This is a genomic window from Enterobacter sp. 3U4 (genome assembly GCF_057224565.1).
Genome location: NZ_CP136665.1, coordinates 4,686,875 through 4,800,582, shown reverse-complemented (window position 1 = coordinate 4,800,582; position 113,708 = coordinate 4,686,875). Strand labels below are relative to the sequence as shown.

General features: G+C 55.2%; 111 protein-coding genes, 2 tRNA genes, 1 other RNA gene and 1 pseudogene (2 of these 115 running past the window's edge). 54 read left to right on the top strand and 61 right to left on the bottom strand.

The features are described 5' to 3' along the window. Positions 1–542, bottom strand: the 5' portion of a protein-coding gene (locus RVY89_RS22910) for a GPO family capsid scaffolding protein (RefSeq protein ID WP_484826526.1). The gene continues 286 nt to the left of window position 1, outside the view; the window shows 542 of its 828 coding nt (coding positions 1–542); its start codon is at positions 540–542; its stop codon lies beyond the left edge, outside the window. Between the two features lie 149 nt (positions 543–691). Between RVY89_RS22910 and RVY89_RS22905 the strand changes: the two genes are divergently transcribed. Beyond that, positions 692–2,455, top strand: a complete 1,764-nt coding sequence (locus RVY89_RS22905) for a terminase ATPase subunit family protein (RefSeq protein WP_017382378.1) — start codon at positions 692–694, stop codon at positions 2,453–2,455. Further along, on the top strand, positions 2,455–3,504 hold the full coding sequence (locus tag RVY89_RS22900; protein ID WP_048975438.1) for a phage portal protein: 1,050 nt from the start codon (positions 2,455–2,457) through the stop codon (positions 3,502–3,504). The genes RVY89_RS22905 and RVY89_RS22900 overlap by 1 nt, the downstream gene beginning before the upstream one ends. A 391-nt stretch (positions 3,505–3,895) precedes the next feature. On the opposite strand, the gene RVY89_RS22895 is transcribed toward RVY89_RS22900, so the two are convergent. The 13 genes from RVY89_RS22895 to RVY89_RS22835 all read right to left on the bottom strand — a co-directional run bounded on the left by RVY89_RS22895 (position 3,896) and on the right by RVY89_RS22835 (position 11,972). After that, a complete protein-coding gene (locus RVY89_RS22895) occupies positions 3,896–5,554 on the bottom strand; it encodes an HIRAN domain-containing protein (protein ID WP_484826525.1) in 1,659 nt (552 codons plus the stop codon). 9 nt (positions 5,555–5,563) lie between these two features. After that, positions 5,564–6,112, bottom strand: a complete 549-nt coding sequence (locus tag RVY89_RS22890; protein WP_484826524.1) for a 3'-5' exonuclease — start codon at positions 6,110–6,112, stop codon at positions 5,564–5,566. 171 nt (positions 6,113–6,283) lie between these two features. Continuing rightward, on the bottom strand, positions 6,284–6,517 hold the full coding sequence (locus RVY89_RS22885) for a DinI-like family protein (protein ID WP_484826523.1): 234 nt from the start codon (positions 6,515–6,517) through the stop codon (positions 6,284–6,286). 10 nt (positions 6,518–6,527) lie between these two features. After that, entirely contained in the window at positions 6,528–6,716 is a 189-nt protein-coding gene (locus RVY89_RS22880) for a hypothetical protein (RefSeq protein ID WP_014884914.1), read from the bottom strand. Positions 6,717–6,924: 208 nt separating this feature from the next. Further along, the gene (locus RVY89_RS22875; protein WP_484826522.1) at positions 6,925–9,228 is read right to left on the bottom strand and encodes a replication endonuclease; all 2,304 of its coding nucleotides are present in this window, start codon (positions 9,226–9,228) and stop codon (positions 6,925–6,927) included. Continuing rightward, a complete protein-coding gene (locus RVY89_RS22870) occupies positions 9,225–9,401 on the bottom strand; it encodes a hypothetical protein (protein ID WP_484826521.1) in 177 nt (58 codons plus the stop codon). The genes RVY89_RS22875 and RVY89_RS22870 overlap by 4 nt, the downstream gene beginning before the upstream one ends. Beyond that, the gene (locus tag RVY89_RS22865) at positions 9,398–10,243 is read right to left on the bottom strand and encodes a DNA adenine methylase (protein WP_484826520.1); all 846 of its coding nucleotides are present in this window, start codon (positions 10,241–10,243) and stop codon (positions 9,398–9,400) included. The genes RVY89_RS22870 and RVY89_RS22865 overlap by 4 nt, the downstream gene beginning before the upstream one ends. After that, the gene (locus tag RVY89_RS22860; RefSeq protein ID WP_055321577.1) at positions 10,240–10,467 is read right to left on the bottom strand and encodes a TraR/DksA family transcriptional regulator; all 228 of its coding nucleotides are present in this window, start codon (positions 10,465–10,467) and stop codon (positions 10,240–10,242) included. The genes RVY89_RS22865 and RVY89_RS22860 overlap by 4 nt, the downstream gene beginning before the upstream one ends. Beyond that, positions 10,467–10,700, bottom strand: coding sequence for a DUF2732 family protein (locus RVY89_RS22855; RefSeq protein WP_023298664.1), 234 nt, complete (start codon positions 10,698–10,700; stop codon positions 10,467–10,469). Before RVY89_RS22855 ends, RVY89_RS22860 begins: the two co-directional genes overlap by 1 nt. 69 nt (positions 10,701–10,769) lie before the next feature. Further along, a complete protein-coding gene (locus RVY89_RS22850) occupies positions 10,770–10,970 on the bottom strand; it encodes a hypothetical protein (RefSeq protein WP_483286260.1) in 201 nt (66 codons plus the stop codon). Next, on the bottom strand, positions 10,960–11,184 hold the full coding sequence (locus RVY89_RS22845; protein ID WP_484826519.1) for a phage filamentation protein Fil family protein: 225 nt from the start codon (positions 11,182–11,184) through the stop codon (positions 10,960–10,962). Before RVY89_RS22845 ends, RVY89_RS22850 begins: the two co-directional genes overlap by 11 nt. A 7-nt stretch (positions 11,185–11,191) precedes the next feature. Next, entirely contained in the window at positions 11,192–11,701 is a 510-nt protein-coding gene (locus tag RVY89_RS22840; protein ID WP_055321580.1) for a phage regulatory CII family protein, read from the bottom strand. Between the two features lie 34 nt (positions 11,702–11,735). After that, positions 11,736–11,972, bottom strand: coding sequence for a hypothetical protein (locus RVY89_RS22835; protein WP_055321581.1), 237 nt, complete (start codon positions 11,970–11,972; stop codon positions 11,736–11,738). Between the two features lie 97 nt (positions 11,973–12,069). Here RVY89_RS22835 and RVY89_RS22830 point away from each other — a divergent pair, with 97 nt between their 5' ends. The 7 genes and pseudogenes from RVY89_RS22830 to RVY89_RS22800 all read left to right on the top strand — a co-directional run bounded on the left by RVY89_RS22830 (position 12,070) and on the right by RVY89_RS22800 (position 19,101). Next, entirely contained in the window at positions 12,070–12,693 is a 624-nt protein-coding gene (locus tag RVY89_RS22830; RefSeq protein ID WP_484826518.1) for a phage repressor protein CI, read from the top strand. 9 nt (positions 12,694–12,702) lie between these two features. Further along, positions 12,703–13,593 carry a hypothetical protein gene (locus RVY89_RS22825; protein ID WP_131798158.1) on the top strand — a complete coding sequence of 297 codons (891 nt, stop codon included), beginning with the start codon at positions 12,703–12,705 and terminating at the stop codon, positions 13,591–13,593. A 5-nt stretch (positions 13,594–13,598) separates the two neighbouring features. Continuing rightward, complete coding sequence (locus RVY89_RS22820) at positions 13,599–14,612, top strand: phage integrase (protein WP_484826517.1); 1,014 nt, start codon at positions 13,599–13,601, stop codon at positions 14,610–14,612. A 55-nt stretch (positions 14,613–14,667) separates the two neighbouring features. Continuing rightward, positions 14,668–15,618, top strand: a complete 951-nt coding sequence (locus RVY89_RS22815) for a hypothetical protein (protein WP_484826516.1) — start codon at positions 14,668–14,670, stop codon at positions 15,616–15,618. Positions 15,619–15,750: 132 nt separating this feature from the next. Continuing rightward, a pseudogene (locus tag RVY89_RS22810) lies at positions 15,751–16,026 on the top strand (tyrosine-type recombinase/integrase); the annotation flags it as partial. A 96-nt stretch (positions 16,027–16,122) separates the two neighbouring features. After that, on the top strand, positions 16,123–17,361 hold the full coding sequence (locus tag RVY89_RS22805; protein WP_484826515.1) for a hypothetical protein: 1,239 nt from the start codon (positions 16,123–16,125) through the stop codon (positions 17,359–17,361). Positions 17,362–17,931: 570 nt separating this feature from the next. After that, positions 17,932–19,101 carry a DNA repair protein gene (locus RVY89_RS22800; RefSeq protein WP_484826514.1) on the top strand — a complete coding sequence of 390 codons (1,170 nt, stop codon included), beginning with the start codon at positions 17,932–17,934 and terminating at the stop codon, positions 19,099–19,101. On the opposite strand, the gene RVY89_RS22795 is transcribed toward RVY89_RS22800, so the two are convergent. Beyond that, positions 19,102–19,866, bottom strand: a complete 765-nt coding sequence (locus tag RVY89_RS22795; protein WP_484826513.1) for a siderophore-interacting protein — start codon at positions 19,864–19,866, stop codon at positions 19,102–19,104. A 147-nt stretch (positions 19,867–20,013) separates the two neighbouring features. Here RVY89_RS22795 and RVY89_RS22790 point away from each other — a divergent pair, with 147 nt between their 5' ends. Beyond that, on the top strand, positions 20,014–20,508 hold the full coding sequence (locus RVY89_RS22790; protein ID WP_484826512.1) for a PadR family transcriptional regulator: 495 nt from the start codon (positions 20,014–20,016) through the stop codon (positions 20,506–20,508). Here RVY89_RS22790 and RVY89_RS22785 read toward each other — a convergent pair. Continuing rightward, the gene (locus RVY89_RS22785; protein ID WP_484826511.1) at positions 20,505–22,064 is read right to left on the bottom strand and encodes a methyl-accepting chemotaxis protein; all 1,560 of its coding nucleotides are present in this window, start codon (positions 22,062–22,064) and stop codon (positions 20,505–20,507) included. The genes RVY89_RS22790 and RVY89_RS22785 overlap by 4 nt on opposite strands. A 336-nt stretch (positions 22,065–22,400) precedes the next feature. Next, positions 22,401–23,921, bottom strand: a complete 1,521-nt coding sequence (locus RVY89_RS22780) for a methyl-accepting chemotaxis protein (RefSeq protein ID WP_484826510.1) — start codon at positions 23,919–23,921, stop codon at positions 22,401–22,403. 436 nt (positions 23,922–24,357) lie between these two features. On the opposite strand from RVY89_RS22780, the gene ygjG reads away from it, so the two are divergent. Further along, positions 24,358–25,737: a putrescine aminotransferase gene (ygjG, locus tag RVY89_RS22775; protein WP_032660397.1), complete on the top strand. Its 1,380-nt coding sequence runs from the start codon at positions 24,358–24,360 to the stop codon at positions 25,735–25,737. 85 nt (positions 25,738–25,822) lie between these two features. On the opposite strand, the gene RVY89_RS22770 is transcribed toward ygjG, so the two are convergent. Further along, complete coding sequence (locus RVY89_RS22770) at positions 25,823–26,425, bottom strand: helix-turn-helix domain-containing protein (protein ID WP_484826509.1); 603 nt, start codon at positions 26,423–26,425, stop codon at positions 25,823–25,825. Positions 26,426–26,467: 42 nt separating this feature from the next. On the opposite strand from RVY89_RS22770, the gene RVY89_RS22765 reads away from it, so the two are divergent. Continuing rightward, on the top strand, positions 26,468–27,154 hold the full coding sequence (locus tag RVY89_RS22765) for a B3/B4 domain-containing protein (protein ID WP_484826508.1): 687 nt from the start codon (positions 26,468–26,470) through the stop codon (positions 27,152–27,154). A gap of 12 nt (positions 27,155–27,166) precedes the next feature. Next, entirely contained in the window at positions 27,167–28,015 is an 849-nt protein-coding gene (locus RVY89_RS22760) for a dihydrodipicolinate synthase family protein (RefSeq protein ID WP_484826507.1), read from the top strand. Between the two features lie 203 nt (positions 28,016–28,218). On the opposite strand, the gene lsrG is transcribed toward RVY89_RS22760, so the two are convergent. From lsrG to lsrA, 6 genes are read right to left on the bottom strand one after another with little or no spacing between them, the layout of a single operon-like run. Continuing rightward, positions 28,219–28,512, bottom strand: a complete 294-nt coding sequence (lsrG, locus tag RVY89_RS22755; RefSeq protein WP_003862606.1) for a (4S)-4-hydroxy-5-phosphonooxypentane-2,3-dione isomerase — start codon at positions 28,510–28,512, stop codon at positions 28,219–28,221. Further along, a complete protein-coding gene (gene lsrF, locus RVY89_RS22750) occupies positions 28,509–29,396 on the bottom strand; it encodes a 3-hydroxy-5-phosphonooxypentane-2,4-dione thiolase (protein ID WP_484826506.1) in 888 nt (295 codons plus the stop codon). Before lsrF ends, lsrG begins: the two co-directional genes overlap by 4 nt. An 11-nt stretch (positions 29,397–29,407) precedes the next feature. Continuing rightward, positions 29,408–30,409, bottom strand: a complete 1,002-nt coding sequence (lsrB, locus tag RVY89_RS22745) for an autoinducer 2 ABC transporter substrate-binding protein LsrB (RefSeq protein WP_484826505.1) — start codon at positions 30,407–30,409, stop codon at positions 29,408–29,410. 1 nt (position 30,410) lies between these two features. Then, positions 30,411–31,388 (bottom strand): autoinducer 2 ABC transporter permease LsrD, encoded by a 978-nt coding sequence (gene lsrD, locus RVY89_RS22740; protein WP_484826504.1) that lies wholly within the window; start codon positions 31,386–31,388, stop codon positions 30,411–30,413. After that, entirely contained in the window at positions 31,389–32,420 is a 1,032-nt protein-coding gene (lsrC, locus tag RVY89_RS22735; protein ID WP_484826503.1) for an autoinducer 2 ABC transporter permease LsrC, read from the bottom strand. It lies immediately after the preceding gene. Next, entirely contained in the window at positions 32,417–33,904 is a 1,488-nt protein-coding gene (gene lsrA / locus RVY89_RS22730) for an autoinducer 2 ABC transporter ATP-binding protein LsrA (protein WP_484827983.1), read from the bottom strand. Before lsrA ends, lsrC begins: the two co-directional genes overlap by 4 nt. Before the next feature lie 215 nt (positions 33,905–34,119). Here lsrA and lsrR point away from each other — a divergent pair, with 215 nt between their 5' ends. From lsrR to RVY89_RS22715, 3 genes are all read left to right on the top strand, one after another. Further along, entirely contained in the window at positions 34,120–35,091 is a 972-nt protein-coding gene (gene lsrR / locus RVY89_RS22725; protein ID WP_484826502.1) for a transcriptional regulator LsrR, read from the top strand. A gap of 33 nt (positions 35,092–35,124) precedes the next feature. Next, positions 35,125–36,753 carry an autoinducer-2 kinase gene (gene lsrK, locus RVY89_RS22720; protein WP_484826501.1) on the top strand — a complete coding sequence of 543 codons (1,629 nt, stop codon included), beginning with the start codon at positions 35,125–35,127 and terminating at the stop codon, positions 36,751–36,753. A 175-nt stretch (positions 36,754–36,928) separates the two neighbouring features. Beyond that, a complete protein-coding gene (locus RVY89_RS22715) occupies positions 36,929–38,950 on the top strand; it encodes an oxidoreductase (protein WP_484826500.1) in 2,022 nt (673 codons plus the stop codon). A 138-nt stretch (positions 38,951–39,088) separates the two neighbouring features. Here RVY89_RS22715 and rlmG read toward each other — a convergent pair whose 3' ends face one another. Continuing rightward, complete coding sequence (gene rlmG / locus RVY89_RS22710) at positions 39,089–40,225, bottom strand: 23S rRNA (guanine(1835)-N(2))-methyltransferase RlmG (RefSeq protein WP_484826499.1); 1,137 nt, start codon at positions 40,223–40,225, stop codon at positions 39,089–39,091. An 83-nt stretch (positions 40,226–40,308) separates the two neighbouring features. On the opposite strand from rlmG, the gene RVY89_RS22705 reads away from it, so the two are divergent. From RVY89_RS22705 to sstT, 4 genes are all read left to right on the top strand, one after another. Continuing rightward, positions 40,309–40,812: a YgjP-like metallopeptidase domain-containing protein gene (locus RVY89_RS22705; protein ID WP_131633444.1), complete on the top strand. Its 504-nt coding sequence runs from the start codon at positions 40,309–40,311 to the stop codon at positions 40,810–40,812. A gap of 70 nt (positions 40,813–40,882) precedes the next feature. Beyond that, positions 40,883–41,881: a Gfo/Idh/MocA family protein gene (locus tag RVY89_RS22700; protein ID WP_484826498.1), complete on the top strand. Its 999-nt coding sequence runs from the start codon at positions 40,883–40,885 to the stop codon at positions 41,879–41,881. A gap of 251 nt (positions 41,882–42,132) precedes the next feature. Continuing rightward, a complete protein-coding gene (locus RVY89_RS22695) occupies positions 42,133–43,101 on the top strand; it encodes a TerC family protein (RefSeq protein ID WP_023309283.1) in 969 nt (322 codons plus the stop codon). Between the two features lie 237 nt (positions 43,102–43,338). Further along, positions 43,339–44,580, top strand: coding sequence for a serine/threonine transporter SstT (sstT, locus tag RVY89_RS22690; protein ID WP_484826497.1), 1,242 nt, complete (start codon positions 43,339–43,341; stop codon positions 44,578–44,580). Between the two features lie 92 nt (positions 44,581–44,672). Here sstT and RVY89_RS22685 read toward each other — a convergent pair whose 3' ends face one another. Both RVY89_RS22685 and uxaC read right to left on the bottom strand, forming a co-directional pair. Beyond that, positions 44,673–46,160, bottom strand: a complete 1,488-nt coding sequence (locus RVY89_RS22685) for a UxaA family hydrolase (RefSeq protein ID WP_484826496.1) — start codon at positions 46,158–46,160, stop codon at positions 44,673–44,675. A 17-nt stretch (positions 46,161–46,177) separates the two neighbouring features. After that, on the bottom strand, positions 46,178–47,590 hold the full coding sequence (uxaC, locus tag RVY89_RS22680; protein ID WP_484826495.1) for a glucuronate isomerase: 1,413 nt from the start codon (positions 47,588–47,590) through the stop codon (positions 46,178–46,180). A gap of 475 nt (positions 47,591–48,065) precedes the next feature. Here uxaC and RVY89_RS22675 point away from each other — a divergent pair, with 475 nt between their 5' ends. From RVY89_RS22675 to RVY89_RS22625, 11 genes are all read left to right on the top strand, one after another. Continuing rightward, positions 48,066–49,364: an MFS transporter gene (locus tag RVY89_RS22675; RefSeq protein WP_484826494.1), complete on the top strand. Its 1,299-nt coding sequence runs from the start codon at positions 48,066–48,068 to the stop codon at positions 49,362–49,364. Between the two features lie 121 nt (positions 49,365–49,485). Next, complete coding sequence (exuR, locus tag RVY89_RS22670) at positions 49,486–50,262, top strand: transcriptional regulator ExuR (RefSeq protein WP_023309288.1); 777 nt, start codon at positions 49,486–49,488, stop codon at positions 50,260–50,262. Between the two features lie 344 nt (positions 50,263–50,606). Continuing rightward, on the top strand, positions 50,607–51,269 hold the full coding sequence (gene yqjA, locus RVY89_RS22665) for a DedA family general envelope maintenance protein YqjA (RefSeq protein WP_023309289.1): 663 nt from the start codon (positions 50,607–50,609) through the stop codon (positions 51,267–51,269). A 2-nt stretch (positions 51,270–51,271) separates the two neighbouring features. Further along, positions 51,272–51,655, top strand: coding sequence for an EnvZ/OmpR regulon moderator MzrA (mzrA, locus tag RVY89_RS22660; protein WP_484826493.1), 384 nt, complete (start codon positions 51,272–51,274; stop codon positions 51,653–51,655). Positions 51,656–51,797: 142 nt separating this feature from the next. Beyond that, complete coding sequence (locus tag RVY89_RS22655; RefSeq protein WP_008503142.1) at positions 51,798–52,166, top strand: DUF1090 domain-containing protein; 369 nt, start codon at positions 51,798–51,800, stop codon at positions 52,164–52,166. Between the two features lie 31 nt (positions 52,167–52,197). Next, positions 52,198–52,503, top strand: coding sequence for an ElaB/YgaM/YqjD family protein (locus tag RVY89_RS22650; protein ID WP_484826492.1), 306 nt, complete (start codon positions 52,198–52,200; stop codon positions 52,501–52,503). A gap of 1 nt (position 52,504) precedes the next feature. Next, positions 52,505–52,903 (top strand): phage holin family protein, encoded by a 399-nt coding sequence (locus RVY89_RS22645; RefSeq protein ID WP_014885329.1) that lies wholly within the window; start codon positions 52,505–52,507, stop codon positions 52,901–52,903. Beyond that, a complete protein-coding gene (locus RVY89_RS22640) occupies positions 52,900–53,196 on the top strand; it encodes a YqjK-like family protein (RefSeq protein WP_484826491.1) in 297 nt (98 codons plus the stop codon). Before RVY89_RS22645 ends, RVY89_RS22640 begins: the two co-directional genes overlap by 4 nt. Before the next feature lie 252 nt (positions 53,197–53,448). After that, complete coding sequence (locus tag RVY89_RS22635; protein ID WP_023309292.1) at positions 53,449–53,841, top strand: DoxX family protein; 393 nt, start codon at positions 53,449–53,451, stop codon at positions 53,839–53,841. Positions 53,842–53,912: 71 nt separating this feature from the next. Continuing rightward, positions 53,913–54,899 (top strand): glutathione S-transferase family protein, encoded by a 987-nt coding sequence (locus tag RVY89_RS22630; protein WP_484826490.1) that lies wholly within the window; start codon positions 53,913–53,915, stop codon positions 54,897–54,899. Between the two features lie 231 nt (positions 54,900–55,130). Next, positions 55,131–55,496, top strand: coding sequence for a DUF805 domain-containing protein (locus RVY89_RS22625; RefSeq protein WP_223580557.1), 366 nt, complete (start codon positions 55,131–55,133; stop codon positions 55,494–55,496). Positions 55,497–55,543: 47 nt separating this feature from the next. Here the strand turns inward: RVY89_RS22625 and RVY89_RS22620 are convergent, their stop codons facing one another. Further along, positions 55,544–56,446 carry a LysR family transcriptional regulator gene (locus tag RVY89_RS22620; protein WP_371899721.1) on the bottom strand — a complete coding sequence of 301 codons (903 nt, stop codon included), beginning with the start codon at positions 56,444–56,446 and terminating at the stop codon, positions 55,544–55,546. A gap of 104 nt (positions 56,447–56,550) precedes the next feature. Between RVY89_RS22620 and RVY89_RS22615 the strand changes: the two genes are divergently transcribed. Next, a complete protein-coding gene (locus RVY89_RS22615; RefSeq protein ID WP_484826489.1) occupies positions 56,551–57,252 on the top strand; it encodes a pirin family protein in 702 nt (233 codons plus the stop codon). A gap of 83 nt (positions 57,253–57,335) precedes the next feature. Here the strand turns inward: RVY89_RS22615 and RVY89_RS22610 are convergent, their stop codons facing one another. From RVY89_RS22610 to garL, 9 genes are all read right to left on the bottom strand, one after another. After that, a complete protein-coding gene (locus tag RVY89_RS22610) occupies positions 57,336–57,746 on the bottom strand; it encodes a Spy/CpxP family protein refolding chaperone (RefSeq protein WP_484826488.1) in 411 nt (136 codons plus the stop codon). Between the two features lie 149 nt (positions 57,747–57,895). Further along, positions 57,896–60,190 (bottom strand): formate C-acetyltransferase, encoded by a 2,295-nt coding sequence (gene pflB, locus RVY89_RS22605; protein ID WP_484826487.1) that lies wholly within the window; start codon positions 60,188–60,190, stop codon positions 57,896–57,898. A gap of 15 nt (positions 60,191–60,205) precedes the next feature. Further along, positions 60,206–61,414 carry a propionate kinase gene (gene tdcD / locus RVY89_RS22600; RefSeq protein WP_484827982.1) on the bottom strand — a complete coding sequence of 403 codons (1,209 nt, stop codon included), beginning with the start codon at positions 61,412–61,414 and terminating at the stop codon, positions 60,206–60,208. Between the two features lie 30 nt (positions 61,415–61,444). Beyond that, positions 61,445–62,776 (bottom strand): threonine/serine transporter TdcC, encoded by a 1,332-nt coding sequence (tdcC, locus tag RVY89_RS22595; RefSeq protein WP_484826486.1) that lies wholly within the window; start codon positions 62,774–62,776, stop codon positions 61,445–61,447. 9 nt (positions 62,777–62,785) lie between these two features. After that, on the bottom strand, positions 62,786–63,775 hold the full coding sequence (tdcB, locus tag RVY89_RS22590; RefSeq protein WP_484826485.1) for a bifunctional threonine ammonia-lyase/L-serine ammonia-lyase TdcB: 990 nt from the start codon (positions 63,773–63,775) through the stop codon (positions 62,786–62,788). 101 nt (positions 63,776–63,876) lie between these two features. Further along, positions 63,877–64,797: a transcriptional regulator TdcA gene (gene tdcA, locus RVY89_RS22585; RefSeq protein WP_371899718.1), complete on the bottom strand. Its 921-nt coding sequence runs from the start codon at positions 64,795–64,797 to the stop codon at positions 63,877–63,879. Positions 64,798–65,484: 687 nt separating this feature from the next. Beyond that, positions 65,485–65,862: RNase P RNA component class A (gene rnpB, locus RVY89_RS22580), an RNA gene on the bottom strand. 59 nt (positions 65,863–65,921) lie between these two features. Then, the gene (garR, locus tag RVY89_RS22575) at positions 65,922–66,812 is read right to left on the bottom strand and encodes a 2-hydroxy-3-oxopropionate reductase (RefSeq protein WP_484826484.1); all 891 of its coding nucleotides are present in this window, start codon (positions 66,810–66,812) and stop codon (positions 65,922–65,924) included. Between the two features lie 19 nt (positions 66,813–66,831). Beyond that, complete coding sequence (gene garL / locus RVY89_RS22570) at positions 66,832–67,602, bottom strand: 2-dehydro-3-deoxyglucarate aldolase (protein WP_484826483.1); 771 nt, start codon at positions 67,600–67,602, stop codon at positions 66,832–66,834. A 373-nt stretch (positions 67,603–67,975) separates the two neighbouring features. On the opposite strand from garL, the gene garD reads away from it, so the two are divergent. Beyond that, entirely contained in the window at positions 67,976–69,547 is a 1,572-nt protein-coding gene (gene garD / locus RVY89_RS22565; protein WP_484826482.1) for a galactarate dehydratase, read from the top strand. 46 nt (positions 69,548–69,593) lie between these two features. Here garD and RVY89_RS22560 read toward each other — a convergent pair whose 3' ends face one another. Further along, the gene (locus RVY89_RS22560) at positions 69,594–70,397 is read right to left on the bottom strand and encodes a DeoR family transcriptional regulator (protein WP_484826481.1); all 804 of its coding nucleotides are present in this window, start codon (positions 70,395–70,397) and stop codon (positions 69,594–69,596) included. 239 nt (positions 70,398–70,636) lie between these two features. On the opposite strand from RVY89_RS22560, the gene kbaZ reads away from it, so the two are divergent. The 11 genes from kbaZ (at position 70,637) to RVY89_RS22505 (ending at position 82,731) form a co-directional block, all read left to right on the top strand. Next, positions 70,637–71,944 carry a tagatose-bisphosphate aldolase subunit KbaZ gene (kbaZ, locus tag RVY89_RS22555; protein ID WP_484826480.1) on the top strand — a complete coding sequence of 436 codons (1,308 nt, stop codon included), beginning with the start codon at positions 70,637–70,639 and terminating at the stop codon, positions 71,942–71,944. Positions 71,945–71,962: 18 nt separating this feature from the next. Beyond that, positions 71,963–72,436: a PTS N-acetylgalactosamine transporter subunit IIB gene (agaV, locus tag RVY89_RS22550; protein ID WP_484826479.1), complete on the top strand. Its 474-nt coding sequence runs from the start codon at positions 71,963–71,965 to the stop codon at positions 72,434–72,436. Positions 72,437–72,446: 10 nt separating this feature from the next. Beyond that, positions 72,447–73,226, top strand: a complete 780-nt coding sequence (agaW, locus tag RVY89_RS22545) for a PTS N-acetylgalactosamine transporter subunit IIC (protein WP_484826478.1) — start codon at positions 72,447–72,449, stop codon at positions 73,224–73,226. Beyond that, the gene (gene agaE / locus RVY89_RS22540) at positions 73,216–74,094 is read left to right on the top strand and encodes a PTS N-acetylgalactosamine transporter subunit IID (RefSeq protein WP_024906386.1); all 879 of its coding nucleotides are present in this window, start codon (positions 73,216–73,218) and stop codon (positions 74,092–74,094) included. Before agaW ends, agaE begins: the two co-directional genes overlap by 11 nt. 16 nt (positions 74,095–74,110) lie before the next feature. Further along, complete coding sequence (gene agaF / locus RVY89_RS22535; protein ID WP_196352801.1) at positions 74,111–74,545, top strand: PTS galactosamine/N-acetylgalactosamine transporter subunit IIA; 435 nt, start codon at positions 74,111–74,113, stop codon at positions 74,543–74,545. Continuing rightward, positions 74,542–75,675, top strand: coding sequence for an N-acetylglucosamine-6-phosphate deacetylase (nagA, locus tag RVY89_RS22530; protein ID WP_484826477.1), 1,134 nt, complete (start codon positions 74,542–74,544; stop codon positions 75,673–75,675). The genes agaF and nagA overlap by 4 nt, the downstream gene beginning before the upstream one ends. 246 nt (positions 75,676–75,921) lie before the next feature. Beyond that, positions 75,922–77,067 carry an SIS domain-containing protein gene (locus RVY89_RS22525; protein ID WP_484826476.1) on the top strand — a complete coding sequence of 382 codons (1,146 nt, stop codon included), beginning with the start codon at positions 75,922–75,924 and terminating at the stop codon, positions 77,065–77,067. A 12-nt stretch (positions 77,068–77,079) separates the two neighbouring features. Then, positions 77,080–77,952 (top strand): tagatose-bisphosphate aldolase subunit KbaY, encoded by an 873-nt coding sequence (gene kbaY / locus RVY89_RS22520; protein ID WP_484826475.1) that lies wholly within the window; start codon positions 77,080–77,082, stop codon positions 77,950–77,952. 116 nt (positions 77,953–78,068) lie between these two features. Beyond that, complete coding sequence (gene malX / locus RVY89_RS22515; protein ID WP_484826474.1) at positions 78,069–79,640, top strand: maltose/glucose-specific PTS transporter subunit IIBC; 1,572 nt, start codon at positions 78,069–78,071, stop codon at positions 79,638–79,640. A gap of 12 nt (positions 79,641–79,652) precedes the next feature. After that, positions 79,653–80,825: a MalY/PatB family protein gene (locus tag RVY89_RS22510; protein WP_484826473.1), complete on the top strand. Its 1,173-nt coding sequence runs from the start codon at positions 79,653–79,655 to the stop codon at positions 80,823–80,825. A 16-nt stretch (positions 80,826–80,841) separates the two neighbouring features. Continuing rightward, a complete protein-coding gene (locus RVY89_RS22505) occupies positions 80,842–82,731 on the top strand; it encodes an enterotoxin (RefSeq protein WP_484826472.1) in 1,890 nt (629 codons plus the stop codon). Between the two features lie 67 nt (positions 82,732–82,798). Here the strand turns inward: RVY89_RS22505 and rsmI are convergent, their stop codons facing one another. Beyond that, positions 82,799–83,662 carry a 16S rRNA (cytidine(1402)-2'-O)-methyltransferase gene (gene rsmI, locus RVY89_RS22500; protein ID WP_133295191.1) on the bottom strand — a complete coding sequence of 288 codons (864 nt, stop codon included), beginning with the start codon at positions 83,660–83,662 and terminating at the stop codon, positions 82,799–82,801. Positions 83,663–83,724: 62 nt separating this feature from the next. On the opposite strand from rsmI, the gene RVY89_RS22495 reads away from it, so the two are divergent. The 4 genes from RVY89_RS22495 to dolP are packed head-to-tail and all read left to right on the top strand — an operon-like array spanning position 83,725 to position 87,443. Then, the gene (locus RVY89_RS22495; protein ID WP_484826471.1) at positions 83,725–85,893 is read left to right on the top strand and encodes a penicillin-binding protein activator; all 2,169 of its coding nucleotides are present in this window, start codon (positions 83,725–83,727) and stop codon (positions 85,891–85,893) included. Then, on the top strand, positions 85,851–86,246 hold the full coding sequence (locus tag RVY89_RS22490) for a YraN family protein (protein WP_111964949.1): 396 nt from the start codon (positions 85,851–85,853) through the stop codon (positions 86,244–86,246). Before RVY89_RS22495 ends, RVY89_RS22490 begins: the two co-directional genes overlap by 43 nt. Positions 86,247–86,267: 21 nt before the next feature. After that, positions 86,268–86,858, top strand: a complete 591-nt coding sequence (diaA, locus tag RVY89_RS22485; protein ID WP_003861754.1) for a DnaA initiator-associating protein DiaA — start codon at positions 86,268–86,270, stop codon at positions 86,856–86,858. A 9-nt stretch (positions 86,859–86,867) separates the two neighbouring features. After that, complete coding sequence (gene dolP, locus RVY89_RS22480) at positions 86,868–87,443, top strand: division/outer membrane stress-associated lipid-binding lipoprotein (protein ID WP_024906379.1); 576 nt, start codon at positions 86,868–86,870, stop codon at positions 87,441–87,443. A gap of 50 nt (positions 87,444–87,493) precedes the next feature. Here the strand turns inward: dolP and RVY89_RS22475 are convergent, their stop codons facing one another. After that, on the bottom strand, positions 87,494–88,531 hold the full coding sequence (locus RVY89_RS22475; RefSeq protein WP_484826470.1) for a permease: 1,038 nt from the start codon (positions 88,529–88,531) through the stop codon (positions 87,494–87,496). Positions 88,532–88,571: 40 nt separating this feature from the next. Continuing rightward, the gene (locus tag RVY89_RS22470) at positions 88,572–89,216 is read right to left on the bottom strand and encodes an NAD(P)H-binding protein (RefSeq protein WP_484826469.1); all 645 of its coding nucleotides are present in this window, start codon (positions 89,214–89,216) and stop codon (positions 88,572–88,574) included. A gap of 128 nt (positions 89,217–89,344) precedes the next feature. Here RVY89_RS22470 and RVY89_RS22465 point away from each other — a divergent pair, with 128 nt between their 5' ends. After that, positions 89,345–89,863 carry a type 1 glutamine amidotransferase domain-containing protein gene (locus RVY89_RS22465; RefSeq protein WP_023333577.1) on the top strand — a complete coding sequence of 173 codons (519 nt, stop codon included), beginning with the start codon at positions 89,345–89,347 and terminating at the stop codon, positions 89,861–89,863. Here the strand turns inward: RVY89_RS22465 and RVY89_RS22460 are convergent. After that, a complete protein-coding gene (locus RVY89_RS22460; protein ID WP_484826468.1) occupies positions 89,843–90,277 on the bottom strand; it encodes a YhbP family protein in 435 nt (144 codons plus the stop codon). The two genes, RVY89_RS22465 and RVY89_RS22460, sit on opposite strands and share 21 nt — an antisense overlap. Before the next feature lie 14 nt (positions 90,278–90,291). Between RVY89_RS22460 and RVY89_RS22455 the strand changes: the two genes are divergently transcribed. Continuing rightward, complete coding sequence (locus RVY89_RS22455; RefSeq protein ID WP_484826467.1) at positions 90,292–90,621, top strand: GIY-YIG nuclease family protein; 330 nt, start codon at positions 90,292–90,294, stop codon at positions 90,619–90,621. Here RVY89_RS22455 and RVY89_RS22450 read toward each other — a convergent pair. Further along, complete coding sequence (locus tag RVY89_RS22450; RefSeq protein ID WP_484826466.1) at positions 90,608–91,111, bottom strand: GNAT family N-acetyltransferase; 504 nt, start codon at positions 91,109–91,111, stop codon at positions 90,608–90,610. The two genes, RVY89_RS22455 and RVY89_RS22450, sit on opposite strands and share 14 nt — an antisense overlap. Continuing rightward, a complete protein-coding gene (ubiT, locus tag RVY89_RS22445) occupies positions 91,105–91,629 on the bottom strand; it encodes a ubiquinone anaerobic biosynthesis accessory factor UbiT (protein ID WP_045910093.1) in 525 nt (174 codons plus the stop codon). Before ubiT ends, RVY89_RS22450 begins: the two co-directional genes overlap by 7 nt. Before the next feature lie 211 nt (positions 91,630–91,840). On the opposite strand from ubiT, the gene ubiU reads away from it, so the two are divergent. From ubiU to RVY89_RS22430, 3 genes are all read left to right on the top strand, one after another. Then, positions 91,841–92,836 (top strand): ubiquinone anaerobic biosynthesis protein UbiU, encoded by a 996-nt coding sequence (ubiU, locus tag RVY89_RS22440; RefSeq protein ID WP_021242249.1) that lies wholly within the window; start codon positions 91,841–91,843, stop codon positions 92,834–92,836. A gap of 7 nt (positions 92,837–92,843) precedes the next feature. Then, positions 92,844–93,722, top strand: a complete 879-nt coding sequence (locus tag RVY89_RS22435) for a U32 family peptidase (RefSeq protein WP_371899170.1) — start codon at positions 92,844–92,846, stop codon at positions 93,720–93,722. A gap of 78 nt (positions 93,723–93,800) precedes the next feature. Beyond that, positions 93,801–94,808 carry a luciferase-like monooxygenase gene (locus RVY89_RS22430; RefSeq protein WP_008501479.1) on the top strand — a complete coding sequence of 336 codons (1,008 nt, stop codon included), beginning with the start codon at positions 93,801–93,803 and terminating at the stop codon, positions 94,806–94,808. Between the two features lie 96 nt (positions 94,809–94,904). Here RVY89_RS22430 and mtr read toward each other — a convergent pair whose 3' ends face one another. The 12 genes from mtr to RVY89_RS22370 all read right to left on the bottom strand — a co-directional run bounded on the left by mtr (position 94,905) and on the right by RVY89_RS22370 (position 108,590). Further along, entirely contained in the window at positions 94,905–96,149 is a 1,245-nt protein-coding gene (gene mtr, locus RVY89_RS22425) for a tryptophan permease (RefSeq protein WP_484826465.1), read from the bottom strand. A gap of 143 nt (positions 96,150–96,292) precedes the next feature. Beyond that, a complete protein-coding gene (locus RVY89_RS22420; RefSeq protein WP_484826464.1) occupies positions 96,293–98,188 on the bottom strand; it encodes a DEAD/DEAH family ATP-dependent RNA helicase in 1,896 nt (631 codons plus the stop codon). Next, positions 98,181–98,261: a protein YrbN gene (gene yrbN, locus RVY89_RS22415; RefSeq protein ID WP_100122156.1), complete on the bottom strand. Its 81-nt coding sequence runs from the start codon at positions 98,259–98,261 to the stop codon at positions 98,181–98,183. The genes RVY89_RS22420 and yrbN overlap by 8 nt, the downstream gene beginning before the upstream one ends. A gap of 107 nt (positions 98,262–98,368) precedes the next feature. After that, positions 98,369–99,253, bottom strand: a complete 885-nt coding sequence (gene nlpI / locus RVY89_RS22410; protein WP_371899174.1) for a lipoprotein NlpI — start codon at positions 99,251–99,253, stop codon at positions 98,369–98,371. Between the two features lie 108 nt (positions 99,254–99,361). Next, positions 99,362–101,500 carry a polyribonucleotide nucleotidyltransferase gene (pnp, locus tag RVY89_RS22405; protein ID WP_023309332.1) on the bottom strand — a complete coding sequence of 713 codons (2,139 nt, stop codon included), beginning with the start codon at positions 101,498–101,500 and terminating at the stop codon, positions 99,362–99,364. A gap of 242 nt (positions 101,501–101,742) precedes the next feature. Beyond that, positions 101,743–102,012: a 30S ribosomal protein S15 gene (rpsO, locus tag RVY89_RS22400; RefSeq protein WP_003861789.1), complete on the bottom strand. Its 270-nt coding sequence runs from the start codon at positions 102,010–102,012 to the stop codon at positions 101,743–101,745. A 154-nt stretch (positions 102,013–102,166) separates the two neighbouring features. Further along, positions 102,167–103,117 (bottom strand): tRNA pseudouridine(55) synthase TruB, encoded by a 951-nt coding sequence (gene truB / locus RVY89_RS22395; protein WP_484826463.1) that lies wholly within the window; start codon positions 103,115–103,117, stop codon positions 102,167–102,169. Next, the gene (gene rbfA, locus RVY89_RS22390; RefSeq protein WP_003024988.1) at positions 103,117–103,521 is read right to left on the bottom strand and encodes a 30S ribosome-binding factor RbfA; all 405 of its coding nucleotides are present in this window, start codon (positions 103,519–103,521) and stop codon (positions 103,117–103,119) included. The genes truB and rbfA overlap by 1 nt, the downstream gene beginning before the upstream one ends. A gap of 89 nt (positions 103,522–103,610) precedes the next feature. Then, positions 103,611–106,298: a translation initiation factor IF-2 gene (infB, locus tag RVY89_RS22385; RefSeq protein ID WP_048992084.1), complete on the bottom strand. Its 2,688-nt coding sequence runs from the start codon at positions 106,296–106,298 to the stop codon at positions 103,611–103,613. 24 nt (positions 106,299–106,322) lie between these two features. Then, on the bottom strand, positions 106,323–107,825 hold the full coding sequence (gene nusA / locus RVY89_RS22380) for a transcription termination factor NusA (protein ID WP_029739628.1): 1,503 nt from the start codon (positions 107,823–107,825) through the stop codon (positions 106,323–106,325). A gap of 28 nt (positions 107,826–107,853) precedes the next feature. Beyond that, entirely contained in the window at positions 107,854–108,306 is a 453-nt protein-coding gene (rimP, locus tag RVY89_RS22375) for a ribosome maturation factor RimP (RefSeq protein ID WP_014833432.1), read from the bottom strand. Between the two features lie 207 nt (positions 108,307–108,513). Beyond that, positions 108,514–108,590, bottom strand: a tRNA-Met gene (locus RVY89_RS22370). A gap of 287 nt (positions 108,591–108,877) precedes the next feature. On the opposite strand from RVY89_RS22370, the gene argG reads away from it, so the two are divergent. Then, a complete protein-coding gene (gene argG, locus RVY89_RS22365; RefSeq protein WP_014833433.1) occupies positions 108,878–110,224 on the top strand; it encodes an argininosuccinate synthase in 1,347 nt (448 codons plus the stop codon). Positions 110,225–110,411: 187 nt separating this feature from the next. On the opposite strand, the gene RVY89_RS22360 is transcribed toward argG, so the two are convergent. From RVY89_RS22360 to ftsH, 5 genes are all read right to left on the bottom strand, one after another. Next, positions 110,412–110,498 (bottom strand) — tRNA-Leu (locus RVY89_RS22360). A gap of 9 nt (positions 110,499–110,507) precedes the next feature. Continuing rightward, positions 110,508–110,840 (bottom strand): preprotein translocase subunit SecG, encoded by a 333-nt coding sequence (secG, locus tag RVY89_RS22355; protein ID WP_023333590.1) that lies wholly within the window; start codon positions 110,838–110,840, stop codon positions 110,508–110,510. A 223-nt stretch (positions 110,841–111,063) separates the two neighbouring features. Further along, positions 111,064–112,401, bottom strand: a complete 1,338-nt coding sequence (gene glmM, locus RVY89_RS22350) for a phosphoglucosamine mutase (protein ID WP_013098919.1) — start codon at positions 112,399–112,401, stop codon at positions 111,064–111,066. Continuing rightward, entirely contained in the window at positions 112,394–113,242 is an 849-nt protein-coding gene (gene folP, locus RVY89_RS22345; RefSeq protein WP_484826462.1) for a dihydropteroate synthase, read from the bottom strand. Before folP ends, glmM begins: the two co-directional genes overlap by 8 nt. 98 nt (positions 113,243–113,340) lie before the next feature. After that, positions 113,341–113,708 carry the end of an ATP-dependent zinc metalloprotease FtsH gene (gene ftsH / locus RVY89_RS22340; protein WP_010436002.1) on the bottom strand. It continues 1,567 nt past the right edge of the window, so the window shows 368 of its 1,935 coding nt (coding positions 1,568–1,935); its start codon lies beyond the right edge, outside the window; its stop codon occupies positions 113,341–113,343.

Genomic DNA, 113,708 nt, shown 5'->3' with positions numbered 1-113,708 from the left:
CGGGTAAACAGGCTGGTTTTTTCCGGCACGTCCTCAAACTCGATGAGCGTTTCAACAGCAGCGGTAAACAGGTTGTCTTTGTCCAGCTTGCGGCGCGCCAGGGGGTTATGTTCTGCGCTGGCGCTGAACTGCAGCATTTCAGTGCCGAGGCTTGCCGGATCGTCAGTAATCGCCAGGCCAACCAGATAAGCGGAGCCGGTATCGGCAAAGCTGGTGTTAACTTCCATTGAGGTGAAAAGCTTCTGCCAGTTGCTGGTCATCGTGACCAGATCGTCAGTCGGGGCAATCCAGCCATACAGCGCCATTTTCCCGGACAATGCCCCTTCGGTAATTTCTTCCGCTTCCAGCTTTTCCACCATGCCAAAACGACGGAAGGGCCCATCAGGAGTAAAGCCCTTGATGTGCTCCATATTGATCAGCGCGGTGTATACCTGCGGGTTATAGCTCGCTGCCATCTGGGTGAGCCATTCACGCTCAATAACGCGCCCGTCAGTAGTGGCCCCTTCGACCCCAATACGAAAACGCTTAGATTTTTTTGCCATCGGTCCGGCTCCGGTTAGTTAGTTCGTAACACGTTCAGAGCCTTATGTTTGCGGTGATGGGCGCGTGTAAACAACGCGTTGGGCTTGTGCGAACTCCCACACAATGCGAAGCCGGGGAAAGTGCTGATTTGAGGCCGTATGTTTGTGCCATGACAACACTGACCCCCGCAGACCTCGATCCCCGTCGTCAGGCAATGCTGATGTACTTTCAGGGATACCGCGTAGCCCGCATTGCTGAAATGCTGGGCGAGAAAGTTGCAACCGTTCACAGCTGGAAAAAGCGCGATAAGTGGGGCGAATATGGCCCACTGGATCAGATGCAGCTCACCACCGCCGCACGTTACTGCCAGCTCGTCATGAAGGAGCAGAAGGAAGGAAAGGATTTTAAAGAAATTGACCTGCTGGCGCGTCAGTCCGAACGACAGGCCAGGATCGGTAAATTTAACAATGGCGGGAATGAAGCAGACCTGAACCCCAACGTGGCCAACCGCAATAAAGGCCCGCGCAAACCGCCGGAAAAAAACCTGTTTACCGACGAACAGATCGAAAAACTGGAAGAGATTTTCCGCGCCGGTATGTTCGAGTACCAGCGCCACTGGTGGGACGCTGGTATCAAACACCGTATCCGCAACCTCTTAAAGTCACGCCAGATCGGTGCAACCTACTATTTCGCCCGTGAAGCGTTAATAGACGCCCTGACCACGGGGCGAAATCAAATCTTTCTGTCAGCGAGTAAAGCGCAGGCGCACGTTTTTAAACAGTACATCATCGACTTCGCAAAAGAGGTGGACGTTGAGCTGAAAGGCGATCCGATGGTGCTGCCTAACGGCGCCTGTCTTTACTTCCTCGGTACAAATGCCCGTACCGCGCAGAGCTACCACGGCAATCTGTATCTTGATGAGTATTTCTGGATACCGAAATTCCAGGAGCTGCGCAAGGTGGCCTCCGGTATGGCGCTGCACAAAAAATGGCGTCAGACCTATTTTTCAACACCTTCAAGCCTGACGCACAGCGCCTACCCGTTCTGGTCTGGTGCTCTGTTCAATAAAGGGCGCCCGAAAGCCGACAGGGTAGAATTTGACCTTTCTCACAGTAGCCTGGCGCACGGCGTTTTATGCCCTGACGGCCAGTACCGCCAGATAGTCACCATTGAAGATGCCGTAAACGGCGGGTGTAACCTTTTCGACCTGGACCAGCTGCGCCTGGAGTACAGCCCGGATGAATACAACAACCTGCTGATGTGTCAGTTTGTTGACGACCTGGCGTCCGTGTTCCCCCTAGCGTTGCTGCAGTCCTGCATGGTTGACAGCTGGGATGTGTGGGACGATTTCGAACCGCTTTTACTGCGTCCGTTTGCATACCACCCTGTATGGATCGGCTATGACCCGGCAAAAGGAACACAGAACGGTGACAGCGCCGGTTGCGTGGTCATTGCGCCTCCCGTCGTCCCCGGCGGTAAATTCCGTATCCTTGAGCGTCACCAGTGGCGCGGGATGGACTTCCGCGCCCAGGCCTCAGCGATTGAGGAAATCACCAGACGCTACAACGTGACCTACATCGGCATTGACTCGACCGGCGTTGGCGATGGCGTTTACAAAACGGTTAAGCAGTTCTTTCCTGCCGCGCGTGAGTTTGTCTACAACCCGACCGTAAAAAATGCCCTGGTGCTTAAAGCCTACGACATCATCAGCGGCCGCCGTCTTGAGTTTGACGCGGGGATGCTGGATATCGCGCAGTCCTTTATGTCCATTCGCCGTTCAACCACCGCCAGCGGCAACCGGCCAACCTACGAAGCAGCCCGCACAGAGGAAGCCAGCCATGCGGATTTAGCCTGGGCAACCATGCACGCACTTTATAACGAACCACTGGCAGGAGCTTCCGCCAGTACCAGCAACATCGTGGAGATTTTTTAATGGCTAACCGCAAAAACCGCAGCAAGGCACCGCGCGGCCAGACCGCCACCGATACGGCCAACATGGTGAGCAATGCAAATGCCGAAGCGTTTGCGTTTGGCGATCCGATCCCCGTAATGGACCGACGGGAGTTATTTGATTACCTGGAGTGTGTACAGCTGGACCGCTGGTATGAACCACCGATCAGCATGGATGGTCTGGCGCGAACCTACCGGTCAGCGGTTCATCATTCAAGCGCCATACAGGTTAAACGCAATATTCTTACCAGTACCTACATCCCGCACCGGTTGCTGTCAAAGCAGGCCTTTTCCCGGTTCGCCCAGGACTTTCTGGTATTCGGCAATGCCTACCTTGAAAAACGCATGAACCGTTTAGGGCAGATCATGGAGCTGCGCGCCTCGCTTGCCAAATACACCCGTCGCGGCATTGAACCGGACACATACTGGTTTGCGCAGTATGGCTACAACTCGCAGCCCTATCAGTTCGATGAGGGGAGCGTGTTTCACCTGATGGAACCGGACGTTAACCAGGAGCTTTACGGGATGCCGGAATACCTCTCCGCCATTCCCTCCGCCCTGCTGAATGAATCGGCCACTCTGTTTCGCCGCAAGTATTATCAAAATGGTAGCCATGCTGGTTTTATCATGTACATGAGCGACCCCGCAGCCAATCAGAATGAAGTGGACAGCATACGCGAAGCACTGAAAAAATCGAAAGGGCCTGGCAACTTTCGCAACCTGTTTATGTACAGCCCGAACGGGAAGAAGGACGGCATTCAGATCATCCCGCTGTCAGAAGTCGCAGCGAAAGATGAGTTTCTTAACATCAAAAACGTGAGCCGTGATGACATGCTGGCCGCTCACCGCGTGCCGCCGCAGCTGATGGGGATTATTCCAACCAATACCGGCGGGTTCGGTGATGTTGAAAAAGCAGCGCGCGTTTTCGTTCGCAACGAACTGACGCCGCTGCAGGGCCGCATCACAGAAATTAACGAGTGGCTGGGTGAGGAAGTGATACGTTTTAACCCATACCTCACCGATGAAGACTAACGCTCTCCCGGCCAGCCTTTGATGTCAACCGCCCTCCTCCGGGCGGTTTTTTTATTCCCTTGCGCCTATCACATCGCCAGAGCGCCTCAGCGCCTCGCTGCGCGGTCCTGCGCTTTCGCCACCTGGCAGCTCACGACGAAACGCAGCGCCTCACCACGACGCAGGCGCGCACGACCAGCCCCAAAAAATGACCATGCCCGCCCGACATTGAGGCCCCAAAACCGCGATTAACCCCAAAACCGCGCGCTCGTAGCCCCGCCACGCCTGCCCGCTTTATGTAGCGGTTTTCATGCACCTGCATTAGATACGAAAAAGCCCACCAATACTGGCGGGCTAGAGCATAAGAGATCCATTTGGGATCATGCAAATTCATGCAGAATGAACATGCATACTACTGACACTCAACAAGCAGATAAACTAACGGCCTTGCTTGGGTGCCATTTTTTTTAGCTACAAAGGCATTTAGCTTTTTAGCTTTAGCACTGGCTTTTACTACTTTGCAATGAACTTTGTTTACATACCCCAATCTTCCAGCAGCATGCATAATGGCAACAGCATCTTTGTCGTGCGGGTTATCCGGCTCAGCAACAAACTCCACAGGGTCGCCGACTTGAACCAACGATAGGTCCAAACCTTCCTGGTAACGAGTACCTGCAACCTCTAAAAGTAGTTCACAAGTCCGCTCAAAAACTGACGAATCGTTGATTAGACTGAATCCATCAGCAGGCGACTTGGCACCCGTATAGCCAAGTAAAGCAAAATCAGACCCAGGAAAATCAGCGGGTAAAAGATGTTGAGCTAAATACTCTGCAAAATCCTTACGTTTCCTAGGAGGCAACCGGCGTAAAAATGGTTCAAGCACGTTGTTGGTGTGAATTTGAGGCTTGAATTGAAACGCTGGATGCCCTTTAAATCCTTTTTCGATAGCCGCATCGAAATCGGCAGTCCCGAAATTGTACGTGAAGGTGTATTGATCACCTTCATTTCGATCAATATACCCTACGACATAACGGGAACCACCACCTGCAGGTTGCCAAGTAAGCCACAACCGCAATGGCTCGACAATGTGATTGATAGTTCGCATGTTAGTTATTAGTTTTAACCTCGTATGTCGGCGTCGTAACAGTCTAATCACCCACTCAGCCCTAGCCGAAGAAAGCGCCCCTTCTCCTGCCTCAATGCTTGTGAGCGCACGTATTCTGCCGCAAAGATCTTCTATATTAAAGCCTAGTCGCTTGTGAATAAGTGGCAACATTGCAGGTTCATGAGTTAACTCTTGAATTGATTGCAAATGCCCAAGCCTAACTTTCGTGTCCGTTCTAGTACATCTGAGATGGTGATTACCTTTCTGGATGTAATTATCAAGGGCTTTACAATCCCAGTCGGCAACCTTATCAGGAAACCTCTCATGCCCTAAACTGGTTCCGTTATCGAAATATGGTGATAGCTTACCAGTAGTAACTACATTGCCTTCCAAATCACGGACGGCTTTGCCATCACCGTCCTTATGGATAGTGAACACAAATCCCCAGTTCTCTTGGTGCCGATCACTGTTACCGATGAGAGAGTCCAGCAGAAGCATATCGCAGAGCCAACTGCTCCAATCAGTATGGAGCATTCCATGAATGCTAAGTGCCCTGCAAATTACCCTTAAATCTTCAACGTTATGGTGCCTGCCTGATTCATCATCGAACTCCTTGTTCAACACATGAAAAACATCGGAGGCATGGACAAAATGTTGATACTCTTTATCGTAAAACCACTCAAGAAGCGCACCATATTCTATAGTTCCCGCCTCATTCGCTCTTACTGCGGGGATAGCTTTTGGAATTTCTACCCCCATGGCGCAACCGACGATGTAAGCGATGGTTTCCATCCAAAATTGGTCGGGATAAGCCTCTCTAGACAGTTTAAAAAGATATGGCCAGTTTGGCTTAACTCCATCTATGTCTTGCTCTGGAGACCAGAGCATTTTTTTGTCCCTTGCGCCTATTGGGAAGATACCGTGTTCATCATCCCTACGCCAATCGCTTACATCAATCAGCTGCATAGCCATTTCCTAGCCTTTAAGTGCCCGATAAGCTATTGAAACACATTGAATCTGGAACAGCGCATCTGAAAGTGCGTTGTGATAAACACCTTCCCGAACCGCCAATTTAAGTGGATCAATGTGTTTTAAGCATCTAGCTAAGTCCACAATGGTTCTTACATCACGATCATTTCTAAATTGCCAAGGCAACGAAATGCCAAAATTTCTATATGCCTGAGCCAAAATAGCATTATCGAAAGAAGGACCATTGCCCCATACCTTCACACTCTCGGAGTTGCCCTCTTCCTTGATAAAAGAATCTAAGTCACTCAAAACAAGGTCAAGAGAGGTCGCGCTGGGATCGACGAAAATCTTACGGGCATCATCAGACTGAGACATCCACCATGAAAGTGTAGAAGGTTCAATCTGCCCATGAGAAAGTGCTGACTTCAAGTCCACCACGCGATAGAACTTTTTTCCAACGCTACCATCGGTGTCAAAAAAGACTGCTGCAATAGAAATGATTGGAGAGGATACAGAAACGCCTAGCGTCTCCATATCTATCATTAGGTTATCCATGGTGTCCCTCGTAAGTAATACTTCAATATATCAATAAATTATAAGCAAATGGTATTGATGATTGCAGAATCTACGAATTAGCCACAAACGTTGCCCTAAGCTAACGCCTCGCAAAGCTCGTTGTTCAACCTTGTGAGTGACAGAGCGATATTCTGACACTCACAACGTTTCCTAGTGTAGCCAGCTGTCATCCTCCCAGACCTGCTGCAAAATCTCCATTACCCGCTTTTTATCTTCGTCCAGTTTTAAGCCGCTCAGTTCCAGGCCGATAGCGCTTCCCTTACGGATGTGGATTGCCGTTTTTGGATAGAGAGGGTGCAAATTTCGGTAAAGCTCGGATTCAAGGGTTTCAAGTGTTGCCTGGCTTATCTTCTGTTCTTTATCGATCATTATTTCAATGCGCACAAAGCCCCCTTTAGTTGATAACGTCCATCGCCTGGCCGTAATCATGGTTACGAATTTTCGCCATCAGCTCGTCCGTCAATTCCGACACCCATTGGATCGCAAGGCGTTTCTCTTCTTCGCTACATTCACTAGCCGCTACAAGCTTGATAAAGAAATCAATACGCTGGAGTTTCAACGACTCCAAAAGATAGTCCTGCATTTTCCCTCCTATCCTCACTACGGGATAAACCAGCCAGCATCCCCAGGAAAAGACACCGACAACTGTATGCATATCCACTGTTTATACATACAGTATAGAAGGATTTCGGAGTTGTAAAATATTTTTTATCAATCAATCAGATGAGTCTGTTTGCTAAGGTTAATCATTAACTTCACTCACCGTCAGACCTGACCATGTTGATCACGGGCTATCCCCGTGCTGAAAATGCACGCTTCATTCGGTTCAAAAGGTCATCCGCCTGCTGTTTAATCTCAACAATCTGGGACGGCAGACGCTGAACACCTGCCGCAGTACGGTTTCGGACAATAAGGCGCCCTTCATCAACCGTTAACACCAGATCGCCAAAGGCAACCACCGCGCCAGAAATCAACGAACGGATCATTCCGGCACTGGCATCCACACCACGCAGGGCCAGCAGCTCACTAATTTGCTTTTCCTGCTCCGTCATTAGGCTGGCTTTTGGCCTAACTTTTACGCGCTTGTTAGTTGCCTTTGCCGCTTCGCTCAGCCGCTGCGCCACTACCCGTTTTTCTTTCCGGGATAAAGAGCCAATATCCGCCCAGCTGGCACAGTCATTCATGACCGTGCCGCCAAGATCGGCGCGTTTTTCAACCTCCCGCGGCTCCCGCGTACAGTTATTGACAGAACTCCGAGGGGCGGCGGGGCCGCCTGAAAAATCAAGGTCAAAACCTGAAACACCGTCGGTCTGACGTTTCGGCACAATTTTGTATTTGGTAGTGCGCGTATGAATCAGCGATTCCGGCCCACGGATCGGGGAGTAAACGCCGGAAATTTTGGAGACGTCATCCCCGTAAAGGTTGCCGTTTTCGGTGACTTCATAGCTGAGGCGCACGCGCAGGAGATCACGGGGAACCAGCGGGCCACCCTGTGCACTCACGTACAAATCCCAAGCACTGCTGTCGGCGGCCTGACGCACTGGCTCAATTTCGGGGTGCAGGACCAGCTCACGATCACCGAGGCGACGTAATTCACGCCACACAGTTACCGGTGCGCCGCCTATTTGCTGGAACTGCCGGATCGCCCAACGAGACGCCCAGGCACTTACGCGGCGGGCCATTTCTTTCAGAGGCTTGCCGGTTTCATCATCCAGATCGTCATCAAGCTGATAGCCATCAATATTTTTTGAAATGTATTTGGCGATATAGCCCGTTGCGCTGCCCTTCTCTTTCTCGATGGGTTTCATTTCGAAGCGGTTTTCAGCGGCGCCAGGCTCATTCCCATCCTCACGCATGGCGTGCTTACGAAAGATTGCTGTTGCCGTTTCGATATGCTCCGGGCGCATGAAAAGCAGGAAGTGCCAGTGCGGGGTTTCGTCGTGGTGAGGCTCAACAACGCGAAAGCCAAACACGCGAATACCATTGCGCAGCCAGGCCGCACGCGTGCGCGCCCATACTTTGCAAAGATATTTCTGCGTTTCACGCGGTGACGCGCCGCTGTATTTGTTGTTCCGGCGCCCGTCGTACTGCATTGAGTGATATCTGGATGGAGCGGTAAGCGTGAAGAATGCCCCGGCCAGCCCGGCCTCATTCGCTAAATCTTCGAACCCGCGCATACGCGCCATCAGTTCACGGCGCCGGTTGGCTGGGTTGGCAACGCTGCCAGCCACTTTATCAATCAGAGATACACGTTCTCCGGTGTCCTCATCTTCCAGCTCCATCGCTTTCAGAAATTCGCTGTTGGCTTTCTTTTGAGCCGTCCACTCCTGCAAACATGGATCACTGCAGTAAGGTGCAGATTTTTTGTGAACATACCCGGCAGCAACCATCAGATGTTCACGCCAGCGAGCATGCATACGGCGCAGACGATTTAGCCACCACTGCGGAGACTGCAGGCGGGCCACTGCTTTCAGTGCGTCTTCCGCCTCCAGTTCTTCTTTGCAGTAGGCCGTCCAGCACGGAACCGGTGTTTTGAGGTGACTGGCAAGAAATCCCATGCGGCCGTAACCTGACAGGGTGGCGAAATGGGGATCTGACGTGCGGGCCAACTGGAAATCAAACTCGCGGTTAAACTCGCTACCCAACAGATCAGCAAGGTTATGCGCCAGTCGTTTCAGCTCTTTTTTTCCAGCCCAAAGCAGGCGCCAGAATTGTTCACGCAGAGGCAACAAAGCCGCAGGCATCACCCCCTGCGGCAGATACTGCTCATTGACCTGATCTATACGACTAAGCACGAATCGCTCAAAGGTATTGATAAGCCAGGCATCAGCCGCTTGTTTGCCTTTTCGATCTACCTGTTCAAGTTTTTGAGCATACATACGGCGGACAAAATGAGGCAGCGAAGCCAGGCGACGACGAACCGCCCGGCTCCGGTCTGGTGCTTCATCCGCTTCTGCCAGTTCGGCAATCGACAAACGCTTGCGATTGCCGTCCGGCGTCAGATACATGATCCCCGGTGCCGCATCGACTTGCTTAAAACCGCCGATTGCAGGGCGCGGGGCATTCCATGCGTAGGGAAAAACTGCATCAGTCATTCATCAATCTCAACGCTGATGAATGCTTCCTCACCCAGACCTTCTGGGTTTCGGTTTATAGAAATCACCGTAAAAATTCCGGTTTCTCGGTCGAAACGTATAACAGCCGAAACAGCGATTTCTTCCCCGTTGGCCGGGTCATATGCAGTGATGAGCAGCGCATATTTTTTCATGCCCTGGCCTCCACAGATGAGTCATGGGCAGACAGGAGGGTATCAACAGCGACTCTTGATGGTTTTGATACGGCGATGATTTCCACGGCAGACTTAGCATCACCAGCAGCAACGCCCATGCTGCGTTTTGCTGTGAGGCGTTTATGAGTGAAATCCCGGTAAAGTGAACGAGTAAGAAAAGTGTCGCTGTTTGAAACAATGACCGGATGGCCCTCAGATGAGCGGCGTTCAAGAATAGACGCCAAATGATACTGATCATCCTCAGTAAACCCGGCGGTATGATAATCAGTGAAAGTACCGTCATAAGGCGGGTCGCAATAAACAACATCGCCAGGCACCAATAAGGCCAACGTTTCGTCGTAGCTGGCACAAATGAACGTTGCGCGAATGGCTTTCTCTGCAAAAGCGCGGATTTCGCTTTCCGGGAAATAAGGATTTTTATAATTACCGTAAGGGACGTTAAACTCCCCCTTTTTGTTATAACGGCAAAGCCCACGGTAACAGTGACGATTTAAGAATAAAAAAAGCGGCGCGCGCCATTCAGGATCTTTATCGTAATTTAATGAATCACGGCTATCATAATAACCATCTTCACTATTAAAGACTTTAAACAGATGTTTGGCACGCTCAATAAAAGCAGATGCGTCTGTTGCTATGTCACGATATAGGTTTATTAAATCAGGGTTAATATCCGCGACAAGATAATGAGGATAGTCTGTTGCCATCATCACAGCACAGGAACCCGCGAAAGGTTCAACCAATCGCGGGCCAGCGGGAAGGTGTTTTTTCAGTTCGGACATAATGGCGGTTTTGTTTCCCGCCCATTTCAGGATAGTGCTCATACAACACCTCCGTTGTAGTGCTTGCCTTTAAGTTCTGCGATTTCCTGACAGGTCACACAGCACTGCACGCCCGGAATAGCGCGGCGGCGAGCTGGCGGGATGGGAGCATCACACTCCGCACAGAGAACACGGGAAACGCCCGGCACTCTGGCGCGGGCATTGTTAATATGGCGCTCACGATCTTCCTGTTCGCGCTGCTGGACGAGGTCCATTGAATCAGCCATTAATACAGCTCCTGCGCTTCGTTCTGGATTCGTACCGCTTCAACGCGAAGCAGTTCGGCCGCCTCGATATGGCTCAACTGACGAGAAACGATACGCACGGCCAGACTATCCAGACGAGCAGCCATTGCATCAGCACGGCAACGGCGCTCATCCAGGCGCGTTTCATTTAACAAAGCGAACAGACCAGCATCGTCTGGGCCTGTTTTCGTTGAGTGGGTTTTAGTATTTTTCATATTCATTTCCTCAGAACGCGGGCAAAAAAATGCCCGGCGGGTTTACGCCATAAAAAACGGGTTAATTACTTAGATATAACCAGAAACAGGGACAGGCTTACTTTTAATTTGGCTGATAATTTCAGCCTGCAAACTTTCTTTAAATTCTTTGCAGCATTCCCATTCAGGATCGACACGCAAAACAGCACCATCACGGGTTTTAATTTCAAAACCTTCCGCCATATTCGGGATGATTACGCCTAGAATAATTCTCAACTCATTACGAGACATGTTTCACTCCTTTTACAATCAAGCGAACAATGCGAATAATTAAAAAAGCTGACGGCTTACCAGAATTAGATTTCAGCCCGTTTAATAATTCGGACTGATCGTGGCACGAGCGCCAGCGCTTGCCGTTATCCCCTGCAATCCAGCCGTGGCCGTAATGCATTGCCGGACTTTGCTTTACCAAGAGGGAAGCGAGAGAAGGTTCATTTTTCATCATGGCTTCCTTACATAAATCCGAAAGTCGCACTGATACCTGTAACCGTATCAATAGTGCTAGCCATGGCAGGGTTAGCCTGCAGACGCGCCTGCATGGAAATCGCAGCCAATGCCATAAGGCGGGTAACAGAATTGATGCTACTAATCACATCACGACGTCCAGTTGTAGTCCCGACATCACCGGACACAGCTCCTGCAGCCACACGACCAATCTCAGCTGTCGCACTCATTACGTAATGCGGGAGTTTTTCTTTTGCCACTTCGTTCGTAGGTACGCACGGTAGGCAATGAATTTGAGCCAGGAACCCATCAACCAGCGTGGAGTCCTCAGTGATATCCGTCAGCAGCCAGATTTCCGGCGGCGTGAGCTGATGGGGCTGTTCAGGGTTAAGCTTGTTGCGCAGCGTCTGGACCTTCATTCCTGCGCGGTTTGCCAGTTTCGCCATATTGTGACGAAGTGCGAAAACACGGCAGGCTTCATCAAAGTGAGGATGTTTGGAAACGCGATAATCAAACATGTTTAAAGTCCTTTTCTATCCCAGAATGGAACTATCAGGCTTGCATTGTGATTTCGCAGCCCTGGGCAGCTTCCATCGTCAACGCAAACATGTTGATTTCGATAAGGCTGTTAACTCCGGCTTTTTTCCTGATAGGCAGGCGGTTTTCCCGGATCATTTGACGTACATAACTGGGCTTGTAACCAGTACGACGGCAGAACTCATCCAGCGTGATGTAAGGCTCAGAAACCACGAGATTGATGCTTGGCCGCATTGAAAAGTTTCTATTCATGATGCACTATTCCTCTGTTAGGTAAAAAACACTATTCGGCACTTTAAAACAACATTACAAACATCTTGAATCGAGATGCTAGGATCTCTATATAGAAATGTCAATCAAAAAAAACACAAACCAAGATGATATGGTCGCTGTTCGAGATGCTGTTTCCCAGAACCGAGGTGGAAAAGAGGTAATAGCCCGCATCCTTGAAGCTTATGGATTTAGCACTCGTATTGCGCTGTGCAAACAGCTTGGGGTATCTCAGAGTACGATGGCAAATAGGTATGCACGTGATACGTTTCCAGCTGATTGGGTGATGATTTGCCATCTTGAAACTGGGGCATCCTTGGTTTGGCTTAGCACTGGGAATGGCAGCAAGTTTATTGAAGGGAAAGATAGCAATGTATTTTCACTTCGACATATAGACATCACAAATGGGAGCATAACGTTACTTAGAGATTTACAGTTTGATAGAGCGATGATTCCTGATGGTTTATCAAAACCTTTTATGGTTTCATTTGATAAAACTAGTTATCTTGCTGATACATATGACGGCGAGCTTGTTGATGGTGTCTGGTTTATAGAAATTGATGGTATTTCAAGTGTTAGGCAAATTTATCGATTCCCAGCTGGTAGAGCACGCATAGAAAATGGCAGAGCTTCATTTGACTGTCATATTTCAGAAATAAAGGTTCTGGGTAAAATAATTACTAAAACTGAATTTATTGGTTAGGTGTATAAAATGAAGAAAAACGATACTAATCCTGTTAATAGTAATGTAGCAATAGAAACTGAGGAAAAAAAACCTACATGTTTTGTTATAATGCCCATTGCAGACACCCCCGGATATGAAAATAGGCACTTCGACAGAGTTTACAGCCACATTATCAAGCCTGCTTGTGAAAAGGCTAATTTCCTTCCAATTCGTGCAGATGAAATAACCAATACTAACTTTATAGTGTTGGACATACTCAGACGTATTGTTGAATGTGATATTGCCATTTGCGACTTAAGCTCTAGAAACCCTAATGTAATGTACGAACTAGGTCTTAGGCAGGCATTTAATAAAAAGACAGTTTTAATAAAAGACGATATAACCACAAATCCATTTGACGTTCAAGGGTTTAGATATTGTGGTTATGACAGTTCCTTGAGAATAGATTGTGCTCATAATAATGTAAATGCCATTGCTAAAGCCTTAACAGCCACACACTTAGCGAGCAGTGAGGAAGTAAATTCCATTGTACAATTATTACGAATAGAACCAGCTCAAATCGGTGAGAGAACTCAATTATCAGATCAAAACACTGTTATTTTAGACGCTATCAAAGAATTAACCGTAAAAATTAACAGACAAACACCAAGAGCTATCGAAATAAAATCGCAATCAGAATTAAAGGATGAAAGCACCGCTATTGGAGATAGTTTTTTATATCAATTTAACACATACAAACTCAATAATCTAATCGGTAACATATATGACCTCAATGACAAAGAGTTCGGAACATATAGAGGAATAAAGCAAGCTCCGAATGGTAACGATTGCCATGCATTTACTTATAAAAACACAACAAAATATATAGAACCAGACTCTGACATCTTAGGCCAACTCGTTGAAACTGTTCCTTTTTAAATACAATGTCTGTTACTAAGCTTAGCAATGGAAAATGGCAGGCTCAAGTTTTCCCCAATGGTAGGAATGGACGGCGCATTCGTCGCCAGTTCGCCACTAAAGGGGAAGCTCTGGCCTTTGAACGACACATCAAAGATCAGGCGCAGGAAAAACCCTGGCTCGGAGAGAAAGTCGAAAAACGACGGGTTACTGACCTTGTTGAGACTTGGTTCAATGTTCATGGAGTAACACTTTCTGATGGTGTAAAGCGCAAAGGGGCGATGGAGTTTGCCTGCTTAGCCATGGGCAACCCTTTAGCGACTGAGTTTAACGCAAAGTTATTTGCGACCTACCGCGAACAACGTTTAAGCGGAAAAATAACCCGCTCAGATCGAGTAAAGTCCGTTACCCCGCGCACAGTTAATCTTGAGCTGGCCTATTTTCGGGCCATGTTTAACGAACTGAAAAGGCTTGATAATTGGGTAGCACCGAACCCTCTGGAGAATGTCCGCGAGTTTAAAATTGACGAGGCGGAGCTGGCCTGGTTAACCGTTGATGAAGTTAAAATCTTGCTTGCTGAATGTGAGAACAGCAGAGCGAAGGACCTGGTGACCATAGTAAAAATTTGTCTCGCTACTGGCGCAAGATGGGGTGAGGCTGAATCCATCACCGGTAAGCAGATTAGCCCGGGCAAGATCACGTATATCAAAACGAAAGGAAAAAAGAACAGAGCTGTTCCAATCAGTGAAGAACTGTATCAGATGCTCCCCAAAATGAGAACATCAAAACCTGTGTTTACGGGGTGCTATTCTGCATTTCGTGGGGCTGTTAAGAGAGCGGGGATTGAACTACCGGACGGGCAGCTATCACATGTATTACGACATACATTTGCAAGCCACTTCATGATGCGGGGGGGCAACATACTCGTTTTGCAGCGTATTCTCGGACACTCTGATATTAAAGTAACTATGCGGTATGCTCACTTTGCACCAGATCATCTTAACGAGGCGATAAAACTCAACCCTTTAAATCTAATTTGATTAAAGAAAAGAAAGTTAATGCCGATACTTAATGAAAAACCCGAGGAGAACGAACTTGAAAATATTATATGACCAATATCAACTAGAAACAGTAATATTTATATTCTGCCTATACATCTTTATCGCTTTCGTAAATGGATGGTATAAACTCTCTCCAAAACCATTATATGAACACCCATTTTTCTGGGCTTCAATATTTCTTCCCGTTTTGATTTTCTGTATTTGCGCCTATTATGACTTGCAAAACAAAACAATATCCAATAATAGCATTGAACAATATGATATATCGACATTTACATTGTCTATATTAGCATTAGTATTGCCAGCCACAACAATTCTCGCCGCTATTCATAGATCTATACAAACTGACGAACAAATAAAAGTTACGGAAAAAAAGAATGAGAGCGACAAATACTACGCCCATCAAAAATATATTGTAGAATGTTTGAATTCATTAACAAAGTATGAAGTAAAAAGCTCATGGAACAATCATGACAATAGCAGAGTTATTACTGTTTCAAATCCTCACAAACTCTATCGGCAAGCATTTAAAAAATCATCTCCGGAAAACGTTTCGTTTGAATTAAATGAATTTATTAACCAAGCTTTCCCCGCTCTTTGGAAGTGGTTGAATGAAGAATTATGCTTGCTTCACAAAAATAACTCACCTGCTATTTCAGCTAATTTTCTTTATAAAGCAGAGGGAAGGTTAGTAGGTTTATCACGTCACCTGGGATTCTCAAGACCAAATGGTCCTTGGAGCGCAAATATTAATAACAACTTTAATTTGATCACTTCCTTCTTAAGCGAAGAAGAGTTCATTAGAACAATACATTATTATAATGAAGTCACTTCTGAAGTATGTGATATTTTGAATATTGAGATTGACTTTGGTAAAATATGTCCTGACGTAATGAATTATATTTATGGCGGCAAGAAAATTTTACAATGTTACCATCCAAATTTCATAGGTTACATGCCATACAAGCAACCGATGTTTACATGACTATGTAGATAAATAAATGAGGATTAAAATGGCAGCAAACCTAATCACTATACAAGAAAATTCAACACTATGTGGCATCGCAATGTATTGAAATGAAAGCAAATCATTGTTTTTCTCCATATTAGCTTGGGACTCTTTAAACCTTGTTACTCTGCTTTTAGAAAAGCCATGCAACGTGCCGGTATTCATACACCTGCTGGACAACTAACGCACATTTTGCGACACACCTTCGCATCTCATTTCATGATGAACGGGGGAAATATTCTCGTACTACAGCGTATATTAGGGCATACAGATATTAAGATTACTATGCGATATTCACACTTTGCTCCTGACCATTTGTCTGAAGCTATGTTACTTAACCCATTAAATATAATGGAATCACAACAAAAACAAACCATAAAATAATTTAACACAATGCGTTCCAAACCATGTTTAGTATTAAAAAGCATCAACACTGTATAACATCCACAACAAGAAACCAGCAGCAAGGGAGGATTTATTTTGGAATTAGAAAAATTCAGCTCAAAAAAAATTAAGATTACAGTCGATTACTATGATGATGCTCACAGAAATCTTCTAAACAGCACCAGCAGATATGATCAATACTTCATTGACAATATGAAAAAAATAATAAGCGAGGGGGTTGAAGTCACGGGGGCAGAATATTTAATCAATTCCCTAGTATTTAAACAACACACCAACCCCGAGAAGTACACTCAAAGAAATGATTTAATGAGCGCCATAAGTTCTGCCACTCAATATTTCATAGATGATCTTGAAATATCCAACAATTCCTTACGCGTTCCAGCAAATTCAAATCCAGAAGCCGCAATTGTAATGAAAAGGGTTGGAGAGTCTATTGGTCTTTCTGTAGTTTCCAGAATAATTGGGGTTAACGAGGCAGATTGGACTGTCATTCCAGAATTAGGCGTTAAGGCTTTTGATTTTCGATATGCTGCAACAACTAAAGGGATTGTACAGGTCGAGACAAAGGGTACACACTCCATTGATATTAGCAAGAAAAACAATAACATATACTCACACGCCAGTAGCATAAACGATAAAAAAATTGAAATGTCCACTAACAGCAAACACCCATATCCCGGCGACTATAATTATGGAACTATAGCTTTCTGCCCTAAAGGTGGAAATAAAAATTTGAAATGTTATCTACTTGATCCACCATCAGGTTCGTCTAGAGAACGTTTAGCAGAAGCTATATTAGCTAAAAAATTAGGATTTTATTATAGATTTATGAACTTCATATCTCCTGACTCAAAATTAATTAACTTATTACATGAAAGGACTCTTGCATTTGCCGATGGCAAGTTAAATCTTAACACAGCAAAAAAGCTAGATTACTATGGCACAAGCAAGAGTGGGGATTTTGATGAGAGCTTTTTCTTAAATAAAAAAACAATTAAACTTAATGGGTTAAGAGTATCTGGAGATTGGTTCCATCTCAAAAAAAACTACATTGTTTTTATTGGAATAAAAAACTCAATAATCAATGATATTGTTTTACAAAGTAATGAAAAGTTGTCACAACTTAAATATGAAACTTTCTCACACAATAAAGAAATAATATTCAACATACAGACTGGCTATCAAAAACAACAATTAAAAAGGCTTCAGGAAGAAAACGGAAATATTTATAATTCAAAGGTTTTGAAAACAAAAGGTAACATAACTCTTTTGGCAAGTGGTGTAGCAATAGGCATATTGAAAGTAATGGATTAAAAATGCCAACAATTATTGAGCCGTAACCTTGTCTACTGTTTAACGTAAATGCCTTATGAGAGGCTCATCCCTACTCATTCTAGTGGCAACAGTGGCAACAAAGTGGCAGCAGAGCGCAACACTATGCGCCACTATTGAACAATATTCGGCCTAAAGAATACATAACTATCAGTAACTTACTGATTTTTCACGCTTTGAATTGGGACTCATAATCGCTTGGTCGCTGGTTCAAGTCCAGCAGGGGCCACCAAATTTTAGCTTTATAATCATATAATTAAGCCACTCGATTGAGTGGTTTTTTTGTTGGGTGAATGGCTAGTGCCTCCTTGTTGTCCCCTGACTTTTCCTCAGGCATTCGCCAGGCTGTATCCCGCCTCTGATTTTTGCTGCACCCTATGCAAGCACATACGGAATCAATCACACGTAGCCCGGCCTGTCGCTCACCCTCACAAACTGCAAAACTAAAGAAATCCCCCATCGCGCCGATCATCATCCGTGTGTATTATTTCCTGTAGCTTTTACAACAACTAACCTTAACTCAAATACTTAAGCGCCAAAGCGAAAGGCATCATGAGCACACCGATCAAACGGCTAGAAATCATTAAAAATGCCATTGAACTGGAAGATGACGACATCATCCAGAGCCAGCTGACACGCCTGAAAAATGAAGCGTTTGACGATGAGCTACAGGCAATCGTCGTGGCGCTTGAGGAGAAGAACTACACCTCTGCGATGGCGGCAATTACCGCCTGGCTGCAGGGCCAGCGCGCCGTGACCCAATGGCGCGATCCGCAGGTGGCCGCCAGCAAGCTGGAGCTAAAGGCGCTGGAAGAGCGTCTGCGCGATCTGATTGACCGCCGCAACGCCCGGGTGCAGCAGCTCGATGAGTTCAACGATCTCTATTTCTCCCGTCTGGGCCCGCTGATGCAGCAGATCCTCGCCCTGCGTAAAACGCTGGCTGAGCTCAACCTGCGTCGTCAGCAGGCGGAAGCGCGTCGTCGCGAGGAAGATTACCGTCGCTGCCAGCGCTATATGGCGCAGGCGGTAGAGGTGCTGGCGACGCTCACCCAGCGCTGGCGCGATCTCCCGGCCGACTCCGTACAGGCCGCCGAGGCACGTAAACATCTGGAACAGCAAAGCAATCTGATTGCCAACCTGCTGGCCGAAGCGCTGGAGCTGGAGAGCGGCTTAACGCGGGAAGAGGAGCCTGCGCGTCAGGCGCGCGACGACGCTAACGAAGAGTACGAGAAGTATCGCGAGCAGCATCACGATGCCGAAGTACGGCTGCGCAAGGGCAGAGATCTTTCGGAAGAGGATCGGAACGAGCTCAAGCGTCTCTGGCGTCAGGCGAGCAAGCTCTGCCACCCGGACCTGGTTGCAGACGATCTGAAAGAGGAAGCCAACGCGATGATGGTGCAGCTCAATCAGGCGAAGCAGCGTGGTGACGTTAAAACCATTCGCTCACTGGTGGCCCGCCTGCAGCAGGGCTTCGAGCCGCTGATGGCAAGCGACAGGCTGAACGATCTGGAACGTATCCGCAAGAAAATGGCGCAGGTGCGAGAGCAGATCGACATCTTAGTGAACGAGCTGGCGGAACTGGAGAAAGAGGAATCCTGGCTGCTGGTCTCGTCGCTCAACAATATGGAAGCGTACTTCGCTCAGCAGGAGAAAGCGCTGCACGAGGTCCGCGCCTCGCTCGAACATCAGGTGAACGAAGCGCAGCTGGATTCTGCCGCCTGATTATTTGGCGTGCCAGTATGCGCTGGCACGCACCAGTTGAGGGTCAATCGCGTCGGTTTCAAACTGACGGCTCAGCGTCTTCACCACCTTCCCTTCCCCGGTCAGCCAGATGAAGTAGTCTTCCCCAGGAACAGTCAGCGCCGCCAGATGGTCCGCGACTGCCTGCTCGCTATGGCCCACCACCCAGGTGATGTTGAACGCGCTCAGGTGCGCCAGATAGTCCTTATACGATTCATCCCCAACCGTCACGACCGCCTGCACGTCCGGGCGAACCGGCAGTTGCGCAATGCTCTCTAAGCGTCGACGCAGCGCGGGCATGCCGGACTCGTCGCACACGTACAGCTGCCAGGCGTAATCCTCCGGCACCACCAGCGAACCGCGCGGGCCGCCGATGGTCAGCTTATCGCCTACCTTCGCCTGTAGCGCCCATCCGCTGGCTATGCCGCCGTCATGAATGAAGAAATCGAGTACCAGCTCATGATTTGCCTCGTCGTAAATTGGCGTATAGTCGCGCGCCTGAGGACGTACGCCGTCGCCCCATTCAATGCCTTCATCGGTGACCACCGGCGGCGTAAACGTCGTCCCGGGTGCCGGGAAAAAGACTTTGGTATGGTCGTCGAAACCGCGGGAGCTAAAGCCCTCCAGCGCCTCGCCGCCTAGCACAATGCGCTGGAAACCCGCGCTGGCGCGCTCAACGCGGAGCACCGTCAGCTCGCGAAAACGCAGGTCATTACGAACACGCTGTGGGTAACGGGTAGATGCCATTTGTAGCCCCTTCTCTGATGAATACGATATATCTAAATCAATTTTCAAATGATAATGATTACTAATAAGGAGAAATGCAAGATCTTTTAGATTGCATCTGAATATATCTTAGATATAGTTTAGATATATCAATTTGACGGACATATTATGCGACACGAACACGATGGAGGCGGGCGTCGACCGCGCTTTTTCGGCCACGGCGATCTGCGGCTGGTGATTCTGGATATCCTGACCCGCAGCGCGAGCCACGGCTACGAGCTGATCAAAGAGATCGAGAATCTGACCCAGGGAAATTACACCCCGAGCCCCGGAGTGATCTATCCAACCCTGGATTATCTTCAGGATCAGTCCTTTATCACCATTACGGAAGAAGAGAGCGGTCGTAAGAAGATTGCGATTTCCGCTGAAGGACAACGCTGGCTGGACGAAAACCGGGAACAGCTGGAACAGATCCAGGTGCGTATCAAAGCGCGCAGCGTCGGTTTTCAGCTGCGCAAAAACCCGCAGATGAAGCGGGCGCTTGATAACTTCAAGGCGGTGTTAGACCTGAAGGTAAATCAGGGAGAGCTCAGCGACGCGCAGCTCAAGCAAATTATCGGCGTCATTGACCGCGCGGCGCTCGAGATCTCCCAGCTGGACTAAGCCGGAACGTGCTCGCTCACGCGGAAGACGCGTACCAGCTCTTTCAGGTGCATCGCCTGTTCGTTAAGCGATGCCGCCGCAGCCACAGACTCCTCCACCAGCGCGGAGTTCTGCTGGGTGGTGGCGTCAATCAGGCCAATCGCGCTGTTAATCTGCGAGATACCTTCCGTCTGCTCGTGGCTGGCCTGGCGAATTTCCCGCAGAATCACGTCCATCTCCTCCACGTTACCGACCATCCCGTTAATCAGCCCACTCGCTTTTTCGACCAGGTTCATCCCGTCCTGAGTCTGGCTGGTGGAGCTTTCAATCAGCTCACGGATTTCGCTGGCAGACGACGCGCTCTTCTGGGCAAGCTGGCGCACCTCGCCGGCGACAACCGCAAAGCCGCGGCCGTGTTCGCCGGCGCGCGCCGCTTCCACCGCCGCGTTCAGCGCCAGAATGTTGGTCTGGAAGGCAATGGCGTCGATCAGGTCGATAATGTCGGACATCCGGTTCGATGTGTCGTTAATCAGGCGCATTTTGCTGGTCACCTGCTTCATCATCTCTCCGTTGTTTTTGACCACCGTGGCGGCATCCGCCGAGAGGTTGGTGGCTTCCCCGGTATGCGAGGCGGTATTTTTCACCGTCGCGGTGATCTGCTCCATCGAGGCGGCGGTCTGTTCGACAGAACTTGCCTGCTCTTCCGTGCGCGCCGCCAGATCCTGGTTTCCGGCAACAATCTGCGCGGCCGCGCTGGAGATGTTCTCCGAGCCGGTTTGCACCTGCTGCACAATGTCCAGCAGTCGCGTCTTCATCTCCATCAGCGCATGCAGCAGCAGACCCGTTTCGTCTTTGCCGTGTGGCGTGATGCTGCCCGTCAGATCGCCCTCTGAAATGGCTTTAGCAAAATTCACCGCCTCGCCGAGCGGACGAGTGATAGCGCGCACGATAAACCAGCCGATCAGGCTTCCTGCCCCGATGCTAAAGAGCGTGAGCAGGATCAGCAGCAGGCGGTTAGACCTGAAATCCCCTTCCACCTGCGCGCCTGCACTCTGCATCTCGCTGTTTTGAATGGTAATCAGCTCCTTTACCTTCGCTTTATAAGCCTGCTGCACGGCGAGGGTGGTGGTCATCATTTCCTGAATGGCGCCCGCACGATTGTTGTTCTGCACCGCCTGCAAAATGCGGTAGCGCGAGTCCAGATACTGCTGGCGCACGCTGCGGATCTCCGCCAGCACCTGCTGAGACTTTTGATCCTGCAACGCGTTGTTCAGCTCGCCCAGGATCACCGTGATGTGCTCGCTGATCTCTTTGAGGCGCTGCTGAGATTGCCCCGTGTAGGTGCCCTGCTCGTCCAGCAGCATCAGCTGTTGAGTGCTAATAAATTCCTGGAAGTTATCGATTAACTGGTTCGCTTTTACCGTGGTCGGATAATCACTGGTAATAATGGATTGCATCCCGTTATTAGCCCGGTTGAGACTCAGCAGAGACAGGCTCGCGCTGATCGCCATCAGGACAATAAAGAACCCAAACGCCAGAAATAATTTCGTGCCGATCTTTACGTCATGTAAGAACATATTTTCTCCATCGATGTGATTATTTCTCAGACGATCGCTGTTATCGGTAACGATTTTGCTAACTTTATGAGTTTGATCGTTTTTTTATTTCATAACCGTCACAATGGATAGGTACAGGCTATTAATATAGCTTCATCGATCGTTACCAGACCACCAGATGGGTGTTTTTCAAAATAGCGTTCTGGATAATTGACTTAGGCAGGGATAAATAACTGAGGCACTTTCTTTAGTTATTTAATATTAACTTAACAATAAAATACATTAATAGTCACATCAGGAAAATAAAACGCCGCTCATTCCTTACGAAATAAACGGCTTTTTTGGAACATTATTGACTCAATGGAGCACTGTCACCGCATCCTTAAGGCGTCCAGCGCGATGCTTCACCATGGCAGAAATGTGGGCGCTCTCTTCGACCAGGTCGGCGTTTTTTTGCGTGATGCTGTCGAGTTCGGCAACCGCGCGTGTCAACTCTGACAGTCCGGTTGCCTGCTCGGACGTCGCGTGGCTGATCTGGGCGATAAGCTGCGTCACGTTTTTCACCTGCACAACGATATCATCCATCGTACGGCCCGCTGCGTGAACCTGCTCAGAACCGGACTGCACCTTGCTGGCGCTGGCATCAATGAGTTTACGAATATCGTTAGCCGCACTGGCGCTGCGGCTGGCGAGATGGCGGACTTCGCCCGCGACCACGGCAAACCCTTTACCCTGCTCGCCTGCCCTTGCCGCTTCAACCGCCGCATTCAGCGCCAGAATATTGGTCTGGAAAGCGATATCGTTTATCAGGGAGGTAATTGAGCCAATTCGCTGCGTGCTGTCGGCAATGTCATCCATGGTTTTGACCACGGTCTGCATCGCGTTGCCTCCTTTCGTCGCCGCGCTGCTCGCGGCCACGGAGAGTTTGTCCACCTCGGCGGCGGTTTCAGAGTTGCTCTGAACGGAAGCGGCCATCTGGTTCATTGTCGCGACGGTCTGCTGCACGTTCGCGACGGTCTGACGCGTACGATCGTTGAGATCTTCATTTCCCTGCGCCAGCCTGTCGCTGCCGTCACGGACGCTCACCACCTGGCTCGACACGTCATTGATCAACCAGCGGCACATCAGGCCAAGCTGCCCGACCGCGCGCAGCGTCAGCCCCAGCTCATCGCTGCGGTTAAGGTGCTGCACGCTGTTGCGCTCGCCGGTGGCGACCTTCAGCGCCTGTCGCGCCACATTCTCTATCGGGCGGACAATCTGCTGTTCAAACAGCAGCGTTCCCAGCAGCATCACCACCGCAGCAGCGGCGAGTGGCGCCCACCCGGCGGAGGTCGCGACCAGCGTGGCGACGAGAACGGCAAAAAGCGCCGCCATCACGCTGCGCACGCGCCAGCGCAGCGGCATAGTCGGCAGTTTGCCCAGCCAGCCTTTTCCAACCACCAGCCCTTTATGGATACGTTTTTTACAGCGCCCGTCATTCAGCGCCCGATAGAGCGGCTCCACGGCGGCAATCTCTTCTGCCGTGGCTCTGGTGCGAATCGACATATAGCCCGTCACCTGCCCGCGGCGCACCATCGGCACCGCATTGGCACGCACCCAGTAGTGGTCGCCGTTTTTGCGCCGGTTTTTGACAATCCCGCTCCACGGCTCGCCCTGCTGCAGCGTGTACCACATATCGGCAAACGCGGCTTTTGGCATATCGGGGTGGCGCACCATATTGTGCGGCTGGCCCGTCAGCTCATCGAGCTGATAGCCGCTCACCTGCACAAAGGTATCGTTGGCGTGGGTGATATAGCTGTGGACGTCTGTGGTAGACATTAAGGTGGTGTCATCGTCCAGAGGATATTCATTCTGGGTGACATAGGTTGGAGAGGACATGGCGTGCATCCCTTGCAGGTTATTTGAATGTTAATTTTGTGGATCAATGTTTTTTCGGCGGTAAACAATTTATCTTTAGTTGTTAAACTTGATGGAGATCGCAGATTTGACTTAAACCATACTTTTTGTGCGATTTTTTTAATCCATTGATTTCAAATACTTTCGCAGAGAAATTACCAACAAAGCATGACCCGTTAATGCCCACTTAAGTCGCAGCGTATGCACTTCTTTAGTGCAGCGGCGCTCTTCCCCCTTTCTTTTTACTCTCTACCCCGTACCGCTAAATCCCGTTTGGCTTCTATCGGCATGATTAAATATTGTGCAACATTATTTTAACCTGGCGTTTATCCCGATTTTCGTTAAGGCATCTGAAGTGGCGTAATCCCTGCAATACTTAAACCAGTATCATGTGATACGCGATCCCCGGGAGCATATTTTGAACAGGTTACCTTCCAGCGCCTCGGCTCTTGCCTGTACCGCGCACGCACTGAATCTCATTGAGAAGCGAACGCTCGATCATGAGGAGATGAAACAACTTAACCGAGAGGTCATCGATTACTTTAAAGAGCACGTCAATCCAGGGTTTCTGGAGTATCGCAAATCTGTTACCGCCGGCGGGGATTACGGGGCCGTAGAGTGGCAAGCGGGAAGTCTTAACACGCTTGTCGACACCCAGGGACAGGAGTTTATCGATTGCCTTGGTGGTTTTGGTATCTTCAACGTGGGGCACCGTAATCCAGTTGTGGTTTCCGCCGTACAGAATCAACTTGCGAAACAACCTCTCCATAGCCAGGAACTGCTCGACCCGCTTCGCGCCATGCTCGCGAAAACGCTGGCGGCCTTAACGCCCGGCAAACTGAAGTACAGCTTCTTTAGCAACAGCGGCACGGAGTCGGTCGAAGCGGCGATTAAACTCGCCAAAGCGTACCAGTCGCCGCGCGGGAAATTCACGTTTATAGCCACCAGCGGCGCGTTCCACGGGAAATCACTGGGCGCACTGTCTGCTACCGCCAAATCCACCTTCCGCAAACCGTTTATGCCGCTGCTGCCGGGCTTCCGCCACGTGCCGTTTGGCGACATCAACGCCATGCGCACCGTGCTGAGTGAATGCCGTAAAACCGGCGATGACGTGGCGGCGGTGATCCTGGAGCCGATTCAGGGTGAAGGCGGCGTGATCCTCCCTCCACAGGGCTATCTGCCCGCCGTGCGTCAGCTGTGCGATGAGTTTGGCGCTCTGCTGATCCTCGACGAAGTCCAGACCGGGATGGGGCGCACCGGCAAGATGTTTGCCTGCGAGCACGAGAACGTGCAGCCGGACATCCTGTGCCTGGCGAAGGCGCTCGGCGGCGGCGTGATGCCAATTGGCGCAACGGTGGCCACCGAGGAGGTCTTCTCGGTGCTGTTCGACAATCCGTTCCTGCATACAACCACCTTTGGCGGTAATCCGCTGGCCTGTGCGGCCGCGCTGGCGACCATCAACGTGCTGCTGGAGCAAAACCTGCCCGCGCAGGCGGAGCAGAAAGGCGACATGCTGCTGGACGGCTTCCGTCAGCTAGGCCGGGAGTATCCAGACCTGGTGCAGGACGCGCGTGGGAAAGGGATGCTGATGGCGATTGAGTTTGTCGATAACGAAACCGGCTACAGCTTCGCGAGCGAGATGTTCCGCCAGCGGGTGCTGGTGGCTGGAACGCTCAACAACTCGAAAACCATCCGCATTGAACCGCCGCTGACGCTGACGATTGAGCAGTGTGAGCAAGTGCTGAAAGCGGCGCGTAAAGCGCTGGCAGCGCTGCGGGTGAGCGTGGAAGAGGCGTAATCAACGCCGGGTGGCGCTACGCTTACCCGGCCTACAAAATAGTACATATGTAGGCCCGGTAAGCGTAGCGCCACCGGGCTGCTTTTTATCGGTGAAACTCCGCCACCGTCATGGTGAAGCGAAGCACGGTATCGCCTTCATTGGCGTAGCCGTGCGCCGCTTCCGTTTTCGCCACCGCCGATGCCCCCTGGTTTACCTTCGTCACCGTCTCCTCCACCGTCAGCGTTAAAACGCCTTCGTTCACGTGCAGCAGCTCACAGGTTCCCGCCGGGTGCCCCGGAGAGGTAAAACGCTCCCCCGGCTGCATCTCCCACTGCCATAACTCAATCATGTCCGGTCCCGCGGTACCCGCCAGCAGTCTGGCGCGTCCACCCAGCGCGCCCTGCCACAGCACCGGAATCGCCTCTTCTTCGATAACGTGTACCAGCGGCTCGCTGGAGACGTTGACGATATCCGCCACGGAGATGCCGAGCGCGGCGGCCAGCTTGCACAAAATGGCGATGCTGGGATTGGCTGCGCCCTTTTCGATCTCTACCAGCATCCCTTTGCTGACGCTGGCGCGGCGGGACAGCTCGTCCAGCGACAGCTTTTTCTCTTTACGCCAGTTGCGAATGCGGTTCGCCACGGCCAGGCTTACCTGGGCAACATCGGCACCCGAATCAGTCATTATATTGACTTTATCAGTCATTGGTCACTACCATGGTATAAAACAGTCAATACAGGATTATTTATGTCTCTCGTTACGCCGTCAATAGATTCGCGTCTTGCCGGGATTGCCCCAGGCTTTCGGGCGCTCAGCATTCTGGTTGAAGCTGCGCCGATTACCCACCCGGAGGTAGCGCCCGCCACGCTGGCGCAGGCCTGCCAGCAGATGTTGAATGATGATGTCCCGTGGGCTGATGTACACCTTTCAGACTGGGATGAGGTGTTTAAAGCCTTCGGCGCGAAACCGAAACGCACGCCCTGTTCCGCCGCGGCCCTGCGCAAGCGGGTACTGAAAGACGGTTCGCTGCCGTCGCTGGATCCGGTGGTGGATATCTATAACGCGGTGAGCATTCGCTATGCCATTCCGGTGGGTGGGGAAAATCTCGCGGCGTACTCGGGTGCGCCGCGTCTGACGCTGGCCGACGGCAGCGAGCCGTTTGATACTTTAAAAGAGGGACAACCAGTGGTAGAACATCCGGAACCTGGCGAGGTTATCTGGCGCGACAACCTCGGCGTCACCTGCCGCCGCTGGAACTGGCGACAGGGGGTGCGTACCCGTCTGGACAGCCAGGCGCAATCTATGTGGTTTATTCTTGAAAGCCTGCCGTCGATGCCGCTTGCGGCACTGGAAGAGGCGGGAGAAGAGCTGGTCAACAACCTGCAGCGGCTGATGCCGGAGGCCACGGCTCAGGTTAAGATGCTGACGCTGTAAGAGGACAACACGATGTTTCACGGATTAAGCGCTTTTCCGTTAACCCCCCTGAAAGAGGGGACGTTTGACGAGCAGTCCTTCATCAATCTTCTGCGCCCCCTGGTCGACGCTGGCGTGGATTCTCTGGGCATTCTCGGCTCAACGGGAAGTTATGCCTATCTGACCGTAGAAGAGCGCGGTCGGATCGCACGCTGCGCGGTGGCGCATGCTGATGACATTCCGGTCATCGTCAGCATTGGCGCATTACGGCTGGACGATATTCTGCGTCTGGCTGACAACGCGCAATCGGCAGGTGTCTCCGGCGTGCTGATGGCACCCGTGTCGTACCAGCGATTAACGGAAGAGGAAGTGTTTAATCTCTATGAAGCGGTAAGCCGACAGCTCTCCGTACCGTTGTGCATTTACGATAATCCGGCCACCACCGGGTTTGCGTTTAGCGATGAATTGTTATTTACCGTCGCGGCCCTGCCGAATGTGGGATCCATTAAGCTTGGTCGCGTGCCGGAGGACTTGTCGCAGGTACGCGCCCGTCTTCCTGATACAGTCACGCTGGGGATCGCTGGCGACTGGCGAGCGGCCTCAGCCCTGCAGGCCGGGTTTGACGTCTGGTACTCGGTGCTCGGCGGGTTGTTCCCGCAAACAGCGCTGGCGATTGCGCGTTCGAAAGAGACGGCACAATCCGAGCGGCTGGAGCCGCTGTGGGAATTGTTCCGTCGCTACGGCAGCTTAAGGGTTATCGCGGCGGCGGCAGAGATGATGGGAAAAGTTGAAACACCCGCGCTCCCCTTCCCGCTTCAGGCTCTTCAGGGTGAGCCGCGCGAAGCGCTTGCTGCGATACTTGCGGATCTGGCGCTGACCTGAACAACGCCGGGTGGCGCTCGCGCTTACCCGGCCTACAAAATCAACACAGCCTCACCCCCGTAGGCCCGGTAAGCGTTAACGCCACCGGGCAAACACCGCATCATCCCGCACCCGTAGGCCCGGTAAGCGCAGCGCCACCGGGCAAACACCGCACCATCCCGCACCCGTAGGCCCGGTAAGCGCAGCGCCACCGGGCAAATCCGTTACTCCGGCAACAACCCAACAAAACTGCGTTTCTTGCGCGGCTCCGACATCAATTCCTCAAGCTTATCCACGCACGCCAGATAGTGCGGGGTTTGCTTGTGCGCCAGCACCGCCTCCTCGTCTTTATAGGCCTCGTAGATAAAGAAGCGGGTTTTCACGCGCGGGTCCTGCAATACGTCAAAGCGCAGGTTCCCCGGCTCCTTGATCGCTCCCTCGTGGTTGGCGCGAAACACTTCCAGAAACTCGTCCACCCGCTCGGGCTTGATATTGATCTCAACCAGCGTCACGTTCATTTTGCTTCTCCCTGTTTCTCTTCCTGCCAGAACTGGAACGCATCGCGGGCATTCCAGTTCTCATGAACCACTTTCTTCACCGCCTTCAGCATGGCGAGCGGCGCGCTGGACTGGAAGATGTTGCGCCCCATGTCCACGCCGGACGCGCCCTGGTCAATCGCACGCCAGCACATCTCCAGCGCCTCGTGCTCCGGCAGCTTTTTGCCCCCGGCGATGACTATCGGCACCGGGCAGCTGGCGGTCACTTTTTCAAAGCCCTCGTCTACGTAGTAGGTTTTGACGAACTGCGCCCCCATTTCGGCGGCGATGCGGCTGGCGAGCGAGAAATAGCGCGCGTCGCGCGCCATCTCTTTCCCCACGCCCGTTACCGCCAGCGTCGGCATGCCGTAGCGCGCGCCCGCGTCCACCAGCTTGATGATGTTGTTGATCGACTGGTGCTCAAACTCGCTGCCGATGTACACCTGCGCCGCCACGGCGCAGACGTTCAGGCGCAGCGCGTCCTCCATCGCCACCGCCACGCACTCGTTCGACAGCTCCCCCAGGATTGAGTTACCGCCGGAGGCGCGCAGCACCACCGGCCTGTTCGTCGCGGCGGGCACCTGGCTCCTGAGGATGCCGCGGGTACACATCAGCACGTCGGTTTCACCGAACAGCGGCGCGATGGAGAGATCGATACGCTCAAGGCCGGTGGTCGGCCCCTGAAAATAGCCGTGATCGAAGGCCAGCATCACCGTGCGGTTGCTCTGCGGGTTGAAGATGCGCGCCAGGCGGGACTGCATGCCCCAGTCCAGCGAGCCGCAGCCCTTCAGCGTGAACGGCACGTTGACCTGCGGCGTGCCGATGCCAAAATCCTTGCCGTCTTTGATGTCGTCTAAATCAGCCATTTGCTCCCCCGTCAGAAATCGTATTTGCTGATGTTCTCTTTGGTGAACACCACCCGCTCCGGCAGCAGCACGATGCCGTTGCCCTTCGCCTCATACTGGTAGCCCTGCACGCTGTTCGGCTCGACCTTCAGCGCGCCGATATTTTTTACGTCTACGCTGTCGCCCACGTTAAGATCGCCTTTTTTCAGCAGGCGATCGGCGACATTGACCGCAATTTTGCCCTGTTGCACCACATCCCACAGGCCGAAGGCTTTTACCGTGCCGCGCTCAACGTACGGACGCATCACGTTCGGCGTGCTGAAGCCGACAATCGCCACCCCTTCGCGCTTCAGGTTCTCCGCCGCCTGCGCCGCGGCAGGCAGCGCGTTGGCGTCCGGGGCAACGATCGCATCCAGATCCGGATACGCTTTTAAGATCCCTTCGGCGGTTTGCAACGATTTGGTGGCGTCGTTATAGCCAAACTGGGTCGTTACGACCTGCCACTGGGGATGATCTTTCTCGATTTTGGCCTTCGCCTCTTTCACCCACTGGTTCTGGTCGGTGACGGTCGGGCTGGAGTAGAAGAACGCCACTTTGGCATTCGGTTTGGTGACCTGCTTGCCCGCCATCTCCACCAGCAGGCCGCCCAGCTGTTCCGGCGTCCCCTGGTTAATGTAGATGCTGCGGCACTCCGGTTTGGTGTCGGAGTCCCAGGTCAGAACCTTAACGCCGCGCTGCATCGCGCGCTTAAGCGCCGGACACAACCCGTCCGGCGACACGGCGGAGACGATGATGGCGTTATAGCCCTGGTTGACGAAGTTATTGATGAGCTGCACCTGGCCGGAGACGCTCGGCTCGGTCGGACCGTCGTAGGTGACGTCCACGCCAAGATCTTTCCCCGCCTCTTTCGCGCCGTTGCCGCCGCTGGTAAAGAAGCCGACGCCCACCAGCTTGGGGATAAAGGCAATGCGGTCCGCCGCCTGCGCCGAAGCGAAGCTAAGGGCCATTGCCAGGACGAGCAGTTTTGTTTTCATCTTACGCTCCGGATAGTTTTCTGAAGAGAGATCGCACCCACTCGCGGTGCAGACTCAGCGAACGTCCCATCACCACCACAACCAGCAGCGCCCCTGACAGCGCGCTCGACACCTGGTTGGGGATGCCGACCATCTGTAAACCCTGCTGCAGGTAGCCCACCAGCAGCGCCGCCAGCGCCGTGCCGACAACCGAACCTGAGCCGCCGTAGATATTGGCCCCGCCGAGCACGGCGGCAGTGAGCGCGGGCATCAGTAAATCCCGCCCCAGATCCGAACGCGCGGATCCGAAATAGGAGACCATCACCAGCGCGGCAATCGCCGAGGCTACACCCACCAGGCCGTACAGCGCGTAGGGCATGCCGTTCACCGACAGCGCCGCATAGCGCGCCGCGCGAGGATTCTGTCCAATCAAAAACAGATGACGGCCAAAGCGCCCGCGATGGGTAATCAGCCAGAAGAAGACGGTAATCACCGCGAACAGCACCAGCGGGATCGGCAGGCCCAACATCGTGAGGTTAGCGAACGCCGTGAAGCTGTCCGGGAAGCCGCCGATGCCCTCGTAGCCCGTGGCCCCCGCCATGCCGGAGAGCAGCAGCGCCCCGCCGCCGTAGAGGTAGAGCGTGCCGAGGGTAATCACCAGCGGGCTAATGCCGGTGTAGTGGATCAGCGCCGCATTCACCAGCCCGCACAGCAGTCCGAGCAGCAGCGTCAATGGAACGGCGACCGCCATCGGCCACCCCGCCTGCATCATCACGCCCAGCGCGATGGCGCACAGTCCGATGGTTGAGCCGAGTGAAATGTCGATCCCGCCGCTGATGATGACCAGCGTGAGCGGCAATGCCACAATGCCGATGCAGATGAAGTCGCTGGTGCTGAACAGCAGCATGTTGATATCGAGCATGCGCGGGTTGATGGCGCCGAAGAGCAGGATCTCCAGCACCAGTAAAATCAGCAGCGCGCTTTCCCAGTTAAGTCTCATTTACGCCACCTCTTTTTTGCGTTTGGGAAACGGGGTGACGTGCTTTCCCCCTTTGTTACCCGGCTGGAAGCGACCATACTTCAGCGCCCGCTGATGGCGCGCCAGCGCCTGGCGCAGGCGCCCGTCGAGCACCAGCACGCCCAGCAGCACCAGCCCGGCGATAAAGTCGTTCCACCACGCCGGGAGCCTGAACAGCACCAGCACGGTGTCGATTTGGGTGAGGAAGAACGCGCCGAGCAACGCGCCGATCAGCGTGCCCGTGCCGCCCAGCAGCGAAATGCCGCCGAGGACGCAGGCTGCGATGGCCTTCATCTCCAGCCCGCTGCCGGTCTGGTTGGGCACAAAGCCAATCTGCGCGGCAAAGACGATCCCGGCGCAGGCTGCCAGCATGCCGTTCAGGGTAAAGGCGATCATGCGGGTGCGGTTCACCGCTACGCCCAGCTGGCGCGCCGCGGCGAGGTTATCGCCCACGGCATAGAAATCACGCCCGAACGCGGTGCGCGACAGCGTCCAGGCGCCGATAAGCACGATCGTCAACACCACCATGCCGAGCGGCGAAATGCCGATGGCAACAGGTTCTGAGAGGGATTTCAACCCCGGCGGCAGCCCTTCAATCCACTTTCCGCCCGTCCAGAGCAGCATTGCCCCGCGATACAGCCCCAGCGTGCCGAGGGTGGCGACAATCGCCGGGATGCGCAGCCCCACCACCAGAAACCCGTTGAACGCCCCGGCCAGCGCGCCAACCGTGAGCGCGAAGAGAATGGAAACCGGCAGGCTGTAGCCGCTGTTGAGCGCCACGCCGACGGCAATGGCGGACAGCCCGACGGTTGACCCCACGGAGACGTCGATATTGCGGGTCAGCATCACCAGCGCCGCGCCGATCGCCAGCAGGATCAGGATCTGCGAACTGGTGAAGATCATCCCCAGCGTCTGCAAACTCAGGTAGGACGGATTGAGCGCTACCAGCACGGCGAACAGCGCCAGAATGGCGAGAAACGCGCTCAGCTCGCGGTTTTTCAGTAAAGTCTTCATGCTTGCCCTCCGAACGCCAGCGCCATCATTCTGTCGAGGCTGACGGCATGGCGCGGCAGCTCGCCGCTGAGTACGCCCTGATGCATCACCAGCACCCGGTCCGCGAGGCCCGGAAACTCATCGAGATCGCTTGAGATCATCAGCACCGCAACGTTCTGCGCCGCCACGCTTTTGATGAGCTGATAGATATCGGCGCGCGCCGAGACGTCCACCCCGCGCGTCGGTTCATCGACGATCAGCAGTAAAGGATTTGCCTCCAGACAACGCGCCAGCAGCACCTTCTGCTGGTTGCCGCCGGAGAGCGTGCGCACGGTTTGATCCGCATGGTTGAGCTTGATCCCCAGCGCCCGGTGATAGCGCTCCACCACCGCAGACTCCCGCTTGCGCTGCTGCCAGAGCGACGGCTCGTTCAACGCCACGGTGTTCCAGCGGATCGGTGCGTCGAGGAACAGGCCGGACACCTGCCTGTCTTCCGGCAGGTAGACTAGCCCTTTTTCCAGGCGTGAACTTACCGGATCGCCGGCGATCTCCTGGTTCTCCAGCCAGATGCGGCCTCCACGTACCGGCCGCAGGCCGTAGAGGGTTTCGGCAAACTCGGTACGTCCGGATCCCACCAGCCCTGCCAGGCCAACGATCTCTCCGGCGTAGATCTCAAGGCTGAGATCGATAAACCCTTCCCCGGTGAGATCGTCCACCCGCAGCACCGGGAAATCCTGCGGCTGGGTGCGACGGTTGCCCGGCAGCGCCAGCCACAGCTTTTGCGTATCGCTCAGGGATTTCTCCCGGCTCACCGGCGTCATGGCGGCGATCAGGGCGCTGTCGTCGAACTGCGCGGTTTCACCGCTCAGCACCACCGCACCGTCGCGCATCACCGAGACGTGGCTCGAAAGCATGCGAATTTCCGGCAGCTTATGGGAGATAAAAACAATCCCGACGCCGAGCGCCTGCAGGGCGCGGATCTGGCGGAACAGCCGTTCGGTTTCACCCGGCGTGAGGGAGGCTGTGGGTTCGTCGAGGATCAGGATCCGGGCGTTGCGCATTAATCCGCGCATGATCTCCACCATCTGCTGATCCGCCACCTCCAGGGTGCTGGCGGCGGCGTCGAGGTTAAGCTGGCACTGCAGCTGCTCAAGTTTCTCCTCCAGCCGCTTTTCCAGATCGCGCTCGCGCGGCAGGCGGAACAGGATATTTTCCCGCACCGTCAGGTTGGGGAACAGCAGCGGCTCCTGCGGCACCAGGTAAATGCCTAACCTGTGCGCCTGCACGGGCGTGAGCCGCGCATATGACTGCCCCTCGACGGAAAGTTCACCGCTGTCCGGCGTCTCGACCCCGGCGATGATCTTCATCAGCGTCGATTTTCCCGCGCCGTTTCCACCCATCAGCGCGTGCACCTGGCCCGCAAGCAGCGTGAAATCAATGCCTTTTAGGACCGGCACGCCTGAGAACTGCTTGCTGATATTCCGCGCGTCGAGAAGTGAGGTCATCATCGCTCCGCTATTGAACAAATGATTTTTAGATTTAATAATGTTCAAAAGCGTAGACGGTGAACTATATTTACAACCGTGCAGGGATCACAGTTTTATCGATTGAGATTCAGATAAACCAGAAACGATCGAAATGATCCGTTTTGTCGCGTGGCTCACACTTTCCCTTCGCGCCATCACGAACATATGATCTAAATTTTTATAAGAGTTCAACTATGAGCGATAAACGCACTGCGGAAGAAGGACGGTTTGCCGGGCTGGCACTGGCGGAAGAGGAGCTGGTGGCGCGCGTGGCCTGGTGCTACTACCACGACGGGCTGACCCAGAACGATATCGGCGAGCGGCTCGGGCTGCCGCGATTAAAAATCTCCCGCCTGCTGGAGAAGGGCCGTCAGTCCGGGGTGATCCGCGTGCAGATCAACTCCCGCTACGAGGGCTGCCTGGCGCTGGAAACCGAGCTACAGCAGCGCTTTGACCTGAAGCTGGTGCGCGTGATGCCCGCCCTGAATACGCCGCCGATGAACGTGCGGCTGGGCATTGGCGCGGCGCAGTCGCTGATGGGCGTACTGGAGCCCGGCCAACTGCTGGCGGTGGGGTTTGGTGAAACCACCATGAGCAGCCTGCAGCACCTGAGCGGCTTTATCAGCTCGCAGCAGATCCGCCTGGTGACGCTCTCCGGCGGCGTCGGGCCGTACATGACCGGTATCGGCCAGCTGGATGCGGCCTGCAGCGTCAGCATGATCCCCGCCCCGCTTCGCGTGTCATCCGCCGAGGTGGCCGGGATCTTAAAACGTGAAACCAGCGTGCGGGACGTAATCCTCGCCGCCACCGCCGCTGACGTGGCGGTGGTCGGCATTGGGTCGGTGAACCAGCGCCGTGACGCCACGATCTTGCGATCCGGCTATATCAGCGAAGGTGAACAGCTGATGTACGCCCGCAAAGGGGCGGTCGGCGACATTCTCGGCTATTTCCTCAATGCCGAAGGGGAGTGCGTCGAGGAGCTGGAGATCCATAAAGAATTACTCGGCGTCTCGCTTGATGAGCTGGCGCAGCTGCCCACCATCGTTGGCGTGGCCGGAGGTGAAGAGAAAGCCGATGCGATTTATGCCGCACTGAAGGGTCGCCGTATCAATGGCCTGGTGACGGAGGAGACGACAGCCCGCGCGGTGCTGGCTCTGGCCATATGAGAGCCCGCCCTGCGCTAACAGCGAGGCAAGCTCATGAGTTACCTTTTAGCGTTAGATGCAGGGACCGGTAGCGTTCGCGCCGTGATTTTTGATTTGCAGGGCAACCAGATTGCCGTCGGCCAGGCCGAGTGGAAGCACCTGAGCGTGGAGAACGTACCGGGGTCGATGGAGTTCGACCTCGAGACCAACTGGCAGCTGGCCTGCCAGTGCATTCATCAGGCGCTGACGCGCGCGAATATGGGCGCGGCGGATGTTCAGTCCGTCGCCTGCTGCTCCATGCGCGAAGGGATCGTGCTTTACGACCGCAACGGCGAGGCCATCTGGGCCTGCGCCAACGTTGACGCCCGCGCCAGCCGCGAGGTGGCCGAACTCAAAGAGATCCACGACTATCGTTTTGAATCCGAAGTGTATGACGTTTCCGGGCAGACGCTGGCGCTGAGCGCCATGCCGCGCCTGCTGTGGCTGGCACACCATCGTCCGGATATTTACCGCAAGGCCGCGACCATCACCATGATCAGCGACTGGCTGGCGGCGAAGCTCTCCGGCGAGCTGGCGGTCGACCCGTCTAACGCGGGCACCACCGGCATGCTGGATCTGTTTTCCCGCGACTGGCGTCCGGCGCTGCTCGACATGGCCGGGCTGCGCGCCGATATTCTCTCCCCGGTGAAAGAGACCGGCACCGTGCTGGGCGCTATCACCAAAGAGGCCGCGCAGCAAAGCGGCCTGCGCGAAGGCACGCCGGTCGTCATGGGCGGCGGCGACGTGCAACTGGGGTGTCTGGGGCTGGGCGTGGTTCGCGCCGGGCAGACGGCGGTGCTGGGCGGCACCTTCTGGCAGCAGGTGGTGAACCTGCCACAGGTGCGCACCGACCCCGAGATGAACATCCGCGTCAACCCGCACGTTATCCCCGGCATGGCGCAGGCGGAGTCGATCAGCTTCTTTACCGGGCTGACCATGCGCTGGTTCCGCGACGCCTTCTGCGCGGAGGAAAAGCTGATTGCCGAGCGGATGGGGATGGACACCTATTCTCTGCTGGAAGAGATGGCCAGCCGGGTGCCGGCGGGCTCCCACGGGGTGATGCCAATCTTCTCCGACGCCATGCATTTTAAGCAGTGGTACCACGCCGCGCCGTCGTTTATTAACCTCTCCATCGACCCAGAAAAATGCAATAAAGCGACGCTGTTCCGCGCCCTGGAGGAGAACGCGGCGATCGTCTCGGCCTGTAACCTGGCGCAGATCTCCCACTTCTCCGGCGTGACGTTTGAAAGCCTGGTCTTTGCGGGCGGGGGCTCGAAAGGTGCGCTGTGGAGCCAGATTTTAAGCGACGTTACCGGGCTGCCGGTGCGCGTGCCGGAAGTGAAGGAGGCGACGGCGCTGGGCTGCGCCATTGCGGCAGGCGTTGGCGCAGGGCTGTTTGCCGATATGGCCTCGACGGGCGAGCGGCTGGTGAAGTGGAGCCGCGAATTCACGCCAAACCCGGTACATCGCGAGCTGTACGACGGCATGATGCAGAAATGGCAGGCGGTATATGCGGACCAGCTCGGGCTGGTGGACAGCGGGCTGACGACGTCGATGTGGCAGGCGCCGGGGTTAGTAAAAACCCATACCCCTCACCCTGCCCCTCTCCCCATAGGGGAGAGGGAAAAAACCAGATCGAGCTGATTCTTTAAGGCCGCACCGGCCAGTCCCCTCTCCCCTCCGGGGAGAGGGTTAGGGTGAGGGGAAGTTCTTTGAGATCTATCACAATCATTCGATCCCGCTTTTACCTTTCCGCTGCCGCTGGCTAAATTAGTAACTCATCCGACCACATAACAATAATTTTACACTGGAAGAGACTATGAGCCGCTACCCGTCGTTATTCGCCCCTCTCGATCTGGGGTTCACCACACTCAAAAACCGCGTGTTGATGGGGTCGATGCACACCGGGCTGGAGGAGCACCCGGACGGGGCCGAGCGTCTGGCGGCTTTCTATGCCGAGCGCGCCCGCCACGGGGTGGCGCTGATCGTCACCGGCGGCGTGGCCCCTGCCCCTTCCGGCGTGGGCATGGAGGGCGGCGCGGTCCTGAACGATGCGTCACAGCTGCCGCACCACCGCATTGTGACCGACGCGGTACACCGCGAGGGCGGAAAAATCGCCCTGCAAATTCTGCACACCGGACGCTACAGCTATCAGCCGAATCTGGTCGCGCCATCGGCTCTTCAGGCACCGATTAACCGTTTTAAACCTCACGCCCTCACCCACGACGAGATCCTGGCGCTGATTGACGACTTCGCCCGCTGCGCGGCACTGGCGCGCGAGGCGGGCTACGACGGCGTTGAGGTGATGGGCTCAGAAGGCTACCTGATCAACGAGTTTCTCGCCGCCCGCACCAACCACCGTGAAGACGAATGGGGCGGCGACTATGCCCGCCGGATGCGCTTTGCCGTGGAGGTGGTGCGCGCGGTGCGCGAACGTGCAGGGGCTGATTTTATTATCGTCTTCCGCCTGTCGATGCTCGACCTGGTGGAGGGCGGCGGAACGTTCGATGAAACCGTGCAGCTGGCGCAGGCGATTGAAGCCGCAGGTGCCACAATTATCAACACCGGCATCGGCTGGCACGAGGCGCGCATCCCGACCATCGCCACGCCGGTGCCGCGCGCGGCGTTCAGCTGGGTGACGCGCAGGCTGAAGGGCAAAGTGTCTGTTCCGCTGGTGACCACCAACCGCATTAACGACCCGCAGGTGGCGGACGATGTGATTTCACGCGGCGACGCCGACATGGTCTCAATGGCGCGGCCGTTCCTTGCGGATGCAGAGCTACTCTCCAAAGCGCAAAGCGGCCGTGCGGATGAGATCAACACCTGCATCGGCTGTAACCAGGCCTGCCTGGATCAGATCTTCGTTGGCAAGGTCACCTCCTGTCTCGTCAACCCGCGCGCCTGCCACGAAACCAAAATGCCGGTCGTTCCGGCGGTCAATAAAAAACGCCTGGCCGTAGTGGGCGCAGGCCCGGCGGGGCTGGCGTTTGCAGTGAATGCCGCCTCGCGCGGGCACAGCGTGACGCTGTTTGATGCGCTCGGGGAGATTGGCGGGCAGTTTAATATCGCCAAACAGATCCCAGGCAAAGAGGAGTTCTACGAAACGCTGCGTTACTACCGCCGGATGATCGAGCTGACGGGCGTCGAGCTGCGGCTTAATCAGTTTGTCAGCGCGGCGGATCTGACTGATTTCGATGAGACGATCCTGGCGAGCGGGATCGTACCGCGCCTGCCAGCGATCGAGGGTATCGATCATCCGAAGGTGTTGAGCTATCTGGATGTATTGCGTGACAAAACGCCGGTTGGCGAGAAGGTGGCGATTATCGGCTGCGGCGGGATCGGCTTTGATACCGCCATGTATTTGAGCCAGCCGGGCGAGGCGACCAGCCAGAACATTGCCGAGTTTTGCGTCGAATGGGGCATTGATACCAGCCTTAGCCAGTCCGGCGGATTACGCCCGGAAGGGCCGCAGCTGCCGAAAAGCCCGCGCCAGATCGTGATGCTGCAGCGTAAAGCCAGCAAGCCGGGCGAAGGGCTGGGCAAAACCACCGGCTGGATCCACCGCGCTACCCTGCTCTCGCGTGGGGTGAAGATGATCCCGGCGGTAAGCTACGAGAAGATCGACGACGAGGGTCTGCACGTCACGATCGGCGGCGAACCGCAGCTGCTGCGCGTGGATCACGTCATTTTATGTGCCGGGCAGGAGCCGAAGCGCGATCTGGCAGATCCGCTGCGCGAGGCCGGTAAAACGGTGCATCTGATTGGCGGGTGCGACGTAGCGATGGAGCTGGACGCGCGGCGGGCGATTGCGCAGGGAACGAAGTTAGCTCTGGAGATCTAAAACATTGCCCGGTGGCGCTGCGCTTACCGGGCCTACGGGTTCGAGGCCGTTGTAGGCCCGGTAAGCGCAGCGCCACCGGGCATCAGACCGCACACTAGGTAGGCCTTTGCAAGCGAAGCGCCACCGGGCAAAACAATCTTATCGACGACGTCCCAGCTTCACCGACTTCAGCACCACAAACTTATTGTTCGTCGCAATGGTGACGCAGTTGCCGAAAATCTTCTTCAGCTTGTGGAAGTAGTCCAGGTGGCGGTTGGCCACGATGTACAGCTCGCCGTTGATCTTCAGGCAGCGGCGCGCGTGGTGGAACATCTCCCACGCGACGTTATCCGTCAGGGCGTGCTTCTGATGGAAAGGCGGGTTGCAGAACACGGCGTTAAAGCGGAACGGCTCTACCCCAGACAGCGCGTTGTTGATCATAAATTCGCAGCGATCCAGCGCGTCCGGCATGTTGGTTTCCACGTTCAGACGGCTGGAGGCCACCGCCATTGGCGACTCGTCGCTGAACACCACGCTGGCTTCCGGGTTCTTCGCCAGCAGCGTCAGGCCAATCACGCCGTTACCGCAGCCCAGATCGACAATTTCACCTTCCAGATTTTCCGGCAGATGTTCCATAAAGAAGCGCGCGCCGATATCCAGACCGGTACGTGAGAAGACGTTCGCGTGGTTGTGGATGGTCCAGTCGGTCCCTTCCAGCTTCCAGCTCAGGGTCTCTGGCGCGTCGGCCAGCTCAGGTGCGGTGAAAGTACAGTTGATCAGGCGCGCTTTTTTCCACGCCAGCGTGGTGGTGGTTGGGCCAAGAACTTTCTCGAACAGCTCCAGCGTTGAAGTGTGAATATCGCGCGCTTTGGCACCCGCGATGATGCGCGTTTCAGGCGTCACGACCTTACGCAGCGCGCGCAGCTGCTGCTCCAGCAGCGCCATGGTTTTTGGCACTTTGATCAGCACCACGCCCGGCGCCTGCGGGTAGTCCGCGGTGCTGTCGAGGAACTTCACGCTGGACTCTTCGAGGTCGTTATGGCGCAGGTTTTCACGCGTCGCCAGCTCGCTTAAGTAGGAATCGCCGATGCTGTAAGGCGCGTGTTCCGCCAGGGCGCAGCCCAGCGCGCCAAAGGCGTCGTTCAGGATCAAAACCGGGCCGCGGATTTCTGTGTCATCCAACTGCTGCAGCAGATATTCATCCGCCGCTTCCCACGCCTGAAGCGGGTTAACGTCGTCCGTTTCCGGGAAACGTTTAAGGTTGAGTGAACGGAAACCGTTGTCTAAGTGGCTCATCGGCCCTCCTGAATGGTAAAATTTGGCGTATCCCTGAAAAGGGTGCGTGAGTATACCCGTTTTATTGTCGATTTGGGGCGTTGATGAACCAACTTACTTATCTCCAGGGCTATCCGGAGCATTTACTGACTCAGGTTCGCAGCCTGATTGCCGAGCAGAAGCTCGGCGCGGTGCTGGAAAAACGCTACCCCGGCACGCACGATTTCGCGACCGATAAAGCACTCTGGCAGTATACGCAGGATCTGAAAAACCGGTATCTGAGAAGCGCCCCGCCGATCAACAAGGTGATGTACGACAATAAGATCCACGTGCTGAAAAACGCGCTCGGCCTGCACACCGCCATCTCCCGCGTACAGGGCGGCAAGCTGAAGGCCAAGGCGGAGATCCGCGTCGCGACGGTTTTCCGTAACGCGCCGGAAGCGTTTCTGCGGATGATCGTGGTGCACGAGCTGGCGCACCTGAAAGAGAAAGAGCACGACAAAGCCTTCTATTCCCTGTGCTGCCACATGGAGCCGCAGTACCATCAGCTGGAGTTTGATACCCGGCTGTGGCTTACGCATTTATCGTTAAAAGGTAATGCGGAATAGCGCACGCGAATTGTCATGATGACGTGCTACAGTGGCTAAAGGTTCCCCGCTACGGAGTACGTAAACGTTTATGATACGTTTCGCAGTCATTGGTACGAACTGGATCACGCGCCAGTTCGTCGACGCCGCCCACGAAACCGGCAAACTGAAACTTACCGCAGTCTATTCCCGCAGCCTTGAGCAGGCGCAGAGTTTTGCCAACGATTACCTCGTCGAGCATCTCTTCACCTCGCTTGATGAGATGGCGCAAAGCGACGCCATTGACGCGGTGTATATCGCCAGCCCGAACTCCCTGCACTTCCCGCAAACGAAGCTGTTCCTCAGCCATAAAAAGCATGTGATTTGCGAGAAGCCGCTGGCGTCGAATATCCAGGAAGTCGAAGCGGCCATTGCGCTTGCCCGCGAAAACCAGGTGGTGCTGTTCGAAGCCTTCAAAACCGCCAGCCTGCCGAATTTCCTGCTGCTGCAGCAGTCACTGCCGAAAATTGGCAAAGTGCGTAAAGCCTTTATCAACTACTGCCAGTACTCGTCGCGCTATCAGCGCTATCTCGACGGCGAGAACCCGAACACCTTTAACCCGGCCTTCTCTAACGGCTCGATTATGGATATCGGCTTCTACTGCCTGGCCTCTGCCGTGGCACTGTGGGGCGAGCCGCACGGCGTCACGGCTACCGCCAGCCTGCTGGAGAGCGGCGTGGATGCGCACGGCATAGCGGTGCTGGATTACGGTGATTTCAGCGTCACGCTGCAGCACTCCAAGGTGAGCGATTCCGTGCTGCCGAGCGAAATTCAGGGCGAAGCGGGCTCGCTGGTTATCGAGAAGATCTCCGAATGCCAGAAGGTGAGCTTTGTGCCGCGCGGCGGCAAAGCGCAGGAGCTGACGCAGCCTCAGCATATTAACACTATGCTCTATGAGGCAGAGGTCTTCGCCCGTCTGGTGGAAGACAACGAAGTGAATCACCCAGGCCTTGCGGTGAGCCGCACCACGGCGAAGCTGCAAACGGAGATCCGCCGTCAGACAGGCGTGGTGTTCCCGGCTGACGGCGTGAGCGCGGAAGCTATCGCGTAAAGCTGTGTAATGAAACGGCGCAGACCATTGACGAAACCAATGGTCTGACATATTTTGTTACCTGCAAAGGGGAGTAACTTCTTCGTCGGTGGATCGTCATTACGATGCGTGCAATGCCGCATCCGGTCGCCGGGCAACCCTCGTGGTTGTAAGTGAGACCTTGCCGGAAGGCGAGGTCTATGCATAAAAAGCTAACGGCTATCGTCTTCTGACCATGGCCGTTTTTGTTTTTTATGTGTAAGGAAAATAGTATGCATTCTGTCGGCACTCCCATGTTGTGGGGCGGATTCGCGGTTGTCGTGCTCATCATGCTGGCGATCGACCTCTTTTTACAGGGGCGTCGCGGCGCGCACGGCATGACCATGAAACAGGCTGCGGCCTGGTCGCTGGTGTGGGTCACCCTCTCCCTGCTCTTCTGTGCCGCCTTCTGGTGGTATCTGGCCTCGACCGAAGGCCGCGCGGTGGCCGATCCTCAGGCACTCGCCTTCCTCACCGGCTATCTGATTGAAAAAGCCCTGGCGGTCGATAACGTCTTCGTCTGGCTGATGCTGTTCAGCTATTTCGCCGTGCCTGCGGCCCTGCAGCGCCGCGTGCTGGTCTACGGCGTGCTGGGCGCGATTATCCTTCGTACCATCATGATCTTCGCCGGCAGCTGGCTGATAACCCAGTTCGAATGGCTGCTGTACGTCTTCGGCGCGTTCCTTCTGTTCACCGGGGTCAAAATGGCGCTGGCGAAAGAAGATGGCTCCGCGATTGGCGATCGCCCGCTGGTGAAGTGGATCCGCGGCCATCTGCGCATGACCGACAAGATCGAGAGCGAGCACTTCTTCGTACGCAAGAACGGCCTGCTGTTTGCCACTCCGCTGCTGCTGGTGCTGATTCTGGTTGAGCTGAGCGACGTGATTTTCGCCGTGGACAGCATCCCGGCCATTTTTGCGGTCACTACGGATCCGTTCATCGTCCTGACCTCTAACCTGTTTGCGATCCTCGGCCTGCGTGCGATGTACTTCCTGTTGGCGGGCGCGGCGGAGCGCTTCTCGATGCTGAAGTACGGCCTGTCGGTGATCCTGGTGTTTATCGGTATCAAAATGCTGATCGTTGATTTCTACCATATCCCGATCGCTATTTCGCTCGGCGTGGTGTTTGGCATTCTGATCGTGACGCTGATTATCAATACCTGGGTTAACCGCCAGCACGATAAGAAGCAGCAGGTGGAGTAAAACGTTCGGTGCGGGCTGATGCCCTCACCCCGGCCCTCTCCCACAGGGAGAGGGTGAACACACTTTTGTAACGCAGTAGTTAAAAAATATGATGCAACACGTAAAATCCAGCATTTTACGCTTCCCTCCGCAGACGCTTTCCCTATACTCGACCATGCAAACATTTACTTACATCCGGACATAAATGTGACTAAGAGCACATCCGGGATGGAACGCAATTTCACTTAAGGAACGCTCATGACGACATCCTCATCGGGCCTGCTTGCGCGTCTGTCGCGCGGCAGCCTTGTTAAGCAAATACTGGTTGGACTGGTGCTCGGCGTCGCGCTGGCACTGATCTCAAAACCTGCCGCCGAGGCCACTGGCCTGCTCGGCACACTGTTCGTCGGCGCGCTGAAAGCGGTCGCGCCGGTTCTGGTTTTGACGCTGGTGATGGCCTCAATCGCCAACCACCAGCAGGGGCAGAAAACCAATATTCGCCCGATTCTGTGGATGTATCTGCTGGGGACGTTCTCGGCCGCGCTGACGGCGGTTGTCGTTAGCTTTATCTTCCCGTCCACGCTGCAGTTGACCACTGGCGCTACCGACATTACGCCGCCCGCGGGTATTGTGGAGGTGATGCACGGCCTGCTGATGAGCATTGTTGCCAACCCGATCCATGCGTTGATTAACGCGAACTACATCGGGATCCTGGTTTGGGCCGTCGGCCTGGGCTTCGCTCTGCGCCACAGCAACGACACGACCAAAAACCTGGTTAACGATCTTTCTCACGCCGTCACGTTTATCGTGACGGTGGTCATCCGCTTTGCGCCGATTGGTATTTTTGGCCTCGTGGCATCCACGCTGGCAACCACCGGTTTCGGCGCGCTGTGGGGCTATGCGCAGCTGCTGCTGGTGCTGATTGGCTGTATGGCCGTCGTAGCACTGGTGATTAATCCGCTGCTGGTATTTCTGCAAACCCGTCGTAATCCGTATCCGCTGGTGCTGATGTGCCTGCGCGAAAGCGGCGTGACCGCCTTCTTCACCCGCAGCTCGGCGGCAAATATTCCGGTCAACATGACCCTGTGCGAGAAGCTGAATCTGGACCGCGATACCTACTCCGTATCCATTCCGCTGGGTGCGACCGTCAATATGGCGGGAGCGGCCATCACCATTACGGTGCTTACGCTGGCCGCGGTGCATACGCTGGGTATTCCGGTGGATCTGCCAACCGCGCTGCTGCTGAGCGTGGTGGCCTCGCTGTGTGCCTGCGGCGCATCCGGCGTGGCGGGCGGTTCCCTGCTGCTGATCCCGCTGGCGTGTAATATGTTCGGCATCCCGAACGAGATCGCCATGCAGGTGGTTGCGGTGGGCTTTATCATCGGCGTATTGCAGGACTCCTGCGAAACCGCGATCAACTCCTCCACCGACGTGATGTTTACCGCCGCCGTGTGCCAGGCGGAAGACGCGCGTTTAGCGAAGAACGCCCTGCGAGGTTAACAGCAAAACGGCAACCCTGAGGTTGCCGTTTTTAATGTTTGTACCCCCTCCCCGTGGGAGAGGGTTAGGGTGAGGGCATCAGGCCGCACCGATCAAAGCGTCACACCGCTCTTAAAAATCGCCAGCTCGCGGAAGTCGTTCTTCTCGTTGCAGGTCTGCTTGCCGTTGGCAAATTCCACAATCGCGTCCACGAATTCCGTCAGCAGCTGCGGCATCGTCTTGCCGTGGATAAGCTGCCCGGCATCAAAGTCGATCCAGTGTTTTTTCTTCGCTGCCAGCTCGCTGTTGGTGGCGATTTTCACCGTCGGCACAAAACCGCCGTACGGCGTGCCGCGCCCGGTGCTGAACAGCACCATGTGGCAGCCGGCACCGGCCAGCGCGCTGGTGGCGACCGCATCGTTACCCGGCGCGCTCAGCAGGTTCAGACCGTGCGTTTTCAGGCGCTCGCCGTAGCTCAGAACGTCAACCACCTGGCTCGCGCCCGCTTTCTGGGTGCAGCCGAGGGATTTTTCCTCAAGCGTTGTGATCCCACCCGCTTTGTTACCCGGCGACGGGTTCTCGTAAATCGGCTGATTGTGGGCAATGAAGTACTGTTTGAAGTCGTTCACCATGGTGACCGTTTTTTCAAACGTCTCCTCGTCGCGGCAGTGGCTCATCAGAATACGTTCCGCACCAAACATCTCCGGCACCTCGGTCAACACCGTCGTGCCGCCGTTGGCAATCACGTAATCCGAGAAGCGCCCCAGCATCGGGTTGGCGGTAATGCCGGAAAGGCCATCAGACCCGCCGCACTCCAGACCAAACTTCAGCTCGCTCAGCTTGCCCGGCTCGCGCCTGTCGTGGCGCATCACTTCATACAGCTGATGAAGCTGCTCAACGCCCGCCTCCACTTCGTCATCCTGATGCTGGCACACCATAAAATGCACGCGCTCAGGGTCAAACTCGCCCAGCGTGTCGCGGAAGGCATCGACCTGGTTGTTCTCGCAGCCCAGGCCAATCACCAGCACCGCGCCCGCGTTCGGGTGACGCACCATATTTTGCAGCATGGTGCGGGTGTTAATGTGGTCGTCACCGAGCTGGGAGCAGCCGTAGGTGTGGCTGAACAGATGCACGCCGTCGGTGCCTTCGGCATTATTGGTCTCTTTCAGGAAGCGCGTCTGGATCTGACGCGCAATCCCGTTCACGCAGCCAACGGTCGGGAGGATCCACAGCTCGTTGCGGATCCCCACGTCGCCGCTGGCGCGGCGGTAGATCTGCACTTCACGATCCGCCGCCTGCTCTTGTGCCCCAGGTAAATCAGGTTGATAGCTGTACTCGTCCAGATCGCTCAGATTAGTGCGGGTATTATGGGAATGAAGATGTTCACCCGGCACGATATCCGCCAGCGCATGCCCAATCGGAAGACCGTACTTAATGACGTTGTCCCCTTTAGCGAGAGGCTTCACGGCAAACTTGTGTCCGCGAGCAATCGCCTGACGCAGGGTGACGCTCTGGTTATCAACGATCGCCACGTCGCCTTCAGCGAGATCCGTCAGCGCGACGGCCACGTTATCCAGCGAATGGATTTTGATGTATTGCATATCAACCTCAAACGGCCTTAGTTCAGTTCAATGCCGAAGTAGTCACGCGCATTGTTAAAGCAGATGTTTCTCACCATGTCGCCCAGCAGCTGGATATCCGCCGGCGCTTCGCCCGCGTGCACCCAGCGGCCAATCATCTGGCACAGAATGCGGCGGAAATATTCATGACGGGTATAGGACAGGAAGCTGCGGCTGTCGGTCAGCATGCCGACAAAGCGGCTTAACAGGCCAAGCTGCGCCAGCTGCGTCATCTGACGCTCCATGCCGTCCTTCTGATCGTTGAACCACCAGCCGGAACCGAACTGCATTTTGCCCGGCATCCCTTCGCCCTGGAAATTGCCGACCATGGTACCCAGCACTTCGTTATCGCGCGGGTTCAGGCAGTACAGGATGGTTTTCGGCAGCAGGTTTTGCTCGTTCTGTTTGCTCAGCAGTTTGGACAGCTCTTCCGCCAGCGGGCGGTCGTTGATGGAGTCGAAGCCCACGTCCGCACCGATCAGTTTGAACTGGCGCTGGTTATTATTGCGCAGCGCGCCGATGTGGTACTGCTGTACCCAGCCGCGACGGGCGTATTCCGCACCGAGGAACACCAGTACCGCCGTTTTGAACTGCGCCACTTCGTGCTCGCTAAGCGATTCACCGGACAGGCGACGCGCAAGGATGCTGTCCAGCTCGGCCTCGTTTGATTCCGCGAACAGTACGACGTCCAGCGCGTGGTCAGAGACTTTACAGCCGTGCGCCGCGAAGTGATCCAGACGTTTGGTCAGCGCGGTTTGCAGATCGGTGAAACGACGGATGTCGGTATCGGACACTTCCGCCAGCTTCGCCATGTAGTCATTAAACGTGGCCTGCTCAATGTTGAAGGCTTTGTCCGGGCGCCAGCTTGGCAGCACTTTGATATCAAACGAGGTGTCTTTGGCGACAACGGCATGATGCTCCAGGGAATCAATCGGATCGTCGGTGGTGCCCACCATCTTCACGTTCATCTGCTTCATGATGCCGCGCGCGGAGAAGTTCTCCTGCGCCAGCAGCGCATTGCATCGATCCCAGATTTCATCAGCGGTCGTTGGGGAGAGCAGTTTGCCGGTGATGCCAAACGGACGACGCAGCTCGAGGTGCGTCCAGTGGTAGAGCGGGTTACCGATGGTGTGAGGAACGGTCGCCGCCCAGGCATCAAACTTCTCGCGGTCGGTGGCGTCACCGGTACACAGGCGTTCCGCCACACCGTTGGTGCGCATGGCGCGCCATTTGTAGTGGTCACCCTTCAGCCAGATATCATACAGGTTTTTGAAACGATAATTTTCGGCAACCTGCTGCGGCGGTAAATGGCAGTGGTAGTCGAAAATCGGCTGATCTTTTGCGTAGTCGTGGTACAGGCGGCGAGCAAATTCGGTATCTAACAGAAAATCGTCGGTCATAAACGGCGTCATTATCGTCTTCCTCATTACGGGAGCGTCAGAAAGCGTATGTTCATATGCTGCAAAGTTATCACACCAATTTCCACCCGCCGAAGCTTTTTTCGTGAGTGAGATCAATAAACGCCAACAAATAAATCACCCTCGATAGCGTAAACACTTCTACAGGCCGCGCCATTACTGGCTTTGCGCGCAGCGTTTAATGTCCCTACAAAGAATCATACATTTGTGATGTCACTCACCTTTTAAAGTTGTATGACAAGTTATCTTTTCGCCGTCGCAAACGCTAAGCCGACGGAATGCATTACCGGTGTGAGAGGCATCGGGTTTAACGGTACGGATACCGACTTATGCACGCTTACTTATGGCAAGGTTCGGGCCGTTCCGGGACATGCTCCCGCTACGCCCCTCCCGTTACACAACTGCTCCCGGAAACGGTTGAGAGGTTGCCGTGCTCTGGCGCGGACATAACATAACGATGAGGTTTTAGATGCGTAAAATTAAAGGGTTACGTTGGTATATGATCGCACTGGTGACGTTAGGCACCGTGCTGGGCTACCTGACGCGTAACACCGTGGCAGCCGCAGCGCCGACGTTAATGGAAGAGCTGCATATCTCCACACAGCAATACTCCTACATCATTGCCGCCTATTCCGCGGCGTATACCATCATGCAGCCTGTGGCAGGCTATGTGCTGGATATTCTCGGTACCAAAATCGGTTATGCCTTCTTCGCTATCGCCTGGGCTGTGTTCTGCGGCGCCACCGCGCTGGCGGGAAGCTGGGGCGGCCTGGCGCTGGCGCGTGGTGCGGTCGGTGCGGCAGAAGCCGCGATGATCCCGGCCGGCCTCAAGGCCAGCTCTGAATGGTTCCCGGCAAAAGAGCGTTCCATTGCGGTCGGCTACTTCAACGTAGGCTCGTCCATCGGGGCAATGATTGCACCGCCGCTGGTGGTGTGGGCCATCGTGATGCACAGCTGGCAGATGGCGTTCATTATCTCTGGCGTGCTGAGCTTTGCCTGGGCGATGGCGTGGCTGGTTTTCTATAAACACCCGCGCGATCAGAAAAAACTCTCCGAAGAAGAACGCGAATACATCATTGGTGGTCAGGAAGCACAGCATCAGACCAACAACGGCAAGAAAATGACCGTCTGGCAGATCCTGGGCACCCGTCAGTTCTGGGGTATTGCCCTGCCGCGCTTCCTGGCTGAACCGGCGTGGGGTACCTTTAACGCGTGGATCCCGCTGTTCATGTTTAAAGTCTACGGCTTTAACCTGAAAGAGATCGCGATGTTCGCCTGGATGCCCATGCTGTTCGCTGACCTGGGCTGTATCGTGGGCGGCTACCTGCCGCCGCTGTTCCAGCGCTGGTTTGGGGTGAACCTGATTGTTTCCCGTAAGATGGTGGTGACCATGGGCGCCCTGCTGATGATTGGCCCGGGCATGATCGGCCTGTTCACCAGCCCGTACGTCGCCATTGCCCTGCTGTGCATCGGTGGTTTTGCGCACCAGTCCCTGTCCGGCGCGCTGATTACGCTCTCGTCTGACGTCTTTGGTCGTAACGAAGTGGCCACCGCCAACGGCCTTACCGGCATGGCCGCCTGGACCGCGAGTACGATGTTTGCGCTGGTCGTCGGCGCGCTGGCAGATACCATCGGCTTCAGCCCGCTGTTCGCCGTGCTGGCTATCTTCGACCTGCTGGGCGCGGTGGTGATCTGGACGGTGCTGAAAAGCAAATCGGCAGAGGAGCTGGCGAAAGAGACGCTCGGGAAACCGGCCACGCAGAGTTAGCGCCACCCGGCAAAATCTTCTCAAAAGCCGCCTTCGGGCGGCTTTTTTAATGGCAAAATCTGGAGAGTGGCACGCAAAAGTGGTATAACAAATCATCTGCCGTACCCTGCCTGGAGCGCATATGGAAATCACCGAACCACGTCGTTTATATCAGCAACTTGCTGCGGAGCTGAAAGATCGCATCGAGCAAGGGGTCTATCTTGTCGGTGATAAACTTCCCGCCGAGCGCTTCATCGCGGATGAAAAAAGCGTCAGCCGCACCGTGGTGCGCGAAGCGATCATCATGCTGGAAGTGGAAGGCTACGTTGAGGTACGCAAAGGTTCCGGCATTCACGTCATTTCCAATCTGCCAAAACACTCTCCCGTCGCGGACGAAAGCCTGGAATTCGCCAGCTATGGTCCGTTTGAGCTGCTCCAGGCTCGCCAGCTGATTGAAAGCAACATTGCCGAATTTGCGGCGACGCAGGTGACCAAGCAGGACATCATGAAGCTGATGGAAATCCAGGAAAATGCCCGTAAGGAAAAATGTTTCCGCGATTCAGAGTGGGATCTCCAGTTCCACGTCCAGGTCGCCCTGGCAACCCAGAATACGGCGCTGGCGGCAATCGTTGAGAAAATGTGGACTCAGCGCGTTCACAACCCGTACTGGAAAAAACTGCACGACCATATCGATTCCCGAACCGTCGACAACTGGTGTGACGATCACGATCAAATCCTTAAGGCGCTGATTCGTAAAGATCCCCATGCCGCTAAGCTGGCGATGTGGCAGCACCTGGAAAACACCAAGCAGATGCTGTTCAATGAAACCAGCGATGACTTCGAATTTAACGCTGACCGCTATCTTTTCGCCGATAATCCCGTCGTTCATCTCGATACGGCCTCCAGTGCCGCAAAATAGATGACCTTCCCGCTGGCAGGCGCCTCGCTGCGCCTTCTGGCTTCAGTGGGTAAGCAAAACATATATAGTGTCAGCCTTTGTAAATCCCCTCGCTCACTTCCTGGGCTTACGCCAAAATCAACTCACGCCTGCAAATTCTGTGACGCAGAACGTTGGGCTTTGTTACAATTGGATTCACTTCGTTATCTTGTAAGTTAGTGCTTGCTAACCAGCCAATTAACAGGAAACCGTGTTGGCCACACCGCAATGTGTCCGCGAGCGACCATAATGAAATCACAACAATGTCGCCGTGCTGTTTGCCCCGGATAACAGGCGTGACGTTAACCGATTTCCAGGAACACTGAATGGAACTTTTGACCCAACTGCTGCATGCCCTCTGGGCGCAGGATTTTGAAACGCTGGCCAACCCTTCCATGATTGGCATGCTCTATTTCGTCTTGTTTATGATCCTGTTCCTTGAGAACGGTTTGCTGCCTGCAGCCTTCCTGCCCGGTGACAGTTTGCTGGTGCTTGTCGGCGTGCTGTGTGCCAAAGGGGCGATGGCGTTTCCGCACACCATTTTATTACTGACCGTCGCGGCCAGCCTCGGCTGCTGGGTGAGTTACATCCAGGGGAGATGGCTGGGCAATACCCGGATCGTCCAGAACTGGCTCTCGCACCTGCCTGCACATTATCATCAGCGGGCGCACCACCTTTTCCATAAGCACGGGCTTTCCGCGCTGCTGATTGGCCGCTTTATCGCGTTTGTACGTACCCTGCTGCCGACCATTGCCGGTCTGTCGGGGCTGAGCAGCGCGCGCTTCCAGTTCTTTAACTGGATGAGCGGCCTGTTATGGGTGCTTATTCTGACGACGCTCGGCTATGCCTTGGGTAAAACGCCGGTCTTTATGAAATATGAAGACCAGCTCATGTCCTGCCTGATGCTGCTCCCCGTTGTGCTGCTGGTCTTCGGCCTGATCGGCTCCCTGGTCGTGCTGTGGAAAAAGAAATACGGAGCCAGAGGCTAACGATGGCTATCTCACCGCTCGCCCTGCGCCGTTTTGCCTGCGCCGTGATTGCGCTGATGGTGCTCAGCGCCATGCTGCTGGCATGGAGCGCGCTTTCGCACCAGGAATCCACGCTGGCCATTCGCCCGGTGAACCAGGGTGCCAGCGTGCCTGACGGTTTTTCTGTATGGCATCATCTGGATGCGAACGGGATCCGCTTTAAGAGCATCACCCCGCAGGACGATGTTTTACTGATCAAGTTCGATTCCCGTGCGCAAAGTGCCGCCGCGAAAGTGGTTCTCGACCGTACGCTGCCGCACGGGTACATCATTGCTCAGCAGGAAGATGACAGCCAGCCTGCAGCCTGGCTGTCGCTTATTCGCGATACGTCGCATCGGTTTGGATAACTTCCAGGATTCCGAATCTTTTCACTCACTTTGGTGAATCCCCCGTTTACTTACTATGCTTAAGTACGCGGAGCACCCCTCGATGTACTCCGCATAACTTTGGATAGCGGCTTATGCCGCCACACAATGGAAGGTTTCGATAATGAAATTCCGCATGACTCTGGCTCTGGCCCTTTTTTCTTTAAGCACAGCATCCTTCGCAAACTCTCTCTGTCAGGAGAAAGAACAGGATATTCAGCGTGAGATCGGTTATGCCGAAAAGCATAACAATCAGCACCGCGTTGATGGTCTCAAAAAAGCGCTGAGCGAAGTGAAAGCGAACTGTTCAGACAGCAAGCTTCGTGCCGACCACCAGAAGAAAATCGCTGAACAGAAGGACGAGATAGCCGAGCGCCGTCGCGACCTGCAGGAAGCGAAAGAGAAAGGGGATGCGGAAAAAATTGCTAAGCGCGAGAAGAAGTTGAAAGAAGCGCAGGACGACCTGAAAGCGCTGGAAGCTCGCGATTATTGAGTTAACGGAAATCTCAACAGGAGAGAGAATCATGTCAAAAGATACGACGTCTGACCATCTGCGCGCTGAACTGAAATCCCTGGCCGATACCCTTGAAGAGGTGCTGAACTCCTCTGCTGACAAGTCAAAAGAAGAGGTCAGCAAGCTGCGCAGCAAAGCGGAGCAGGCGCTGAAAGAGAGCCGCTATCGCCTGGGTGAAACCGGCGATGCGCTGGCAAAACAGACCCGCGAAGCGGCCGCGCGTGCGGACGAATACGTACGTGATAATCCATGGACGGGCGTAGGGATTGGTGCCGCAGTCGGTGTGGTACTGGGTGTCCTGCTGACGCGTCGTTGATATGGAAGATCCTCGTCACGCACAAGGGCCTGCTAACAACGTCCTCGGCATCGGCCAGCGTATTTTAACGACGCTGGTCGGGATTGCCGAAACGCGCGTCCGGCTGGCAGTGGTCGAGCTGGAAGAGGAGAAAGCTAACCTCTTCCAGATGCTGCTGATGCTTGGACTTACCATGCTCTTCGCCGCGTTTGGTCTGATGAGCCTGATGGTGTTAATCATCTGGGCCATTGACCCGCAGTATCGTCTTAACGCGATGATTGCCACCACCGTCGTTCTGCTGGTCGCAGCGTTGATTGGCGGTATCTGGACGCTGCGTAAAGCGCGTAAATCCACTTTCCTGCGCCATACGCGTCAGGAGCTGGCTAACGATCGCGCCCTACTGGAGGATGACAAGCCGTGAGCGGTAAAGCCGAACGTCAAAAGCGAAAAGCGTACCTGCTAAGCCAGATCCAGCAGCAGCGGCTGGATCTGTCTGCCAGCCGTCGCGACTGGATTGACGCGACGCGACGGTTTGATCGGGGCTGGAACACCTTCCTGAGCCTGCGGTCATGGGCGCTGGTCGGCAGCAGCGTGATGGCTATCTGGTCCGTTCGTCATCCAAATATGCTCATCCGCTGGGCGCGCCGTGGGTTTGGAGCCTGGAGCGCCTGGCGTCTGGTGAAAGCCACGATTCGTCAACAGCAGTTGCGGTGATAAAAGCAAAACGGTAACCCAGGTTACCGTTTTTTGTTTTTGCGCCCTATCCCCGTGGAAGAGGGTTGGGGTGAGGGCACCAGCGCGCACATCCCTTACTCAATATCTTTGAAGAAGATTGACAGTTTTCCTTGCTAACAATCGCCCACCGTCACGTTTATGATGCTCTCCATCGACAGCAACGACGCGGTATCTACCCGGAATTGCAGACAAATAACGTTCAGCCGCTGATGTGGTTTCCTGGAGAGTAAAATGAAAAAATTAGAAGATGTTGGTGTACTGGTAGCGCGTATTCTGATGCCAATTCTGTTCATCGTGGCAGGTTGGGGCAAAATTACCGGTTATGCGGGTACCCAGCAGTATATGGAAGCCATGGGCGTTCCGGGGTTCCTGTTGCCACTGACCATTCTTCTTGAGTTCGGCGGCGGCCTGGCAGTCCTGTTCGGCTTCCTGACCCGCACCACCGCGCTGTTTACCGCAGGCTTCACCGTGCTGACGGCGTTCATCTTCCACAGCAACTTTGCGGAAGGCGTGAACTCTCTGATGTTCATGAAAAACCTGACCATCGCGGGTGGCTTCCTGCTGCTGGCGGTGACTGGCCCGGGCGCATACAGCATCGACCGCGTTCTGAATAAGAAATGGTAAGCACGCTATACTGAATAAACACAAAGCGAGGAGACATCTCCTCGCTTTTGCTATCTGACGGAGGAGAAAAAATGGGACAACTCGTAGACGGCGTCTGGCAGGATGTCTGGTATGACACCAAATCCACCGGCGGTCGCTTTAAGCGCTCTGTTTCGGCCTTCCGTAACTGGCTAACCGCCGACGGTGCGCCGGGCCCGAGCGGCGAAGGCGGATTCGCGGCTGAGAAAGATCGTTATCATCTTTATGTTTCCCTCGCCTGCCCGTGGGCCCACCGCACGCTGATCGTGCGCAAGCTGAAAGGTCTCGAATCTTTAATTCCAGTTTCAGTCGTCAACCCGCTGATGCTGGAAAACGGCTGGACGTTTGACAGTGATTTCCCTGCGGCAACCGGCGACGAACTGTATCACCACGATTTCCTATACCAGCTCTATCTGCGCGCCGATCCGCACTACACCGGGCGCGTGACCGTTCCGGTGCTATGGGACAAGAAAAACCAGACGATTGTCAGCAATGAGTCTGCGGAAATCATCCGCATGTTCAATACCGCATTTGATGCGCACGGCGCCCGCGCCGGGGATTACTACCCGGTTGAACTGCGCGATAAGATTGATGAGCTGAACAGCTGGATTTACGACAACGTCAACAACGGTGTCTATAAGGCCGGTTTCGCCACCAGCCAGGAAGCGTATGACGAAGCGGTTGGAAAGGTGTTTGAATCACTGGAACGCCTGGAACAGATCCTGGGCCAGCATCGCTACCTGACGGGCGATCGCCTGACGGAAGCGGACATTCGCCTGTGGACCACGCTGGTTCGCTTTGATCCGGTCTATGTCACCCACTTTAAGTGCGATAAACACCGCATCAGCGATTACCTGAACCTGTATGGTTTCCTGCGCGACATTTACCAGATGCCGGGTATCGCCGACACGGTCGACTTCAACCATATTCGCACCCACTATTTCCGCAGCCACAAAACCATCAACCCGACGGGGATTATCTCCATTGGTCCGTGGCAGGATCTGGATGAACCTCACGGGCGCGACGTCCGTTTTGGATAAATATTAAGGGCACCAATCAATACCCTAAATAATTCAAGTTGCGTGAAGGCGGCGACGCAGCGAATCCCCAGGAGCGAACATTAGTATGTGACTGGGGTGAGCGAGGAAAGCCAACGCCCAGGCAACTTGAAGTATGACGGGTAAATGCCCTTTTTTAATTCACAATCTCCATCTATCCTTACCTCGATCGCTTAGAAAACAAGTGATTGACTGACTAATGAGGCAAGGAAAATGGACTGGTATTTAAAAGTACTGCGCAACTACATTGGATTTGGTGGCCGCGCCCGCCGCAAAGAGTACTGGATGTTCGTTCTGGTGAACTTCATCCTCGTCATGGTGCTGGGTATTGTGGATAAAATTCTTGGCTGGGAGCGGGCTGGCGGTGAAGGCGTGCTGACCACCATCTATGGCCTGTTAGTCCTGCTGCCATCGTGGGCGGTACTGTTCCGTCGGCTGCACGATACCGATCGTTCGGCGTGGTGGCTATTGCTGCTGTTGATCCCGATCGTGGGCTGGATTGTGATTTTGATCTTCAACTGCCAGAGCGGGACGCCGGGCGAAAACCGCTTTGGTCCGGATCCTAAGATCGGCGCATAAAAAAAAGCCCGGTGGCGCTTCGCTTACCGGGCCTACAAACCACAATTTTATTTATTATAGTGCGTGAAAAGCTTCGGAATTTCGCGTAAACACCATGATTTGGCTTCGCCCATGCTGTCACGGCGCCACGCCATAATGATATCCACCTCGTGGCTATATTCCGGGCTGACAACGCGCAGCCGCCCTTCTGCAATGTCTTTTTCGACAAACGGGTACGGCATGGTCGCCACGCCCAGCCCCGCCAGCAGCGCCTGCCGCTTGTCTTCCAGCGACGTGACCGTCAAACGAGGCTGCTTATCCAGTAACTGCACCGTCAGCACCGGACGCTCGCGTGCGGTATCCGCGACCGCCACGCCGCGATACTTCACGCGTGTGACTTCAGATAGCGGCTCCGGCTCCTGGTGAATCGGGTGGTTGGGGGCGGCAACGTAGACGTTCATCACGCTGTAGAGCTTGCGCGAGTTGATTTCTGATGAAGAACGGAAGTGCATGTCCGGAGCAATGACGATATCCGCCCTGCCCGTCTCCAATCGCTCCCACGCCCCTGCCAGCACCTCGGTGATAATTGACAGCTGCGTATTGGCCTTCGCCGCCAGGCGGTCCACCAGCGGGAACAGCGCTTCAGTCGGCACCAGCGCTTCGGTAACTAGCGTCAGATGGGTTTCCCAGCCGCGCGCCAGCGCTTCGGCATCCGTGGTGAGCTTGTCCGCCGCTTCCAGCAGCACGCGGCCGCGCTCCAGCAGCATTCTCCCCACGTTGGTGAATTTTGTTCGATGACCGGAGCGGTCAAAAAGCACCACGTCCAGCTCTTCTTCCAGCTTCTGCATGGTGTAGCTCAGCGCAGACGGAACGCGCCCCAGTTCATCGGCCGCTGCCGCAAAACTGCCGCGCCGGTCAATCGCGTCCATGACGCGAAGCGCCTCAAGCGTCAATGCTCTCTCTTTAGCCATCTCGTTCTCATTCAGGAAATTTGAACATACCAGGCAGAATATCTGGCTAACAATGAAGCGTCCATACCTTTACCATTGTTTTAGTGTAAAGAGAGGTCAAGTTTATGATTACGACAAGAACAGCTAAACAGTGCGGACAAGCCGATTTCGGTTGGCTGCAGGCCCGCTACACCTTTTCCTTTGGACACTACTTTGACCCTAAACTCCTCGGTTACGCTTCACTACGCGTGTTGAACCAGGAAGTGCTCGCCCCGGGCGCCTCCTTCCAGCCGCGTACGTACCCGAAAGTCGATATCCTGAACCTGATCCTGGAAGGCGAGGCAGAATACCGCGATAGCGAGGGCAATCATGTCCAGGCAAAGGCTGGCGAAGCGTTGTTAATTTCCACGCAGCCGGGCATTAGCTACAGCGAGCATAACCTCAGCAAAGATAAAACGCTGACCCGCATGCAGCTGTGGCTCGACGCCTGCCCTGAGCGAGAAAATCCGCTGGTACAGAAGTTAGATTTAACGGGCGATAAGCAACAGCTGATTGCATCGCCGGACGGCATTAAAGGTAGCCTGCAGCTGCGTCAGCAGGTGTGGCTGCACCATATCGAGCTGAAGAAAGGTGAACAGGCGAGCTTCCAGCTTCATGGTCCGCGCGCCTATTTGCAGTCTATTCACGGTACGGTGCATGCGGTGACGCATACGGAAGAGAAAGAAGCGCTCACCTGCGGCGACGGGGCGTTTATTCGTGATGAAGCGAATATCACCCTGGTGGCGGATACGCCGCTGCGCGCGCTGCTGATTGATTTGCCGGTTTAGAGAATGTCCTAACCCTCTCCCAATGGGAGAGGGAACCGATCGAGCCACGGCAGAATCATCCGGCGCCGTACGCGACAACGAAATCACTCTGCCAGCGCGTTAGCCATATCCGTTCTAATCTGTTTGCGCTGTTCCGGCGTCAATACCTGGCTGACGTCGAAGTAATATTTCACGCGGTAATAGCGGGTCTGCTCTTCAATTTTGCTGAATGCACTAAGCTGGCTTTTCACCGTGCTTTCGTCCCATTTGCCCGACTGGAACATATCGATCAGCGCGCCGTCCTTCACGCCCGTCATCGGGATCTTGCTAACATTTTGTTCCAGCTGCTTATGCAGATCTTCAATCTTCTTAACCTGCTCATTGCTGAGCTTCAGGTGCTGAACCAGCGGATCCTGCGACGGAGACGGGGCAGCCTCAACGTTCGCGGCCTGTGCCGTAAAACTGCACACGGCCAGCGCGGCGGCGGCCAACGCAATACGGGTCATTTTCATCATCTTACTGTCCTTACATGCTGTGATAGGGAAAAGCAGGCGTATTGTTTTTCAAGAGCGGATGAATATGTGTTAGTAATTATATAAACAATTTTGTATGTCCAGCGGGCAAAAAAATGCCCCCTGCGTTGAGGGGGCATGAGAACTCACTTTTAGATAGATTGAGTAAATGTTCGCGAAATCACATCCTGCTGCTGCTCGCGCGTCAGGGCATTAAAGCGCACCGCATAGCCCGAGACGCGGATGGTCAGGTTCGGGTAGTTCTCGGGATGCGCAATGGCATCGAGGAGCATCTCCCTGTTCATAACGTTAACGTTCAGGTGCTGCCCGCCCTCAATAGATGCTTCGTGATGGAAGTACCCGTCAAGCAGCCCTACCAGGTTGGTTTTGCGCACCAGCTCGTCCTTGCCCAGCGCCTGCGGCACGATAGAGAAGGTGTAGGAGATCCCGTCTTTGGCATAGGTGAACGGCAGCTTGGCGACTGATGTTAACGAGGCCACCGCCCCTTTTCTGTCGCGCCCGTGCATTGGGTTCGCGCCTGGGGCAAACGGCGTGCCGCCGCGTCGTCCGTCCGGCGTGTTCCCGGTCTTCTGACCGTAAACCACGTTGGAGGTGATGGTCAGGATCGACTGAGTCGGTACCGCGTTGCGGTAGGTTGGCAGCGCCTGAATTTTCTTCATAAAGCGCTCCACCAGGTCGCAGGCGATGCTGTCCACGCGGTCATCATTGTTACCGTACTGCGGATAGTCCCCTTCTATCACGAAATCGACCGCCAGTCCGGTATGGTCGCGCACCGGCTTCACCGTGGCGTATTTAATGGCGGACAGGGAATCCGCCGCCACCGACAGCCCGGCAATGCCGCAGGCCATCGTACGGTAAACGTCCCGGTCGTGTAGCGCCATCAGCGAGGCTTCGTAGCTGTACTTGTCATGCATGTAGTGAATGAGATTCAGGGCGCTGATGTACTGCACCGCCAGCCAGTCCATAAAGTGATCGAGGCTCGCCATCACCGTGTCGTAATCCAGCACGTCGTCCAGCAGCGGCTCGGTTTTCGGGCCGACCTGGATCTTCAGCTTCTCGTCCACCCCGCCGTTGATCGCGTACAGCAGCGTTTTGGCGAGGTTGGCGCGCGCGCCAAAGAACTGCATCTGCTTGCCGATCACCATCGGGCTGACGCAGCAGGCAATCGCGTAGTCATCGCTGTTGAAGTCCGCACGCATCAGATCGTCGTTTTCATACTGCAGCGACGAGGTGACAATCGACACCTGCGCGGCGTATTTCTTGAACGCGATCGGCAGCTGTTCTGACCAGAGGATCGTCAGGTTCGGCTCCGGCGCGGGCCCCATGGTGTGCAGCGTGTGCAGATAGCGGAAGCTGTTTTTGGTCACCAGCGTGCGCCCGTCCAGCCCCATGCCGCCGATCACTTCCGTGGCCCAGATCGGATCGCCGGAGAAGAGCGTGTCGAACTCCGGCGTGCGCAGGAAACGCACCATGCGGATCTTCATAATGAAGTGGTCGATCAGCTCCTGCGCCTGTACCTCATTCAGGCGTCCCGCCTGCATATCCCGTTCGATGTAGATATCGAGGAACGAGGCCGTGCGCCCCAGCGACATCGCCCCGCCGTTCTGGGATTTAACCGCTGCAAGGTAGGCAAAATAGAGCCACTGCACCGCTTCCCGAGCATTCATCGCCGGACGTGAGATATCAAAGCCATAGTTCGCCGCCATCTGCTGGATCTGCAGCAGCGCGCGCTTATGCTCCGCCAGCTCTTCACGCAGGCGGATCGTCGCCTCCAGATCCTCACCGCGCTCCAGCCTGCCCTGCAGATCCGTAAACTGGAGTTCGCGCTCGCGCACCAGATAAGCGATCCCGTACAGCGCCACGCGGCGATAGTCACCGATGATGCGTCCGCGCCCGTAGCCGTCCGGCAAGCCGGTCAGCACGCCGGATTTACGGCAGCGCATCATCTCCGGCGAATAGACGTCAAACACGCCCTGGTTGTGGGTTTTGCGCAGATCGGTAAACAGGTATTCGAACTGCGGATCCATCTCCCGACCATAGGCTTCGAACGAGCTGCGGATCATGTTGATCCCACCGTACGGATGCAGCGCGCGCTTGAGCGGTTTATCGGTTTGCAGACCGACGATCGTCTCCAGATCCTGGTCGATATAGCCCGGTCCATGAGCCGTAATGGTGGTGGCGATGTTGGTGTCGAAATCTACCGGGGCGTGGGTGGCGTTCTCCTGGCGAATGCCGACCATTACCTTCTGCCACAGCGCCGTCGTTGCTGGCGTCGCCTGCGCGAGGAAAGCTTCATCGCCTTCATAAGGGGTGTAGTTATGCTGAATAAAATCGCGGACGTTGACGGCGTTTTTCCATTCTTCACCGCGAAACCCGGCCCACGCGTCGCTGTAGGGCGCGACGCCCGTATCGATTGTTACTTTCATGTGTTTCTCGCTTTATCAGGCGTAAGCCGCAGCCGGGGTAACCTTCCCAAGACGGAGGGCGTCCAGCGCGATCATTTTTTCTTCGTTGGTAGGGATCACCGCGCAGGCCACGCGGGACGAATCAGTGCTAATGACGCGCTCACCCGCGCTGCCCGGCAGGGCATTTTTGGCGTCGTCGAGGCGGATGCCGAACACCTTCAGATGCTCCGCCACCAGCGCACGGACAAGCTTCGAGTTTTCGCCAATGCCGCCGGTAAAGACCACCCCATCCAGGCGGTGCAGCGACGCCGCGTGCCCGGCAATGTGTCGCGCAATGCGGTGAACGAAGGTCTGGATCGCAAGCACAGCCCGCTCGTTGCCTTCATGCCAGGCTTTCTCCAGCGCCCTCAGGTCTGAAGAGATGCCGGAGATCCCCAGCAACCCGGACTCTTTGTTGACCACGCGCTCCAGATCCTCAAACGATTGCCCGGTCTGCTGGGCAATCCACGCCATCGCGCCAAAATCCACGTCGCCGCAGCGCGTACCCATCATCAGTCCTTCCAGGGGGGTCATCCCCATCGAGGTATCAACGCTTTCGCCGTTGCGCACCGCGCAGATGGACGCCCCGTTGCCGAGATGGGCAATCACCAGGCCGCTGTCATCGGGGGACAGCCCGAGAAGCGTATGCGCCTGCGCGGCCACGTAACGGTGAGAGGTGCCGTGGAAGCCGTAGCGGCGCACGCCCAGCGCTTCAAAATAGCGGTACGGCAGGCCGTACAGATAGGCCTGCGGCGGCAGCGTCTGGTGGAAGCTGGTATCAAATACCGCCACCTGCTGCACGCCCGGGAACAGGCGCTCGGCCGCTTCCACGCCGCTCAGGTTGGCGTAGTTATGCAGCGGTGCCAGCGGGGAGACCTGGCGGATCTGCTCAATCACCGCTTCCGTGATCAGGGTCGACTCGCTGAAGAGATCGCCGCCGTGCGCAATGCGGTGGCCAATTAAGGTCACGCTGCTCATCAGGTTACGCTTCTCCAGCTCCAGGGCGATGGCAGCCAGCGCCCCTTCGTAGTCCTGGTGAGCCAGTCTGGCTGGCTCACCCCCGTTCACGGAAATAAAGGCTTTCTCGGTGTTGATCCCATCCGCAATGCCCGTCATCAGGGCGTCGCAGCTGCTGGCGTCGAGCACCGAAAACTTAACAGAGGACGAACCGCAGTTAATTACCAGTACAACCGGAAACTCAATCATCATGTGACTCCGCTCTTCCTGAGCAATGGTTTAGAACAGTTTGTAAACGATATTCAGAATGGTCAGCAGGCCCACAACCGTGACGAAGATGTTCTCGGGTTTGCCCTTATATTTCGCCATCGCTGGCGCTTTGCGGATGGCGTACATCGGCAGCAGGCACAGCAGAGAGGCGATAATTGGCGCGCCCATGGCTTCGATAAGGTCGAGAATGTTTGGGTTGGCGTAGGCCACAACCCAGGTGGAGCCCATGATGAACACCATGCTGATGGTGTTCAGTTTGCCGACAGAGACTTTCTTCTTATCGCCCTTGTAGCCAAACTTGAGGATCAGGCCATTTAGACCTTCCAGCGTGCCCAGGTAGTGCCCGAAGAAGGATTTGAAGATAGCAACCAACGCGATGATGGAGGCACCGTATTCCAGTACCGTCGCAAACGTCGATTTAGTTCCTGACATTGACGCAAAGTGGTTCGCCAGATAAGAGAGCACCGGAATATTCTGCGCCTTGGCCTCCGCCATATTCTGCGGAGAGAGCGTAAACAGGCAGCTAAAGGCGAAGAACATCACTACGGCGACCATCAGCATGCTGGCGCGACCGATGATTTTGGAACATTTCTGCTCGGTGAACTCTTTCCCGAACGTCGGCTCGTACTCTTCGCGCTTGGAGACCACAAACGAGGAGACGATAGGCGAGAAGTTGAAGGAGAAGACCATAATGGAGATACCCAGCCACACCGTGACCAGAATGCCGTCATGGCCGGTGAAGGCGATATCGCTCAGGTTGACCTGGTCGATTACCGCCGAGTTCCAGTAAGGGATCAGCGACAGCGAAATCAGCACCAGACTGGCGATAAACGGAAATACCAGGAAGCTCATCACCTTCACCATCAGGTCTTTACCGAACCAGATAACAAAGGCCATCAGCAGCAGCAGGAACAGCGCCACTACGCCGCGGTTCAGCGCAGGCAGCTGGAGCTGGTTTTCCCAGAAGGTCATAAAGGTGTTGGTAATGGTGACGCCGTAAATCCACAGCAGCGGGCAAATGGCGAAGAAGTAGAGGAACGTGATCACCACGCCACCGGTCTTACCAAAGTGCTCTTCCACCGTTTCAGTGATGTTGCCGGAGACGTTGCTGCCGGACAGACACAAACGCGCCAGCGCGCGGTGGCAGTAAAACGCAATCGGGAACGCGAGAACCAGCATCAGCAGGATGGGGATCAATCCGCCAAAGCCTGCGCGAATGGGGAAGAACAGCACGCCTGCGCCAATGGCGGTTCCAAACAGGCCAAGCGTCCAGGTGGTATCAGACTTACGCCAGGAGGACGTTTTTGTCTGGCCAACGATAATGCTTTCTGTGTTGCTCATAGGTCACCTTTATGCGTCAACGAAGCCGGTAATTTGGGAAACACGGGAGAGATCGATATTGCCGCCGGAAATAATGCAGACGGTTTTGCGGCCCTGAATATAGTGGTCCAGTTTGCCGCTTAATAACGCGGCACAGGCCAGTGCGCCGGCGCCTTCCGTCACCACTTTATTTCGCTGAATAAGGGCAATCATGCTGTTGCGAATATCGTCTTCGCTCACCAGCACAATGTCATCGACCAGTTCACGAACGATTTCGAAGGTTAATTTCCCGGGACGAGAGACGTCGCAGCCGTCGGCTAACGTGCCGGTAACGCGATGGTTGGTTATTTCTCCTGCCTGCCAGGAGGCTGCCATTCCGTGCACGTTTTCAGACTGTACGCCGATAATATTAATGGTCGGGTTAATGGATTTAATCGCCGTCGCAATCCCGGCAATTAAACCGCCGCCGCCGATAGGCACAATGACGTTATCCACGTCGTACAAATCTTCGAGAATTTCCAGGCCGATGGTGCCCTGCCCGGCAATCACTTTGGCGTCATCGTAAGGCGGAATAAAAATACGCCCTTCCATCTCGACGATTTCGCTGACTTTGGCGATGGTGTCATTAAAGTTCTCACCGTGCAGCACCACTTCCGCCGAGTAGTCCCGCGTCGCGGCCACCTTGGATTTTGGTGCGCCCATTGGCATCACCACTTTGCCATCGATGCCGAGCATGGCGCAGGAAAGGGAAACCCCCTGCGCGTGGTTTCCCGCGGAGCAGGCGACCACGCCCTTGCGTTTTTCAGCGTCGGTCAGCGAGCTTAACTTGTTAAACGCGCCGCGGATCTTAAACGAGCCGGTGCGCTGCATGTTCTCAAACTTCAGGAATATTTCGCCCTTACAGCTTTCGCTGAGATAATTCGAGCGTGGCATACCGGTTTTATATATTTTTCCTGCCAGTCGTTTTCTGGCGTCCTGAATATCTTCAATCGTTACCGGGAGATCGTAGGTAATATGCATAATATCCTCGTTATAATAATTCATTCTTTTCAGGCAAAGTCAGGGTATCAGCGCGTTAATACGTTAACGCTCTGGGTGTTTTTAAAATGAGTACTAATTATTCATCGTCGTCTTTCGATATTCATCGACGAATATTGTTTTGCCAGCTCAACTAATACTGACGCCGATTTTTTAATCCTGTAATTTTTTGACCACACGGCGGCATAACGCGCCACGGGCAATTCATCTTCCACTGGCAGCACAATAAATTGATCCGAACCGAACGGTGCAATCATGTCGCGGGGAATCACCGTCAGATAATCGGCATTCAGGACAAGGTTATAAATGGTGACGACGGAATCGGTCTGGACGATGTTTTCGATGCTGATGTGGTTGTCTTGCAGGGTGGTCAGAAGTTCTTTGTAGTAGCCCATATCGGTTTGCGGCATCACCCACTGTTCGTGCGTGAGCGATGCCAGTGTCGTCGGGCCGGTGCACGTTCGTGACTTGCTGGCGACCAGCACAAACTCGGACTCAAACAGCGGCTCGACGTGCAGATCCTGCAGCAGCATTTCATCACTCAGCGTGCCGATGGCGAAATCCAGACGGCCGTCGCGAATGGCCGGGAGGAAAGAGGAGAGCTGGGCTTCATACATCGAGACGCGCGCTTTCGGGAACACTTCCTTAAATTTTTTGATCATCCCGGACAGGAAGGTAAAGCCGATCAGCGAGGGGTAGCCAAAGGAGACGTCCATAACGGTGCTGAAACTCAGGCTGTTGATTTCGCTCACCATGTTTTTCATTTCGCGGGTGATCGACTCTGAGTACGAGAGCAGAACCTGGCCCGCGGCAGTGAGTTTTACGCCGGTATTTTTGCGCACCATCACTTCCACGCCGAAGTAAGACTCAATATCGCTGATGATTTTGCTGACGGCGGGTTGCGTCAGGCCCAGCTGTCTTGCTGCAGAACCTATGGAGCCACTTTTAATGACTTCCTGAAATACCACGAGGTGCTGTGTTTTCGGTAGAATAATAGTGTTCATAATATTCTGCGCTTATTTCCCTATGACGGGGTGAATTCTACTCAATAATGTTTGAAGGGGTATGTGCTGTTACTCACAATTTGCTTTCCAGGCCCTTTAACCCACACACCAAAAACCAAATAAAATCGTTATATATCAATAGAATATCACGATATAAATATGCTACTACGCTGATATTGATCAACAAAAATAGCGGTAATAAATTAATTTTATGGCGATAACCCGGATAAATTTTACCGTCCGGAAAAAATCAATAAAGACGATATTTCAGGCAATTAAAGCCTAATAAATAACCGCTATTTGTTTGAAACATTCTTTCAAATTATCAATTTTTTACGGCGTCAATTTTCAGACTTAAGGAAAAGAGTGGAATGCGTCACATATTCACGGGATAAATGTATTTGATTTCAATATATGTATATCAAACGAGAAAAGTTTCGGGATCATTAAGGTAACAATCATAACAAATTATCAACACTGAAAATCGTGCGTTTTTTAGCGTGAAATTTTGTGATGGCGATCGTCCACAGATACAGGAGCGATACCGAAGGAGTAAAAACAGTGAAATGTGCTTAATGTCGCAAATATGAGAATTGATGTCGTTTGTCTGGTTACCGGTGGTGCTGCGCTTATCCGGCCTGCAACACCCGGAAAGCAAAAACCCCGCCGAAGCGGGGTTTTTTAAGAAGTTGAAGCTGACCGATAAGCCGGGTTCTGTCGTTGGACAGTCATTCATCTAGGCCAGCAATCGCTCACTGGCTCAAGCAGCCTACCCGGGTTCAGTACGGGCCGTACCATGTGAACCCCTATTTGGCCTTGCTCCGGGTGGAGTTTACCGTGCCACGGACTGTTACCAGCCGCGCGGTGCGCTCTTACCGCACCCTTTCACCCTTACCTGATCCCGCTTGCGCGGGCCATCGGCGGTTTGCTCTCTGTTGCACTGGTCGTGGGTTTCCCCCCCAGGCGTTACCTGGCACCCTGCCCTATGGAGCCCGGACTTTCCTCCCCTCCGCCCGTCTCCCCCGAAAGGGACGACGACGAAGCGGCGACTGTCTGGTCAGCTTCGGCGCGCAGTATAGAGGGTTTGCGAGCCGCTGTCACCCTCAGGTGTGGGCAAGGCGTGATTAACGCGCCACTTCCACCTTCGCCAGTTTCTCGTAGTAGCACGCAATCGCGCTGTGATCGGCCGTGCCCAGGCCATCGGCACGCAGCGCCTGCATCATCTCCATGACCGCTGCGGTCAGCGGCAGCTGTGCGCCCACGCCGTGGGAGGTATCCAGCGCGTTGGCCAGATCTTTAATGTGCAGGTCGATGCGGAATCCCGGCTTGAAATTACGATCCATCACCATCGGCGCTTTGGCATCCAGTACGGTGCTGCCCGCCAGACCGCCGCGAATGGCCTGATAGACAAGGTCCGGGTTAACACCCGCTTTGGTTGCCAGCGTCAGCGCTTCGGACATGGCGGCAATGTTCAGCGCCACAATCACCTGGTTTGCCAGCTTGGTCACGTTACCCGCCCCGATCTCCCCGGTGTGCACCACGGAGCCCGCCATCGCTTTCATCAGGTCGTAGTATCTGTCGAAAACGGCTTTATCGCCGCCGACCATCACCGACAGCGTGCCGTCGATCGCTTTTGGTTCACCGCCGCTGACCGGCGCATCCAGCATATCGACGCCCTTCGCTTTTAACGCCTCGCTGATTTCACGGCTTGCGAGCGGCGCAATAGAACTCATATCAATCAGCACCAGGCCCGGCTTCGCGCCGTCGATAATACCGTTTTCCCCCAGCGCAACGTCTTTAACATGCGGGGAGTTGGGCAGCATGGTGATGATGACATCGCACTGCTCGGCAATGGCCTTAGCGGTGGTGGCCGTTTCTGCGCCAGCCGCTATCACCTCTGCCACGGTCTGCGGATTGCGATCGGATACCACCAGTGAGTAACCCGCTTTGATGAGGTTCTTACTCATTGGTTTACCCATGATCCCCAGGCCAATAAAACCCACTTTCAGCGTCATATCTGTTTCCTCATGATGGTTATTTTTTAAAAGCGTCGGCTAATTTCTGCGTGGCCGAGCGGAAAACGCCGAGGTCGCTCCCGACGGCAACAAACGTGGCTCCCCACTCCAGATAGCGGCGGGCGTCAGCCTCAACCGGCGCCAGAATGCCGCACGGTTTGCCGTGTGCTTTAGCGCGGGCAAAGATGTGCTGGATCGCGCGCTGCACGTCAGGGTGGCTGGCGTTGCCCAGATGGCCAAAGGCGGCAGCCAGATCGCTCGGGCCGACGAAGATACCGTCCACGCCGTTTGTGGCGGAAATCGCGTCGACGTTATCAACGCCCTGCTGGCTCTCGATCTGAACCAGAATGGTGATGTTGCTGTTGGACTGCGCGAAGTAGTCCGGCACGGTGCCAAACATATTGGCTCGGTGCGAAACGGAGACGCCGCGGATCCCTTCTGGCGGATAGCGCGTTGACGCAACGGCCAGCGCCGCTTGTTCTTCCGTCTCCACAAACGGGATCAGGAAGTTGTAGAAGCCGATATCCAGCAGACGCTTGATAATCACCGGTTCGTTGGTGGGGACACGCACGACCGGAGCACTGGGGCTACCTTTCAGCGCCATCAGCTGAGGAATAAACGTGCTGATATCGTTCGGCGCATGTTCGCCGTCCAGCACCAGCCAGTCGAAACCGGCCAGGCCCAGCACTTCGGTGCTGATTGGGTTTGCCAGCGCGGACCAGCAGCCAATCTGAATCTGGTGCGTCGCGAGAGCCGCTTTAAATTTATTCGGGAAGATCGCGTTATTCATCGTATTTACCTTTTTATTCCGCAGCTTTTTTCAGCATCATTTTATTTATTCAGACACCGCGCCAGTATGATATTTATTATTCTGACGTATTATGGCGTGATAAAAACGTCATTCAGTATAAGACGCAATTCGCGACCGCACATTGTTTTAATGCTCAGGTATTGCGCTATATTTTGATAAATTTTTTTGCATATGCACAAAGCACTGGGCGCTAATGCACAGAATCAAGGATTACGGGTTCTGAAGCGATCGGGATCACATTTTGCTATTCATTCTGCTGACATGCTTTATTTCTGAAAGCCGCGTATTTATTTCTACCATTAGAAAAATGGCTGAATTTATTATCAGACTTTTTGCTGGAGAATACTGAACAATGGCCGACATTGAAATTCGACAGGCACCGCCGACGGCATTTTATATAAAAGTGCACGACGCCGATAACGTGGCGATTATCGTCAACGACAATGGCTTAAAAGCAGGAACCCGCTTCCCGGACGGGCTTGAGCTGATTGAGCATGTTCCGCAGGGACATAAAGTCGCCCTGGTGGATATTCCTGCTAACAGCGAAATCGTGCGTTACGGTGAAGTCATCGGCTATGCCGTCCGCCCTATTCCGCAGGGAAGCTGGGTTGAGGAGTCGCTGGTGGCGCTGCCGGAAGCGCCGCCGCTGAACACGCTTCCGCTGGCAACCCGCGTGCCGGAGCCGCTTCCCCCGCTGGAAGGCTATACCTTTGAAGGCTATCGCAATGCGGACGGCAGCGTCGGCACCAAAAATCTGCTCGGCATTACCACCAGCGTGCACTGCGTGGCTGGAGTAGTGGATTACGTGGTGAAAATCATCGAACGCGACCTGTTGCCAAAATACCCGAACGTCGACGGCGCGGTGGGCCTGAACCACCTCTACGGCTGCGGCGTGGCGATTAACGCGCCCGCTGCCGTGGTGCCTATCCGGACCATCCACAATATCGCCCTGAACCCGAACTTTGGCGGCGAGGTGATGGTTATTGGCCTCGGCTGTGAAAAATTGCAGCCAGAACGTTTGCTTCAGGGTACCGAGGATGTCAAAGCCATCCCGGCAGACGAGGCCAGCATCGTGCGCCTGCAGGACGAACGCCACGTCGGTTTCCGCTCAATGGTCGACGATATTCTGCAGGTGGCAGAGCGTCATCTGGACAAACTTAACCGCCGCCAGCGTGAAACGTGCCCGGCCTCTGAGCTGGTTGTGGGCACCCAGTGCGGCGGCAGCGATGCCTTCTCCGGCGTGACGGCTAACCCGGCGGTGGGCTTTGCATCCGATCTGCTTGTTCGCTGCGGCGCCACGGTGATGTTCTCCGAGGTGACCGAAGTGCGTGACGCCATCCATCTTCTGACGCCGCGCGCCGTTAATGAAGAGGTCGGCAAGCGCCTGCTTGAGGAGATGGCCTGGTACGATAACTATCTCGATATGGGCAAAACTGACCGCAGCGCCAATCCCTCCCCCGGAAACAAGAAAGGCGGCCTGGCAAACGTGGTGGAAAAAGCCCTCGGCTCCATTGCCAAATCCGGCCAGAGCGCGATTGTGGAAGTGCTCTCTCCTGGCCAGCGCCCGACGAAACGCGGCCTGATCTACGCGGCAACGCCGGCCAGCGATTTTGTGTGCGGTACGCAGCAGGTCGCATCCGGCATTACGGTGCAGGTCTTCACCACCGGGCGCGGCACGCCGTACGGTCTGATGGCGGTACCGGTGATCAAAATGGCGACCCGCACCGCGCTCGCGAACCGCTGGTATGACTTAATGGATATCAACGCGGGCACCATCGCCACCGGAGAAGAGAGCATTGAGGACGTGGGCTGGAAGCTGTTCCACTTCATTCTGGATGTCGCCAGCGGGCGGAAGAAAACCTTTTCGGATCAATGGGGATTACACAACCAGCTGGCGGTGTTTAACCCGGCACCGGTGACGTGATTTCCCCTCACCCTGCCCTCTCCCCCCAGGGGAGAGGGTAAAAAACTTAAACCAACACCACCTCAATCCCACTTTTCCGTAATCCTTCCAGACTCTCCGCCGGAATACCTTCATCGACAATAATCATATCAATCCGTTGCGTATCAATGATTTTATGCAGGCTTGAGCGGTTAAACTTGCTGGAGTCCGTCACCACAATAATGCGCTCTGCCACCTCGCACATTTTGCGGTTCAGACGGGCTTCGTCTTCGTTATGCGTACTCACGCCCCGATCGAGATCGATGGCATCGACGCCCAGGAACAGCAGGTCAAAATGGTAATTCTGTAGCGACTGTTCTGCCTGGTCACCGTAGAAGGATTGCGACTGACGACGCAAATGCCCGCCGGTCATCAGCAACTCCACCCCGTCTGCTTCCAACAGCGCATTCGCCACGTTCATGCCGTTGGTCATCGCAATGACGTCCGTGTGCTGACGCAGCATGCGGGCGATTTCAAACGTCGTGGTACCCGAATCCAGAATGATACGGTGCCCGGGTTTTACCAGCGCGGCAGCGGCCTGGGCAATGCTGCGCTTCACTGCCGTATTCAATGAACTCTTATCTTCCACGGAAGGCTCAGCGCCCGACATGTTACCTTCGCAAATCAGTGCGCCGCCGTAGGCGCGAACGGCAATGCCCTGCTTTTCAAGAAAGGCGAGGTCATTGCGGATCGTCACCGTCGATACGCCGTACAGATGAGACAGATCGTTAACCTGCACGCTTCCCTGCGCCCGCAACCGCTGAATGATCTGCTCTCGCCTTTCACTGGTGCCGGTGATGCGCTTTTCCGCGGATGAATCGGTGCTGCTCATACGAGCTCCTTAATCAATATTCTTTCGTTTCATTTCGTTTTGCCTATTAAGGCCTTTCCTTTACGGGAATGCAACCCCCCTCTGGTGAGACTACGCAAGATAGTACTGCGCTGAAACCTTTCATTATGTTTCTTTTGTGAAACAGATCGGAAAACTATTATCTTTCGTTTTATTTTTATATCACCATGATGCAGGATTAAATGAAACAAAACGAAAGATAAATATCATTACCATCCGAAATGGAGAGGAAAGTGAAACATCTGACAGAAATGGTGGAACACCATAAACGGGGGAATTCAAACGGGATTTACGCCGTCTGCTCCGCGCATCCGCTGGTACTGGAAGCTGCAATTCGTTACGCGCATTCGCATCGATCCCCGCTGCTGATCGAGGCCACCTCCAATCAGGTGGATCAGTTTGGCGGCTATACCGGCATGACGCCCGCTGATTTTCACGGGTTTGTCTGCCAGCTCGCGGACTCGCTCGGCTTCCCGACGTCACAGCTGATCCTCGGCGGCGATCACCTGGGCCCTAACCGCTGGCAAAATCTCCCTGCGGAACAGGCGATGGCAAATGCCGACGATCTGATCAAAAGCTATGTTTCAGCCGGATTCAAAAAGATCCACCTCGACTGCAGCATGTCCTGCGCGGACGACCCGGTCCCCCTCACCGACGCGATCGTCGCCGGGCGCGCCGCACGCCTGGCGAAGATTGCCGAAGCGGCCTGCCGCGAGCAGTTTGGTGAATCCGATCTGGTCTACGTGATCGGCACGGAAGTGCCGGTCCCCGGCGGCGCACACGAGACGCTCACCGAACTTGCCGTGACCACGCCGGACGCGGCCCGCGCCACGCTTGAAGCGCACCGCCACGCGTTCGAAAAGGAAGGCTTGACCGACATCTGGCCGCGCATTATTGGCCTGGTGGTCCAGCCTGGCGTGGAGTTCGACCATGCGCACGTCTGCGACTATCAGCCGGAGAAAGCCGTTGCCCTGAGCAAAATGGTTGAAGCCTACGACACGCTGGTGTTTGAAGCGCACTCCACCGACTACCAGACGCCGCAGGCGCTGCGAAAGCTGGTCAACGATCACTTTGCGATTCTGAAAGTTGGCCCTGCCCTGACCTTCGCCCTGCGCGAAGCGCTCTTCTCGCTGGCCGCCATCGAAGAGGAGCTGCTGCCAGCGAAAGCCGTTTCTGGCCTGCGTCACGTGCTGGAAAACGTCATGCTCGATCGCCCGGAATACTGGCAAAGCCATTACCACGGTGACGGCAACGCGCGTCGCCTGGCCCGCGGCTACAGCTACTCTGACCGCGTGCGCTATTACTGGCCGGACAGCCAGATTGACGACGCCTTTGAACGGCTGGTGCGCAACCTGGCAGACGAGCCCATTCCGCTGCCGCTGATCAGCCAGTACCTGCCGTTGCAGTACGGCAAAGTTCGCGAGGGTGCTCTCAAGTCAACGCCACGGGAACTCATCATTGACCACATTCAGGACATACTCCAGCAGTACCACGCCGCCTGCGAAGGCGTAACGACTCAAAACGCATAATAAAAAGAGGAAAGCGCTATGCCAAACATTGTCTTATGCCGCATTGATGAACGTCTGATCCACGGTCAGGTGGGCGTGCAGTGGGTGGGGTTTGCGGGGGCAAACCTGGTACTCGTCGCCAACGACGAGGTGGCTGAAGATCAGGTTCAACAGAACCTAATGGAGATGGTGCTCGCGGAAGGGATCGCCGTGCGCTTCTGGTCGCTGCAAAAAGTGATCGACAACATTCACCGCGCCGCTGACCGACAGAAAATCCTGCTGGTCTGCAAATCACCCGCTGATTTTCTGAAGCTGGTTGAGGGCGGCGTGCCCATCACCCGTATCAACGTAGGAAACATGCACTACGCCAGTGGCAAACAACAAATTGCCAAAACGGTCTCTGTCGACGCGAACGATATCGCCGCGTTCAACGGCCTGAAAGCGGCCGGGGTGGAATGCTTCGTTCAGGGCGTTCCAACAGAAACTGCTTTGGATCTCTTTAAACTGCTCTGAGGGATTCACAATGGAAATCAGTCTGTTGCAGGCGATGGGGTTGGGCATACTCGCCTTTATCGCCGGTCTGGATATGTTTAACGGGTTAACGCACATGCACCGCCCGGTGGTGCTCGGGCCGCTGGTCGGCCTGATTCTGGGCGATCTGCATACCGGAATTTTGACCGGCGGCACGTTAGAGCTGGTGTGGATGGGGCTGGCCCCGCTCGCCGGTGCCCAGCCGCCGAACGTCATTATCGGCACCATCGTGGGTACCGCATTTGCCATCAGCACCGGCGTGAAGCCAGAAGTTGCCGTTGGCGTCGCCGTCCCGTTTGCCGTCGCGGTACAGATGGGAATTACGTTCCTCTTCTCGGTGATGTCCGGCGTAATGTCACGCTGCGATCGCATGGCGGCCAATGCAGATACTCACGGTATTGAACGGGTTAACTATCTTGCGCTGCTGGCGCTCGGCATCTTCTATTTTCTGTGCGCCTTCCTGCCGATCTACTTCGGTGCAGAACATGCGAAAACCGCCATTGATGTTCTGCCAGCGCGTCTGATTGACGGCCTCGGCGTTGCGGGCGGCATCATGCCTGCCATCGGCTTCGCCGTGCTGCTGAAGATCATGATGAAAAACGTCTACATCCCTTACTTCATTATCGGTTTTGTCGCCGCCGCCTGGCTCAAGCTTCCGGTGCTGGCGATTGCGGCGGCCGCGCTGGCCATGGCGCTGATCGACCTGATGCGTAAATCACCTGAACCGACGGCTCCCGCAGCCCAGAAAGAGGAATTCGAAGATGGCATCTAATCAAACAACGTTACCGGGCGTGTCTGAATCCGAAGAGACGCTGCTGACCGGCGTCAACGAAAACGTCTACGAAGACCAGAGCATCGGTGCCGAACTGACGAAAAAAGATATTAACCGCGTGGCATGGCGTTCGATGCTGCTGCAGGCCTCGTTTAACTATGAACGTATGCAGGCCTCCGGCTGGCTGTACGGGCTGCTGCCCGCGCTGAAAAAGATCCACACCAACAAGCGGGACCTGGCGCGGGCGATGAAAGGCCATATGGGCTTCTTTAACACCCACCCGTTCCTGGTGACCTTTGTTATCGGCATCATTCTGGCGATGGAGCGCTCCAAGCAGGATGTGAACAGCATCCAAAGCACCAAAATTGCCGTCGGCGCGCCGCTCGGCGGTATTGGCGACGCCATGTTCTGGCTAACCCTGCTGCCCATCTGCGGCGGTATCGGCGCCAGCCTGGCGCTGCAAGGATCGATTCTTGGGGCCGTGGTCTTTATCGTGCTGTTTAACGTGGTACACCTCGGCCTGCGCTTTGGCCTGGCGCACTACGCTTACCGGATGGGCGTGGCGGCCATCCCGCTAATCAAAGCCAACACCAAAAAGGTCGGTCACGCGGCGTCTATCGTCGGGATGACGGTAATTGGCGCGCTGGTGGCAACCTACGTCCGCCTCAATACCACGCTTGAAATCAAAGCGGGTGATGCCGTTGTCAAACTGCAGGCCGACGTGATCGACAAGCTAATGCCCGCATTCCTGCCGCTGGTCTACACCCTGACCATGTTCTGGCTGGTGCGCCGCGGCTGGAGCCCGCTGCGGCTGATTGGTATCACCGTGCTGCTGGGCGTTGTCGGTAAATTCTGTCACTTCCTGTAAAAGCAAAGAGGTTGCGATGTTAGGCATTATTTTGACGGGTCACGGCGGGTTTGCCAGCGGGCTTGAGCAGGCGATGAAGCAGATCCTCGGCGAACAGCCGCAGTTTATCGCCATCGATTTTCCCGAAACGTCCACCACCGCGCGGCTGACCGCTCAGCTTGAGCAGGCAGTGAGCGAGCTGGATGCAGAGCACGATATTGTGTTTCTCACCGATTTGCTCGGCGGCACGCCGTTTCGCGTCGCATCGACGCTCGCCATGCAACGGCCGGGCAGCGAAGTGATTACCGGGACCAACCTGCAGCTGCTGCTGGAGATGGTGCTGGAGCGCGACGGATTAAGCAGCGAAGCGTTTCGTCTGCAGGCGCTGGAGTGCGGGCACCGCGGCCTGACGAGCCTCGTAGACGAGCTGGGACGCTGTCGCGTGGAAGCCCCTGCCGAGGAAGGGATATGAGCCAGCTGCTGCGCGCGAGGCGGGTGCTTACCGAACAGGGCTGGCTGGATGACCACCAGCTACGCATTGAAAACGGCGTGATTGCGGCTATTGAGCCTGTCCCGCCGGGCGTGACGTCGCGCGATGCGGAACTGCTCTGCCCGGCGTATATCGATACGCATGTTCACGGCGGTGCGGGCGTGGACGTGATGGATGATGCGCCTGACGTGCTGGATACTCTGGCAATGCATAAAGCGCGCGAAGGCGTGGGCGCCTTTTTACCCACGACCGTTACCGCGCCGCTGGAGGCTATCCATGGTGCGCTCGCGCGAATCGCCCGACGCTGTCAGTCGGGCGGCCCCGGCGCGCAGATCCTGGGCAGCTACCTGGAAGGACCGTACTTTACGCCACAGAACAAAGGGGCGCATCCGCCGGATCTGTTCCGGGAACTGGATATTGCCGAGCTGGACAGGTTAATTGACGTTTCACTGAGCACGTTACGGGTGGTGGCGCTGGCGCAGGAAAAACCCGGCGCGTTGCAGGTGATTCGCCATCTTAAACAGCACGGAATACGCGTGATGCTGGGCCACAGTGCCGCTACGTTCGATGAAACCCTCGCCGCGTTTGATGCGGGTGCCGATGGGCTGGTGCACTGCTATAACGGCATGACGGGACTGCATCACAGAGAACCCGGCATGGTTGGCGCCGGGCTGACGGATAAACGGGCGTGGCTGGAGCTGATTGCCGACGGGCATCACGTCCATCCGGGAGCCATGCGTTTATGCAGTTGCTGCGCAAAAGAACGCCTGGTGCTGATCACCGATGCCATGCAGGCGGCCGGTATGCCGGACGGACGGTATACGCTCTGTGGTGAAGAGGTCTCGATGCAAAACGGCGTGGTTCGAACCGGCTCCGGCGGGCTGGCGGGTAGCACGCTGTCGCTGGATGCCGCGGTCAGGAATATGGTGGAGTACGCGGGCGTAACCGCCGAAGACGCTATCCATATGGCCTCGCTACACCCTGCCCGGCTGCTGGGCGTTGGCGGTCAGCTCGGCTCCTTAGCCCGGGGTAAACGCGCCAATATCATTGCGCTTAACGGGGGTTTACACCTCCAGCAGATCTGGATTCAGGGCCAGGCTCTCCCCCTTTAGCCCTTTCATTGTGTCTCCTTTTGGCTTTACGGCCTGAGACCGTAAGGCCTTTCTTTTCCTTTCCTTTAATCTCCCTCTTCCTTTCACGATCACACTTTTCGTTTTATTTCTTTTCTTTCATTGAAGTTTCGATTTCTTTTCTATAGATTTTATTTAACTGCTAAAGTGAACAAGTGAAACGAAACGAAAGATAGCGACACGATTGCCAGCGTCTGATGTGGAATTCACACGACTAAGGACTGAGTTATGCCACAAACTACCACCGCCGCAACCGGCACCTGGACCGAGGAAGAGATCCGCCAGCAGCCTGCCAGCTGGATCCGCTCGCTCAACAATATCGATAGCCTGCGCTCTTCGATCGACAGCTTCCTGACGCCGCTGCTGCGCAAGCACGATCTGCGGATCGTCCTGACCGGCGCGGGCACGTCCGCGTTTATCGGCGATATCGTTGCGCCATGGCTTGCGAGCCACACCGGGAAAAATATCTCCGCCGTACCGACCACTGACCTGGTCACAAACCCGATGGATTACTTCAGCCCTGCGCATCCGCTGCTGCTGGTTTCGTTTGCCCGATCCGGCAACAGTCCGGAAAGCGTCGCGGCCGTTGAGCTGGCCAATCAGTTCGTACCGGAGTGCTACCACCTGTCGATCACCTGTAACGAGGCCGGAAGCCTGTACCAGACAGCCGTCGACAGCGATAACGCTTATGCCCTGCTGATGCCTGCCGAAACGCACGATCGCGGGTTCGCGATGACCAGCAGTATCACCACGATGATGGCGAGCTGTCTGGCCGTATTCGCCCCGGAAACGATCAATAGCCACACCTTCCGCGACGTTGCAGATCGCTGTCAGGCGATCCTCACTACGCTCGGCGATTTCAGCCACGGCGTCTTTGGTAATGAAGCGTGGAAACGCGTCGTGTATCTGGGAAGCGGCGGCCTGCAGGGCGCGGCGCGCGAATCGGCGCTAAAGGTGCTGGAGCTGACGGCGGGCAAGCTGGCGGCATTTTACGATTCCCCCACCGGTTTCCGTCACGGGCCGAAGTCGCTGGTGGATAACGAAACGCTGGTGGTGGTGTTTATCTCGAGCCATCCGTATACGCGTCAGTACGATCTGGATCTGTTGGCCGAACTGCGCCGCGATCGCCAGGCCCTGCGCGTCGTCGCCATCGCCGCTGAAAACGATCCGGCAATCGAAGCGGGTGCGCACATTCTGCTGCCGCCTTCACGTCCGTTTATCGATATGGAGCAGGCGTTCTGCTTCCTGATCTATGCCCAGGTCTTTGCGCTCACGCAGTCGCTCAGCGTGGGCAATACGCCCGATACGCCATCCGCCAGCGGAACGGTCAACCGCGTGGTGCAGGGCGTTGTTATTCATCCGTGGCAGGCTTAAGAGGATCTGATTATGAGTATTATCTCGACGAAATATCTTCTCCAGGACGCTCAGGCAAAAGGCTATGCCGTTCCGGCGTTCAACATCCACAACGCGGAGACGATCCAGGCGATCCTCGAAGCGTGCAGCGAAATGCGATCGCCAGTGATCCTCGCAGGCACGCCGGGCACCTTTAAGCATATTGCGCTGGAAGAGATCTACGCCCTGTGCAGCGCGTATTCCCTGACCTATGACATGCCGCTGGCGCTGCACCTCGATCACCACGAATCGCTGGACGATATTCGCCGCAAGGTCAACGCGGGCGTGCGCAGCGCGATGATCGACGGCAGCCACTATCCCTTTGGACAGAACGTGAAGCTGGTGAAGTCGGTGGTCGATTTTTGCCACCTCAACGACTGCAGCGTCGAGGCCGAACTGGGCCGCCTGGGCGGAATGGAAGATGACATGAGCGTTGACGCGGAAAGCGCGTTTCTCACCGATCCGCAGGAAGCGAAACGCTTCGTCGAACTGACCGGCGTCGATAGCCTTGCCGTCGCCATCGGCACCGCGCACGGCCTGTATACCAAACGCCCAAAAATCGACTTCCAGCGGCTGGCGGAAATCCGTGAAGTGGTCAGCGTGCCGCTGGTGCTGCACGGCGCGAGCGATGTGCCGGATGAGGATGTGCGTCGCACTATCGAACTGGGCGTGTGCAAAGTTAACGTGGCAACCGAGCTGAAAATTGCTTTCTCTGACGCGGTTAAGGCCTGGTTTGCCGAAAACCCGCAGGGCAACGATCCGCGCTTCTATATGCGGGTCGGCATGGACGCCATGAAAGAGGTGGTAAGAAGCAAAATCACCGTTTGCGGCTCCGCAAACCGGCTATTGCTTCCAGCGGAAGCCTGATCCCATCGCGCATTACGTCAGTACCTAAAAAATAACTATAAGCCTCGCAAATATGAAGGCGCGTCCTTAAGTCGGACAGCGCCTTCCATTATCCTAAAAATCCGAGGAGTCCCTACATGACACAGGAAAAGTCGTTTAAATCGAAAGCGTGGGAATTTTTCCAAAGCCTGGGAAAGACCTTTATGTTCCCGGTCTCCCTGCTGGCCTTTATGGGGCTGCTTCTGGGAATCGGTAGCTCCGTCACCAGCCCTTCCACCATTAAAAGTTTTCCCTTTCTGGGCGGCGAGTTAACGCAGTTGACCTTTGGCTTTATCGCCATGGTGGGCAGCTTCGCCTTTACCTATCTGCCGCTGATGTTCGCCATGGCGATCCCGATGGGCCTCGCGAAACGCAACAAGGCCGTGGGCGCCTTTGCCGGGTTCGTTGGCTATATGCTGATGAACATGAGCATTAACTACTATCTGATCGCCACCCATCAGCTTGCCGACGCCGCTACCATGAGACAGGTGGGACAATCGATCGTGCTGGGGATCCAGACCCTGGAGATGGGCGTGCTGGGCGGCATCGTGGTGGGGGTGATTACCTATTTCCTGCACGAGCGTTTTCAGGACACGGTCCTCCACGACGCCTTTGCCTTCTTTAGCGGCATCCGTTTTGTACCGATTATCACCGCCCTTACCCTTTCACTGGTCGGTCTGTTCATTCCCCTGCTGTGGGAATACGTGGCGCTGGGGATTGCCGGGATTGGCCATATTATCCAGAGCACCAGCGTTTTTGGCCCCTTCCTTTACGGCGTAGGCGTGCTGCTGCTTAAACCCTTCGGCCTGCACCACATTCTGCTGGCGATGGTGCGCTTCACGCCAGCAGGCGGCATTGAAATGGTCAACGGTCATGAAGTGGCCGGTGCGCTAAATATCTTCTACGCCGAGCTGAAAGCCGGACTGCCGTTTAGCCCGCACGTTACCGCGTTTCTATCGCAAGGGTTTATGCCGACCTTTATCTTTGGCTTACCTGCCGTGGCGTACGCCATCTACCGCACCGCGCGTCCGGAAAACCGCCCGGTGATTAAGGGGCTGCTGCTTTCCGGCGTGCTGGTGTCCGTCGTCACCGGTATTTCAGAGCCGATTGAGTTTCTGTTCCTGTTTATCGCACCTGTGCTTTACGCCTTCCACATCGTGATGTCTGGCCTGGCGCTGATGGTGATGGCACTGCTCGGCGTCACCATCGGCAACACCGACGGTGGGATTCTGGATCTGCTGATCTTTGGCGTGATGCAGGGGATGTCGACCAAATGGTATCTGCTGTTCCCGGTCGGTATCGCCTGGTTTGCTATCTACTTCTTCGTCTTCCGCTGGTACATCCTCAAACACGATATCAAGACGCCGGGACGTGAAGTGGATGCACAGGCTGCACAGCAGGCCGTCGAAGCCAACACCCGCGCGCGTGGAAAATCGAAATACGATCATGGGCTTATCCTGCAGGCGCTCGGTGGCAAAGAGAACATAGAGTCGCTCGACAACTGCATCACCCGCTTGCGTCTGGTGGTGAAAGAGATGGGCCTTATCGATCAGCAGACGCTGAAAGCGGCGGGCGCCCTGTCGGTGGTTGTGTTGGATGCTCACAGCGTGCAGGTGATCATTGGCCCGCAGGTGCAGAGCGTCAAAACCGGCATTGAAGCCTTAATTTAACAGGGGGTCGTTGTGTTTGATTTCGACAAAATCGTCGAGCGTAAAAGCGATAAGTGCCGCAAATGGGACCATGCGTTTGTCTGCTCACGCTTTGGTGATGTTCCGGAGGGGTTTATCCCGCTATGGATCGCAGATATGGATTTCACCTCGCCGCCCGCCGTTATTGAAGGCTTCCAGCGCATCGTGGAGCACGGCACCTTTGGCTATACCTGGTGCTTCGACGAATTCTACGACGCGACGATCGCCTTCCAGCGCACGCGTCATCAGGTTGAGGTGGAGAAGTCATGGATCACGCTGACCTACGGCACCGTGTCCACCCTGCACTACACGGTTCAGGCGTTCTGCACGGCTGGCGACAGCGTGATGATGAACACGCCGGTCTACGATCCGTTTGCAATGGCGGCACAGCGCCAGGGCGTTAAGGTCCTCGCTAACCCGCTCCGCGTGGAGGAAAACCGCTACCAGCTGGATTTTCATCTGATTGAAGATCAGCTCAAAACCCACCGTCCAAAACTGTGGTTCTTCTGCTCGCCGCATAACCCCTCGGGCCGAATCTGGCGCGCGGATGAGATACGGCAGGTGTCCGATCTCTGCAAGCGCTACGGCACCATTCTGGTGGTCGATGAGGTTCACGCCGAGCACATTCTGGACGGTACATTCGTCAGCTGTTTGAGCTCCGGCTGTGCCGCACTGGACAACCTGATCGTGCTGACGTCGCCAAATAAAGCCTTCAACCTGGGCGGGCTGAAAACGTCTTATTCGATGATCCCGGACGATTCGCTGCGCCGGCGCTTCCGCCAGCAGCTTGAGAAGAACTCGATTACCTCACCCAATATGTTCGGCGTATGGGGGATTATCCTCGCCTACCAGCACGGCCTGCCGTGGCTCGACGCGCTTAACGGGTATCTGCAAGGCAACGCGCGCTACCTTGCGGACGCTATTCAGACCCACTTCCCGGCGTGGAAGATGATGAACCCGGAATCGTCGTATCTGGCCTGGATAGACGTGAGCGCCGACGAGCGCAGCGCCACCCAGTTAACCCAACATTTTGCCCGGCAGGCGGGCGTGGTCATTGAAGACGGCAGCCACTACGTGCAAAACGGCGAAAACTACCTGCGGATTAACTTCGGCACCCAGCGCTACTGGCTGGAGCAGTCCATCAACCGAATGCTGAAGCATTACTGATAAGGATCTTAACCCGATGAAAAAAGTGCTCACTCTTTCGCTGCTGGCTCTTTCTGTTTCTCATGGCGCGGCAGCCGCGAACTACGCGCTCAGTAACGACAATATTGCCCTGTCGTTTGATGATGCAAACTCAACCGTAGTGGTTAAGGACAGCAAAGCTAACCATCCTCTCACGCCGCAGGAGCTGTTCTTTCTGACGCTGCCGGATGAGACAAAAATCCACACCGCAGATTTTAAAATCAAGCACGTCGAAAAGCAGGACAGCGCGATTGTCGTCGACTTTACCCATCCGGACTTTAACGTAACTGTGAAGCTGAATCTGGTGAAGGGGAAATACGCCAGCATCGACTACACCGTTGCCGCAGTCGGCCAGCCGCGAGACGTCGCAAAAATCACCTTCTTCCCGACGAAAAAGCAGTCGCAGGCGCCTTACGTAGACGGGGCAATTAACAGTTCGCCGATCGTGGCTGATTCGTTCTTTATTTTGCCGGATAAACCGATCGTGAATACTTACGCCTATGAAGCGACAACCAATCTCAACGTAGAATTGAAAACCCCCATTCAGCCTGAAACACCGGTCAGCTACACCACATATTTCGGCACCTTCCCTGAAATCAGTCAGCTGCGCCGCAGCGTGAATCAGTTTATCGATGCCGTGCGCCCCCGTCCGTATAAGCCTTATCTGCACTACAACAGCTGGATGGACATCGGCTTCTTTACTCCTTACTCCGAGCAGGATGTGCTGGGGCGGATGGACCAGTGGAATAAGGAATTTATCACCGGACGCGGCGTAGCGCTGGACGCCTTCCTGCTGGACGACGGCTGGGACGACCTTACCGGGCGCTGGCTGTTTGGCCCGGCATTCAGCAACGGTTTTGGCAAAGTTCGGGAAAAAGCCGACAGCCTGCACAGTTCCGTGGGTCTGTGGCTCTCGCCGTGGGGTGGATACAACAAACCGCGCGATACTCGCGTTTCGCATGCAAAAGAGTATGGATTCGAAACCGTTGACGGGAAGCTGGCGCTGTCAGGTCCGAACTACTTTAAGAACTTCAATGAGCAGATCGTTAAGCTTATCAAAAACGAACACATTACCTCATTCAAGCTGGACGGAATGGGTAATGCCAACGCGCATATCCAGGGCAGCCCGTATGCCTCGGATTTTGACGCCTCCATCGCCCTGCTGCATAACATGCGCAGCGCCAACCAGAATCTGTTTATCAACCTGACCACCGGGACCAACGCCAGCCCGTCCTGGCTGTTCTACGCTGATTCCATCTGGCGCCAGGGCGATGACATCAACCTTTACGGCCCCGGCACGCCGGTGCAGCAGTGGATGACCTACCGCGATGCGGAAACGTATCGCTCCATTGTGCGCAAGGGCCCGCTGTTCCCGCTGAACTCGCTGATGTACCACGGGATCGTCAGCGCGGAGAACGCCTACTACGGTCTTGAGAAAGTACAAACGGACAGCGATTTTGCCGACCAGGTCTGGAGCTACTTCGCGACCGGTACGCAGCTGCAGGAGCTGTATATCACCCCTTCAATGCTGAATAAGGCGAAGTGGGACACCCTGGCGCAGGCGGCGAAATGGTCCCGGGAAAACGCCAGCGTGCTGGTGGATACCCACTGGATTGGTGGTGATCCAACCGCGCTGCAGGTTTACGGCTGGGCTTCATGGAATAAAGACAAAGCGATTCTCGGATTGCGTAACCCGTCGGATAAGCCACAAAGCTACTACCTGGATTTGACGAGAGATTTCGAAGTCCCGACGGGAAACGCGGCGCAGTTTAGTCTGAAGGCGGTGTATGGACGTAACTCAACCGTACCGGAGGCGTACAAAAACGCGGTGGTGATTACGCTGCAGCCGCTGGAAACGCTGGTGTTTGAGGCGATGCCGGTTAATTAAAAGGCATATAAAGATCTGCAGGCCGGGTAAGGCGCAGCCGCCACCCGGCAAAACAGGCGGCAGGGGCTTATTCCCCCTGCTGCTCCAGCGCATGCTTATACAGCGCATTTTTCTTCACGCCGTGGATCTCCGCAGCTAATGCCGCCGCTTTCTTCAGCGGCAGTTCCGCCTGCAGCAGCGCCAGCGTGCGCAGCGCGTCGGCAGGAAGCGCGTCCTCCTGCGCTTTATGTCCTTCGACAATCAGCACCATTTCACCCTTGCGGCGGTTTTCGTCTTCCTTCACCCACGCCAGAAGTTCACCTACCGGCGCTCCGTGGATGGTTTCCCAGGTTTTGGTCAACTCGCGCGCCAGCACCACGTAGCGGCCTTCTCCCCAGACGGTCACCATATCTTCCAGGCTCTCCAGCAGGCGGTGCGTGGATTCGTAGAAAATCAGGGTGCGCGGTTCCGCTTCCAGGTCTTTTAAGACGTCGCGGCGGCCTTTGGATTTGGCAGGCAGGAAGCCTTCATAGCAGAAACGGTCAGACGGCAGACCTGCAGCGCTTAACGCAGCAATCGCGGCGCACGGCCCGGGCAGCGGCACAACGCGAATACCGGCTTCACGACAGGTACGCACCAGGTGATAGCCGGGATCGTTGATCAGCGGCGTACCGGCGTCGGAGACCAGAGCAATGTTCTGCCCCTCTTTCAGCTTCGCCACCAGCGTTTCGGCTTTTTGTTGCTCATTGTGATCGTGCAGAGCAAACAAACGGGCGTTAATCGCGAAATGTTGCAGCAGCAGGCCGGTATGGCGGGTATCTTCAGCAGCAATTAAATCAACAGCTTGCAGTACGGTGAGCGCACGTTGGGTAATATCAGACAAATTCCCGATAGGAGTAGGTACAATATAAAGCTGGCCTTGAGAATTATCTGCCGTTTCGTGTTGTTTCATTGTTTCGTCCGTATTGCCGATTTAATATTGAGCATTGCGTAAAAAAAATCACTGGATACAGTATGGTACCGTTAACGTTTCTTCGAAAAAAAGCCACGCGCAGCGTGCCGCTTCTGCTGGCAGCCCTGATCTTTGCAGGCTGTGGCACCCAGGCACCTGACCAGAGCACCGCCCATCTTCAGGGTTCTGCTCAGGCTGATTCTGGCTTTTATCTGCAACAAATGTCGCAGAGTTCAAATGATACCAAGACCAACTGGCAATTACTCGCCATTCGTGCACTGCTGAAAGAGGGTAAAACCCAGCAGGCTGCCGAACTGTTTAACCAGTTGCCGAAAGATCTTAACGACGCCCAGCGTCGTGAGCAGAGCCTGCTCTCTGCCGAGCTGAAGGTCGCGCTGAAAGATTACGCCGCCGCGAAGAAGATCCTCGGGGACATTGACGTGAGCGCGCTGGATAAAAATCAGCAGGCTCGCTTCTGGCAGGCGGGCATTACCGCGGAGCAGGGGCGACCTTCCCTGACGCTGCTCCGTGCCCTCGTCGCGCAAGAGCCGCTGCTCGGCGGTGCTGATAAGCAGAAAAATATTGATGCCACCTGGCAAGCGCTGGCGTCGATGACGCAGGAACAGGCGCAGGCGCTGGTCATCAACGCGGATGAAAACGTCCTGCAGGGCTGGCTGGATCTGCAGCAGATGTGGTTTAACAACCGCAGCGATCCAAAGATGCTGAAAGCCGGTATTACGGACTGGCAGACGCGCTACCCGCAAAACCCGGGCGCGAAAATGCTGCCAACCCAGCTGGTGAACGTGCAGAACTTTAAGCCCGCCTCGACCAGCAAAATCGCCCTGCTTCTGCCGCTCAACGGCCAGGCGGCGGTGTTTGGCCGTACCATTCAGCAGGGCTTTGAAGCGGCGAAAAACGGCACGACGTCGGTAACCGGCAGCGCCGTTCCTGCACAGGCGGCCCAGGCGGCTAACGTGAATGATGTTGTCAGCCCATCTGCCGCAGAGACCAGCGACCTGACCACGGCGCAAGCGCCAGCGCAGGGCACGATGCAAAACCCGGTGACGGCCCCGACGACGCCTCCGGCTACAGCAGCACCGTCAACTACAGCACCTGCGACCCAGGCCCCGGCCCCGGCCGAGACGCAAGCGGCGCCAGCGCCTGACGCAACTGCAGAACAGCCTCAACAGCAGACTGCACAGCCTACCGCTCAACCTGCCGCGCAGCCGCAGGCCGTGGCAACCACCAGCGCCAACCCGGGCGCTGAGTTGAAAATCTACGACACCAGCTCGCAGCCGCTTGACCAGGTTCTGGCGCAGGTTCAACAGGACGGGGCGAGCATCGTTGTCGGTCCACTGCTGAAAAACAACGTGGAAGAGCTGATGAAGAGCAATACCACGCTGAACGTGCTGGCGCTCAACCAGCCAGAGCAGGTTCAGAACCGGGCCAATATTTGCTATTTTGCGCTTTCCCCTGAAGATGAAGCCCGCGATGCGGCGCGTCATATTCACGAGCAGGGCAAACAGGCTCCGCTGCTGCTCATCCCACGCAGCGCGCTGGGCGATCGCGTAGCCAATGCCTTTGCCGATGAGTGGCAGAAGCTCGGCGGCGGCGTGGTGCTGCAGCAGAAATTCGGTTCCGTCTCTGAACTGCGTGCGGGCGTAAACGGCGGAGCGGGTATCGCGCTTAACGGTAGCCCGGTCACCGCTAGCCTGCCACAGCAGCAGGGCGTGACGATTGGCGGCCTGACGATCCCTGCCCCACCAACCGACGCGCAGATTAGCGGTGGCGGTAAAGTGGATGCGGCCTATATCGTTGCCACGCCGCAGGAGATCGCCTTTATCAAACCGATGATCGCGATGCGTAACGGCAGCCAGAGCGGCGCAACGCTCTACGCCAGCTCCCGCAGCGCACAGGGCACCGCTGGCCCGGATTTCCGTCTGGAAATGGACGGTCTGCAGTACAGCGAAATTCCGATGCTGGCAGGCAGCAACCCGGCGCTGATGCAGCAGGCGCTGAGTACCGTACGTAACGATTATTCGCTGGCGCGTCTGTATGCAATGGGTGTCGATGCATGGGCGCTGGCGAACCACTTTACCCAGATGCGTCAGGTGCCGGGCTTTGAGCTTAACGGCAACACCGGCGATCTGACCGCGACTCAGGACTGCGTGATTAACAGGAAGTTATCATGGCTCAAATACCAGCAGGGGCAGATCGTCCCGGCCAGTTAAGCCGTAAAGAGACCGGCGATGCGTGGGAGTTAAAGGCGCGTCGCTGGCTTGAAGGCAAAGGACTGCGCTTTATCGCCGCTAACGTCCGCGGGCGCGGCGGCGAAATTGACCTGATCATGAAAGACGGTCAGGTCACCGTGTTTGTAGAAGTCCGCTTTCGACAGTCCTCCCGTTTTGGCGGTGCTGCCGCCAGCGTGACGCTCGCCAAACAACATAAATTATTACAGACTGCCCACTTGTGGCTTGCCCGCCATAATGGGAGTTTTGATACTGTGGATTGCCGGTTCGATGTGATAGCCTTCACCGGAAATGAGATCGAATGGCTTAAAAACGCTTTTGGCGAAGACGCATAATTAAGATTTAAAAGGGATAACGTGCTCGAAAGAATTAAAGTGTGCTTCACAGAAAGCATCCAGACTCAAATTGCCGCGGCGGAAGCCCTTCCGGATGCTATCTCGCGTGCCGCAATGACGCTGGTGCAATCCCTGCTTAATGGCAACAAAATCCTCTGTTGTGGCAACGGCACGTCAGCCGCCAACGCACAGCATTTTGCTGCCAGCATGATCAATCGCTTTGAAACAGAACGCCCGAGTTTACCCGCCATTGCACTTAATACCGATAATGTGGTCTTAACGGCGATTGCTAACGATCGTCTGCATGACGAAATTTACGCAAAGCAGGTGCGAGCCCTGGGTCACGCCGGAGATGTGCTGCTGGCCATCTCCACGCGCGGCAATAGCCGGGATATTGTCAAAGCCGTTGAAGCCGCCGTCACCCGCGACATGACCATCGTGGCCCTAACCGGCTATGACGGGGGTGAGCTGGCGGGTCTGCTTGGGCCGCAGGATGTGGAAATCCGCATTCCGTCTCACCGGAGCGCACGTATTCAGGAAATGCATATGCTCACGGTGAACTGCTTATGCGACTTGATCGATAACACGCTTTTCCCTCACCAGGATGATTAAGGAGTTCTTATGAAGGCTTTATCGACCCTCGCAGTCCTTATGTCTGCATTACTGCTTCAGGGATGTATCGCTGCGGCCGTTGTGGGTACCGCCGCGGTAGGCACCAAAGCGGCAACCGATCCGCGCTCTGTGGGGACACAGGTGGATGACGGTACGCTGGAGCTGCGCGTCAACAGTGCGCTGTCGAAAGACGAACAGATCAAGAAAGAGGCGCGTATCAACGTGACGGCTTACCAGGGCAAAGTGCTGCTGGCAGGCCAGGCGCCGAATATGGAACTCGCCTCGCGTGCAAAACAGATTGCAATGGGCGTTGAAGGAACCACAGAGGTGTTTAACGAAGTGCGTCAGGGCAAGCCAATTGGCCTGGGTGATGCCTCTTCCGATACCTGGATCACGACCAAAGTGCGTTCCCAGCTGCTGGGCTCGGACCAGGTGAAATCCTCTAACGTGAAAGTGACGACTGAAAACGGCGAAGTGTTCCTGCTGGGTCTGGTGACCGATCGTGAAGGGAAAGCGGCGGCCGATATCGCCAGCCGGGTGAGCGGCGTGAAGCACGTCACCACAGCGTTTACGTACATCAAGTAAGCCACACATTACTGTAGGCCCGGTAAGCGCTAGCGCCACCGGGCTTTTTTTTACAGCAACGCAATACTCCCCACCATCACGCCACTTAACGCCACCAGCCCAGCGGTAAGCCACAGCGCTTTCGCCGGGAATGACTTACGCAGCATGATAAGCGACGGCAGGCTGATGGCAGGCAACGTGATGAGCAACGCCAGCGCCGGTGCGGTGCCCATGCCGGCCAGCATCATGGTCTGAACAATGGGAATTTCTGCGGCGGTAGGGATCACAAACAGGCAGCCTGCAACGGCCATCGCAATGACCCACAACAGCGTGTTGTCGATAGCGCCATCCGCATGCGGGAAGAGCCAGACGCGCGCCGCCCCAAGAACCAGCACCGCCAGGATATAGACCGGGATGGTGCTCCAGAAAAGCTGCCATAGCGCCCTGCCCCAGCGGGCAAAGAACCCGCCCTGCGGCTCGCTGACGTCGAGCTCAACCGACGCGGACTCTGGCGCCTTATCCTTCACCAGTTTTTGCACCAGCGTCGCCACCACCAGCACGGTCAGCAGTCCGGCCACCAGACGAATGAACGCGAAATGCCAGCCCAGGACAAAGCCCATAAACACCAGCGTCGCCGGGTTAAGCAGCGGGTTTCCCATCCAGAACGCCAATGCACCGCCCATCGACACGCGCTGGCGGCGCATCCCTGCCGCCACGGGCGCAGCGCAGCAGGAGCACATCATGCCCGGCAGGGAGAAGATCGTTCCCAGCAGCGTACCCTGAAAGCGCGGCTGCCCGAGGTTTTTCACCAGCCAGTTACGCGGGATAAGCACCTGAATCAGTGAGCCCAGGATCACGCCTAAGACGGCGGCCTTCCAGACGGCAAGGAAGTAGACCATGGCATAGTCCCACGCTGCCTGAAGCGGGCTGGCATCAGCCTGAGCGAGTATAGATTTACCGATGCTGTGCGTTTCGGCGGCGGTGAAGGCTTTGCCGTAGTACGGCTGCCATTTCACGTACCAGAGGCCAATAATGACCACGAGAAAGAAGAGTGCGGGCTTCCACCATTGAACAGGTGTTGCCGCCTGAGATGAAGACTGACCAGTCATAGCATTCCCCGGAGAGTATTAGGTTATTAGCCGGGGGAGTTTACGCCTCGCCCTGCGCGATTTCACGCAGTTTTGCCGAAGGGATAATGTTTACGCCCGCTTTCGACGGGGCCAGCCCCTCTTTTAACATCGCCCGCGCGACGTCCCGCGCCTCAATGGCTTTCCAGTTGCCTGGAAGAATGCGAAACAGCGGAGCCAGCATCGACTCGTTAAAGCGGCGCTCGTCGCGGTGGCCGATCAGCATCGAGGGGCGCACAATCGTCAGCTGCTCCCATTTCTGCGCAATCAGCGCATCCTCCATCTTGCCCTTCACCTTGTTGTAGAAGAAAGGCGATCCGGCACTGGCACCCAGCGCGCTGACCACCAGAAAATGTCTGGCCCCCAGCTTTTTCGCCGTAAGCGCGGTATCCACCACCAGCGTATAGTCGGCGTGGATAAATGCCTCTTTGCTCCCCGCCTCCCGCCGCGTGGTGCCCAGACAGCAAAAGGCGATATCAATCGGGTCCTGCAACTGCGCCAGCGCGTCCGTCAGCTGCGGATCGTGCGGATTAAAGACGCCGGAGATGTCCGCCAGCGGTCGGCGCGTCGGGGCGGCGATGTAGTTCACGCGGCGGTCCTGAATCAGCAGCCGCAGCAGATGATCGCCCACTAGCCCGGTAGCCCCGGTAATCAAAACCTGACTCATCGTATCCCCTTTACAGAATTGTCCGTTTGCGAACTCAGCGTCGTCGACCACACTTAGAAGTCTGTTACAGGTAAGTATTTACCACAAGCGGAGAAAAATCAGTCTGAAGCCAAAACAACGGAGGAAGCATGGGCAAGAAAATCGCAGTCTTGATTACCGACGAGTTTGAAGATTCAGAGTTCACCTCTCCTGCAGAGGCGTTCCGCAAGGCGGGACATGAGGTCATCACCATTGAGAAAGAGGCGGGCAAAACGGTGACAGGCCATAAGGGCGAGGCGACCGTAACCATTGATGAGACCATCGATAACGTTAGCCCCTCAGATTTCGACGCCCTGCTGTTACCCGGTGGCCATTCCCCGGATTCCCTGCGCGGGGACGAGCGCTTCGTGACCTTCACCCGGGATTTTGTCTCTACCGGTAAACCGGTCTTTGCCATCTGTCACGGCCCGCAGCTGCTCATCAGCGCAGAAGTGGTCCGCGGGCGTAAGCTTACCGCCGTGAAACCGATCGTTATCGATCTGAAAAATGCGGGGGCCGAGTTTTACGATCAGGAGGTAGTCAACGACAAAGACCAGCTGATCACCAGCCGGACCCCGGACGATCTCCCGGCGTTTAACCGCGAAGCGCTACGCCTGCTCGGCGCGTAGCCAGTGCAGCTTCTTGCCAAAGCCCAGGGTGTTGTCGGTAAATTTCAGCTCATCGAGGCGGATTTCCCACACCGGGGCTTTTAGCGCAGCGGCAACGGGAAAGCGGCGCGTGTAGAGCTTACGGCTCGCGTCGCTCTCTTCGCCGTCCAGGCGACGGATCTCCCCTTTGAACTGCACGCCGCGGATCAGCGCGACCGTTTTCGGCTGGCCGTTTACCGTACCCGCCACCTTCGCCTGCTGGCCGGTCATCTGCGCATGACGCGTTTTGTCTTCGCTCATGACATAAAACGCCACGCGCTCAGGGTCGTAGTAGTAAAACGCGTTTGCGCACCACATTTCACCCTCGTCATAGACGCACCAGGTGACAACATGCTGCTTTGCCAGCCAGCGGTTAATGGCGGCCAGTGTTTCCATTTTCGTTCTCTCTCATGCTATGGTGCGTTCACCTTAACATACTGAATCCAATTACCGTGTGCTGGTTTCTCTATCTTGTCCGAACCGCTGATAACGCACTCTACACTGGGATCACCACCGATGTGGCGCGACGTTTTTTACAACATCAAACGGGGAAAGGGGCAAAAGCGCTGCGGGGAAAAGGGGAATTACAGCTCGCCTTTTCGGCGCCCGTCGGTGACCGATCGCTGGCGCTCAGGCTGGAATACCGCATCAAACAGCTGACGAAGCGCCAGAAAGAGCGCCTCGTGACCGGAGACGGCTCCTTTGAGGCGCTACGCGAGAGCCTGATTAAAAGCGATTGAAATGGTCGTGGTACTCGACCAGGCCATTGACGCCATTGAGCGCGTCGTCCGCCAGACGGTGTACCTGGAAAGCGGATTCCGTACCCGGCCAGCGGCAGCGCAGATCGTAATGCGCGGCCTGCTCGAAGCCTAAACGACCATAGAACGCCGGATCGCCCAGTGCAACAACGGCCGCATAACCGAACTCATTGAGCGAATCCAGCCCTTCATAGACCAGCTGACGCGCCAGACCTTGCCCGCGATAGTTTGCATCTATCGCCAGCGGCGCCATGCCGACCCACTGCAGCTCTTCACCCTGAACGGTGACTGGACTGAAGGCAACGTAGCCCACCACCTGACCTTCGTCATCGGTGGCGACCAGCCCTAGCGTAATCAGACCGTCTTCGCGGAGATCGTGGACCAGCTGGGCTTCGGCATCGCTCGCGAAAGCACGGCGCAGCAGCGCATCGATCCCCGGCGCATCAATCCCTATTTCGACTCGAATCAGCATGGCTCACCTACTGAAGTGTGTTTACTGTCCGGCGGGGCTTTCAGCCCGGCCTCAACGAAATCTGCCATTTGCATTAACATCACGCGCAGCGCTTTCGGCATCTGCTCCAGCTCAATGGCATCCATTAAATTTTTCACGTACAGGCCCAGTTCCGTGTCGCCTTCAATCACCAGACGGCGCTGGAAGAAGAGCGTATCCGGATCCTGCTTACGCGCGGCGATCATCAGCAGATCGCTGGCGTTGGCGCTAAAGCTCACATCCGCCTCGGCGGTTTCGCGGACGATCAGCTGGTCATTCTCAACGGAGGTAAACCAGCGCAGCCCGATGTCACGCACTTCAATGCTTAACCAGCGGCCTTCCAGGAATTCCAGCTCGCCATCCTGCAGCGCCTGGCGGAACTGCCAGCTCAGGACCTGCTCCAGCACCTGACGTTTAAGCGCGAACGGCGCCAGCTTGACCGGCACGCTCAGCATTGATGGACCAAATTGTACGAGACGTGAACGCAGTTTATCCAGCACGAGCTTTACTCCCTGATATCTATAGTCCTGCTATTTTGCCATATCCGAAGCGCAACATAGCGGCGTAAATCAACAAACCGTCGTCCGCCGTAACTCATTATTGGTGTCATCAATACGCCATTAGCTGCCTTAAATCAAAAATTGTCGCCTATGGGTTAATTAAAATCCCAGCTCGTTAACAATTTTGCGATCGACTACATCAGGATAAATTATGGAGCTGCTCTGCCCTGCCGGAAATCTTCCGGCGCTTAAGGCGGCCATCGAAAATGGGGCCGATGCGGTCTATATCGGGCTGAAAGATGATACCAACGCCCGCCATTTTGCTGGCCTCAACTTTACGGAGAAAAAGCTTCAGGAAGCCGTTAACTTCGTTCACCAGCACCGCCGCAAACTGCATATCGCCATCAATACCTTTGCTCATCCTGACGGCTACGCCCGCTGGCAGCGCGCGGTGGATATGGCAGCACAGCTAGGTGCCGATGCGCTGATCCTGGCCGACCTCGCCATGCTTGAGTATGCGGCAGAACGCTATCCCCATATTGAGCGCCACGTCTCTGTTCAGGCATCTGCCACCAACGAAGAGGCGGTGCGTTTTTATCACCGAAACTTTGACGTGGCCCGCGTGGTGCTGCCGCGCGTGCTCTCTATTCATCAGGTTAAGCAACTCGCACGCGTCACGCCAGTGCCGCTGGAGGTTTTTGCCTTTGGCAGCCTGTGCATTATGGCCGAAGGCCGTTGCTATCTTTCTTCGTATTTAACCGGTGAATCGCCAAATACCGTCGGGGCCTGTTCACCTGCCCGCTTTGTCCGCTGGCAGCAGACTCCTCAGGGGCTGGAATCCCGCCTGAATGAGGTGCTGATCGACCGCTATCAGGACGGCGAAAATGCCGGTTATCCAACCCTGTGTAAAGGCCGCTATCTTGTCGACGGCGAGCGCTACCACGCGCTGGAGGAGCCGACCAGCCTCAACACGCTGGAGCTGCTGCCTGAACTGCTGGCGGCCAATATTGCCTCGGTGAAAATCGAAGGTCGTCAGCGCAGCCCGGCCTACGTGAGCCAGGTGGCGAAAGTGTGGCGCCAGGCCATCGACCGCTGCATGGCGGACCCGCAGAACTACGCTCCGCAGCAGGCCTGGATGGAAACGCTCGGATCGATGTCCGAAGGCACGCAAACCACGCTCGGCGCGTATCACCGTAAATGGCAGTGAGAAAATCATGAAATATTCATTAGGGCCGGTGCTCTACTACTGGCCAAAAGAGACGCTGGAAGATTTTTACCAACAGGCCGCCACCAGCAGCGCCGATGTGATTTACCTCGGCGAGGCGGTGTGCAGCAAGCGCCGCGCCACCAAAGTGGGCGACTGGCTGGACATGGCGAAAAGCCTGGCCGGCAGCGGCAAACAGGTGGTGCTCTCCACGCTCGCGCTGGTGCAGGCGTCTTCCGAACTGGGCGAGCTGAAGCGCTACGTCGAAAACGGCGAGTTCCTGCTGGAAGCGAGCGATCTCGGCGTGGTGAACATGTGCGCCGAACGCAAGCTGCCGTTTGTCGCGGGCCATGCCCTGAACTGTTACAACGCCGTGACCCTGCGCCTGCTGCTCAAACAGGGGATGACGCGCTGGTGCATGCCGGTGGAACTCTCCCGCGACTGGCTGGCAAACCTGCTCACGCAGTGTGAAGAGCTCGGCATTCGCAATCAGTTTGAAGTGGAAGTGCTGAGCTACGGGCATCTGCCGCTGGCCTACTCCGCCCGCTGCTTCACCGCGCGCTCGGAAGATCGCCCGAAAGACGAGTGCGAAACCTGCTGCATTAAGTATCCGAACGGGCGCAGCATGCTTTCGCAGGAGAATCAGCAGGTGTTTGTCCTCAACGGTATTCAGACCATGAGCGGCTATGTTTATAACCTCGGCAACGAGCTGGCGTCGATGGACGGTCTGGTGGATATGGTTCGGCTGTCGCCGCTGGATACCGGCGTGTTTGCGATGCTGGATGCCTTCCGCGCCAACGAAAACGGCGCCGCTCCGCTGCCGCTGACGGCAAACAGCGACTGCAACGGCTACTGGAAGCGTCTGGCCGGGCTGGAGCTGCAGGCGTAAAAAAGGCTCACTTTGTTAACAACGGTTATCATTTTTTAATGCAGTATTAAAGATTCACCGTCGACAAAGTGAGCTGTTATGACTGACAAAACCCTTCCGTTTTCGGTGCTGGATCTGGCGCCGATCCCACAAGGCGCCTCGGCAAGAGAAGCCTTTTCGCACTCTCTGGATCTGGCTCAGCTGGCCGAAAAGCGTGGCTATCACCGCTACTGGCTGGCCGAGCACCACAACATGGTGGGCATTGCCAGCGCCGCCACATCGGTACTGATTGGCTATTTAGCCGCAAACACCACGACTTTACATCTTGGTTCGGGTGGCGTGATGTTACCTAACCACGCACCGCTGGTGATTGCCGAGCAGTTTGGCACCCTGAATACCCTCTATCCGGGGCGTATTGATTTGGGCCTTGGTCGTGCGCCCGGCAGCGACCAGCCGACCATGCGCGCCCTGCGCCGCCATATGAGCGGCGATATCGACAACTTCCCGCGCGATGTGGCCGAACTGGTGGACTGGTTCGACGCGCGCGATCCGAACCCGCACGTGCGCCCGGTACCGGGCTACGGTGAGAAGATCCCGGTATGGCTGTTAGGCTCAAGCCTCTACAGCGCGCAGCTCGCCGCCCAGCTGGGGCTGCCGTTTGCGTTTGCCTCGCACTTCGCGCCGGATATGCTGCATCAGGCGCTGCATCTTTACCGCACGCACTTCAAACCGTCCGAGCGTCTGGAGAAGCCGTACGCGATGGTGTGCATCAACATCATTGCTGCCGACAGCAATCGCGACGCGGAATTCCTGTTCACCTCTATGCAGCAGGCGTTTGTGAAGCTGCGCCGCGGTGAGACGGGCCAGCTTCCGCCGCCGGTGGAGAATATGCATCAGCTGTGGTCAGCTTCAGAGCAGTATGGCGTTCAGCAGGCGCTGAGCATGTCGCTGGTAGGCGATAAAGCGAAAGTGCGTCACGGGCTGGAGGCGGTGCTGCGCGAAACGCAGGCGGATGAAATTATGGTTAACGGCCAGATTTTCGATCACCAGGCGCGATTGCATTCGTTTGATTTGGCCATGCAGGTGAAAGAAGAGCTGGTAGGGTAGTTTTTTTGCCGGATGGCGGCTTCGCCTTATCCGGCCTACGGTTTTCTCCCTCTCCCTTCGGGAGAGGGGCGGGGTGAGGGGATCAGGCCGCACGATTTAATGGTAAACAGGCAGCAGGTTAAAACTCGACAGCACGTGGACCAGCGCGTTACCAACACCAAACACCAGTATCAGTGCAATCATTGGCTTGCCTCCCCAGACGCGGAATTTCGGGCTGCCGAAGCGTTTACGTGATTTACGTGCCAGCAGCGCCGGCACAATCGCCGCCCAGATGGTTGCCGCCAGTCCGGCATAGCCGATGGCGTACAGGAAGCCATTCGGCCACAGCAGACCACCCACAATCGGCGGCAGGAAGGTCAGCAGCGCAGTTTTAAAGCGCCCCATCGCAGAATCGTCAAAGCCGAACAGATCCGCCAGATAGTCGAACAGCCCCAGGGTCACACCGAGGAAAGAGCTCGCCACCGCAAAGTTAGAGAAGATAACCAGCAGCAGATCCAGGCTGCGGCTGTTCAGCACGCCGCTCAGGGCCTGTACCAATACGTCAATGTTACCGCCCTTCTGGGCAATGCCGATAAATTCCGGACGCGGGATGTTGCCCATCGTCCCCAGCAGCCAAATCACATACAGACCCAGCGCCAACAGCGTGCCGTAGACCAGACACTTCACAATGGTGCGCGGATCTTTGCCGTAGTACTTCATCAGGCTCGGCACGTTGCCGTGGTAGCCGAACGACGCCAGACAGAACGGCAGCGTCATCAGAAGGTACGGCGTGTAGGAAGTGTTCACTTCGGCGACGTTAAACAGCGTGGCGGGCGTCACGTGCCCCAGCAGGCTGCCGAAGGTCAGGAAGAAGGTGATGACCTTCGCGCCTAATACGATTGCCGTCATGCGGCTCACCGCTTTAGTACTCATCCAGACGATAAACGCCACGGCCAGAGCAAAACAGAGCCCCGCCACACGCGCCGGAACGTTCAGTGACATCTCCGAGAAGGTGTGATGAAGAATCGAGCCGCTCGCCGAGATATACGCATAGGTCAGGATATAGAGCACAAAGGCGATGGAAAGCCCGTTCACCAGGTTCCAGCCTTTGCCCAGCAGATCTTTGGTGATGGTGTCGAAGCTGGAGCCAATGCGATAGTTCAGGTTGGCTTCAAGGATCATCAGCCCGGAATGGAGCATGCAGAACCAGGTGAAGACCAGCGCAGCCAGCGACCAGAAGAACCACGCACCGGACATGACCACGGGCAGGGAAAACATCCCGGCACCAATGATTGTTCCGCCGATGATCACCACGCCGCCAAGCAGCGAAGGTGACGTTTGGGTGGTGGTTAGTGTCGCCATACAGCCTTTTCTCCAGTCAATCATGCTTTTCTGCATTTTAATGTGACGCACTGTACCAGTACAAGAGTACAAAAGGAATAAAAAAAGCCCCGATAGCATGTATCGGGGCTGTATATTTTACTTTACGTCAGTAAGCGTAAGGCTTATGCGTCACCGAAACGACGACGGCTGGTGCCTTCTTCACGACGTGGGCCACGGTTTTCGCGACGCTCGCCGGAGAAACGACGACCTTCACCACCGCGACCTTCGCTGCGACCGCCTTCACGACGCTCGCCGCCGAAGCTGCGACCACCGCCACGACGTTCGCCACCGCGGTCAGGACGTGGCTGCGCATCGCCCAGAAGCTGCATGTTCATCGGCTTGTTCAGAATGCGGGTACGCGTAAAGTGCTGCAGCACTTCGCCCGGCATGCCTTTTGGCAGCTCGATGGTAGAGTGGGATGCGAACAGCTTGATGTTACCAATGTAACGGCTGCTGATATCGCCTTCGTTAGCGATCGCGCCAACGATGTGACGAACTTCAACGCCATCATCACGGCCCACTTCAATGCGGTACAGTTCCATATCACCTGCTTCGCGACGTTCACGACGTGGACGATCTTCACCACCACGCTCTGGACGGTCACCACGTGGGCCACGGTCATTACGGTCGCCACGACGTTCGAAGCGATCGTCACGGTCACGGAATTCACGCTTAGGACGCATCGGCGCATCTGGTGGCACGATCAGGCTACGTTCGCCCTGAGCCATTTTCAGCAGTGCTGCGGCCAGGGTTTCCATGTCCAGCTCTTCGCCTTCAGCAACAGGCTGAATCTGCGACAGCAGCGCACGGTACTGATCCAGATCGCTGCTTTCCAGCTGCTGCTGTACTTTCGCGGCGAATTTTTCCAGACGGCGTTTGCCCAGCAGCTCTGCGTTTGGCAGGTCAGCTTCTGGAATGGTCAGCTTCATAGTGCGTTCAATGTTACGCAGCAGACGACGCTCGCGGTTCTCAACGAACAGCAGCGCACGGCCAGCGCGACCCGCACGACCGGTACGGCCGATACGGTGAACGTAAGACTCGGAATCCATCGGGATGTCGTAGTTCACAACCAGGCTGATACGCTCAACGTCCAGACCACGTGCTGCCACGTCGGTTGCAATCAGGATATCCAGACGACCGTCTTTCAGACGCTCCAGAGTCTGCTCACGCAGGGCCTGGTTCATGTCACCGTTCAGCGCTGCGCTGTTGTAGCCGCTACGCTCCAGGGCTTCAGCCACTTCCAGGGTCGCGTTTTTGGTACGAACGAAGATAATCGCCGCATCAAAATCTTCCGCTTCCAGGAAACGTACCAGCGCTTCGTTTTTGCGCATGCCGTACACAGACCAGTAGCTCTGGCTGATGTCCGGGCGAGTGGTTACGCTGGACTGAATACGCACTTCCTGAGGATCGTTCATGAAGCGCTTGGTGATACGACGAATCGCTTCTGGCATGGTGGCAGAGAACAGCGCGGTCTGATGACCGTCTGGGATCTGCGCCATGATGGTTTCGACGTCTTCGATGAAGCCCATACGCAGCATTTCATCTGCTTCATCCAGTACCAGGCCGCTCAGTTTAGAGAGGTCCAGAGTACCGCGCTTCAGGTGATCCAGCAGACGGCCCGGCGTACCGACAACAATCTGTGGGCCCTGGCGCAGGGCGCGTAACTGCACGTCATAACGCTGGCCGCCGTACAGGGCTACCACGTTTACGCCGCGCATATGTTTAGAGAATTCCGTCATGGCCTCTGCAACCTGAACAGCCAGTTCACGGGTTGGAGCCAGGACGAGGATCTGCGGTGCACGCAGGTCCGGATCAATGTTGTTCAGCAGCGGCAGCGAGAATGCTGCAGTTTTACCGCTACCAGTCTGGGCCATGCCCAGCACGTCACGACCAGAAAGCAGGTGTGGGATACACTCAGCCTGGATCGGAGATGGTTTTTCGTAACCCAGATCGTTAAGGGCTTCAAGGATAGGAGCCTTCAGGCCCAGATCTGCAAAAGTGGTTTCGAATTCAGCCATGTAGTACGAGTGCCTCAATGTCAATGGCGGCCAGTCTACTTAGCTCATCGTGAAAATGATTAGCAATTTTCATTGAAAAGTGTGAACCGGCTCAAAGTAGGTGTATTGACGAACAACAACGCCCTCACCAGTTAAGGTGATGGCAATCAAAAGATTACGGGCTGATGTTTATGTCGTCAGCTATTGCTGGTCCGATTCTGCCAGGTCGTCTTGCTCCTGGCCCAAGAGCGATAATTCCAACAATGCATAACGGTGCTCAACGAAGTTGTGTACGTTGTTAGCAACCGCTAATTTGAACAGTGCCGTAGCGCTGTCCTTATCCCCCAGACTTAGGTAGTACTTACCTAAATAGAAGTTGGTTTCACTGAGATGCTCAGCGAGCGAGGTGTTATCCGTTGCGTCCGCCTTGAGGCGTTCCATCAGCGTTGCTTCGCTAATGTTGCCCAGGTAGAACTCGACAATGTTCCATCCCCACTGTTCCTTGTCCGATTTATCGAAGCGCTGTTTCAGTGCCTCTTTTGCCTGCTTCTCATCGAGCTTCCGCTCAACGATGTAAAGCCACAGGCTACGGAAAGGATCATTAGGATCGTCTTGATAAAACGCCAGCAGATCATCTTGCGCTAACTTGTCACGACCGCCGTAATACAGTGCGATACCGCGATTCAAGTGCGCGTAGTTGTAAGTTGGATCAAGCTCAAGTACAGAATCAAACGCTTCATAGGCAGCATCAAAATTGCCTGCCTGCGTTAAATAAATGCCTAAGTAATTGAATACTTCCGGCATATCAGGTCGGATAGCCAGCGCTTGTGAAAAATCATTTCGCGCCAATGCCCTCAGACCGAGACTATCATACAACACTCCGCGCTCATATAAAAGCTGTGCGCGTTCTTCATCGGTTAAAGCCCGACTGGCAAGAATTTGTTCCATGCGTGCCAGAATCACTTCCTGCTGCAAAGTCGGTTGCAATGGCACTGCGAGGACTTCGCTCTTACGCCAGGCAGAGTTGCTGCATCCTGCCAGCGTTAAAGCTGTCGCAACGAAACACCAGCGCAAAAAAGGCTTCATTTCCCACTCCCGAAGACAACTATTGGATGAACGTCCTGTCCCCCGGCGGCTTAACAAGGCGTCCTGCCTGATAATAGGCCCTCCGCAAAGCGGAGGGCAAATGGCAACTTACTCGCCTTGCTGTTCTGCTGCCTGTGCTTCTGGCGCAGCAGCTGGCTGAGACTGCTCGGTTGCTTCTTTAATGCTCAGACGGATACGGCCCTGGCGATCAACTTCCAGAACTTTAACCGGTACTTCCTGACCCATCTGCAGGTAATCGGTCACTTTCTCAACGCGCTTGTCAGCGATCTGAGAGATGTGAACCAGACCTTCTTTACCGCCACCGATGGCAACAAACGCGCCAAAGTCAACGATACGGGTCACTTTACCTGCGTAGACGCGGCCCACTTCGATCTCTGCAGTGATTTCTTCGATGCGACGGATCGCGAATTTCGCTTTCTCGCCGTCGGTTGCTGCGATCTTCACAGTACCGTCATCTTCGATTTCGATCGTGGTGCCAGTCTCTTCGGTCAGAGCACGGATTACGGAACCGCCCTTACCGATAACATCTTTGATCTTGTCTGGGTTGATCTTGATGGTGTGGATACGTGGAGCGAACTGAGAAATGTCGCCACGCGGCGCGTTAATCGCCTGTTCCATCACGCCCAGGATGTGCAGACGCGCACCTTTAGCCTGGTTCAGAGCAACCTGCATGATCTCTTTGGTGATACCTTCAATTTTGATATCCATCTGCAGCGCAGAGATACCTTCGCGGGAACCCGCTACTTTGAAGTCCATATCACCCAGGTGGTCTTCGTCGCCCAGAATGTCAGACAGAACAACGAAGTTGTCGCCTTCTTTCACCAGACCCATTGCGATACCCGCAACGGCGGCTTTGATTGGCACGCCTGCATCCATCAGCGCCAGAGAAGCACCACACACGGAAGCCATGGAAGAAGAACCGTTGGATTCGGTGATTTCAGACACCACACGTACGGTGTACGGGAATTTGTCTGCTTCTGGCATGACTGCCAGTACGCCGCGCTTCGCCAGACGACCGTGACCAATTTCACGACGCTTCGGCGAGCCAACCATACCGGTTTCGCCTACGGAGTACGGAGGGAAGTTGTAGTGGAACAGGAAGCTGTCAGTGCGCTCGCCCATCAGTTCGTCGATGATCTGTGCGTCACGTGCAGTACCCAGGGTCGCGGTAACCAGCGCCTGCGTTTCGCCACGGGTGAACAGCGCGGAACCGTGAGTACGTGGCAGAACGCCAGTACGCACATCCAGACCACGGATCATGTCTTTTTCGCGGCCATCGATACGCGGCTCGCCTGCCAGAACGCGGCTACGAACAACGTTTTTCTCGATAGCGTGCAGGATGTCGCTCAGTTCGTTAGCGTCCAGCGCTTCGTCTTCAGCAACCAGCGTCGCGATAGTTTCAGACTTGATCACGTCAACCTGAGCGTAACGCTCCTGTTTGTCAGTGATGCGGTATGCATCGCTCAGACGAGATTCTGCCAGGGCTGCAACGCGTGCGTTCAGCGCGTCGTTTGCCGCTTCTGGCTGCCAGTCCCAACGTGGTTTACCGGCTTCTTTCACCAGGTCGTTGATGTTCTGGATAACGATCTGCTGCTGGTCGTGGCCAAATACCACAGCGCCCAGCATCTGGTCTTCGCTCAGCAGTTCAGCTTCGGATTCAACCATCAGCACAGCCGCTTCAGTACCCGCAACCACCAGGTCCAGCTTACTTTCTTTCAGCTCTTCCTGAGTTGGGTTCAGCACGTACTGGTCGTTGATGTAGCCAACACGCGCGGCACCGATTGGGCCATTGAATGGAATACCAGACAGTGACAGGGCAGCGGATGCGCCGATCATAGCAACGATGTCCGGGTTAACCTGTGGGTTAACGGAAACAACGGTCGCGATAACCTGTACTTCGTTAACGAAGCCTTCCGGGAACAGCGGGCGAACCGGACGGTCAATCAGACGCGCGATCAGGGTTTCGCCTTCGCTTGGACGGCCTTCACGACGGAAGAAACCACCCGGGATCTTACCGGCAGCGTAAGTACGCTCCTGATAGTTAACGGTCAGCGGGAAGAAGTCCTGACCTGGTTTAGCTTTTTTCTGGCCAACAACGGTAACGAATACCGCAGTGTCATCCATGCTTACCATAACGGCAGCAGTAGCCTGACGTGCCATCATGCCGGTTTCCAGCGTGACGGTATGTTGACCATACTGGAATTTACGAACGATCGGATTCAGCAAAGTTCTGTCCTTTCTTAAATGTTTGACAGCACACCACCGGTGTGCTGTCGATTTGACCCGACCTTCTTCGCATCCTCGCGACTAATGACAACCAACACCCCCATGGGTGAAGCCTCTCATTAGCCGCGCGAACCTCTGCAATGAAGATCATTTATAGCAACAATACAATAGTTTCCAGTGAATTGCTGCCGTCTGGTTGAAAAAAGGGGCCATCAGGCCCCCTTTTCTGAAACTCGCAAGACTTAGCGACGCAGACCCAGACGCTCGATCAGCGCGGTGTAGCGTGCAACATCTTTACGTTTCAGGTAGTCGAGCAGTTTACGACGCTGAGAAACCATACGCAGCAGACCACGACGGCTGTGGTGATCTTTTTTGTGCTCTGCAAAGTGACCCTGCAGGTGGTTAATCTGTGCAGTCAGCAGTGCAACCTGAACTTCGGTAGAACCGCTGTCGTTAGTACCACGACCAAACTCAGAAACGATTTTAGCTTTAGCTTCAACGCTTAGAGACATTTTCAAACTCCAAAGTATAAAGAATGTAAGGGTGCCGATCTCTAATTCAGCGACCCCATGTACGCCCCGCAGATTGTTAAACAATTTACCAGGCGTTAAGCGGCGATATTCTACTCGTCTCCCCTGCTTATCGCAAGGCGAGCCGTCATCACCGTCATGCTTCGACCGGATACTCGACGACCAGACGACGCGGCGCAACGCGCCCTTCACCATCCATTTCGCCCATACCGATGAATTTTCCTTCGTCACCTTCGGTCACGCGTACCAGTCCTTCCAGCGGCGCTTGTGCCGTACGAACCGGGTTGCCGTTCTTAAAGTAAACGGAGGATGTTAAAGGAAGATTAACAACCGGGAAGTCCGCTGCCGGACTGTCCATCGGCATCAGCAATGGATCCAGCAAATCTGCCGGCGCGATCCCCTGCGCTTCCGCCTGCTCTAACAGCTCGCGCAGATGTTCCAGGGTTACCATCCGCTCCACCGGATACTTGCTCACCGCAAGGCGGCGCAGGTAAATCACATGCGCGCCGCAGCCCAGTTTTTCACCGAGGTCGTCGATGATGGTGCGAATGTACGTCCCTTTCGAACAGTGTACTTCCAGCTCCAGCTCATCACCTTCGTGGCGAATAAACAGCAGCTCATATACGGTTATCGGACGAGCTTCACGCGGGACTTCAATGCCCTGGCGCGCGTATTCGTAGAGTTTTTTTCCCTGATATTTCAGCGCCGAATACATCGACGGCACCTGCATCGTGTCCCCACGGAAGCTCTCCAGCGCAGCAGCAAGCTGTTCCGCGCTGAAGGTCACCGGACGCTCTTCTACCACCTGGCCATCCGCGTCGGAGGTATCCGTGCGCTGGCCCAGCTTAGCGATAACGCGGTAGCGCTTATCGGAGTCGAGCAGGTACTGGGAAAACTTTGTCGCCTCTCCCAGGCAGACCGGCAGCATGCCGGTTGCCAGCGGATCGAGCGCGCCGGTGTGGCCCGCACGGTTGGCGTTATAAATACGCTTAACTTTCTGCAGCACGTCGTTGCTGGAAGCGCCCTGGGGTTTATCCAGCAGCAGCACACCATGCACGTCGCGACCACGACGACGAGGACGACTCATTAGTCCTCCTTGCTGTCGTCCGCCGGGTTAACACGACGCTCGTCGTCATGTTTCACCACGCTGGTCACCAGGTTGGACATACGCATACCTTCGACCAGCGAGTTGTCGTAGAAGAAGGTCAGTTCAGGCACGATACGCAGACGCATCGCTTTGCCAAGCAGGGAGCGGATGAAACCAGAGGCTTCCTGCAGCGCTTTAATGCCGTTTTTCACTGCCGCTTCATCTTGATCGTTCAGGAAGGTGACGAACACTTTTGCATAAGCCAAATCGCGGGACATTTCGACACCGGAGACGGTGGTCATCATGCCGACGCGAGGGTCTTTAATTTCACGTTGCAGAATGAGAGCGATCTCTTTCTGCATTTCCTGCGCTACGCGCTGAGGGCGACCAAATTCTTTCGCCATAATAAATTCTCCAGACAAAAAAGGGGCTAAAGCCCCTTTTTGAAATTATTGCCGGGTGGCGCGAGGCGATCCCGGCTTACAATCGGTAATTAAGCGATGGTACGCTGAATTTCGATGATCTCGAACACTTCGATCATATCGCCAACGCGAACGTCGTTGTAGTTCTTCACGCCGATACCACATTCCATGCCGTTACGGACTTCGTTAACGTCATCTTTGAAGCGGCGCAGGGATTCCAGCTCGCCTTCGTAGATAACCACGTTGTCACGCAGTACGCGGATTGGGTTGTGACGCTTGATGTTACCTTCGGTAACCATACAGCCCGCGATCGCACCGAATTTCGGTGATTTGAACACGTCACGTACTTCAGCCAGACCGATGATCTGCTGTTTCAGCTCAGGAGACAGCATGCCGCTCATCGCTGCTTTCACTTCGTCGATCAGGTTATAGATGACGGAGTAGTAACGCAGATCCAGGCTTTCGGATTCAATCACTTTACGCGCAGATGCATCCGCACGAACGTTGAAGCCAACCAGGATAGCGTTGGAGGCAGCAGCCAGGGTCGCGTCGGTTTCGGTGATACCACCTACGCCAGAACCGATGATCTTCACTTTCACTTCGTCGGTAGACAGTTTCAGCAAGGAGTCGGAGATCGCTTCCACAGAACCCTGAACGTCAGCTTTCAGAACGATGTTCACTTCGTGGACTTCGCCCTCGGTCATGTTGGCAAACATGTTCTCGAGTTTAGATTTCTGCTGACGAGCCAGTTTAACTTCACGGAATTTGCCCTGACGATACAGTGCAACTTCACGCGCTTTCTTCTCGTCACGCACAACGGTCACTTCGTCACCGGCAGCCGGAACACCGGACAGACCCAGGATTTCCACTGGAATGGACGGACCCGCTTCCAGCACTTCCTGACCCAGTTCGTTACGCATCGCGCGAACGCGGCCGTATTCGAAACCGCACAGAACGATGTCGCCTTTATGCAGCGTACCTTCGCGAACCAGAACGGTAGCAACCGGGCCACGTCCTTTATCCAGGAAGGATTCAATAACCGCACCGCTCGCCATACCGTTACGGATGGCTTTCAGCTCCAGAACTTCGGCCTGCAGCAGGATCGCGTCCAGCAGTTCGTCGATACCGGTACCCGCTTTCGCAGACACGTGTACGAACTGGCTTTCGCCGCCCCACTCTTCCGGCAGAATACCGTACTGGGAAAGTTCGTTTTTAACACGATCGGGATCCGCTTCTGGCTTATCGATCTTGTTAACTGCAACCACAACCGGTACACCTGCTGCTTTCGCATGCTGGATAGCTTCGATGGTCTGCGGCATGACGCCGTCGTCTGCAGCAACAACCAGAACAACGATATCCGTCGCCTGAGCACCACGAGCACGCATTGAGGTAAACGCGGCGTGGCCTGGGGTATCCAGGAAGGTGATCATACCGTTGTCAGTTTCTACGTGGTATGCACCGATGTGCTGGGTAATACCACCCGCTTCGCCAGAGGCAACCTTGGTAGAACGAATGTAGTCAAGCAGAGAGGTTTTACCGTGGTCAACGTGACCCATGATGGTCACTACCGGTGCGCGTGGTTCTGCTGCTGCACCTGTGTCACGGTCGCTCATTACTGCTTCTTCCAGCTCGTTTTCACGACGCAGGATAACTTTGTGGCCCATCTCTTCAGCAACCAGCTGTGCTGTTTCCTGATCGATCACCTGGTTGATGGTCGCCATAGCGCCCAGCTTCATCATCGCTTTGATGACCTGAGAGCCTTTAACTGCCATCTTGTTCGCCAGTTCGCCAACGGTGATGGTTTCGCCGATCACGACGTCACGGTTAACGGCCTGAGCTGGCTTCTGGAAGCCCTGCTGCAGAGCAGAACCTTTACGCTTGCCGCCTTTACCGCCGCGAACTGCAGCGCGTGCTTCTTCACGGTCAGCTTTGGATTCAGCGTGCTTGTTGCCTTTTTTCGCCGGACGCGCAGCTTTTGCATTACGGCCGCGGCCACGACCGCCTTCAACTTCACGGTCGTTATCATCTTCAGCCTGACGCGCATGCTGAGAAGTGGTCACGTGATAGTCGCTGGTGTCTTCAGTCGGCTCAACGGTATTCACACCATTCTTCTCGTTTTCTTCTGCCATACGGCGCGCTTCTTCGGCGACGCGGCGAGCTTCTTCTTCCAGCTTACGGCGGGCTTCTTCTTCCGCTTTACGCTTCAGCTCGGCAGCTTCATTTTCACGGCGGGCTTTTTCAGCCTGGGCGGTTTTGGTCATTTCGTCTGTCTGTTGATTGCTCACTTTGTCTTTTTCCGCAGCGTCACGCTTCACTTTATCACTTGCGTCGCGTTTCGCTTTTTCTGCGGCCTCACGTTCAGCTTTTAATTCTGCTTCACGTTTGGCGGCTGCTTCCGCCTCACGCTGAGCTTGTTCTTCCGCTTCACGCTGTGCCTGCTCTTCCGCAGCAAGGCGTTCTGCCTCTTGCGGATCACGTTTTACAAAGGTGCGCGTCTTGCGGACTTCAATTTGTACCGATTTGCTTTTGCCACCGGTACCAGGGATGTTTAACGTGCTACGCGTTTTGCGCTGCAGCGTCAACTTGTCAGGCGTAGAACCGTGTTCACGGTTCAGGTGCGTTAACAAGGTTTGTTTTTCTTGCGCGGTCACCGAGTCATCAGCGGACTTCGGGATCCCTGCATCAGCAAATTGCTGTACCAGGCGGTCCACGGAGGTCTGAATCTCAGCAGCCAGCGATTTTACAGTTACATCAGTCATGCTGTTCCTTCCTGCTACAGTTTATTACGCTTCGTCGCCGAACCAGCAAATATTACGTGCGGCCATGATGAGCTCGCCGGCTTTCTCGTCGGTTAAACCTTCGATATCAGCCAGGTCATCAACGCCTTGCTCAGCGAGATCTTCCAGCGTACAAACACCACGGGCAGCCAGCTTGAACGCAATCGCACGATCAAGACCTTCCAGATTCAGCAGGTCATCAGCCGGCTTCTTATCGCCAAGGCTTTCTTCCTGAGCCAGTGCCAGGGTGGTCAGTGCGTTTTTAGCGCGTTCACGCAGGGCTTCAACGGTTGGTTCATCCAGACCGTCAATTTCCAGCAGCTCTTTCATTGGCACATAGGCCAGTTCTTCCAGCGTAGAGAAACCTTCTTCAACCAGAACAGTGGCGAAGTCTTCGTCAATATCCAGGTATTTAGTGAAGGTGTCGATCGCCGCATGGGCTTCAGCCTGATGCTTAGCCTGCAGGTCATCAACGGTCATTACGTTGAGTTCCCAGCCGCTCAGCTGCGACGCCAGGCGTACGTTCTGACCGTTACGGCCGATTGCCTGCGCCAGGTTGCCCGCTTCAACAGCGATATCCATGGTGTGTTTGTCTTCGTCAACAACGATAGACGCCACATCAGCTGGAGCCATTGCGTTGATCACGAACTGCGCCGGGTTGTCATCCCACAGAACGATATCAATACGTTCGCCGCCCAGCTCAGTAGAAACTGCCTGGACACGCGCACCGCGCATACCGACGCAAGCACCGACCGGGTCGATACGCTTGTCGTTGGTTTTCACCGCAATTTTCGCACGGGAGCCCGGATCGCGAGCCGCCGCTTTAATCTCGATAACTTCTTCACCGATTTCCGGTACTTCGATACGGAACAGTTCTACCAGCATTTCTGGTTTAGAACGGGTCACGAACAGCTGTGCACCACGCGCTTCAGGGCGAACGGCGTACAGAACGCCGCGAATACGGTCGCCTGGGCGGAAGTTTTCACGCGGCAGCATATCTTCACGCAGGATCACGGCTTCAGCGTTACCCGGCAACCCTTCGGATTTGATCTCCAGGGAGATGTTGTCGCGGTTCACTTTCTTCACCACGCCGGTGATGATCTCGCCTTCCTGATCGCGGAACTGATCGACAACCAGCGCACGCTCGGCTTCACGCACTTTCTGCACGATAACCTGTTTAGCGGTCTGGGTGGTGATACGGTCGAAGGTCACAGATTCAATCTGATCTTCAACGTACTCACCCACGTTCAGACTTTCGTCTTCAAAACGGGCGGCTTCCAGCGTGATCTCTTTGGTCGGCTGGGTCACTTCTTCAACGATTACCCAACGACGGAATGTATCGAAGTCACCGCTTTTACGATCGATTTCTACGCGAACATCGATCTCTTGTTCGTATTTTTTCTTGGTTGCTGTAGCCAGTGCACTTTCCAGCGCTTCGAAAATCTTCTCACGCGGCAGTGATTTCTCGTTGGAGACGGCTTCAACAACAGCCAAAATTTCTTTGTTCATCGCGGGCTTTTCACCTCAATCCAGACTGTTAAAAGTGGGGAACCAGGTTCGCCTTCTGGATATTACTCAGCGCGAACACTTCATCTTTGCCTTCGACTGTCACCGTGATCATTTCACCATCAACGGCTTTGATAATTCCCTGCCATTTACGGCGGTTCTGTACGGCCATACGCAGAACGAGAGCCACTTCTTCACCGGTAAAGCGCACATAGTGCTCGGCCGTGAACATCGGGCGATCGAGGCCAGGTGAGGAAACTTCCAGGTTGTACGCAACGGTAATCGGGTCTTCAACATCAAGAACCGCACTCACCTGGTGGCTGACATCAGCACAATCATCAACATTGATGCCATCTTCACTATCAATATAGATGCGCAGCGTCGATGTACGGCCGCGAACGAATTCGATGCCGACCAGTTCGTAGCCCAGTGCTTCGACCGGTGCAGTAATCATCTCTGTTAATTTTTGCTCTAATGTGGACAAGCCCACCCCCAAGACATAAAAAAAGGGCGTAAAGCCCAGTTATTCTGTAGTCAGATAACAAAAAACCCCGATAAATCGGGGCTTTAGATAACTGAACCCTATAGCCACAACTGTGGCCTGGAGCACTTTCCGAAAGAATTTTTTCAAATCCAGCTACGAAGGCTCTAAGTCTTCACAGTATATTTGAAAAAGAACTTTATGGGAAAGTGGTTGCGGGGGCCGGATTTGAACCGACGACCTTCGGGTTATGAGCCCGACGAGCTACCAGGCTGCTCCACCCCGCGCCTGAAACGTGGCAAATTCTACGCGTTTTGGACAGAATTTGCAAATAATGCTGGGATTTGGTACCGAAGACGGGACGTAAAATCGGCGTTTAGTATATTGATAGTTGACCCCACCTGTCAAGGCGACTTCCGCCAGATCGATCAGACCAAAATTTTTACAAAAAACGCACGACTCTCTTCCGGTCTTCGCCAAAAGATGATTAAATGAATACTCACTTATTTTGCATAAAAATGCACAAGAGAGCGAAAGCGGTCTCTAATCAGTCAATCAAGCAGGGTTTTATTCTATGACGACGATTCTCAAGCATCTTCCGGTTGGACAACGTATTGGCATCGCTTTCTCAGGTGGCCTGGATACCAGCGCTGCACTGCTGTGGATGCGCCAGAAGGGAGCGGTTCCGTATGCCTATACTGCGAACCTGGGTCAGCCGGATGAGGACGACTATGATGCCATTCCTCGTCGCGCTAAAGAGTATGGTGCAGAGAACGCGCGCCTGATTGACTGCCGTAAGCAACTGGTCGCTGAAGGTATCGCGGCTATTCAATGTGGTGCATTCCATAACACCACCGGCGGCCTGACCTATTTCAACACCACCCCGCTGGGCCGTGCGGTTACCGGCACCATGCTGGTTGCCGCCATGAAAGAAGACGGCGTCAATATCTGGGGTGACGGCAGCACCTATAAAGGAAACGATATCGAACGTTTCTATCGCTATGGCCTGCTGACCAACGCCGAACTGCAGATTTACAAACCGTGGCTGGATACCGACTTCATCGACGAGCTGGGTGGTCGTCATGAGATGTCCGAGTTTATGATCGCCTGCGGTTTTGACTATAAAATGTCAGTCGAAAAAGCCTATTCCACCGACTCCAACATGCTGGGTGCGACGCACGAAGCGAAAGACCTGGAATTCCTGAACTCCAGCGTGAAGATCGTTAACCCGATCATGGGCGTGAAGTTCTGGGACGAGAACGTGAAGATCCCGGCAGAAGAAGTGACCGTGCGTTTCGAACGCGGCCATCCGGTTGCGCTGAACGGTAAAACCTTCTCTGACGATGTGGAGCTGATGCTGGAAGCTAACCGTATTGGCGGTCGTCACGGTCTGGGTATGAGCGATCAGATTGAAAACCGTATCATCGAGGCGAAAAGCCGCGGCATCTATGAAGCCCCGGGAATGGCGCTGCTGCACATCGCTTACGAGCGTCTGCTGACCGGCATTCACAACGAAGACACCATTGAGCAGTATCACTCTCATGGCCGTCAGCTGGGCAAACTGCTGTATCAGGGCCGCTGGTTCGATCCGCAGGCGCTGATGCTGCGTGATGCGCTGCAGCGTTGGGTGGCGAGTGCAATCACCGGTGAAGTGACCCTGGAACTGCGTCGCGGTAATGACTACTCCATCCTGAACACCGTGTCTGACAATCTGACCTATAAAGCAGAGCGTCTGACCATGGAGAAAGGTGAATCCGTGTTCTCACCGGACGATCGTATTGGCCAGCTGACCATGCGTAATCTGGATATCACCGATACCCGCGAGAAGCTATTCAACTATGTTGAGAATGGCCTGCTTTCCGCCAGTTCCGGTAACGGCCTGCCGCAGGTTGAGAATCTGGAACACAGCGATAAGAAGTAATCGCTGATGTAGCATGCAAAAGGCGTCCTGGGACGCCTTTTTTATTTGGATTTCGTAGGCCCGGTAAGCGCAGCGCACCGGGCAAAACGGCGGGTGGCGATGCGCTTACCCACCCTACAAAAGATCGGTAACACATAATCTACAGACGAAAAAAAAGACGTCTTTCGACGTCTTTCTTCTGGAATATTGGTACCGAGGATGGGACTCGAACCCACAAGCCCGTTAGGGCACTACCACCTCAAGGTAGCGTGTCTACCAATTCCACCACCTCGGTACAGAATACTTAGTGCGGGATATCGCTGGTTGGCTTAGCCGGTGCAGCTGGCTGAGTTTGCTCAGTTTTCGCTGGCGCGCTCAGATTTTCCCACTCGCTTCCTTTGCTGGTCTTGTTGCTGTTGATATTGCCAAGCACCAGACTGATGATGAAGAACAGCGTAGCCAGAATCGCCGTAGTGCGGGTCATGAAGTTCGCAGAACCACTTGAACCAAACAGCGTACCGGAAGCGCCTGCTCCGAAGGAGGCTCCCATATCAGCGCCTTTACCTTGCTGCAGCATAATCAGCGCTACGAGAGCGATGGCTACAATAAGGAAAATAACTAAAAGAGCTTCGTACATAATCAACCTGTTCCTTGCGGATTTGCCGCATACCAATGCTTCGACCAATTAGCAGGATTTTTGTTTCCCACTGAAGCGGGTGTGAATACTAACCAAAGCGAATGGCCTTCGCAAGGGCATTTTTGACGCATTGTATCAACTGCGGAAAAAAACAGCAAAAAGCCATTAATTGCTCAAAACAAAGGCGGCAATAGCCGCCTTTTTATACATTTAGCGTGCACGATTATGCAGCTTTTACAGCATCCGCGATACGGTGTGCAAACTCGGTTACCTGCGCTTCGTCTTCACCTTCCACCATCACGCGGATCAGCGGTTCGGTACCTGACTTACGCAGCAGCACGCGTCCCCGATTGCCCAGGGCCGCTTCAACGTCAGCCATCACCGCTTTCACGTTATCATTTTCCAGCGGGTCGCCTTTGCCGGCAGTGAAACGTACGTTGACCAGAATCTGTGGGAACATTTTCATGCCGCTGCACAGATCGTGCAGGCTCATATGGTTGCGCGCCATTGCGGCAACCACCTGCAGCGCGGCCACAATACCATCACCGGTGGTGGTTTTGTCGAGCAGGATCACGTGACCTGAGTTCTCAGCGCCAATGCGCCAGCCCTTCTCCTGCAATTTTTCCAGCACATAGCGGTCACCCACTTTCGCGCGAACGAACGGAATACCGAGCTGCTTCAGCGCCAGTTCCAGGCCCATGTTACTCATCAGCGTACCTACCGCACCGCCGCGCAGCTGGCCTTGACGCAGACCTTCACGGGCAATGATATAGAGGATCTGATCGCCGTCGACCTTGTTACCTTCGTGGTCAACCATGATCACGCGGTCACCGTCGCCGTCCAGCGCAATACCCAGATCGGCTTTCTCCGCCAGAACACGCGCCTGCAGGGCACGAACGTCAGTTGCACCCACCTGCTCGTTAATGTTCAGACCATCCGGCTCGCAGCCAATGGTAATTACTTTCGCACCCAGTTCGCGGAAAACATTCGGGGCGATGTGGTAGGTCGCGCCATTAGCACAGTCCACCACAATTTTCAGATGAGCCAGGCTCAGCTCATTCGGGAAGGTGCCTTTACAGAATTCGATATAGCGACCCGCCGCATCAACGATACGGTTCGCTTTCCCCAGCTCTGCGGAATCAACACAGGTGATCTCTTTTTCCATTTCGGCTTCAATGGCTTCTTCCACGTCATCCGGGAGCTTGGTGCCGTCAATGGAGAAAAATTTAATGCCGTTGTCGTAGAACGGGTTGTGAGAAGCTGAGATGACAATCCCCGCTTCCGCACGGAAGGTGCGTGTCAGATACGCGACTGCAGGCGTTGGCATTGGGCCAGTAAAGGAGGCAGACAGCCCCGCCGCCGCCAGACCCGCTTCAAGCGCAGACTCCAGCATATAGCCCGAAATACGGGTGTCTTTACCGATGATAATTTTACGTGAACCATGACGCGCCAGTACCTTGCCCGCAGCCCAGCCGAGCTTCAGGACAAAATCAGGGGTGATGGGAGCATCGCCTACACGCCCACGGATACCGTCGGTACCAAAATATTTACGATTACTCATAGCGTTTGTTTTCCTTCGCTGCCAGTGTGGCTTCCACCACACGCATGGCTTCTACTGTTTCTTTGACGTCATGGACACGAATAATGTGCGCACCCTGCATCGCCGCAATCACCGCGCAGGCCAGGCTGCCGCTCAGGCGTTCGCTCGGCCCTACGTTCAGCAACTGCCCAATCATCGACTTTCTCGACATTCCCACCAGTAACGGCAGGCCAAAATGATGGAATTCCGATAAGCGCGCAAGCAACGCATAATTGTGGGAGAGATTTTTACCGAAACCGAACCCCGGGTCGAGCAGCAATTTCTCTTTTGGGATACCGGCACGTTCACAGCGTGCAATATGCTCAATAAAGAAGCGATTCACGTCGGCAAAGACATCGTCATACTTCGGTGCTTCCTGCATAGTTTTCGGTATGCCCTGCATGTGCATCAGGCATACCGGTAACCCCGTCTCTGCCGCGGCTTCAAGTGCGCCAGGCTCAGTGAGTGAGCGAATATCATTAATAATGTGAGCGCCCACTCTCGCCACTTCACGAATCACTTCTGGTTTTGAAGTATCAACGGAGATCCACACTTCAAACCGCTGTGCAATCGCTTCAACCACCGGCACCACTCGCGCCAGTTCTTCTTCCACAGACACGTCCGCCGCACCAGGACGCGTCGATTCGCCGCCAACGTCAATGATGGTGGCGCCCGCATTAATCATTAAATTCGCGTGCTTAACCGCCTCGATAAGCGTGTTATGCGTGCCGCCGTCAGAGAAGGAGTCAGGGGTAACATTCAGGATCCCCATCACATGGGGATGTGAGAGATCGAGATGCGAGTCCTGAGCGAATAATTTCATGGCGAAATCCCTGATATCTATATCGTTAAACAGAAATGAAAAACCCCGGAGCAAGCTCCAGGGTTTGAGGTACAGACAAACGCGTCAACAGCAGTGACTTACTTATCGCCCAACTGTTCTGACATGGTATTGCCCGGGTTTGGCGTACGCGGTTCATCAACCGGACGCGGCGCACGCGGGGTGCCATTGTTGTCAGAATTATTGGAAGCGCCTGGGTCTTCCCAGCCTGCTGGCGGACGGACTTCACGGCGCGCCATCAGGTCGTCAATCTGCGGTGCATCGATGGTCTCATATTTCATGAGCGCATCTTTCATCGAATGCAGGATGTCCATATTGTCGTTCAGGATCTGGCGTGCACGTGCATAGTTACGCTCTACCAGAGATTTTACTTCCTGGTCGATGATGCGAGCCGTCTCATCGGACATATGTTTCGCTTTCGCCACAGAACGGCCCAGGAAGACTTCAC

Coding starts and splice junctions, on each gene's coding strand:
- tdcC (WP_484826486.1), bottom strand. CDS start 62,776: ATGAGCAACACAGAAAGCATTATCGTTGGCCAGACAAAAACGTCCTCC.
- RVY89_RS22840 (WP_055321580.1), bottom strand. CDS start 11,701: ATGTTTGATTATCGCGTTTCCAAACATCCTCACTTTGATGAAGCCTGC.
- RVY89_RS22800 (WP_484826514.1), top strand. CDS start 17,932: ATGAGCACACCGATCAAACGGCTAGAAATCATTAAAAATGCCATTGAA.
- yrbN (WP_100122156.1), bottom strand. CDS start 98,261: ATGAAAATTGCTAATCATTTTCACGATGAGCTAAGTAGACTGGCCGCC.
- rbfA (WP_003024988.1), bottom strand. CDS start 103,521: ATGGCGAAAGAATTTGGTCGCCCTCAGCGCGTAGCGCAGGAAATGCAG.
- lsrD (WP_484826504.1), bottom strand. CDS start 31,388: ATGAGACTTAACTGGGAAAGCGCGCTGCTGATTTTACTGGTGCTGGAG.
- RVY89_RS22505 (WP_484826472.1), top strand. CDS start 80,842: ATGAAAAAAGTGCTCACTCTTTCGCTGCTGGCTCTTTCTGTTTCTCAT.
- RVY89_RS22435 (WP_371899170.1), top strand. CDS start 92,844: ATGAAATATTCATTAGGGCCGGTGCTCTACTACTGGCCAAAAGAGACG.
- RVY89_RS22890 (WP_484826524.1), bottom strand. CDS start 6,112: ATGGATAACCTAATGATAGATATGGAGACGCTAGGCGTTTCTGTATCC.
- lsrC (WP_484826503.1), bottom strand. CDS start 32,420: ATGAAGACTTTACTGAAAAACCGCGAGCTGAGCGCGTTTCTCGCCATT.
- nlpI (WP_371899174.1), bottom strand. CDS start 99,253: ATGAAGCCTTTTTTGCGCTGGTGTTTCGTTGCGACAGCTTTAACGCTG.
- folP (WP_484826462.1), bottom strand. CDS start 113,242: ATGAAATTATTCGCTCAGGACTCGCATCTCGATCTCTCACATCCCCAT.
- RVY89_RS22470 (WP_484826469.1), bottom strand. CDS start 89,216: ATGAGTCAGGTTTTGATTACCGGGGCTACCGGGCTAGTGGGCGATCAT.
- RVY89_RS22905 (WP_017382378.1), top strand. CDS start 692: ATGACAACACTGACCCCCGCAGACCTCGATCCCCGTCGTCAGGCAATG.
- pflB (WP_484826487.1), bottom strand. CDS start 60,190: ATGAAAGTAACAATCGATACGGGCGTCGCGCCCTACAGCGACGCGTGG.
- RVY89_RS22495 (WP_484826471.1), top strand. CDS start 83,725: ATGGTACCGTTAACGTTTCTTCGAAAAAAAGCCACGCGCAGCGTGCCG.
- RVY89_RS22430 (WP_008501479.1), top strand. CDS start 93,801: ATGACTGACAAAACCCTTCCGTTTTCGGTGCTGGATCTGGCGCCGATC.
- rsmI (WP_133295191.1), bottom strand. CDS start 83,662: ATGAAACAACACGAAACGGCAGATAATTCTCAAGGCCAGCTTTATATT.
- RVY89_RS22770 (WP_484826509.1), bottom strand. CDS start 26,425: ATGACTGATAAAGTCAATATAATGACTGATTCGGGTGCCGATGTTGCC.
- RVY89_RS22870 (WP_484826521.1), bottom strand. CDS start 9,401: ATGAAAAAATATGCGCTGCTCATCACTGCATATGACCCGGCCAACGGG.
- garD (WP_484826482.1), top strand. CDS start 67,976: ATGGCCGACATTGAAATTCGACAGGCACCGCCGACGGCATTTTATATA.
- lsrF (WP_484826506.1), bottom strand. CDS start 29,396: ATGGCTGATTTAGACGACATCAAAGACGGCAAGGATTTTGGCATCGGC.
- lsrA (WP_484827983.1), bottom strand. CDS start 33,904: ATGACCTCACTTCTCGACGCGCGGAATATCAGCAAGCAGTTCTCAGGC.
- RVY89_RS22620 (WP_371899721.1), bottom strand. CDS start 56,446: ATGGCTAAAGAGAGAGCATTGACGCTTGAGGCGCTTCGCGTCATGGAC.
- RVY89_RS22785 (WP_484826511.1), bottom strand. CDS start 22,064: ATGTTCTTACATGACGTAAAGATCGGCACGAAATTATTTCTGGCGTTT.
- RVY89_RS22855 (WP_023298664.1), bottom strand. CDS start 10,700: ATGAAAAATACTAAAACCCACTCAACGAAAACAGGCCCAGACGATGCT.
- agaV (WP_484826479.1), top strand. CDS start 71,963: ATGCCAAACATTGTCTTATGCCGCATTGATGAACGTCTGATCCACGGT.
- RVY89_RS22820 (WP_484826517.1), top strand. CDS start 13,599: ATGTCTGTTACTAAGCTTAGCAATGGAAAATGGCAGGCTCAAGTTTTC.
- RVY89_RS22610 (WP_484826488.1), bottom strand. CDS start 57,746: ATGATGAAAATGACCCGTATTGCGTTGGCCGCCGCCGCGCTGGCCGTG.
- RVY89_RS22655 (WP_008503142.1), top strand. CDS start 51,798: ATGAAATTCCGCATGACTCTGGCTCTGGCCCTTTTTTCTTTAAGCACA.
- dolP (WP_024906379.1), top strand. CDS start 86,868: ATGAAGGCTTTATCGACCCTCGCAGTCCTTATGTCTGCATTACTGCTT.
- RVY89_RS22635 (WP_023309292.1), top strand. CDS start 53,449: ATGAAAAAATTAGAAGATGTTGGTGTACTGGTAGCGCGTATTCTGATG.
- garR (WP_484826484.1), bottom strand. CDS start 66,812: ATGACGCTGAAAGTGGGTTTTATTGGCCTGGGGATCATGGGTAAACCA.
- RVY89_RS22845 (WP_484826519.1), bottom strand. CDS start 11,184: ATGATGAAAAATGAACCTTCTCTCGCTTCCCTCTTGGTAAAGCAAAGT.
- RVY89_RS22490 (WP_111964949.1), top strand. CDS start 85,851: ATGGCTCAAATACCAGCAGGGGCAGATCGTCCCGGCCAGTTAAGCCGT.
- nusA (WP_029739628.1), bottom strand. CDS start 107,825: ATGAACAAAGAAATTTTGGCTGTTGTTGAAGCCGTCTCCAACGAGAAA.
- nagA (WP_484826477.1), top strand. CDS start 74,542: ATGAGCCAGCTGCTGCGCGCGAGGCGGGTGCTTACCGAACAGGGCTGG.
- tdcB (WP_484826485.1), bottom strand. CDS start 63,775: ATGCATATTACCTACGATCTCCCGGTAACGATTGAAGATATTCAGGAC.
- tdcA (WP_371899718.1), bottom strand. CDS start 64,797: ATGAACACTATTATTCTACCGAAAACACAGCACCTCGTGGTATTTCAG.
- ubiU (WP_021242249.1), top strand. CDS start 91,841: ATGGAGCTGCTCTGCCCTGCCGGAAATCTTCCGGCGCTTAAGGCGGCC.
- argG (WP_014833433.1), top strand. CDS start 108,878: ATGACGACGATTCTCAAGCATCTTCCGGTTGGACAACGTATTGGCATC.
- RVY89_RS22900 (WP_048975438.1), top strand. CDS start 2,455: ATGGCTAACCGCAAAAACCGCAGCAAGGCACCGCGCGGCCAGACCGCC.
- rlmG (WP_484826499.1), bottom strand. CDS start 40,225: ATGAGCCACTTAGACAACGGTTTCCGTTCACTCAACCTTAAACGTTTC.
- RVY89_RS22625 (WP_223580557.1), top strand. CDS start 55,131: ATGGACTGGTATTTAAAAGTACTGCGCAACTACATTGGATTTGGTGGC.
- RVY89_RS22860 (WP_055321577.1), bottom strand. CDS start 10,467: ATGGCTGATTCAATGGACCTCGTCCAGCAGCGCGAACAGGAAGATCGT.
- RVY89_RS22875 (WP_484826522.1), bottom strand. CDS start 9,228: ATGACTGATGCAGTTTTTCCCTACGCATGGAATGCCCCGCGCCCTGCA.
- RVY89_RS22835 (WP_055321581.1), bottom strand. CDS start 11,972: ATGAATAGAAACTTTTCAATGCGGCCAAGCATCAATCTCGTGGTTTCT.
- RVY89_RS22645 (WP_014885329.1), top strand. CDS start 52,505: ATGGAAGATCCTCGTCACGCACAAGGGCCTGCTAACAACGTCCTCGGC.
- uxaC (WP_484826495.1), bottom strand. CDS start 47,590: ATGACGCCGTTTATGACCGACGATTTTCTGTTAGATACCGAATTTGCT.
- RVY89_RS22700 (WP_484826498.1), top strand. CDS start 40,883: ATGATACGTTTCGCAGTCATTGGTACGAACTGGATCACGCGCCAGTTC.
- glmM (WP_013098919.1), bottom strand. CDS start 112,401: ATGAGTAATCGTAAATATTTTGGTACCGACGGTATCCGTGGGCGTGTA.
- RVY89_RS22475 (WP_484826470.1), bottom strand. CDS start 88,531: ATGACTGGTCAGTCTTCATCTCAGGCGGCAACACCTGTTCAATGGTGG.
- secG (WP_023333590.1), bottom strand. CDS start 110,840: ATGTACGAAGCTCTTTTAGTTATTTTCCTTATTGTAGCCATCGCTCTC.
- RVY89_RS22420 (WP_484826464.1), bottom strand. CDS start 98,188: ATGGCTGAATTCGAAACCACTTTTGCAGATCTGGGCCTGAAGGCTCCT.
- RVY89_RS22455 (WP_484826467.1), top strand. CDS start 90,292: ATGCTATGGTGCGTTCACCTTAACATACTGAATCCAATTACCGTGTGC.
- rpsO (WP_003861789.1), bottom strand. CDS start 102,012: ATGTCTCTAAGCGTTGAAGCTAAAGCTAAAATCGTTTCTGAGTTTGGT.
- mzrA (WP_484826493.1), top strand. CDS start 51,272: ATGGCTATCTCACCGCTCGCCCTGCGCCGTTTTGCCTGCGCCGTGATT.
- RVY89_RS22675 (WP_484826494.1), top strand. CDS start 48,066: ATGCGTAAAATTAAAGGGTTACGTTGGTATATGATCGCACTGGTGACG.
- RVY89_RS22450 (WP_484826466.1), bottom strand. CDS start 91,111: ATGCTGATTCGAGTCGAAATAGGGATTGATGCGCCGGGGATCGATGCG.
- lsrB (WP_484826505.1), bottom strand. CDS start 30,409: ATGAAAACAAAACTGCTCGTCCTGGCAATGGCCCTTAGCTTCGCTTCG.
- tdcD (WP_484827982.1), bottom strand. CDS start 61,414: ATGATTGAGTTTCCGGTTGTACTGGTAATTAACTGCGGTTCGTCCTCT.
- lsrK (WP_484826501.1), top strand. CDS start 35,125: ATGAGTTACCTTTTAGCGTTAGATGCAGGGACCGGTAGCGTTCGCGCC.
- RVY89_RS22460 (WP_484826468.1), bottom strand. CDS start 90,277: ATGGAAACACTGGCCGCCATTAACCGCTGGCTGGCAAAGCAGCATGTT.
- truB (WP_484826463.1), bottom strand. CDS start 103,117: ATGAGTCGTCCTCGTCGTCGTGGTCGCGACGTGCATGGTGTGCTGCTG.
- garL (WP_484826483.1), bottom strand. CDS start 67,602: ATGAATAACGCGATCTTCCCGAATAAATTTAAAGCGGCTCTCGCGACG.
- kbaY (WP_484826475.1), top strand. CDS start 77,080: ATGAGTATTATCTCGACGAAATATCTTCTCCAGGACGCTCAGGCAAAA.
- RVY89_RS22830 (WP_484826518.1), top strand. CDS start 12,070: ATGTCAATCAAAAAAAACACAAACCAAGATGATATGGTCGCTGTTCGA.
- RVY89_RS22790 (WP_484826512.1), top strand. CDS start 20,014: ATGCGACACGAACACGATGGAGGCGGGCGTCGACCGCGCTTTTTCGGC.
- RVY89_RS22760 (WP_484826507.1), top strand. CDS start 27,167: ATGTTTCACGGATTAAGCGCTTTTCCGTTAACCCCCCTGAAAGAGGGG.
- RVY89_RS22695 (WP_023309283.1), top strand. CDS start 42,133: ATGCATTCTGTCGGCACTCCCATGTTGTGGGGCGGATTCGCGGTTGTC.
- RVY89_RS22780 (WP_484826510.1), bottom strand. CDS start 23,921: ATGTCCTCTCCAACCTATGTCACCCAGAATGAATATCCTCTGGACGAT.
- agaW (WP_484826478.1), top strand. CDS start 72,447: ATGGAAATCAGTCTGTTGCAGGCGATGGGGTTGGGCATACTCGCCTTT.
- RVY89_RS22850 (WP_483286260.1), bottom strand. CDS start 10,970: ATGTCTCGTAATGAGTTGAGAATTATTCTAGGCGTAATCATCCCGAAT.
- RVY89_RS22825 (WP_131798158.1), top strand. CDS start 12,703: ATGAAGAAAAACGATACTAATCCTGTTAATAGTAATGTAGCAATAGAA.
- RVY89_RS22630 (WP_484826490.1), top strand. CDS start 53,913: ATGGGACAACTCGTAGACGGCGTCTGGCAGGATGTCTGGTATGACACC.
- RVY89_RS22705 (WP_131633444.1), top strand. CDS start 40,309: ATGAACCAACTTACTTATCTCCAGGGCTATCCGGAGCATTTACTGACT.
- RVY89_RS22560 (WP_484826481.1), bottom strand. CDS start 70,397: ATGAGCAGCACCGATTCATCCGCGGAAAAGCGCATCACCGGCACCAGT.
- agaE (WP_024906386.1), top strand. CDS start 73,216: ATGGCATCTAATCAAACAACGTTACCGGGCGTGTCTGAATCCGAAGAG.
- infB (WP_048992084.1), bottom strand. CDS start 106,298: ATGACTGATGTAACTGTAAAATCGCTGGCTGCTGAGATTCAGACCTCC.
- kbaZ (WP_484826480.1), top strand. CDS start 70,637: ATGGAGAGGAAAGTGAAACATCTGACAGAAATGGTGGAACACCATAAA.
- RVY89_RS22525 (WP_484826476.1), top strand. CDS start 75,922: ATGCCACAAACTACCACCGCCGCAACCGGCACCTGGACCGAGGAAGAG.
- lsrG (WP_003862606.1), bottom strand. CDS start 28,512: ATGAACGTGACGCTGGTTGAGATCAATATCAAGCCCGAGCGGGTGGAC.
- malX (WP_484826474.1), top strand. CDS start 78,069: ATGACACAGGAAAAGTCGTTTAAATCGAAAGCGTGGGAATTTTTCCAA.
- mtr (WP_484826465.1), bottom strand. CDS start 96,149: ATGGCGACACTAACCACCACCCAAACGTCACCTTCGCTGCTTGGCGGC.
- RVY89_RS22465 (WP_023333577.1), top strand. CDS start 89,345: ATGGGCAAGAAAATCGCAGTCTTGATTACCGACGAGTTTGAAGATTCA.
- RVY89_RS22895 (WP_484826525.1), bottom strand. CDS start 5,554: ATGCAGCTGATTGATGTAAGCGATTGGCGTAGGGATGATGAACACGGT.
- agaF (WP_196352801.1), top strand. CDS start 74,111: ATGTTAGGCATTATTTTGACGGGTCACGGCGGGTTTGCCAGCGGGCTT.
- lsrR (WP_484826502.1), top strand. CDS start 34,120: ATGAGCGATAAACGCACTGCGGAAGAAGGACGGTTTGCCGGGCTGGCA.
- RVY89_RS22650 (WP_484826492.1), top strand. CDS start 52,198: ATGTCAAAAGATACGACGTCTGACCATCTGCGCGCTGAACTGAAATCC.
- RVY89_RS22795 (WP_484826513.1), bottom strand. CDS start 19,866: ATGGCATCTACCCGTTACCCACAGCGTGTTCGTAATGACCTGCGTTTT.
- RVY89_RS22765 (WP_484826508.1), top strand. CDS start 26,468: ATGTCTCTCGTTACGCCGTCAATAGATTCGCGTCTTGCCGGGATTGCC.
- RVY89_RS22685 (WP_484826496.1), bottom strand. CDS start 46,160: ATGCAATACATCAAAATCCATTCGCTGGATAACGTGGCCGTCGCGCTG.
- RVY89_RS22865 (WP_484826520.1), bottom strand. CDS start 10,243: ATGAGCACTATCCTGAAATGGGCGGGAAACAAAACCGCCATTATGTCC.
- exuR (WP_023309288.1), top strand. CDS start 49,486: ATGGAAATCACCGAACCACGTCGTTTATATCAGCAACTTGCTGCGGAG.
- RVY89_RS22715 (WP_484826500.1), top strand. CDS start 36,929: ATGAGCCGCTACCCGTCGTTATTCGCCCCTCTCGATCTGGGGTTCACC.
- sstT (WP_484826497.1), top strand. CDS start 43,339: ATGACGACATCCTCATCGGGCCTGCTTGCGCGTCTGTCGCGCGGCAGC.
- RVY89_RS22880 (WP_014884914.1), bottom strand. CDS start 6,716: ATGCAGGACTATCTTTTGGAGTCGTTGAAACTCCAGCGTATTGATTTC.
- RVY89_RS22615 (WP_484826489.1), top strand. CDS start 56,551: ATGATTACGACAAGAACAGCTAAACAGTGCGGACAAGCCGATTTCGGT.
- yqjA (WP_023309289.1), top strand. CDS start 50,607: ATGGAACTTTTGACCCAACTGCTGCATGCCCTCTGGGCGCAGGATTTT.